Annotated in this window: 87 protein-coding genes and 5 tRNA genes; 53 read left to right on the top strand and 39 right to left on the bottom strand. The window is 46.5% G+C overall.

Annotated elements, in window-relative coordinates; all coding sequences use genetic code 11:
* Positions 1–208: 208 nt before the first annotated feature.
* Together BC792_RS06045 and BC792_RS06040 are read right to left on the bottom strand one after the other, a co-directional pair.
* A complete protein-coding gene (locus tag BC792_RS06045) occupies positions 209–457 on the bottom strand; it encodes a hypothetical protein (protein WP_148908085.1) in 249 nt (82 codons plus the stop codon).
* A 22-nt stretch (positions 458–479) separates the two neighbouring features.
* A tRNA-Ser gene (locus BC792_RS06040) sits at positions 480–564 on the bottom strand.
* A 406-nt stretch (positions 565–970) separates the two neighbouring features.
* Between BC792_RS06040 and BC792_RS06035 the strand changes: the two genes are divergently transcribed.
* The gene (locus BC792_RS06035; protein WP_148908084.1) at positions 971–1609 is read left to right on the top strand and encodes a hypothetical protein; all 639 of its coding nucleotides are present in this window, start codon (positions 971–973) and stop codon (positions 1607–1609) included.
* A gap of 244 nt (positions 1610–1853) precedes the next feature.
* Here BC792_RS06035 and BC792_RS06030 read toward each other — a convergent pair whose 3' ends face one another.
* Complete coding sequence (locus BC792_RS06030; protein ID WP_148908083.1) at positions 1854–2378, bottom strand: YceI family protein; 525 nt, start codon at positions 2376–2378, stop codon at positions 1854–1856.
* 179 nt (positions 2379–2557) lie between these two features.
* Between BC792_RS06030 and BC792_RS06025 the strand changes: the two genes are divergently transcribed.
* Together BC792_RS06025 and BC792_RS06020 are read left to right on the top strand one after the other, a co-directional pair.
* Positions 2558–2631 (top strand) — tRNA-Arg (locus tag BC792_RS06025).
* A 121-nt stretch (positions 2632–2752) separates the two neighbouring features.
* Positions 2753–3127 (top strand): SPFH domain-containing protein, encoded by a 375-nt coding sequence (locus BC792_RS06020; protein ID WP_148908082.1) that lies wholly within the window; start codon positions 2753–2755, stop codon positions 3125–3127.
* Positions 3128–3177: 50 nt separating this feature from the next.
* Here BC792_RS06020 and BC792_RS06015 read toward each other — a convergent pair whose 3' ends face one another.
* From BC792_RS06015 to BC792_RS06000, 4 genes are all read right to left on the bottom strand, one after another.
* Complete coding sequence (locus BC792_RS06015; RefSeq protein WP_148908081.1) at positions 3178–3525, bottom strand: hypothetical protein; 348 nt, start codon at positions 3523–3525, stop codon at positions 3178–3180.
* A gap of 275 nt (positions 3526–3800) precedes the next feature.
* Entirely contained in the window at positions 3801–4964 is a 1164-nt protein-coding gene (locus BC792_RS06010) for a glycosyltransferase family 4 protein (protein WP_148908080.1), read from the bottom strand.
* Complete coding sequence (locus BC792_RS06005) at positions 4945–6027, bottom strand: lysylphosphatidylglycerol synthase transmembrane domain-containing protein (RefSeq protein WP_148908079.1); 1083 nt, start codon at positions 6025–6027, stop codon at positions 4945–4947. Before BC792_RS06005 ends, BC792_RS06010 begins: the two co-directional genes overlap by 20 nt.
* Positions 6021–7196 (bottom strand): glycosyltransferase family 4 protein, encoded by a 1176-nt coding sequence (locus tag BC792_RS06000; protein ID WP_148908078.1) that lies wholly within the window; start codon positions 7194–7196, stop codon positions 6021–6023. Before BC792_RS06000 ends, BC792_RS06005 begins: the two co-directional genes overlap by 7 nt.
* Before the next feature lie 221 nt (positions 7197–7417).
* Between BC792_RS06000 and BC792_RS05995 the strand changes: the two genes are divergently transcribed.
* The 6 genes from BC792_RS05995 (at position 7418) to BC792_RS05970 (ending at position 13197) form a co-directional block, all read left to right on the top strand.
* Entirely contained in the window at positions 7418–8389 is a 972-nt protein-coding gene (locus BC792_RS05995; RefSeq protein WP_148908077.1) for an endonuclease/exonuclease/phosphatase family protein, read from the top strand.
* 272 nt (positions 8390–8661) lie between these two features.
* Complete coding sequence (locus BC792_RS05990) at positions 8662–9549, top strand: OmpA/MotB family protein (protein WP_425262448.1); 888 nt, start codon at positions 8662–8664, stop codon at positions 9547–9549.
* Between the two features lie 135 nt (positions 9550–9684).
* Positions 9685–10014, top strand: a complete 330-nt coding sequence (locus BC792_RS05985) for a hypothetical protein (protein ID WP_170249970.1) — start codon at positions 9685–9687, stop codon at positions 10012–10014.
* A gap of 35 nt (positions 10015–10049) precedes the next feature.
* Positions 10050–12383 (top strand): TonB-dependent receptor, encoded by a 2334-nt coding sequence (locus tag BC792_RS05980; protein ID WP_148908074.1) that lies wholly within the window; start codon positions 10050–10052, stop codon positions 12381–12383.
* Between the two features lie 9 nt (positions 12384–12392).
* Positions 12393–13019, top strand: coding sequence for a hypothetical protein (locus BC792_RS05975; RefSeq protein ID WP_148908073.1), 627 nt, complete (start codon positions 12393–12395; stop codon positions 13017–13019).
* A gap of 106 nt (positions 13020–13125) precedes the next feature.
* Positions 13126–13197: transfer RNA gene (locus tag BC792_RS05970), tRNA-Arg, on the top strand.
* Positions 13198–13218: 21 nt separating this feature from the next.
* Here BC792_RS05970 and xerD read toward each other — a convergent pair.
* Together xerD and BC792_RS05960 are read right to left on the bottom strand one after the other, a co-directional pair.
* Positions 13219–14139, bottom strand: coding sequence for a site-specific tyrosine recombinase XerD (xerD, locus tag BC792_RS05965; protein WP_148908072.1), 921 nt, complete (start codon positions 14137–14139; stop codon positions 13219–13221).
* Positions 14140–14314: 175 nt separating this feature from the next.
* A complete protein-coding gene (locus tag BC792_RS05960; RefSeq protein ID WP_148908071.1) occupies positions 14315–15175 on the bottom strand; it encodes a sigma-70 family RNA polymerase sigma factor in 861 nt (286 codons plus the stop codon).
* 344 nt (positions 15176–15519) lie between these two features.
* On the opposite strand from BC792_RS05960, the gene BC792_RS05955 reads away from it, so the two are divergent.
* A complete protein-coding gene (locus BC792_RS05955) occupies positions 15520–15732 on the top strand; it encodes a helix-turn-helix domain-containing protein (protein ID WP_148908070.1) in 213 nt (70 codons plus the stop codon).
* Between the two features lie 4 nt (positions 15733–15736).
* Here BC792_RS05955 and fmt read toward each other — a convergent pair whose 3' ends face one another.
* Positions 15737–16651, bottom strand: coding sequence for a methionyl-tRNA formyltransferase (gene fmt / locus BC792_RS05950; protein ID WP_148908069.1), 915 nt, complete (start codon positions 16649–16651; stop codon positions 15737–15739).
* Positions 16652–16738: 87 nt separating this feature from the next.
* Between fmt and BC792_RS05945 the strand changes: the two genes are divergently transcribed.
* From BC792_RS05945 to BC792_RS05930, 4 genes are all read left to right on the top strand, one after another.
* Entirely contained in the window at positions 16739–17953 is a 1215-nt protein-coding gene (locus BC792_RS05945) for an ABC transporter permease (RefSeq protein WP_148908068.1), read from the top strand.
* Between the two features lie 139 nt (positions 17954–18092).
* Positions 18093–20249 carry a cation:proton antiporter gene (locus tag BC792_RS05940; RefSeq protein WP_148908067.1) on the top strand — a complete coding sequence of 719 codons (2157 nt, stop codon included), beginning with the start codon at positions 18093–18095 and terminating at the stop codon, positions 20247–20249.
* A 30-nt stretch (positions 20250–20279) separates the two neighbouring features.
* Positions 20280–21542 carry an NADP-dependent isocitrate dehydrogenase gene (gene icd, locus BC792_RS05935; RefSeq protein ID WP_148908066.1) on the top strand — a complete coding sequence of 421 codons (1263 nt, stop codon included), beginning with the start codon at positions 20280–20282 and terminating at the stop codon, positions 21540–21542.
* Between the two features lie 69 nt (positions 21543–21611).
* A complete protein-coding gene (locus tag BC792_RS05930; protein ID WP_148908065.1) occupies positions 21612–21872 on the top strand; it encodes a hypothetical protein in 261 nt (86 codons plus the stop codon).
* Between the two features lie 15 nt (positions 21873–21887).
* Here the strand turns inward: BC792_RS05930 and BC792_RS05925 are convergent, their stop codons facing one another.
* Positions 21888–22910, bottom strand: coding sequence for a LacI family DNA-binding transcriptional regulator (locus BC792_RS05925; protein ID WP_148908064.1), 1023 nt, complete (start codon positions 22908–22910; stop codon positions 21888–21890).
* A gap of 346 nt (positions 22911–23256) precedes the next feature.
* On the opposite strand from BC792_RS05925, the gene BC792_RS05920 reads away from it, so the two are divergent.
* The 3 genes from BC792_RS05920 to BC792_RS05910 are packed head-to-tail and all read left to right on the top strand — an operon-like array spanning position 23257 to position 27804.
* The gene (locus tag BC792_RS05920; RefSeq protein WP_148908063.1) at positions 23257–24738 is read left to right on the top strand and encodes a xylulokinase; all 1482 of its coding nucleotides are present in this window, start codon (positions 23257–23259) and stop codon (positions 24736–24738) included.
* 7 nt (positions 24739–24745) lie between these two features.
* Positions 24746–26074 (top strand): xylose isomerase, encoded by a 1329-nt coding sequence (gene xylA / locus BC792_RS05915; RefSeq protein ID WP_148908062.1) that lies wholly within the window; start codon positions 24746–24748, stop codon positions 26072–26074.
* Between the two features lie 47 nt (positions 26075–26121).
* Positions 26122–27804 carry a sodium/sugar symporter gene (locus BC792_RS05910; RefSeq protein WP_148908061.1) on the top strand — a complete coding sequence of 561 codons (1683 nt, stop codon included), beginning with the start codon at positions 26122–26124 and terminating at the stop codon, positions 27802–27804.
* A 278-nt stretch (positions 27805–28082) separates the two neighbouring features.
* On the opposite strand, the gene BC792_RS05905 is transcribed toward BC792_RS05910, so the two are convergent.
* The 4 genes from BC792_RS05905 to BC792_RS05890 form a co-directional block, all read right to left on the bottom strand.
* Positions 28083–29567 (bottom strand): RagB/SusD family nutrient uptake outer membrane protein, encoded by a 1485-nt coding sequence (locus BC792_RS05905; RefSeq protein ID WP_148908060.1) that lies wholly within the window; start codon positions 29565–29567, stop codon positions 28083–28085.
* 18 nt (positions 29568–29585) lie between these two features.
* Positions 29586–32747, bottom strand: a complete 3162-nt coding sequence (locus tag BC792_RS05900; protein ID WP_148908059.1) for a SusC/RagA family TonB-linked outer membrane protein — start codon at positions 32745–32747, stop codon at positions 29586–29588.
* 154 nt (positions 32748–32901) lie between these two features.
* Positions 32902–33960, bottom strand: a complete 1059-nt coding sequence (locus tag BC792_RS05895) for a dipeptide epimerase (protein WP_148908058.1) — start codon at positions 33958–33960, stop codon at positions 32902–32904.
* A 12-nt stretch (positions 33961–33972) separates the two neighbouring features.
* A complete protein-coding gene (locus BC792_RS05890) occupies positions 33973–35193 on the bottom strand; it encodes a C40 family peptidase (protein ID WP_148908057.1) in 1221 nt (406 codons plus the stop codon).
* Positions 35194–35472: 279 nt separating this feature from the next.
* On the opposite strand from BC792_RS05890, the gene BC792_RS05885 reads away from it, so the two are divergent.
* Positions 35473–36486, top strand: coding sequence for a glycosylasparaginase (locus BC792_RS05885; RefSeq protein ID WP_148908056.1), 1014 nt, complete (start codon positions 35473–35475; stop codon positions 36484–36486).
* 98 nt (positions 36487–36584) lie between these two features.
* Entirely contained in the window at positions 36585–37100 is a 516-nt protein-coding gene (msrA, locus tag BC792_RS05880; RefSeq protein ID WP_148908055.1) for a peptide-methionine (S)-S-oxide reductase MsrA, read from the top strand.
* Between the two features lie 63 nt (positions 37101–37163).
* Here msrA and BC792_RS05875 read toward each other — a convergent pair whose 3' ends face one another.
* The gene (locus BC792_RS05875; protein ID WP_148908054.1) at positions 37164–39866 is read right to left on the bottom strand and encodes a DNA gyrase/topoisomerase IV subunit A; all 2703 of its coding nucleotides are present in this window, start codon (positions 39864–39866) and stop codon (positions 37164–37166) included.
* A gap of 142 nt (positions 39867–40008) precedes the next feature.
* On the opposite strand from BC792_RS05875, the gene BC792_RS05870 reads away from it, so the two are divergent.
* Positions 40009–40839, top strand: coding sequence for an aldo/keto reductase (locus BC792_RS05870; RefSeq protein WP_148908053.1), 831 nt, complete (start codon positions 40009–40011; stop codon positions 40837–40839).
* Positions 40840–40976: 137 nt separating this feature from the next.
* On the opposite strand, the gene bglX is transcribed toward BC792_RS05870, so the two are convergent.
* The 6 genes from bglX to BC792_RS05840 form a co-directional block, all read right to left on the bottom strand.
* Complete coding sequence (bglX, locus tag BC792_RS05865) at positions 40977–43256, bottom strand: beta-glucosidase BglX (RefSeq protein WP_148908052.1); 2280 nt, start codon at positions 43254–43256, stop codon at positions 40977–40979.
* 144 nt (positions 43257–43400) lie between these two features.
* Entirely contained in the window at positions 43401–45146 is a 1746-nt protein-coding gene (locus BC792_RS05860; RefSeq protein WP_148908051.1) for a family 43 glycosylhydrolase, read from the bottom strand.
* A 3-nt stretch (positions 45147–45149) separates the two neighbouring features.
* Positions 45150–46508 (bottom strand): glucoamylase family protein, encoded by a 1359-nt coding sequence (locus BC792_RS05855; RefSeq protein WP_148908050.1) that lies wholly within the window; start codon positions 46506–46508, stop codon positions 45150–45152.
* A gap of 283 nt (positions 46509–46791) precedes the next feature.
* Positions 46792–48291, bottom strand: a complete 1500-nt coding sequence (locus tag BC792_RS05850) for a RagB/SusD family nutrient uptake outer membrane protein (RefSeq protein ID WP_148908049.1) — start codon at positions 48289–48291, stop codon at positions 46792–46794.
* A gap of 16 nt (positions 48292–48307) precedes the next feature.
* Entirely contained in the window at positions 48308–51316 is a 3009-nt protein-coding gene (locus tag BC792_RS05845) for a SusC/RagA family TonB-linked outer membrane protein (RefSeq protein WP_148908048.1), read from the bottom strand.
* A gap of 278 nt (positions 51317–51594) precedes the next feature.
* Entirely contained in the window at positions 51595–54447 is a 2853-nt protein-coding gene (locus BC792_RS05840; protein WP_148908047.1) for a helix-turn-helix and ligand-binding sensor domain-containing protein, read from the bottom strand.
* A gap of 99 nt (positions 54448–54546) precedes the next feature.
* Between BC792_RS05840 and ispE the strand changes: the two genes are divergently transcribed.
* Positions 54547–55362, top strand: a complete 816-nt coding sequence (gene ispE, locus BC792_RS05835; RefSeq protein WP_148908046.1) for a 4-(cytidine 5'-diphospho)-2-C-methyl-D-erythritol kinase — start codon at positions 54547–54549, stop codon at positions 55360–55362.
* 105 nt (positions 55363–55467) lie between these two features.
* On the opposite strand, the gene BC792_RS05830 is transcribed toward ispE, so the two are convergent.
* On the bottom strand, positions 55468–56706 hold the full coding sequence (locus BC792_RS05830) for a tyrosine-type recombinase/integrase (RefSeq protein ID WP_148908045.1): 1239 nt from the start codon (positions 56704–56706) through the stop codon (positions 55468–55470).
* Between the two features lie 290 nt (positions 56707–56996).
* Between BC792_RS05830 and BC792_RS05825 the strand changes: the two genes are divergently transcribed.
* Together BC792_RS05825 and BC792_RS05820 are read left to right on the top strand one after the other, a co-directional pair.
* Complete coding sequence (locus BC792_RS05825) at positions 56997–57428, top strand: response regulator transcription factor (RefSeq protein WP_148908044.1); 432 nt, start codon at positions 56997–56999, stop codon at positions 57426–57428.
* Complete coding sequence (locus tag BC792_RS05820) at positions 57418–58272, top strand: helix-turn-helix domain-containing protein (RefSeq protein ID WP_170249969.1); 855 nt, start codon at positions 57418–57420, stop codon at positions 58270–58272. The genes BC792_RS05825 and BC792_RS05820 overlap by 11 nt, the downstream gene beginning before the upstream one ends.
* A 369-nt stretch (positions 58273–58641) precedes the next feature.
* Here the strand turns inward: BC792_RS05820 and BC792_RS05815 are convergent.
* The 4 genes from BC792_RS05815 to BC792_RS05800 form a co-directional block, all read right to left on the bottom strand.
* Positions 58642–58726, bottom strand: a tRNA-Leu gene (locus BC792_RS05815).
* Positions 58727–58731: 5 nt separating this feature from the next.
* A tRNA-Gly gene (locus BC792_RS05810) sits at positions 58732–58804 on the bottom strand.
* Positions 58805–58992: 188 nt separating this feature from the next.
* Positions 58993–59730, bottom strand: a complete 738-nt coding sequence (locus BC792_RS05805) for a DUF6733 family protein (RefSeq protein ID WP_148908042.1) — start codon at positions 59728–59730, stop codon at positions 58993–58995.
* Positions 59731–59865: 135 nt separating this feature from the next.
* Positions 59866–60345 carry a regulatory protein RecX gene (locus BC792_RS05800; RefSeq protein WP_148908041.1) on the bottom strand — a complete coding sequence of 160 codons (480 nt, stop codon included), beginning with the start codon at positions 60343–60345 and terminating at the stop codon, positions 59866–59868.
* 67 nt (positions 60346–60412) lie between these two features.
* Between BC792_RS05800 and BC792_RS05795 the strand changes: the two genes are divergently transcribed.
* From BC792_RS05795 to BC792_RS05780, 4 genes are all read left to right on the top strand, one after another.
* Positions 60413–62842: a bifunctional UDP-N-acetylmuramoyl-tripeptide:D-alanyl-D-alanine ligase/alanine racemase gene (locus BC792_RS05795; protein ID WP_148908040.1), complete on the top strand. Its 2430-nt coding sequence runs from the start codon at positions 60413–60415 to the stop codon at positions 62840–62842.
* Between the two features lie 14 nt (positions 62843–62856).
* Positions 62857–63453 (top strand): DUF502 domain-containing protein, encoded by a 597-nt coding sequence (locus BC792_RS05790; protein WP_148908039.1) that lies wholly within the window; start codon positions 62857–62859, stop codon positions 63451–63453.
* 7 nt (positions 63454–63460) lie between these two features.
* Entirely contained in the window at positions 63461–64060 is a 600-nt protein-coding gene (locus BC792_RS05785; protein ID WP_148908038.1) for a LytS family sensor histidine kinase, read from the top strand.
* A 185-nt stretch (positions 64061–64245) separates the two neighbouring features.
* Positions 64246–64719, top strand: a complete 474-nt coding sequence (locus BC792_RS05780; protein ID WP_148908037.1) for a DinB family protein — start codon at positions 64246–64248, stop codon at positions 64717–64719.
* Positions 64720–64884: 165 nt separating this feature from the next.
* Here the strand turns inward: BC792_RS05780 and BC792_RS05775 are convergent, their stop codons facing one another.
* The 5 genes from BC792_RS05775 to BC792_RS05755 all read right to left on the bottom strand — a co-directional run bounded on the left by BC792_RS05775 (position 64885) and on the right by BC792_RS05755 (position 70285).
* Positions 64885–65841 (bottom strand): glycoside hydrolase family 43 protein, encoded by a 957-nt coding sequence (locus tag BC792_RS05775; protein WP_170249968.1) that lies wholly within the window; start codon positions 65839–65841, stop codon positions 64885–64887.
* Positions 65842–65913: 72 nt separating this feature from the next.
* A complete protein-coding gene (locus BC792_RS05770) occupies positions 65914–66873 on the bottom strand; it encodes a helix-turn-helix transcriptional regulator (protein WP_246154871.1) in 960 nt (319 codons plus the stop codon).
* 108 nt (positions 66874–66981) lie between these two features.
* The gene (locus BC792_RS05765; RefSeq protein WP_148908036.1) at positions 66982–67368 is read right to left on the bottom strand and encodes a hypothetical protein; all 387 of its coding nucleotides are present in this window, start codon (positions 67366–67368) and stop codon (positions 66982–66984) included.
* A gap of 127 nt (positions 67369–67495) precedes the next feature.
* Positions 67496–69565 carry a polyphosphate kinase 1 gene (gene ppk1, locus BC792_RS05760; RefSeq protein WP_148908035.1) on the bottom strand — a complete coding sequence of 690 codons (2070 nt, stop codon included), beginning with the start codon at positions 69563–69565 and terminating at the stop codon, positions 67496–67498.
* A 186-nt stretch (positions 69566–69751) separates the two neighbouring features.
* Positions 69752–70285 carry a type 1 glutamine amidotransferase domain-containing protein gene (locus BC792_RS05755; RefSeq protein ID WP_148908034.1) on the bottom strand — a complete coding sequence of 178 codons (534 nt, stop codon included), beginning with the start codon at positions 70283–70285 and terminating at the stop codon, positions 69752–69754.
* 93 nt (positions 70286–70378) lie between these two features.
* Here BC792_RS05755 and mnmE point away from each other — a divergent pair, with 93 nt between their 5' ends.
* The 7 genes from mnmE to BC792_RS05720 all read left to right on the top strand — a co-directional run bounded on the left by mnmE (position 70379) and on the right by BC792_RS05720 (position 86486).
* Entirely contained in the window at positions 70379–71749 is a 1371-nt protein-coding gene (gene mnmE / locus BC792_RS05750; RefSeq protein WP_148908092.1) for a tRNA uridine-5-carboxymethylaminomethyl(34) synthesis GTPase MnmE, read from the top strand.
* 1996 nt (positions 71750–73745) lie between these two features.
* The gene (locus BC792_RS05745) at positions 73746–76916 is read left to right on the top strand and encodes a SusC/RagA family TonB-linked outer membrane protein (RefSeq protein WP_148908033.1); all 3171 of its coding nucleotides are present in this window, start codon (positions 73746–73748) and stop codon (positions 76914–76916) included.
* An 18-nt stretch (positions 76917–76934) separates the two neighbouring features.
* Positions 76935–78359, top strand: coding sequence for a RagB/SusD family nutrient uptake outer membrane protein (locus BC792_RS05740; RefSeq protein ID WP_148908032.1), 1425 nt, complete (start codon positions 76935–76937; stop codon positions 78357–78359).
* A gap of 60 nt (positions 78360–78419) precedes the next feature.
* A complete protein-coding gene (locus BC792_RS05735) occupies positions 78420–81584 on the top strand; it encodes a SusC/RagA family TonB-linked outer membrane protein (protein ID WP_148908031.1) in 3165 nt (1054 codons plus the stop codon).
* A 5-nt stretch (positions 81585–81589) separates the two neighbouring features.
* Positions 81590–83191 (top strand): RagB/SusD family nutrient uptake outer membrane protein, encoded by a 1602-nt coding sequence (locus BC792_RS05730; protein ID WP_148908030.1) that lies wholly within the window; start codon positions 81590–81592, stop codon positions 83189–83191.
* A 17-nt stretch (positions 83192–83208) separates the two neighbouring features.
* Positions 83209–84111 carry a DUF5017 domain-containing protein gene (locus BC792_RS05725; protein WP_148908029.1) on the top strand — a complete coding sequence of 301 codons (903 nt, stop codon included), beginning with the start codon at positions 83209–83211 and terminating at the stop codon, positions 84109–84111.
* Entirely contained in the window at positions 84108–86486 is a 2379-nt protein-coding gene (locus BC792_RS05720; protein WP_148908028.1) for a cellulase family glycosylhydrolase, read from the top strand. The genes BC792_RS05725 and BC792_RS05720 overlap by 4 nt, the downstream gene beginning before the upstream one ends.
* A gap of 1 nt (position 86487) precedes the next feature.
* Here BC792_RS05720 and BC792_RS05715 read toward each other — a convergent pair whose 3' ends face one another.
* Positions 86488–87228 carry a GntR family transcriptional regulator gene (locus tag BC792_RS05715; RefSeq protein WP_105718314.1) on the bottom strand — a complete coding sequence of 247 codons (741 nt, stop codon included), beginning with the start codon at positions 87226–87228 and terminating at the stop codon, positions 86488–86490.
* 100 nt (positions 87229–87328) lie between these two features.
* Between BC792_RS05715 and BC792_RS05710 the strand changes: the two genes are divergently transcribed.
* The 9 genes from BC792_RS05710 (at position 87329) to BC792_RS05670 (ending at position 101484) form a co-directional block, all read left to right on the top strand.
* Positions 87329–88531, top strand: a complete 1203-nt coding sequence (locus BC792_RS05710) for an MFS transporter (protein WP_148908027.1) — start codon at positions 87329–87331, stop codon at positions 88529–88531.
* A gap of 97 nt (positions 88532–88628) precedes the next feature.
* Positions 88629–90110: an L-fucose/L-arabinose isomerase family protein gene (locus BC792_RS05705; RefSeq protein ID WP_148908026.1), complete on the top strand. Its 1482-nt coding sequence runs from the start codon at positions 88629–88631 to the stop codon at positions 90108–90110.
* Between the two features lie 6 nt (positions 90111–90116).
* A complete protein-coding gene (locus BC792_RS05700) occupies positions 90117–92639 on the top strand; it encodes a hypothetical protein (RefSeq protein ID WP_148908025.1) in 2523 nt (840 codons plus the stop codon).
* 15 nt (positions 92640–92654) lie between these two features.
* On the top strand, positions 92655–93368 hold the full coding sequence (locus tag BC792_RS05695; RefSeq protein WP_148908024.1) for an SGNH/GDSL hydrolase family protein: 714 nt from the start codon (positions 92655–92657) through the stop codon (positions 93366–93368).
* 34 nt (positions 93369–93402) lie between these two features.
* Positions 93403–95736 carry a glycoside hydrolase family 3 C-terminal domain-containing protein gene (locus BC792_RS05690; protein ID WP_211357480.1) on the top strand — a complete coding sequence of 778 codons (2334 nt, stop codon included), beginning with the start codon at positions 93403–93405 and terminating at the stop codon, positions 95734–95736.
* A gap of 32 nt (positions 95737–95768) precedes the next feature.
* A complete protein-coding gene (locus tag BC792_RS05685; RefSeq protein WP_148908023.1) occupies positions 95769–97196 on the top strand; it encodes a glycoside hydrolase family 140 protein in 1428 nt (475 codons plus the stop codon).
* A 21-nt stretch (positions 97197–97217) separates the two neighbouring features.
* Positions 97218–97733 (top strand): gluconate 2-dehydrogenase subunit 3 family protein, encoded by a 516-nt coding sequence (locus BC792_RS05680; protein ID WP_148908022.1) that lies wholly within the window; start codon positions 97218–97220, stop codon positions 97731–97733.
* Positions 97734–97760: 27 nt separating this feature from the next.
* Complete coding sequence (locus tag BC792_RS05675) at positions 97761–99476, top strand: GMC oxidoreductase (RefSeq protein ID WP_148908021.1); 1716 nt, start codon at positions 97761–97763, stop codon at positions 99474–99476.
* A gap of 1435 nt (positions 99477–100911) precedes the next feature.
* Entirely contained in the window at positions 100912–101484 is a 573-nt protein-coding gene (locus tag BC792_RS05670; RefSeq protein WP_148908020.1) for a thermonuclease family protein, read from the top strand.
* A gap of 488 nt (positions 101485–101972) precedes the next feature.
* Here BC792_RS05670 and BC792_RS05665 read toward each other — a convergent pair whose 3' ends face one another.
* Together BC792_RS05665 and BC792_RS05660 are read right to left on the bottom strand one after the other, a co-directional pair.
* Complete coding sequence (locus tag BC792_RS05665; protein WP_148908019.1) at positions 101973–103292, bottom strand: OmpA family protein; 1320 nt, start codon at positions 103290–103292, stop codon at positions 101973–101975.
* 140 nt (positions 103293–103432) lie between these two features.
* Positions 103433–103951 (bottom strand): hypothetical protein, encoded by a 519-nt coding sequence (locus BC792_RS05660; RefSeq protein WP_148908018.1) that lies wholly within the window; start codon positions 103949–103951, stop codon positions 103433–103435.
* Positions 103952–104293: 342 nt separating this feature from the next.
* Here BC792_RS05660 and BC792_RS05655 point away from each other — a divergent pair, with 342 nt between their 5' ends.
* Both BC792_RS05655 and BC792_RS05650 read left to right on the top strand, forming a co-directional pair.
* Positions 104294–104989: a carboxypeptidase-like regulatory domain-containing protein gene (locus tag BC792_RS05655; RefSeq protein WP_148908017.1), complete on the top strand. Its 696-nt coding sequence runs from the start codon at positions 104294–104296 to the stop codon at positions 104987–104989.
* Positions 104986–105795 (top strand): hypothetical protein, encoded by an 810-nt coding sequence (locus BC792_RS05650; protein ID WP_148908016.1) that lies wholly within the window; start codon positions 104986–104988, stop codon positions 105793–105795. Before BC792_RS05655 ends, BC792_RS05650 begins: the two co-directional genes overlap by 4 nt.
* 12 nt (positions 105796–105807) lie before the next feature.
* Here the strand turns inward: BC792_RS05650 and BC792_RS05645 are convergent, their stop codons facing one another.
* Positions 105808–106527, bottom strand: coding sequence for a LytR/AlgR family response regulator transcription factor (locus BC792_RS05645; RefSeq protein ID WP_148908015.1), 720 nt, complete (start codon positions 106525–106527; stop codon positions 105808–105810).
* A 143-nt stretch (positions 106528–106670) separates the two neighbouring features.
* On the opposite strand from BC792_RS05645, the gene BC792_RS05640 reads away from it, so the two are divergent.
* Positions 106671–107267 carry a Crp/Fnr family transcriptional regulator gene (locus tag BC792_RS05640; protein ID WP_148908014.1) on the top strand — a complete coding sequence of 199 codons (597 nt, stop codon included), beginning with the start codon at positions 106671–106673 and terminating at the stop codon, positions 107265–107267.
* Here the strand turns inward: BC792_RS05640 and BC792_RS05635 are convergent.
* On the bottom strand, positions 107264–107917 hold the full coding sequence (locus tag BC792_RS05635; protein WP_148908013.1) for a response regulator: 654 nt from the start codon (positions 107915–107917) through the stop codon (positions 107264–107266). The two genes, BC792_RS05640 and BC792_RS05635, sit on opposite strands and share 4 nt — an antisense overlap.
* A 23-nt stretch (positions 107918–107940) precedes the next feature.
* Complete coding sequence (locus tag BC792_RS05630; protein ID WP_170249967.1) at positions 107941–109896, bottom strand: tetratricopeptide repeat protein; 1956 nt, start codon at positions 109894–109896, stop codon at positions 107941–107943.
* Positions 109897–110537: 641 nt separating this feature from the next.
* Here BC792_RS05630 and BC792_RS05625 point away from each other — a divergent pair.
* The 3 genes from BC792_RS05625 to BC792_RS05615 are packed head-to-tail and all read left to right on the top strand — an operon-like array spanning position 110538 to position 111832.
* A complete protein-coding gene (locus BC792_RS05625) occupies positions 110538–110819 on the top strand; it encodes a hypothetical protein (RefSeq protein WP_148908011.1) in 282 nt (93 codons plus the stop codon).
* Between the two features lie 7 nt (positions 110820–110826).
* A complete protein-coding gene (locus tag BC792_RS05620) occupies positions 110827–111063 on the top strand; it encodes a hypothetical protein (protein WP_148908010.1) in 237 nt (78 codons plus the stop codon).
* Positions 111064–111106: 43 nt separating this feature from the next.
* Positions 111107–111832, top strand: a complete 726-nt coding sequence (locus tag BC792_RS05615) for a LytR/AlgR family response regulator transcription factor (RefSeq protein ID WP_148908009.1) — start codon at positions 111107–111109, stop codon at positions 111830–111832.
* 13 nt (positions 111833–111845) lie between these two features.
* On the opposite strand, the gene BC792_RS18305 is transcribed toward BC792_RS05615, so the two are convergent.
* Positions 111846–112007: a hypothetical protein gene (locus tag BC792_RS18305; protein ID WP_170249966.1), complete on the bottom strand. Its 162-nt coding sequence runs from the start codon at positions 112005–112007 to the stop codon at positions 111846–111848.
* 151 nt (positions 112008–112158) lie between these two features.
* On the opposite strand from BC792_RS18305, the gene BC792_RS05610 reads away from it, so the two are divergent.
* From BC792_RS05610 to BC792_RS05595, 4 genes are all read left to right on the top strand, one after another.
* On the top strand, positions 112159–112515 hold the full coding sequence (locus BC792_RS05610; protein WP_148908008.1) for a winged helix-turn-helix transcriptional regulator: 357 nt from the start codon (positions 112159–112161) through the stop codon (positions 112513–112515).
* Between the two features lie 186 nt (positions 112516–112701).
* On the top strand, positions 112702–112974 hold the full coding sequence (locus BC792_RS05605) for a hypothetical protein (protein WP_148908007.1): 273 nt from the start codon (positions 112702–112704) through the stop codon (positions 112972–112974).
* 281 nt (positions 112975–113255) lie between these two features.
* On the top strand, positions 113256–113969 hold the full coding sequence (locus BC792_RS05600) for a hypothetical protein (protein WP_246154868.1): 714 nt from the start codon (positions 113256–113258) through the stop codon (positions 113967–113969).
* A 160-nt stretch (positions 113970–114129) separates the two neighbouring features.
* On the top strand, positions 114130–114927 hold the full coding sequence (locus BC792_RS05595; protein ID WP_148908006.1) for a ZIP family metal transporter: 798 nt from the start codon (positions 114130–114132) through the stop codon (positions 114925–114927).
* Positions 114928–115343 lie beyond the last annotated feature (416 nt).

Raw genomic sequence — 115343 nt, 5'->3', positions numbered from 1 at the left:
GGGGACTTTTTCAGTGCCCTTTCTTTCGATAAGGGATTTTTCTGCGGAGAGTGAGGGATTGGTTCAGCCGCTCGTTCCCCCGGCTTGTCCCTGAACCTCCTTCGGATCGAACCCCGCCGAGCCCTTCGGTTCGAATCCTGACCGCTGTAAACCAAAAAATCCCTCATCTTTCGATAAGGGATTTTTCTGCGGAGAGTGAGGGATTGGTTCAGCCGCTCGTTCCCCCGGCTTGTCCCTGAACCTCCTTCGGATCGAACCCCGCCGAGCCCTTCGGTTCGAATCCTGACCGCTGTAAACCAAAAAATCCCTCATCTTTCGATAAGGGATTTTTCTGCGGAGAGTGAGGGATTGGTTCAGCCGCTCGTTCCCCCGGCTTGTCCCTGAACCTCCTTCGGATCGAACCCCGCCGGGCCCTTCGGTTCGAATCCTGACCGCTGTAAACCAAAAAATCCCTCATCTTTCGATAAGGGATTTTTCTGCGGAGAGTGAGGGATTCGAACCCCCGAACCTGTGACAGTTAACGGTTTTCAAGACCGCCGCATTCGACCACTCTGCCAACTCTCCGCGACAAAAGTACGAATTTTATGATTTCCGCAAAATTTTATTTTATTTTTTTCAATAGATGTACCATATGATAAATTGTGCCCCCTTACTAATTCACTATGATTTATCTGAAATTCATTCGAGTACAAACTGTCTCATGGATAAGAATTAACTTTAAGATCCGAATTATACAAAATTCCATAGAAAAATACAGGATTGGTATTGCTCCTTGGCAGGTCTAAACACCCTTATATATTTCTTCGATATTTATAGGGGGTTAATAGGGGGTTAACAGGGGTATAATAGGGTATTAATAGAGATGATATCCCTACTAATACCCTCCAATCACCCTCTAAAGTTGCACTTAAGATATAATTTGTGTATATTGAGATACCAATTAAACGATAACGAATTAAAACGAAAGATTATGGCTATACAGAAAGACGGACCTAATGGAGCTTATATCGGAAAAGTAGGAAGTGTTTATGGCTATGTACTCAATGGTCAGAACATTATCCGGGGAAAGCGGAGACGATCTACAAAGAAACCTACACCTAATATGCTTCTGAACCGAGCGAAAATGAAGGCCGCCAGTCATTTTGCTACCATGTTAGTCCCGTGTTTTCGTTATGGATATCGGGAGTTAGCTCCCAAAGGCAGTCGGGTAGGAGCCGTACAGTTGGCCCAATCACATATTTTCAAAGAATGTTTGGAGATCGACGAGAAAGGTAAGCCGTACGTCAATCCGGAAAAAGTACGTGTGTTTCGCGGTAGCTTGAATCCTCCGAAAGACTGTTCGGTCTGGCAAGAAAATGACAGATTACATTTTAAGTGGGGCTATGAAGCGGTGCGGGGTAGCCAAACCTACAGAATTAATATTGTAGTTTACGATATTGATCATGCATTTGTATTCAAGATTGCGGAAGAAGATGTTCATAAAGGTGAGTATAGTATGGTGTGTGATTTGTTAACGTATAAAAAAGGAGCGCTACATGTATATATGGGCATTGTGGATGCGTATACGGAAGAGCTGTCGGACTCGGTTTATGTCGGAACCGTTGAATAGGAGGGATCAGGGCGCGGTGGTGTTTATAGTTCTAATCGTGAAAGTCTGAATTTAGTAACCTTACTTTTACTTATTGTTTCTTTTTGCTGCTTTTTGTCACATTACCAAAAAAATAAAAAACGATTGTCAAGAAAGGCCTTACAATCGTTTTACCTGTTTCTAATCGCTGAAAATTTATTTAACTTTTTTATTTGATGTATTTTAGCGGGCAATAACACCTTTTTTTTCGTTAGTAAATTGATAGCTAGTTAAGTATAAATTGAACGTCCCCCTGAATTTTCACTTCGTCTCCGACGAGCACGCCGCCGGTTTCCAAAGGTGTGTTCCATGTCAGTCCGAAATCCTCCCGGTTGATCCTGCCATTAAAAGCAAAACCGATCTTTTCATTTCCCCAGGGATCTTTGGCAACGCCGCCAACCTCTACGTGGAATGTTGTGGGTTTCGTAATGTTTCTAATCGTTAGATTTCCCGTTACATCGTATTTTCCGTCGTTAAGCTTTTTTATGGCCGTCGATTCGAAAGTGATCTCGGGGAATTGATTGCTGTCGAAGAAATCTTCGCCCCGCAGGTGCTGATCGCGCTGTTCGTTCTTTGTGTTGATCGACGAGGTTGGAATCGCTATGCGTATGGATGCAGTCGAGATGTCCTGCGGATCGCCGCTCATCGTTATATTAAAATCCTGAAAGAACCCTTTTACGCTAGAGATCATCATGTGCCGCACCCTAAATTCGATTTCGCTGTGTGCTTTGTCTAAGTTCCAAGTTACCATAGTTGTAGTTTCTTACTGGTTATAACCATAAAAAGTGCTTTTTGTTTACTAGAGCGTGCAGGGCAAGGGACAAAAAATATATATTTGGACTGCAATAAGTTATTGGACAGCCCGCAAAAAATAAACTTTTTATTTTGCAAAATTGGTCCAATTGTCTACTTTTGTTGCACCAAAAGGATGCGCCAATAGCTCAGCTGGATAGAGCAACGGTTTTCTAAACCGTCGGTCTCAGGTTCGAATCCTGATTGGCGTACAGAAGCTCTCTACGGTTCGTAGGGAGCTTTTTTTGACCGTTGAATTTCCCCGAAGGGACACCCGCCGCTGGAATATTTCTATTATTTTTTTATCTTGCGTCGTAAAACAAACCAACTATTATGAAAGCTCAATCTGTTTTATTATTAGCGCTACTTGGATTTGCGGTTATTTTAGGATTAATGTTTGGTCTTCCCATGTATTCCGTATGGCAACAGGAAATGGCGGGTAAGGCACGGCTTGCAGAAGCGACCCAGTCCAGACAGATCCTGATCGAACAGGCACGGGCAGAGAAGGAGGCTGCTTTACTCCAGGCTGAAGCCATCAAAATCATGGGGGAAGCAGCACAAAAGTATCCTGAATACCGTAAGCAGGAATTTATTGGTGCTTTTGGGGAAGCTTTAAAAGCAGGTAAGATCAGCCAGATCATTTACGTGCCGACCGAGGCGAACATTCCTATTCTCGAAGCCGGAAACCGTCCCGGAGCTCCAAACTAACTCTTCGGCGTTTAAGATGGGCCCGTGCACAGAGCTGACCGGGCCTCATCTTATCTTTTCGTCTTCATAATAAACCTTGCTAATGTTTCGTGGGCCAATGCTGTCAGGTCGCTTTCCTTTCTATCCGTCCGCTCGGTAATATACAGACCATAGTTCGTTGTTCCTGTGGCATCGATAGCGGAAGCCAGGAAGTTCACAGACATATACGTGCTGTCTGCGGCGTCTTCCTCTGCATAATATTTCATGACCCACAACAGGTCCAGATCGGGATCAAACCGGACTACAACACCCCCGTTTTCTCCGTAAATGTCCTTAACATGTTCTTTTAGGTACGTTAGAGCAGCTTGCTCATCGTTATACAGAAACGCTTCTTTCATGATCCCACGAAAGTACATCAAAGATTTTAAAAGTCATTTTAGTGTGATTTAAATCACTTTTTCCGAGGTTGGATTTTTCTGTACCGCCGGCGATGGGTAAAAGATTCCCGCTCCCTTAAAACCAATTCGTTTCTCTGCTGTTCTAGGATTGATTTTTTTGAAAACCTTATGGATGGGAAGAAGTGTTTGTAGGTTTCGTTAGGTATAGAATAGCCAATTACTCATGTTTGTAGCACGACAGTCCCCTGCAGTGATGCGGGGGATTTCTTTGTCAAGGCGTTGCGGTCGGCAGCGCATCAGCTTTGTAACAGCTTCGTAAATACTGCCGCGTAACCCTCGGCCATTTTTTGCCAGCTGAAGTGTTCCAAGGTAAATTGACGGAAACGTTGCCGCTGTTCCGTCGATGTTCCGTTGTTGGAAACGACTTCCTCAATAGCCCTTCGCCACGCGTGGGGATCCTGAGGCGCGATCTGAATACCGTTTTTTTGGTCTATGATGGCATCATTGATACCTTCCAGCTTGGCAGCGAGGACCAAAGAGCCGCAGATACAGGCCTCCAGACATACCAGACCGAAGCCTTCCATATCGCCTGCCACTTTTATATTTGGCATTAAAAAGGCATCGGCATGACTCAGCAATATTTTTAGGTCTTCTATAGGGAGTTTGCCCAGATGCTTTACTTTGTCCGCGTACTTCGCGTCCGTCAGAAGGTGCCTCAGCTCGGCCTCATCAGACGGGTACCCCATAAACAACATGTAGAGTTCCCGCCAGCGGGGCGGCAGTTTGGCGATCCATTGGTCCCTTTTTGTGGGGTGCGGATAAAACGGTCCGGCCATGACCAGGTATACATTTTCGGGAAGCGTGGGAAGAACCTCCCGTATAAACCAGGAGAATCCTTTGCGCTTTACGGGGCGGCCTAAAGTAACGAGGACAGTGCGGTTGTCCGGTACCGCATATTTCTCCCTAAACGAGCTCCAGGAATGCGCCGAGGTGGGGGAGGCTAGCTCGTGATCAATGCCATTGACGACAACAGACACCTTGCTTGCGTCAACGCCCCGCTCGATGATGGCATCGGCTGTCGCCCGGCTTACGGCAATGATATGATCGTATCTGTTGAACCGCGGGATAATAAACCGCTGATAGATTTTCCACGGGAATACGACGTCCAACCCGTGTACGGTTACCACACGTTTGAGGTGCTGGTAGCCGCTGTGCCAAAGGCTCAGCGACGCAATAAGTCCGTCGTTGAAGTGGATAACGCCGATACCGGGATGCGTGTGTACCATTTTTAAAATCCGGTCGTTGAGCTTACGGAAAAAGCGGTAATAACTCTCATCGCCGGTATAGACGATCTTATGCACAATAGCGTAGTTGCACATGCCCTTTATCAGCTCATAACTTTGTTTCTCCATGCCACCGGTAGATGGAGGGTATTTATGGCTAACGAACAGAACTTCCATAGCTAAACAATTTAAGCGTTTCCGTTTTCCGGAGGAATATAAAGCTTATCATCCCCACAATGATCCAGAAAAGTTGTCGGCAGCGCCGTAAGATAGAAACGGTCAGCCAGGTAGAAGCAGCCTGTATGCCAATAGCCATCAAGACCAGTTTATTTCCTATTTCTTCGATACCGATCTGACCGGGAATGAAGGCGCCTATACTTTTAAATAGGATGACACCCATATCCAATAAAATGCCGTGCATGAGCGATATATCAAAACCAAGAAACACGAGGATAAGGTAAAACTCTATGCTGCCGACAATCCAGTGCAGGGCGAAGAACAGGTAGGACATCCAAAACTCTCTTTTCCGGTAGATGAAAAACGTTTGCGTCTGCTTTATAAGGGTGCCGATCTGATCGCGTGTTTTTTTGATGAATGAGGTCGGAATCTCTGGTTCCCGCGCTCCGGCGTGCCCCGTTTTCTTGAGTTTTTGCAGAAACACGATATGAAAGCCGACGGCCAGGATAACCAAAACGCCGACGCCTAGACGTACCGCTAAGGGCGTATGATCCCACGTGTAATAACATAGCCACGCCGCTGCTACAGCCACCAGTGTCAGCTGAGAAAGGATGGCTGTGACGCGGGAGACAACAATTGAGGCGGAGGAGATATTCTTTTCTATGCCGTGAGGTTTTAACAGTTCGTTTTTTAGCAGATCTCCTCCGACGACACTTGTGGGGTTGTATAGACCTACCGTTTCCGCAACCTGACGGATCAGAAAAAGACGGAGCAATGATATCTTGGACCGCTCGGTTCCAAGGCATACCCACCACGCTATTGTTCCAAGGAGGTAGGCCGCTACTGTCGTAGCCAGAATATACGTAAACCGGAAGCCTACCCCCGAAAGCTCCCGTAACACCATCCTAAAATCGGTATTGTAGATGAATATGCCAATCGGCAGGAGAATGGCTACTAGTGCTGCCGATCGAAACCATTTTTTCTTAAAAAAGGGACGGGGGGGCTGTTTACCTTTCATGTTGTTGTTCACGGGCTTCCCTGCAAAATCTTTCTTTCTCAGCATGCCGCCCAAACAAGGTCATTGGCTGCTGTGCCGGCGAGCTGCGTAACATCATCAAAGTAGCGGTCTGTGAGCTTCTTCCAGTCGAGTTGCTGAACTTCCGCTAATGCTGCGTTGCTGATCACCTGATGCAACTCTGGATCGTTTAGGAGCAGCCGCAGGTATATTATATAGTCTTCGGGCGATTTCGGTTTGCACTTGTAGCCCGTATGGCGGTGCCGTATTAAATCTGCACTGCCCCCGCCGTCGGCGATGACGCAGGGAAGACCCGAAGCCATGGCTTCGACAACGACATTGCCATAGGTTTCAGATGTTGATGTAAATAAAAACACGTCGCAGGAAGCATAAAGCGTAGCGAGTTGTTCGTGTTCCAGTTTACCGAGAAAAAAAGCTTCAGGCATTTGCTTTTTCATTTCCTCCTGTGCCGCGCCATTCCCCGCGATGATGAGGTTGTGGGGTAGGTTTGCCCGTTTAAGGCGGTGGTAGATATCGATCAGGGTCTGTATATTTTTTTCCCACACGAGCCGGCTGGCGAACAGGATGTTGGGCTTGGCATTGCCCGTGATGGCCTGGATATAGGATTCGCTCCGCTTGTCAGGCCGGAAAAGGTTGAGGTTGATGCCCCGTTGCCAGAGCGTCAGTTTGCTTTCCTGAATACCGAAGTGCATCAGTTCGCGGACCATCGACCTGGAAGGAACATAAACCATGTCGCAGGCGTTATAGAATTTCCGGCTGGCAGAAATCATCCACTTCTCCACCGGCTTAATGAGTACAGGAAATTTTCTAAAGTAATAGGGAACGTATGAAATAAAGTTTGTATGGTAAATGCTGATTATCGGAATGCCCCGTTGGCGCGCGTATCTAAGGGCAAAGAAGCCGAGAAGGGATGGCGTCGCGATATGTACGACGTCGGGTTGAAAGGCATCCAGCTCCTGCTTTAGCTGCTCCTTCACCAATGCGGGGATGGTGAATGTATAATCTTTGTTAAGCTTGGTATTTAATGTCGGTATACGTAAGGAAGCGTGTTTATCTAGTTGTGCGGGGCCCTTTCCGTAGACGAATAGGTAGGAAAAACGGTCAGGGTCAATACGGTTGATAATCTGAAACATTGTTCTTGATGCACCGTCAAATTCTTCTATGAGTATTTCCGCAAAAAAAGCTACTTTCACCATATAATCAGGTCTCCTTATTTTTACTAAAATAAATGTGTTATGTTTCTTTAATTATAATTGAATATTAATCATTTATGAATTTTCGGACCGCTTTCCGTCTTTTGGACTATTTCGTAAACAAAAGATTAATCTGTTTTTTACAAAGGCGTAATATCTATCATTTAGTTTTGGTTAGGACAAAAAATGTTCACGATTCCTTTGGATCACCAATAAGAAAATAGATGGACCTGTATATCGTGTGGCAAACAAGGAGGAAGTGGGGGAGACTGGCGGGCGTATTGTTTCTTGTATGTAGCTGCTTTTATTTAACCAAATCCAGTAAATCCGCTGTTTTTAGTACAACAACAATACGGACCGATTGGGCTATATCGGATGCTGTGGAAGGAGAATTGTCGCTATTGACGTACAATGTGGCGGGGCTGCCGGATCTGTTATCTGCCGCGGAAACACCACGGGCGCAGAGCATGCGGGAGATCTCCGGGAAGTTGAATAAGTATGATATCGTCAATGTACAGGAGGATTTCCATTACCATAAAGAGCTTTATGATGGCGGAGACATACATCCTTACCGGACATTGCATAAAGAGGCGGTTCCCTATGGAGACGGCCTTAATACACTCTCCAAATATCCGATTGTGGAGACGAGACGTGTTGCCTGGAAGCATTGTCATGGTACCGACTGCCTGGCCGCAAAAGGGTTTTCTTACAACCGTATACAACTTGCAAAGGATCTAACCGTGGACGTATATAACCTGCACGCTACGGCCCAGGACACGGAGGGCGCGGCACAGGCAAGGCGCAAAAATCTGCTCCAGCTTGCCGATTACATTGCCGCCAACTCGGCTGGCGAGGCCGTACTCGTGATGGGCGATTTCAATGCCCATTATGCTGCGCACTGGGACAATATGTCGGCCTTCGCTCAAAAAACGGGGCTGATAGACGCCTGGGTGATGGCCATGAATGATGGTAAGCATCCGCCTGTAAAGCAGCCTTTTACCCCTAACGAAAAACTCGCTCTTACCGATAGCTGTGAGAGCATAGATAAAATCTTCTTCCGCAATAGTCTTCAGATTGAATTTACCCCGCGCTCGTATAAAGTTGAGAAGCAGCATTTTTCCACCCGCAGCGGCAAACCCTTGTCGGACCACTGCGCCATCTCGTTCGTGTTAAGCTGGAAGAAGAAAATGGAATAATGCCTGCTTCGAACCCGCCCGCAGTGCCGTTAGCTATTCGTTGTCAGCTAATTGCCGCGGGCGATATGGAATGAAGCCATATTAGCCGCTCTTTGGCTAATAATAGGTTGTTTTCTTACAGGACCTAAGCTTCCCCGGCTTAGGTTTTGTTTTTGTCGGCGTTCCTGCCCGACCCGGTATGGTGCCGGGCCACTTTAACACTTATTAGCAATTGGGGCCGCTCATTTAGGCATTACTTTTGCACTTCTTACCCAAAAAAATACGATTGTATGATGGATAGAAGATTGATTACTATGGGTATTGTGCTGTCTGGGCTGTTATTGACAGGCTGCGTCAGCAATAAACGATATACAACGTTGCAGACCCAGCACCGGGAGCTGTCGGAGCGCTACCAACAAGGGCAGATGGAGCTAGCGGAGAGCCGGGCGAAAGTAAAAAGTCTGGAGGAGCAGCTGGAGTACGAACGGAAAAACAACGCTTCGCTGAAAGAAGCCCTGAGTCGCCTTCAAGGGTCTCTGGACCTGAGTATTAGTCAGAACACACAGGGAAACGTCAATATCTCCAAGCTAGTTGATGAAATAAATGCGTCAAATCGCTACATACAACATCTGGTGAATACGAAAAACAAAAGCGACTCGCTTAATTTGGTATTGACAAATAATCTGACGCGCTCATTAAGCCGGGACGAACTGCGGGATGTGGACGTTAAAGTGCTGAAGGGAGTGGTGTATATCTCCTTGTCGGATAACATGCTGTACAAGTCGGGAAGTTACGAGATTTCGGAGCGCGCCGGCGAAACGCTTAGCAAAATTGCGAAGATCATACAGGATTATAAGGAGTATGATGTGCAGATTGAAGGTAATACAGATACGGATCCGATTTCCAAACCTAATATCCGCAACAACTGGGATCTGAGTACGTTGCGCGCTTCGTCTGTGGTGCAGGCTTTGCAGCAGCAGTATGGCGTTGACCCTAAACGGTTGACAGCGGGTGGCCGAGGCGAATATAATCCGATAGCGGATAATAGCACGCCGGAAGGAAAGGCAAGAAACCGCCGTACACAGATAATTATCACGCCGAAGCTGGATCAGTTCATGGAGCTGATTGACAAAGCTCCGGAGTCAGCCAAGGATACGACCGGCATAGACACCTCTTTTTAGCGGGAGGAGATCATGCCGAGAGGTAAAGCGCCTAAAGAGATCGCTGCAGAGCAGCATGTCCTTAGGCGCTTTCGGTTATCCCCCCGGCCTTTTGTTTTTTTTTTGTTTTGCAATAGTGTTGCATTAAATGTATCTTTGCACACAGTGAAAAGGGGAATACGATATATTTTTTTGGTTTTGGGGCTTGTAAGCCTGGTGCTTGCAGCGGCTCTCCAATATACGCATGACCCTGCTCATGAAGCCTGTTCTTCCTCTGCCGACGACGGGGAACATCAACATCCGGACGATTGCTCACTATGTTGGTTTGTGGCCCATCAGTTGGGTGAAAGTGTCGTACTGACGCCATTGCTGCCCGAGGTCGGTTCGATCGAACAGCCCGTCATTCGCTTAGGTAACCTCATCTCTAACTATAAAGACAGCTTTCTTTTTCAGGAGAGCAATAAAGATCCTCCTCTGCTGGTATAATAACTCGAATTTATACCAAATAAAACAAAAAATAGATGCAGAATAGAGGCTTCTTGTCTGTACTACTTCTGGTTTTGTGCACATGTGCCATACAGGAGGGGCGGGCTCAACATAATTGCGAATTATACATTAAGGGCGTGGTATTGACAGATGGCGGAGAGCCGCTGGCGGACGCCGTCATACATACAGCACAGGGAAGATCGGCTTCCAGTGATAGGAGAGGACATTTTATGCTGGAGCGTGTCTGCCAGGGGGAGGTGCGTCTGACGTGTACCCATTTGGGCTATCGTTCTAGGGAATATAGCCTTCAGGTAGTGCGCGATACGGTACTTCGTGTCGTGCTGGAAGCAGATGCCATCCACTTACGGGACGTCGAGATAATCGGTAAGCAGGCCGAGACATTATCAGCCAGTATCCACCGCCTGTCACGGTCAGAAGCACAACAAGTGCGTGGTAAAACGCTTGGAGAGTCCTTATTGGATATCTCTGGAATGTCGACCATCGGCATGGGCAACAGCATTGTAAAGCCCGTAATCAACGGACTGCACAGCAACCGCATTCTTATCATGAATAACGGTATCCGCCAGGAAGGTCAGCAGTGGGGCGCCGAACATGCGCCTGAGATCGATCCGTTCGTCGCGGACCGGCTGGAAGTGATCAAAGGGGCACAAGGTGTGCGATACGGTGCTGACGCGTTGGGAGGGGTGATTGTCGCTTCTCCGCATGCGATCAATACCGAAGGCGGCTTAGGCGGACGTATCGATGTAGTGGGGCAGTCGAACGGCCGTGGCGGAACGTTGCACGGCATGCTTGAGGGAAATACCAAACGTTTTCCAAAACTCGGCTGGCGCGTTCAGGCCACCGGAAAGAAATTGGGCAATTATAAGTCGGCCGACTATTACGTCGGAAATACGGGGGTAGAAGAGCTCAATTATTCTGCAGCACTCCAATATCATGATAGATCGAACAAATTTGATATCTTCTATAGTCGATTTGGAACACAGCTCGGAATTTTTGTCGGAGCCCACATCGGCACCGTGGAAGATATCGAGGCGAGGATACAGCATGGAAGACCGTTTGAGGAATACGACTTCAGCTACTCCATCAGCGCGCCCCGACAAAAGGTAACGCACGACCTGCTTAAAGCCAGCTGGAAGTATCAGATAGACCCCAAAACCAATTTGGAAGTATTGTACGGTTTTCAGCGTAACCACCGGAAGGAATACGATGTACGCCGCGTGGAGTCGGACGACCTTCCGATGGCCGATATGGTGTTGACCACACAGTCGTTGGACGCCATTCTAAAACGTGGAAATACATCGTTTGGACTCCAGTCGCTCGTGCAGGTCAATAACAACACGCCGGGGACTGGCACGACGCCGATCATTCCTAATTTTGACAACTACACGCTGGGAGCATTCGGTATTCATCAGTTTCACATCAACAGGCTGCATGCCGAACTCGGCGCCCGATATGATTTCAAATATCTGGATGTCGCGGGCTACCGTTATCGACGGGATGAGGTGAATGAAGACGGCAGTATTGAACAGTATCTTCTGACGGACACGCGCCGATTTCATAACGCATCCGGTACGTTTGGGGTTCTTTACCACTTCAGTCCTCAATTGAGCTGGAAAAGTAATATAGGCCTCGCCTGGAGAGCTCCTTCAGCGAACGAGCTTTACAGTGACGGTGTGCACCATGGAAGCGCGACTTACGAGGTGGGCGATCGGCAATTGCGCAGCGAGAAAGGCTTAAAATGGGTAAATACCCTTCTTTTCGAAACGGAGCGGGCGAATATCACGTTGGACGTCCATGCCCAGATGATATACGACTATATCTATGCACAGCCTAATCCCGACACCATACGGCAGACCATACGCGGGACTTTCCCGATCTTTTCCTACAGGCAGCACGATGCCTTCTTTTATGGGGCGGACCTTAAGTGGACTTACCGCATGGGGGCAGGTTTCGACTATGGCGGCACAGCTTCTGTCCTGCGTGCAAGGAACATTTCGTTAGGCGCTTATTTACCCTATATACCTGCAGATCGACTCCAGCACGGCGTATCGTGGCACTTCGGAGAAGACGGAGAGGAGCAGGACTATATCAGGTTTGCCCACCGTTTCGTCGCGAGGCAAACACGCTATGAAGCTAACTCCGATTATGCGGCCCCGCCACCCGCATATCACCTGCTGGATTTTTACGTGAGCAGGCAGTTTAACTGGAACGCAGAAAAAAGGCTGGTGGCCCTTCTTTCTGTGGAGAACCTTCTAAATAAAGCATACAAAGACTATATGGACCGATTCCGCTATTTCACGCATCAGATCGGCCGGAATATTAATTTGAAAGTATCTTATAAATTTTAATTAGACATCATGAAAAGACTAAGCTTAGCTATTATCGGATTCAGTTTGTTGTTTCTGGCACCATCTTGTTCGAAAGATGACCCTACGCCCGAGGTAGACCAGGAAGAAGTGGGCGGGGCGACGCTAACGTTCACGGAGGTGAAACGTACTGCGCATGGGGACCATTATGACTACGAGGATATTGAAAACCCTGATCGGGAAACAGTAGAGTTTTCCAGCGATATGCTGCCTCCGGTGGGTGCGCACCTACATCTAGAGGTAGGAAAGACCTATCGGCTGGAACTGAAAGCCACGGATTTTGCGGGAAGAGAAACGCAACACACGTTTGTCGAGCGGGATGATATTCATCAGGCCTTTATTTTGGGCGCTCCCGAGGGAACACTTTCTTATGAGTATGCCGACAGAAAACCGGACGGAACCGTCGTCAATGTAGGGGTTACCGGATATCTGACCGTGGAGAAGGCAGCGAACAGCTTTGTTTTCCGCTACGTCCTTCGCCATCTCAACGCCGGCGTGAAAGCGGGTATTACCGCTGCCGATTGGAACAACAGCAACTTTACGCGATTTACCGGAGAGAACGACCTCGACCTGAAGGTAGAAGTGCATTTAGTAGAGGAGGGCGGTCACGACCACTAGTACTCAGGTGGTTATAATCGCGGCCGGATTTTTTCCTGTCGGTGTGCAAAATAATCTTTAAATAGATGTATGAAGTAAGATAAAAAGTATTATTTTTGCACGCAAAGTCTCCGTAGTTCAATGGATAGAATTTCAGATTCCGGTTCTGACGATGTGGGTTCGACCCCCGCCGGGGACACAAAGAGAGCTGATCGCAAGATCAGCTCTCTTTTTTATGCCTTGTACGATCAGAACGTGGGTGAAACTGCGTGATGACGGACTGTAGGTAGTCTCTGTCAACATGCGTGTAGATCTCTGTTGTGGTGATGCTTTCGTGTCCTAACATATCCTGAACAGCGCGCAGGTCGGCCCCCCCTTCGACGAGGTGTGAAGCAAAGGAATGCCGGAATGTGTGCGGGCTGATGGGTTTCGTCAACCCGATTTTTTTTGCGAGATCTTTGATGATCAGAAAGACCATTACCCGGCTAAGCTGCTTTCCACGACGGTTTAAAAACACGATATCTGCGTATTCTTCGCGGATGGGCATCCTGCCACGGATTTCATCGAGGTAGATCCGCAGGTACTTAATTGCCTGCTGGCCAATCGGGACGAGACGTTCCTTGTTACCCTTTCCCTCCACTTTGATAAATTCCACGTCGAGGAATAGGTTGGATATTTTTAAGGCGACCAGCTCAGATACGCGGAGGCCGCATCCGTACAGCATTTCAAGGATGGCCCGGTTTCGGGTGCCTTCCGGTGTAGAAACGTCAATAGCAGCAATCAGTGCGTCGATCTCCTGAATGTTGAGCACGCTTGGGATCTTCCTGTTTAGTCGGGGCGATTCCAGAAGATGGGCAGGGTTGTCCTTACGTTCATACTCTATCTGAAGGAAACTGAAAAATGTTTTGAGACCCGAAAGTAATCGGGCCTGCGTGAACGGAGAGATGTTATAATCATTAATAAAAACGAGGAACTGCTGTATCGTCTTGGTATCTACACTATCCAGCGATATTTGCTTGAAGCCACAATAAGCTTCAAGCTTCTGCACGTCATTGAGGTAGGCGTCAATAGAGTTTGGAGAAAGATTTCTTTCGAGTTGTAAGTATCGTTTGAAGTCGCCTTTAATAGCCTGCCAATTCATACGCTAAAGATAGGCATTCTACATCAAAATAGAATTTCATGACCAAGAGATAGTCCTGAGAGGGCCGCAGTCTTTAGATGGCAGAACGGGCGCGTTTTCCGCTATCACGGGAACGAAAAGGGCAAAAAAAATGCGCAGCCGGTAAGCTGCGCATCTCCAAATGTTGATTAGGGTTTTAACCTAAGTAAGATTTTAAAATTTTGCTACGGGAAGTGTGGCGGAGACGTTGAAGAGCTTTGTCTTTAATCTGACGTACGCGTTCTCTGGTTAAATTAAATTTCTCACCGATCTCTTCTAGTGACAACTGGTGATTGGTTCCTAAACCGAAAAATAACACGATAATTTCTCTTTCTCTTTCCGTCAACGTCGCCAGGGAGCGTTTAATCTCCTCAGAGAGGGACTCGTCAATCAACAGGCTGTCTGTATCAGGATCGCTATTTTCCAAAACGTCTAACAGCGTATTTTCTTCTCCCTGTACAAAAGGCGCGTCCATCGACACGTGTCTGCCGGAGTTACTCAAGGTATCTGACACTTTGTCTACGGTCGTTTCCAAAATGTCAGCTAATTCCTCCGGAGAAGGTTCGCGCTCGTATTCCTGTTCCAACTTCGAGAAAGCTTTGCTGATTTTACTTAACGAACCTACCTGATTCAGCGGTAAACGTACGATACGTGACTGTTCAGCGATAGCTTGCAAAATAGACTGACGAATCCACCATACAGCATAAGAAATAAACTTAAACCCTTTTGTTTCATCAAACCGTTTTGCTGCCTTAATTAAGCCTAAGTTGCCCTCGTTAATCAAGTCTCCCAACGTGAGACCTTGATTCTGGTATTGTTTTGCGACAGAAACGACGAAACGTAAGTTTGTTTTAGTTAATTTCTCCAAAGCCACCTGGTCGCCCTCGCGTATGCGTTGCGCCAGAATAACCTCCTCTTCCGCAGTAATTAAGTCTACTTTACCAATTTCATGCAAATACTTGTCAAGTGACTGCGATTCGCGGTTGGTAATGGATTGTGTAATTTTGAGCTGTCTCATCTAATGTATAAATACCTTTCTCTTTTGAAATGTCTGCAAAAATAGTAAATTCTACCGAAAATACCTTCATATGATTGTAAATTAATTACTCAGTATGAGGTAGTTAAGAAAAGAAGTTTATTGCTGTTATAACAGCAAAAATTATTCCAAATCCCTTTTCTCTAAGGATAAACGATGTAACAATTATTTTGTTTTCCTGACCGCCAAAAAAGCCCGGATTGTAACGCGTTTATTATGAAAGGCTTTAAACAAACCGGATCTTTGCATTTCGATATTCAATAAAACAAAAATAAGTCAGGATTGTTAGTAAGAAAATGGTTTAAATGTTTTAATAGATACAGACTATGCCTATCAGAATCCATTTAGATAACATCATGTCTAAAAAAAAGGTCTCGTTAAATGAGTTGAGCCAGAAGGTCGGAATCACCTTATCGAATCTTTCCATCATAAAAAACGAGAAGTCTAAGGCTATCCGGTTGAGTACCCTGGAGGCACTTTGCAGAGCATTGAACTGCCAACCAGGGGATATCATGGAATTTGTCGAAGAAGATAAGTAGGCGGCTACTCGAAGCGGTAGCCCCGCAGGAACTCGTCGATCTCCATTCTCTTCTTGCCTTCAAGCTGGAGTGACATGATTTGTAGTGCCCCATCTTCGGTGGCAAACGAAAGATAGGTTTTGCCATCCGTTTCGAAATCACCGGGGGCCTTGTCTATCCTAGTAGTCTTTGTTGTTTCAAAAATCTTTAATACTTTTCCCTGCAAATACGTAAATGCCGTCGGATAAGGGCTTAGTCCTCTGATCTGGTTGAAGACAACCTCCGTAGGACGGTTCCAGTCAATAAGGCAGTCGTTCTTAAATATTTTTGGTGCAGTTTTTAAGTTTGTCTCCGCGACACTGTCCTGCGAAATAGGGGTCACGCTGTTGTTTTTGATAGCGGCTACGGTCTCCAGAAGCACTTCGGCTCCTGCTTTCATCAGGTTGTCGTGCAGCACGCCGGCGTTGTCATTGGGCCCGATAGCTACTTTCTTGGAAAACAGGATGTGGCCTGTGTCGATTTCATGCTGTAAGAGGAACGTTGTCACACCGGAAAATGCTTCGCCATTGATGATGGCATGGTTTATCGGTGCGGCGCCACGATACTGCGGTAGCAGCGAGGCATGTACGTTAATCGTGCCGAGGGGAGGCATATTCCAGACTGCTTCAGGCAGCATCCTGAAAGCGACGACTACCTGCAGATCGGCCCTATAACGCTGGAGTTCCGATAGAAACTCGGGTGCTTTAAGCTTTTCGGGCTGAAGGACCGGAAGTCCCTTCTGCACCGCAAATTTTTTTACGGCAGATTCCTGCATTTTCTGTCCACGGCCGGCCGGTTTGTCGGGCGTCGTAATCACAGCCACCACGTTTTCGCCCGCATCGAGTAACGCTTCGAGAGAGGCAACGGCAAAATCTGGCGTTCCCATAAAAATGATCCGCATATTCTTGGCTTTTTTAGTATTGCAACCTACATGTCAACAAGTGACAAAAATTATTAACTTTGCGAAGTTACAAAATAAATACGCACGTTGAATTTTCCTTATTTTTTAGCTAAGCGGAGCCTGTTTACAGGGCGTCGGACATTTTCAAAGCTGATCGTTCGCGTGACCATCGGAGCGCTGGCTTTGGCTATATCGGCCATTATTCTCTCCGTGGCAATATTAAAAGGCTTTAAAACGGAGATTATAGAAAAACAACGTGGCTTTTTCGGCGATATTATCATCACAAAAAACGATCTGAATGCGTCGTACGAAAACCTGCCGATATCGCTCTCTTCCGACGACTTTAACCGCCTTAGCGAAGTTCCGAGCATCATGGATATCGCCCCGTTTGCGACCAAGGCAGGAATTATGAATGTGAAAGGTGAGGTAGAGGGCGTGCTGATGAAGGGAATTGACCGGCAGTATAACCAACAATATTTACAAAGGAATATTATAAAAGGGGATACCCTGAACTTTTCGGAAAGCGCAGCTACCCAGATTCTTATCTCTCAATATTTGGCTAATCGCCTGCAACTGGATGTGGGGGACAAATTTGTCATGTATTTTGTGCAGGAACCGATACGAAAGCGGCCGTTCACGGTTAAGGGTATTTACACCACTCACTCGGAAGAGCTGGACAAAACGTATGTTATCGGCAGCCTGGATCTTATCCGGAGGCTTAACAATCTCGCTGATAGCGAGGTCGGAGCCTACCAATTGCGTTTATCGTCCTTCGATTCTTTAGCTATCGCTACCTCCCAAATCAACAATCTGCTGCCGGCGGCGCTAAATGCCACGAATATTGTCGAGCAGATGCCCGATATTTTCAATTGGCTGAATATGTTGGACATGAATGACAACATTATTTTTGTCCTTATGGTCGTGGTGGCGGTCATCAACATGATCTCCGCTCTATTAATTACGATTTTGGAGCGTTCGTCGATGATTGGTATCCTGAAGGCGCTGGGCTACACCAATGGCGGCATACGGCGGGTATTTTTATATGGTTCGGCATATTTGATCGGTATAGGTCTGCTTATCGGCAATCTGCTGGCTTTATGTTTATATGTTTTTCAGACGAATACCCACTTTTTCAGGCTGGACCCCGCAACGTATTATATCGAGTATGTCCCGATGGCTATTTCCTGGCCGGAAGTGTTCTTCTTGAATGCCGCGGTAGCTGTCATCGGTCTCCTCACCCTGTTCATTCCGGCGATGCTCGTCAGCCGTATTTCTCCGATTAAAACCATACAGTTTAAATAACCGCAGGCGTTATCTCCACGCGACGCGAGCAGCTCCGTTTTTAGCTATTGTCTGCAACAATAAAGCGGTAGCTTTGTTAATGTAGTTAGGAAATCGGGGAAACTTTTCTTAATTTCCCAGCAAATAGCAAACAAGGTATATGGATAATTTTTTACATGAGATATCAGAAGCTTTTTCGAAACCCATTACAAATCCGGTACTCGTTTTTACCATCATACTAACCATCATTCTTATTTCTCCGATAATATTACGTCCGATCAAAGTGCCGGGAATTATTGGTCTGATTTTGTTTGGCGTTTTGTTTGGCCCTCATGGACTAAACTGGCTATCTAAAATTGACAAGGTGACATTGCAGGGCAATGGGGTGGATGCCATAGATCTGTTTTCGACAATAGGACTGCTGTATATTATGTTTATAGCGGGACTGGAGCTGGATATGAATGAGTTTAAGAAAACCAAAAATAAAAGTCTGCTGTTTGGTTTTCTGACCTTTGTCATTCCAATCAGTATCGGATTCCCCGTCTGTTTCTATTTTTTGGGGTACGACCTCTTGCCAAGCATACTGATAGCGAGCATGTTTGCTACCCACACGCTGGTGTCTTATCCTATTGTCAATAGCTACGGCGTGTCAAAGAATGAGGCCGTCGCCATCACGATCGGTGGAACAATCTTAACGGACACGGCCGTACTTATTATTTTAGCTATCCTGACGGGAGCGTCGCAGGGACAGCTGGATCAGCAGTTCTGGGTAACGCTGGGCGTGTCCTTTGCTGTGTTCCTGCTCATCATGTTTGGCATCATCCCGAAAATAGCCAAGTGGTTTTTCCAGAAAATCGAAAGCGAAAAGACGGCCCATTATATTTTCGTACTGGCCGTTGTGTTCTTTGCCGCGTTTCTGGCAGAGATAGCCGGTCTGGAGCCGATCATCGGTGCGTTTGTGGCCGGACTTGCTTTAAATAAGCTGATTCCCCACTCGTCGGCATTAATGAATCGGATAGAATTTATTGGGAATGCGATCTTTATTCCGTTCTTTCTGATTTCGGTGGGTATGATTGTCGATGTCAGCGTACTGACGAAAGGACCGATGGCACTCATCATCGCCGGAACGTTGACACTTGTGGCCGTGACCGGCAAATTCCTGGCGGCGACAGCGACAACGATTCTTTTCAAATATTCCAAAAACCAACGTAATCTGATTTTCGGTTTAAGCAATGCACATGCGGCGGCGACACTGGCCGTCATCATGGTAGGGTATGACAGAGGTATTATCGATGAAAACGTGCTAAACGGTACCATTTTGCTTATTCTCGTGACCTGTATTATCGCGTCACTTGTCACAGAGAACGCGTCGCGGAAGATCGTCGTGGAGGGGCATCAGGACGACGAACACGTCGAACATGTGCCGGAGCACGAAGAGCAGATCCTGATTCCCATAGCGAATCTGGATAAGATGGAGCCTATATTGGATTTTGCGACTTTGATTAAATCGAAAAAGTCGCATCACCCGTTGAACATTTTGAGTGTCGTAGCCGACAATGAGCAGGCGGAGCGAAACATGGCAAACGCCCGAAGAAACCTAGACAACATGGCCCGGTACGCGTCCGGTTCGGAGACCGAGGTGGAGCTGCTGACGACGATCGACTATAACATTGCCAGTGGAATAGGACGGACATCCAAGGAGCTGTTTGCCGACTGCCTAATTCTGGGCTGGCCCAGTGCAACGTCATTTGTAGAAAAAATTGTGGGTGAAAAGACAGAAAGTATCTTAAACCGCACGGATGCAAATCTATTTATGTGCAGGTTGGATAATCCGTTTCTCTCTCATAAGTCGATCACGATTTTTGTCCCTCCGTTAGCAGAATCGGAGGTCGGATTTGAGTATTGGATGGAGAAAATGGTTAAGCTGGCGCAGGAGCTGTCCATTCCTTTGATGTTTGTGTGCGACACCCGGACACAAAGCGCTGCTGAAGGCGTTTTGGAGATGGTACAGACGAGTGTGCCTTTCACGTTCAATAATTATGAAGACTGGGATAACATCTTTGGACTGGCGACATTCAGCAACACGGATGCCTTGCTGGTATTCGTTTCCGCCCGCTACGGGGAGGTGTCTTATCGGGATTCCCTTGATGGGCTCGCCAAGCGTGTAGGACGTTACTTTAGAAATCAAAATCTCATTTTAATATTTCCGAGCCGGCGCGAAAACCAACATATAGACGACTACGAAGATGTACAGACGGCACCTATCTTCCGCAAAATCAGCCGGGAGATCGGAAATATGTTTAACAAGGACAGGTAACAACGACAGACAACTAAAACAACATATACGATGGAGAACAAAATCACAATGGGGGCCGACGGACGTTTACACGTTCCGGAACGGCCGGTTATCCCTTTCATCATCGGCGATGGTATAGGGCCGGATATCTGGCGGGCTGCTGTACGTGTGTTTGACCGCGCCATTGAAAAATGCTACAACGGGAGCAAGAAGATCATCTGGAAGGAGGTACTCGCGGGGGAGAAAGCATATAACGAACGGGGGAGCTGGCTCCCCGACGAAACGCTGCAGAGCTTCCGCGAGTATCTTGTAGGCATAAAAGGCCCGTTAACGACACCAATCGGCGGGGGCATCCGTTCGTTGAATGTTGCCCTGCGCAAAGAATTGGACCTGTATGTATGTCTACGGCCAACCAAATGGTACGATGGTGTGCCATCTCCTGTCAGGCGCCCCGAACTGGTGGATATGGTTGTGTTCCGCGAAAATACGGAAGACATCTACGCCGGTATCGAATTTGCTGCCGGAACGCCCGAATCCCGCACGATCCAAAACTTCTTAGGCGAAAAACTGGGCGTAGATTATACGTTCTCGGACGATACGGGTGTAGGTATTAAAATGGTGTCGGAGAAAGGATCGAAACGGCTGATCCGTGCAGCTATTGAGTATGCTATAGCCCATAGGAAACCTTCGGTAACCATCGTCCATAAAGGTAATATCATGAAGTTTACCGAAGGAGCCTTCAAACAATGGGGGTTTGAGGTCGCAGAAGAAGAGTTTGGCGACCGCACCTATACATGGGGACAGTGGGAGCGAACGAAAGAAGAAAAAGGACAGGAAGCAGCAAATCAGGAACAGAAGGAGGCAGAGCAGTCAGGAAAGATCATCGTAAAGGATATGATCGCGGACAACTTTCTTCAACAAATTTTGCTTGCTCCCCGTGACTTCTCCGTCGTAGCCACCTTAAATCTCAATGGCGACTATATCTCGGATGCGCTAGCGGCGATGGTCGGCGGCATAGGTATCGCGCCGGGGGCCAATATCAACTACAGCACAGGGCACGCGATTTTTGAAGCGACCCATGGAACAGCGCCCCGTTTTGCGAATACGGACACCATGAACCCGTCCTCCGTAATTCTGAGCGGCGTTATGATGTTGGAGTACCTCGGATGGCAGGAAGCCGCCGACACCATAGTTGGCGCCCTCGCGGAGACCATTAGAGACCGAACCGTGACGGTAGATTTCTTTAATCTGATGGACGGCGCAACGCTGCTTAAAACAAGCGAGTTCGCAGATAGAATTATTGAAAAAATTTAAAAGAAAAGGGGGCTGTTTCCATCGCCTGTTTCAAAATAGGGGAAGGAGACAGCGCCCCCGTTTCCGGAAATGTATAGAACGCCCTTACCAAAATACGTTCGTGAGTCTACCGTGCTGACGGAAGGAGAGAAGATGCAGCTGGCTGCATGCGAACGTCTTCCTGACGATGCCGAAATAGACGACATGCGCATGCACCCTGATATCCGCGACATCCTCCAGGCCTTCATTGGAGACGAAGGAACAAGAAGCACGCACTTGCAGTTGGCAGCAAAGCGGTATCTTGCTCGGGGAGACGTCCATACCGCCTGGAAGGTCTTACTTCTCTTATGATGGCCGCCGGCACTGCTATTGTTTACGGCGGGTGGAAGCTCTGGCCAGGAGCAAAGGCTCTAGCACCACCGGGGTTATGTTGTTTTCTGCCAAAGGACTTTGTTCGATGATTTTTAGGAACATCTTGGCACATTCTTTTCCCATTTTGATGGCCTGCTGATCAATGGTTGATAGGCTGGGAATGATATGCTCAGAGAAATTTTGGTTGGCAAATCCTATGACACCGATCTCCGGCGGCGTGATGCCCTTTTCATGTAACGCCTTGATGATACCCAGGGCAACATAGTCGTCGCCTCCGATAATAGCATCGGGTTGATTCTTCAGGCCCATGAGCTGTTGCGTTCCTGCATATCCGCCTTCGACGGTTAGCTCGCCGAACACCGCGTGTTCCGGTGTAGGTGGGATGCCGGCTTCCCGAAGAGCCCGTTGATATCCCTCAAACCGCTCCCTGAAAATTTTGATGCTGTGCCGTGTGGTCAGGTAGGCAATGTTGCGGTAACCCTGATCCAAAAGGTGCTGTGTCGCCAGATAGCCCGCATACTCGTCGTCTATTTTTACATTTGGCGATTGCAGGTCGTCGTGCGTACGGTCGAAAATGATAAGCGGTTTGCCCTCTTCCTTGACTTTTTCGAAATGGGAGACATCCTGGGTCTCCAGCGACATCGAGGCGATGATACCGTCGACCTGCGCCTCCAGCAAGGTAGCGATCCCGTTTTTTTCGGATTCCAGAGATTCGTTCGTTTGATAAAGCAGGATGCTGTAGCCGAACGACTTTAAGTACTTTTCCAGTGCGTGGATGACCGAGGCAAAAAACTGAATCTGGGCACTGGGTACTAATATGCCGATAATATAGGTCTTACCGGACGTCAAGGAAGAGGCTATTTTATTCGGCCGGTAATTCAGCTTTTTGGCGGTCGCGAGTACGGACGCACGCGTGGATTCGCTAATGGTCGATATGTTGTTAAGTGCACGCGATACCGTGGAAACCGTTATATTCAGCTCCTTCGCGATGTCATAGATAGTTGTTTTCTTTGCCAAGGTTGATCAATAAAAATTTATTCGTAAACTCGTTGTGTACTCCCTGTTCGACCGTCATCCTAGCCCCCGTCCGCGGGCCATCTCCGGCATCGGTAGGCGTTTTATCCGTGGGATTATCAGCTAGAGGAGACCCGACGGGGCTCATCCTGCTGTTCGCTACCGCGCCATGAATCTACCTCGTATGCAGGGGTAGGCCTTGTCCATAGACCTTTGTCGATGCTCCCTTTTAGACTTGCGCAATCTGACAATACTAACAATTTTTATCCATAATGCGCAATAAGTGTTGTAAATATAAAATTTTATAAATATTTTTATGCAAGCGGTTGCATAAAATAACCAAAACTATATGTTATTATTAGGAATAGATTTAGGAACCTCGTCGATCAAGGTATCCGTGGTAGATGCCATAAGCAGAAGAAGGATTGCGTCGGCGCAATATCCGGAGTCGGAGGCAGAAATTTTATCGGCCCGGCCAGGGTGGGCGGAGCAGCGTCCTGAAACATGGTGGATGCATACCAAGGCGGCCATCCTGAAGGCCCATAGTACTGGACTTTACAATCCGGAAGAGATCGGAGCAATAGGCATCGCTTATCAGATGCACGGCCTGGTGATCGTGGATCGCAGTCACCGTCCCCTGAGAGACGCCATCATCTGGTGCGACAGCCGGGCTGTGGATATTGGTAACCGTGCTATGTCTGAGCTCTCGTCGGGTGGTTTCCTGAACAGCCACTTGAACTCGCCGGGAAATTTTACGGCGTCCAAGCTTGCCTGGGTGAAGGAGAACGAACCGCAGGTATACGAAAAGACCTTCAAATTTATGCTACCCGGCGACTACCTTAGCCTGCGGCTGACGGGAGAGGTGAACTCCAACGTCAGCTCTATCTCGGAAGGTATCTTATGGAATTTTAGCGAGGGGAAGCTGTCGGATACGTTGCTGAAGTATTATGGTATCCATACGGATCTCGTACCGGCTATTTTGCCTGTGTTTTCACGCTACGGACGGGTATTGCCGGAGGTTGCCCGGGAACTCGGACTGTCGTCAGATGTCTTCGTCACGTTCAAGGCGGGAGATCAGCCGAACAACGCGCTGTCGTTAAATGTGCTGGAGCCGGGAGAGGTGGCTGCGACGGCAGGTACTTCGGGTGTTATATATGCCGTCACCGACGAACTTGTATGCGATGCTGCATCGCGGGTTAATACATTTGCGCATGTGAACCATACGGAGGAAGCGACACGGCTGGGTGTGTTGCTCTGCATAAACGGTACAGGGATACAAAATAGCTGGATAAAGCAGATGACTGCCAGCGACTTGGATTATAGTGCCTTAAATAATTCTTCAGCCTCCATAGCAGTCGGATCGGAAGGCATTCGCGTGCTGCCTTTCGGCAACGGTGCGGAGCGTATGTTTAACAATAGGATCGTCGGGGGGCACCTGGAGAACCTCGACTTTGTGCGTCACGGAAGGGCTCATCTTTGGCGCGCTGCGCAGGAGGGTATTGCCTTTTCCTTCCGTTATGGACTGGATATACTGCGGGAGAATGGACTGAATCCCAGCGTAATTAAGGCCGGCCATGCAAACCTCTTCCTCAGTCCGGTTTTCCAACAGTCTTTCGCCGGCGTTACCAATGTGCCTGTAGAGCTGTACGACAACGACGGGAGTGTAGGGGCGGCATTGGGAGCGGGGCTAGGGGCCGGTGTTTTTGCTAACCGCGAAGAGGCTTTCTCCGGACTAGAGCGGCAATTGACTGTCGAACCTGCACAGGTTGCCCTGTACGATGAACTATATGCCGATTGGAAAAATTGTCTAGAACGTAAATTATCAAATTGATTATATAATGGGAGTTTTATTAGGAAACGAAGAGTATTTCAAAAATGTAGGCCAGATCAGTTATGAAGGCCCTGAATCAGACAACCCGCTGGCCTTTCGCTGGTATGACGCAAACCGTGTCGTTGGCGGAAAGACCATGGCGGAGCATTTTAAATTTGCATGTGCATATTGGCATTCTTTTAATGGCGACGGATCCGATCCATTCGGTGGCGCAACGCACTTTTTTCCATGGAACCGCAGGCAGACGGCTCTGGAAAGGGCACAGGACAAGATGGATGCCGCATTTGAATTTATGACCAAAATGCAGCTGCCCTATTATTGTTTTCACGACGTGGATCTGGTAGATTATACGGACGACGTGGTTTCAAACGAGCGCAATCTCGCTGCCATCGTTGAATACGCGAAGGAAAAGCAGGCGCAAAGTGGTGTGAAATTGCTGTGGGGCACTGCAAATCTGTTCAGTCACCACCGCTATATGAACGGGGCGGCCACTAATCCCGACTTCCATGTGTTATCCCATGCTGGAGCTCAAGTTAAAGCTGCGCTGGACGCGACCATTGCTTTAGGCGGAGAGAACTATGTTTTTTGGGGCGGACGCGAAGGATATATGTCCCTTTTGAATACAAATATGAAGCGTGAGCAGGAACACCTTGCCCGTTTCCTCCATATGGCCAAAGACTATGCCCGCAAGCAGGGCTTTAAGGGTACATTCTTTATTGAGCCCAAACCGTGTGAGCCAACGAAACACCAATACGACTACGATGCCGCGACGGTCATCGGCTTTTTGCAGAAGTATGATCTTCTGTCGGATTTTAAACTCAATCTGGAAGTGAACCACGCCACGCTGGCGGGGCATACGTTCCAGCATGAGCTGCAGGTGGCGGCCGACGCCGGAATGCTCGGATCGATCGACGCGAACCGCGGAGACTATCAAAACGGGTGGGATACCGACCAATTTCCGAACGATTTACATGAACTTACCGAGTCGTTACTGATCATTCTCGAAGCAGGAGGTTTACAGGGCGGTGGCGTGAACTTCGACGCAAAGATCCGCAGAAACTCCACCGATCCGGAGGACCTGTTTTACGCCCACATCGGAGGAATGGACAATTTTGCCCGCGCACTGGTGATAGCCGACAACGTCCTACAGCAATCCGACTATAAGAAAATACGTGCAGCGCGGTATGCGAGCTTCGATAGCGGAGCCGGCGCTGACTTCGAACAAGGGAAGCTGACGTTGGAGAACCTTCGCGACTACGCTGCTCAACACGGTGAGCCGGCGATGGTTAGCGGCCGACAGGAATATTTAGAAAATTTAATTAACCGGTTTATTTAGTTTCTAATTTCTTTTATTACCTTCGTAATCGTGATCAAATAAACCGTATGAATAATATACTATCAACCAAAGATTACTTGGTATTCCTTGTCTATTTCGTGATTGTCGCTACCTATGGTATATGGGTGTATAACAAGAAACGATCGAGAGTGGTAGGGGGAGATTCTAAGGACTACTTTTTGGCCGAAGGTTCGCTCACATGGTGGGCTATCGGCGCGTCGCTAATTGCTTCCAACATCTCGGCAGAACAGTTTATCGGCATGAGCGGTTCGGGGTTCAAGATGGGATTGGCTATTGCCACCTACGAATGGATGGCTGCCATTACGTTAATTATTGTGGCCGTGTTCTTTATACCGGTATACTTAAAGAATAAGATCTTTACGATGCCGCAGTTTTTGAACAAGCGCTACAATGGTACCGTTGCCATGATTATGGCGGTCTTTTGGCTGATGCTCTATGTAGTAGTTAACCTGACGTCGATCTTATATCTTGGGGCATTGGCCGTGAGTAGCATTTCCGGCTTCAATCTGGAAGTCTGTATGTATGCAATCGCGGTCTTCGCGGTGATCATCACCCTCGGCGGAATGAAAGTAATCGGGTACACAGATGTTATTCAGGTTTTCTTCTTGATTCTGGGAGGGCTTGCAACAACATATCTCGCGCTGAATCTTGTCTCGGATCATTATGGGGGAGAAGGCGTTTTAAACGGTTACGGTATTATGGTGGACAAGGCTTCTGAGCACTTCCACATGATTTTCACACCGGACAACGAGAACTATCTCGATCTTCCGGGGCTGTCTGTGCTGATCGGGGGGATGTGGATCGTAAACCTCAACTACTGGGGGTGCAACCAGTATATCACGCAGCGCGCCCTGGGTGCAGACCTGAAGACCGCACGGAACGGGATCTTATTTGCAGCGTTTCTGAAACTGCTGATGCCCATCATCGTCGTGTTGCCGGGTATTGCCGCGTACGTGCTATGGAAGGATGGCTTGTTCCAGGCAGAAATGCTTCAGGGAGGTGAAGTCAATCCGGATCGGGCATATCCTGTGTTGTTGAACTTGTTGCCATCGGGGCTGAAAGGACTTTCTTTTGCTGCCCTTACCGCTGCCGTAGTAGCTTCGCTGGCGGGTAAGGCCAATAGTATTGCGACGATATTTTCGCTGGATATCTATCAGAAGGTGTTCAACCGGTCCGCCAGCGAACGGCAGCTGGTAAATACAGGAAAGATAACGATTATTGTCTCGATGATCCTGGCTGTCTTGATCGCACCCCATCTGGGTATTGATAAAAAGGGAGGCTTTCAGTATATCCAGGAATACACGGGCTTTGTCTCTCCGGGGATCTTTGCCATGTTTATTCTGGGATTCTTTTGGAAAAAGACCACATCGAATGCTGCTTTGTTTGCAACGGTAGGTGGCTTCCTGCTGTCAGTGTTCTTCAAGTTTTTGCCGACATTTGCAGATTTATCGTTCTTAAGTCCTACCGGATTTTCCGTATTGAGTCCGATCAGCGGCCTTTACGAGATTCCTTTCATCGACCGTATGGGATTTGTCTTTGTGATCTGTATCATCGGAATGTATATTATCAGTAAGATAGAGAACGCCCGCGGTGTTGTGCCGAAAGGACTGGAAGTGGATACGAAGATGTTCAGGGCCCATCCCGGATTTGTTGCCGGAGCGCTCCTGGTCGCGTTGATTACGGCAGCTTTGTACGCTATATATTGGTAATAAGGCTTTCTATAAAGCAAAAAGAGCTTGCGCATCGCGTAAGCTCTTTTTGCTTTATATGACTTTCCGCTCTTGTTAAAACTTTTGGGGGTACCTACATCAGCCAGAAACGCTACACGTATGTTTTCTAATCGTCATGAGACGACGGTCTCCCGGTTATTGCGCGCAATCTACTTAGGGAAAACGACGAAGCAACCAGCTTTGGAATCGCTGATTGCTTCGTTTGAGGCTGATAGACCGGCAACGGACGCTTTCACCGGTCAAACTCGGTTATGCCATTAATATCCGGGGTTTTGCTGTGCTTTGATGCCTGGATTTGCATTTATCTCGTCAAGAGGAATCGGTAAAATTGTCTTGTAGAACGTTCTATCGATAGTCTTTTCTCTGTGGATGGTGGAAATCGCACCAAGATCGTCATCGAATGTGATGGATCTATTCCATCGCATCATGTCGAAGAAACGATGTCCTTCCGTAAAGAGCTCCTTGCTTCGTTCATCAGCGATCATATCCATATTGATCGTAGCCGGGGTTGCTAGGGCTAGGTTAGGAGACCGCTTCCGTATGGCATTTAAATAGTGTGCCGCCTTTTCTTTATCGGAGGATGAAAGCTTTAACGCGGCTTCGGCAGCAATTAAATAGATCTCTGATAAGCGGATCACTTTAATGTTTACCGCCGTGCTGTTCCCCGTTTTTTTATCTCCCGCTAACACTGTACTCCCGCTATATTTATAGCTTGATCCGAGGCGTTCACCCGGATGAGTTGAAGTTTCACTGAGTTCATCAGGAGCCATGACCGACCACCTGACGTCTTCTTCGTCTTCGGCCAGCTTATCTAGGAAATTCGTGCTCGCAGTAAAATATCCTAAAATGGCGGAACTTCCGTGCGCTGCTCTCCGGTACATGGCTCCCAGCGATGAGTTTCCTAAATCTCCTTCATTGGGATAAACCCCGAGTTCCAGTATGGATTCTGTTCCGAATTCTGTGGTCCAGGATTCTGCCCATTTATCGTTCTCATATAAGGTGTATACATTGGAGTTGATAACTTCCTCAGCTGCGGCTAAAGATTGTGTAAAATCCTCCATATACAGATAGACCCGGGCCTGCAGGGCTTTGTTGGCGTAGTAATTAATAAAGCCGTTCGCCTTTGTTTTGCTCAGTAAGTCTTCTGCCGCCTTTAGATCCGTCGTAATCTGCTGGTAGTTCTCTTCTACCGTATGGCGGAGTTCCTGCGCGTCGCTGTTAAGTAGCGTCGTTACGTTGGGTACACCGAAGGCGTTCTTATTCTCCGCGTAAGGTTCGCCATAGAGCCGGACAAGATCAAAATAGATCATCGCTCTAGCGGTTAACGCTTGCCCTAAGTGGTTGTCAAAGTTTTCGGAGCTTCCTGCGGCCTTTAGCTTTTCGATCGACTCAATAAGATTGTTGATTTGCGCTAAACAGTGGTATCCCTGTGACCAGATGGAAGAATAACTATTTGCGGATTCACTATGGTTGAATACGTACAGGTAGTCGTATCCACGTCCCTGGGAAGTAATCGTTACATCTCCACCTTTAGCATCTGCGTACAACGGAAAGTTCCGCCCATAGTATGAAGCGCTCGCAAGCTTGCTCATCAGTCCGTTTACTATAACTTTCGCATCCGCGGCTGTGGTTATTGCTGCTCCCGCATCTGCAGCTGTAGTGGGTTCGACATTTAGGAAATCGCTGCATGAGGAGGCTGCAGCCATGTAAATCAAACAGGGGATTAAAAATATCTTTTTCATTGGATTCGTTTTCAAAAGTTAGAAGGAAAAATCGATACCGAATGTATAGGTCTTGGCGATGGGAATCTCCCATCCACGGCTGCTATACTGGTTAACCTCCGGATCGGCATTTTTAAATTTTGAGAAGGTAAGCAGGTTGGCTCCGTTAAAGTAGACTCTGGCTGCTCCCATCCTGATACGATCCGTAACGTGGGACGGAATTTTGTACGCTAATTGCACGTTTTTCAACCGGAGAAAAGACGCATCGTAAAGATGCCGGCTGCTCACCTGATTCACGTCCTCGAGATCCCGACCGGAGACCATGGGCAGGCTTCCTGACGGATTTGAAGGGCTCCACGTGTTTTCTACGAAGTACTGTGACCGGATACGCTCCCAATAGTAACCGTCGTCGGCGACATCACGCGAGGCCGCATCGTATAGTTTCCCTCCAATCTTGTATATGAAATTTAGACCAAGGCTGAAGTCCTTATAGGTTATATCGGAGTTAACACCCCCATAAAATTTGGGTATACCATCGCCAATGATAACACGGTTTGCTTTGGTGTAATCGTAAGTCGCCGCCCTACCGTTAAAGTCGAAGTCTCCTCCTTGGCCGTCTTCCGCGTTAACATACCATACATTCCTTCCGTTTGTTTGATCGGTACCTGCCCACTCGAGCCCGAAAAAGGCCAACGTGGACTCACCTTCACGGTAAATGAATCGTGTCCGTGCATCGCCGCCGGTAGGATCTGTCCATATAATGTCTGCTCCTTGACTAAGTTGTACTACTTTAGAACGTATATGGCTGCCGTTTAAAGACAACGTCCACTTGAAATCTTCCTTTTTTATGATATCAGAGCCAATCTCAATCTCAATCCCTCTGTTATTAATTTCGCCGATATTCCTCATCGTTGAGCTGAATCCGGTGATCATCGACTGAGGAACGAGCTGCAACAGGTCTTTGGAGGTCCTATTGAAGTATTCGACGGATCCAAAAATTTTATTTTGCAAAAGGCCGAACTCCATAGCGACGTTTGTCGTATAGTTCCTTTCCCATGATAAATTAGGATTGGCCGAATTGCTAAGGCCTCCGCCTGCTAACGTCATGTATTTCGATCCGTAGGAAACCAAAGCGCGCCAATCGAAGTCGCTGGTAGGCAAAGTCCCGTTGACACCATATGAGGCCCTCAATCGTATATGATCGATTTCTGTTATATTTTTCAGGAACTCTTCTTTCGAAATGGTCCATGCTCCCGCGACGGACCAGAAATTACCCCACCGCGGTATCGGACCGAGTCTTGACGACCCGTCTCTCCGAAAGGATGCCGATGCGAAATATTTTTCAGCAAAGTTGTATTCTGCCCGCGAAAGCACGGACATCATCGTATTTCCCCAGCTATATGCAGTCGAGTTCAATGATCCAGCTGTATACACGGTGTGTAGGCTGGAATTCGGAAGATCGCGTCCCGTTGCCCGTATATAATCCGTGTTGTTTTTCTCTGCCTCAAAACCGGCTAATAGTCCGATATTGTGCGATCCAAACGTCTTATTGTAGTTGGCAGTAGTTGACGATACCAGCTTTTGAATATTCGTGGACATTTCGTGTACAACGCCGTTGTCGGTGGCTCCGCTATAATGTTTAGCGCTATAATAGATATGGTCTTTAGTCTCGGTCTCGTCGTACGAGAATATAGTTTTTACGTTTAATTCCGGGAGGAGTTTCAGTGTTAACGATTCTATGGCTGATATTTTTGATATGTTAGACCAGTTTTCCCATTCATTGTTATAGTATAGCTGATTTTGTGCTAAACTACCATATCGGGCCGTCCACGGATCTCCGGTTTTATAGTCTGTCGGCCAATAAAACGGCCACAACAGGTTTCTTGTCTGGAAGAGGTAGCTGGTGCTCGTATTACGGGTGTCATTCATTCCGACGAGCTTCGTTTTCGCTAGATTAATGTTGGAACCAAATTCAAGCATTTTTCCAATCTTTTGTGTAAGATTAACGCGGCCTGACACGCGGTTGTAATCGTTTAGAATGGCTCTGCTTTTATCCGTCGTATAATTAAGCGAGGAATAATAGCTTGTATTTTCATTGGCGCCGCTAACAGCGATGTCATTTGCATTAAAAATGCCCGTGCGGAACAATGCATCGTCCCAATTAAAGAATTTTCCCTCGCGATTCTCTACGCCGTCTGTTCGACCAGCAATATTCACGTTTTCCCACATGGACGTGCCGTTCGTGGAAAATTCGTAGCCATGCCTGCCAAAGTTATTATTGAAGCGGTTCAGTACCCATGTATTGGCTGCCTCATCGCTCAGCCCCGCCGCCTTGCGGGAGTCGAATAGCACACTGTACAGGACATTAATCTGATCTTGGACCGGCGCGCTTTCGTAGTTGTCTGTAGCCCATGTCGGACTTAGCGCTACCGACGATTTGAAATCAATTTTCGGAGCGCCTGTTTTACCCCGTTTTGTTGTTATAATGACAACACCGTTTGCTGCCCGCGATCCATAAAGCGAGGATGCGGCCGCGTCTTTCAATACAGTGATGGACTCAATGTCATTCGGATTGAGTGTACTCATCACGTTGTTGCTGTTCGCGATATAGTCGCCAAGCTGTGAAGTCTGCCCTGAGATCACAGGAACGCCGTCGATAACATACAGCGGCTCATTCGAGGCGCTCATAGATCCGATACCTCTTATCCGGATGGACGGTGCGGCGCCCGCTTGCCCCGAAGTGGTTGTGACCTGCAGGCCGGGAACGCGTCCCGTTAAAGCCTTCTCAAACGACGTGTTCGGCTGGTCGTTAATTTCGCTAGCTTTAATTTCCTTTGCCGATCCCGTATAGGTACTCTTTTTCGCGGTGCCATAGGCTACGACCATCACCTCGTCGAGAGAGGTTTCGTCACTTTGGAGCGTCACCTGTATTGTATTCCGGCCCGCGACCCGTATTTCCTGCTCGGCATAACCTACTGCCGAAATAACTAACGTCGCATTTGGATTTGCGTTGATGGTAAACAGCCCGCTCTCATTAGAAGAGGTGGCTAGACTTGTTCCTTTAATGGTGACTGTCACGCCGGATACCGGTGCTCCTCCGGCATCCGTAATTTTGCCCGCAATGGACATTTGCTGTGCATTTACAACATGCAGGGCGCTGCATGCCGTGAGGCACATCGTGGTTAGTAGATGTTTATTCATAACTGATAGAGAATGTATACGCTAAATATACCGTATAATTTTTGTTTGTTAAAATAATGTTAATTAAAAATGTGCTTTCGTGGAATTTTATTCAGAAATATAGGTTGTGTGCTGAATGATTCATAAAAAAAAGCAGCCGGAAGGCCGCCTTTTTTTATGAAATATGTTTAACGACGCCTATCCCTGGGCGGTCCGGAAGATGGCATATGCCGTCCGATACACGCATGCCATCAAAGATATCGTTGCCGATTAGGAGCGCACCATCTAAGTCGGCCCAATCTACCAGTGGGGCCAGCTGCGCCGCGGCGGAGATCGCGCAGGAGGTTTCGGTCATACAGCCCAACATCACTTTCATATCAAGCGCACGGGCGACTTCAGCCATTTTTTTAGCTTCGCGCATACCGGTGCATTTCATAAGCTTGATGTTTATGCCGGTGTAGACGTCTTTCAATCCTACAATATCGCGTAAGCGCTGACAGCCTTCGTCGGCTATGGTTGGGATGGGCGAACGCTCCGTAAGCCAAGCCATGTCATCTATCTGCTCCTTAGGCATGGGCTGCTCCAAAAAAACGACGTCACGTTCTGCAAGCCAATGAGCCATTTCCAGCGCTTCCTCCTTGTCCTTCCAACCTTGGTTAACGTCGGCACATAACGGTACATCCGTAACAGACCGGATGGTGTCGATGATCATTTTGTCTGTATCCAGTCCCAGTTTCACCTTAAGGATCCTGTATTCCTGGGCTTCCGCTACCTTCTGCCGGATCATCTCCTTGGTATCAATTCCGATGGTGTAAGAGGTGGGAGGAATCAACGAAGGATTTAGGCCCCAGATCTTATAAAAAGGCTGCCCCATCAGCTTGCCAAGCAGGTCATGTAAAGCAATATCAATCGCTGCCTTTGCTGCGGTGTTCTTCTCTGCTATGGCATCAACATAGGTCAGGATCTCTTCTGTCTGAAACGGCGAGGAAAAGGGGGAAAGATCTATTCTATCCAGAAAGGAGATGACACTTTCCTGCGTTTCTCCGAGATAGGGCGGCATGCTTGCCTCGCCATAGCCTATAACGCCGTCGTACTCCAGCTCCGTCAGCACAACGGGGGTTGTCGTCCTGCTGAACGACGCTACCGTAAAGACATGGCGCATTTGCAGCGTATATGGGCGAAAACGTAAGGTGAACTTTCCCATGCTTTTTGAAGATCCGTCGATTGTTCGCATGTGTTCCTTTTGTTAGTTATTTTTGTAATAGGGGTTTTCTTCTACCTTCTGAATCGCCGGGTCGTTGCTGCCAATATAGCGGCGTGCGGCGACGACAGTCCTGGTCTGAAAGTCGTCATAATTTTCTGCGCCCTTCAACATGCTGTTGATGCGGACGGTTCCTGCTGCGTGGATAAAGGTGCCATTCCCCATATAAAGTGCTACGTGCGTAACCCTTGGATTCGCCTGTTTTTGTTTTCCTCCAGCGAAAAACAATAGATCGGCGGGTTTCAGGTTTTTCAATGCTTTATCAGGATCGAAGTTCCCTGCAGCGTCGAGGATATCGACAGGCTCACCGTGTAGAACCTGCTGGGAAGCATCGCGCGGAATGACGTAACCATTCATGAAATAGGATGTCTTTGTGAATCCGCTGCAGTCGACTCCTTTGACTGACGTACCACCCCATAAGTAAGGAAGCCCGAGCATAGATTTCGCACTGGCGAGCACGTTTTCAGGAGTAAGCTGCCTTGATTGCAGCCAGTCGTCGAACATGGTGGCCTCCTTTTTAGGGATATAGGCTGTCCGTTGATCGGGGTATGATACTTTATAAAAGTCGCGGTCCTCGCCAACCAGGGAAAGCACATTACCGTAAACGAGGTCGGACACGCGCACACTTTTTAGATCGGGCTGTGAATACGACTTCCCAAACTCGTCGGTATAGATGATGCGTTTCTGTTTCCATTTTGAAAGCGATGCTTCTGACATTGGAACGATGGATGATGTCGGCACCCAGGCGATATACCCTTCGGGTGTCCTAACCAGGAAGTCTCCGCCGTCCTTCTGAAGGATGTCCACAACGGCGCCCATAAGAAGCTGTGTTGCCATTTCGGCGGAGTGGGCGGGTTTTGTCCGTAGGTTCGCAACGGAGAGGTTGACCACCCCCCATTGTTTCGCGCCCACGGAAGTGTCGGGCAGGGTGTGTATGATATAGCTGCCTTTGAAGCCTGCTAGTGCTGACCGTAGTATCTCCTTGATACCGGCCTCGCTTGTTATGATGGTGTATTCGTTTGCGGTGACATTCGCATCGGCCAATTCGAGAATTGCCGTCCGTTTATCGGGCGCATGGTCAGCGCGCGTTTCAGCCAGTACTTTTTGCACCTGAAAGTACGTCGTGGAGTCTACCTGTGCGTGCACCACATAGCTTTGTGTTGCTAAGAGGGCAATAAATGCGGTTTTATGGAGTAGATTTATCATGTCTTATGGCTTTGCTGCGAATATAAGTCAAAAAAGATCATTTAGGAACGTAAATATGCGTTTTTTTTCTTGTTTTTGTTTGTCTTTCGTACTAATCAGCAGAAATGTTACACCATGGACGGGGCATGGGTGTTCAGTGGCTCGCAATAAAGCCGGTATAATCGCAGCGAGCCAGATCCGCGGACACCAATAAGCCTGCGAGCGGTGTTTTGATGTTGTACTTATCAAAATGCGCGTATATTTTGTATTATTGTACCCAGACAACATATTTTATCATACATGAGTTCAAGACGACAATTTATAAAGCAGTCTTTAGTTGGGGCGGTTGCTGCGGGTGTCGCTGGCGACGTATTTGCCGGAAACGCTCAGGCGGCCGGGAAGCCAGTGGTAATTTCTACATGGGATTTTGGAGTCGCCGCCAATCAGGCTGCCTGGGAAGTGCTGAAAAATAAAGGACGTGCCTTAGATGCGGTTGAAAGAGGTGTTAAGGTTGCCGAGGCGGATCTGTCTAATCCTACAGTAGGAAAGGGGGGATATCCCGACAGGGACGGACATGTTACCCTAGATGCCTGTATCATGGACGAGCTTGGCAATTGTGGGGCTGTCGCCGCTTTAGAACATGTGACACATGCCATTTCTGTAGCCCGTTTAGTAATGGAAAAGACTCCGCATGTCATGCTCGTCGGAGAAGGGGCACTACAGTTCGCTTTGGATAACGGTTTCGTGCGGGAAAATCTGCTTATTCCGTCCTCGGAGAAAGCTTGGAAAGAGTGGCTGAAGGAAAAGCAATACAAACCGATCATTAATATCGAGAACAAATCTTTTAATACGGAGCGTCTGCCGGGAAACCAATATAATCACGACACGATCGGGATGTTGGCGCTGGACGCCCATGGCAACCTGTCGGGAGCGTGCACCACAAGTGGGATGGCTTTTAAGATGCGGGGACGGGTAGGAGATAGCCCGATCATCGGTGCAGGATTATACGTGGACAATGAAGTTGGCGGAGCGACTTCCACCGGCGTTGGCGAGGAAGTTATCCGCACGGTAGGAAGTTTTCTGGTCGTGGAACTCATGCGTCAAGGTTATCCTCCGGAGGCAGCCTGCAAGGAAGCTGTTGAGCGGATTGTGAAAAAGAAGCCCGCAACGGCTAAAGAAATACAGGTGGGATTTCTGGCATTAAATAAAAAAGGCGAGTATGGTTCTTACGCCTTGCAGTCGGGTTTTACTTATGCTGTATGCAACAAGGACAAACAAGACCTGATTGTTAAAGGAAAACATATTTTCGGCTAAGGAGAAGAGCGGTGTCGGCTAAACGTCATAAGCGCTCGGAAGAGCCATTTCTTCTCGATTATTTTCTAACTTTGATGTATAACATTTGAACTTGTAAAATGAAAGCAACATTTGGAGGTGGCTGCTTTTGGTGCACGGAAGTGATATTCCAAAATACCAAAGGCGTGAATACGGTCTTGCCGGGATATATGGGCGGTAAGACGGATAACCCGACGTATAAGGAAGTTTGTAATGGTGATACGGACCATGTCGAGGTGGTTCAGCTTGACTTTGATGAGCATGAGGTCAGTTTTGAGGAGCTGTTGAAGGTCTTCTTTAAGACGCACGATCCAACCACGTTAAACCGACAGGGGAATGATATTGGAACACAATACCGTTCGGTGGTATTTTATCACAACGAGGCGCAGCGTGAGGCGACCGAGAAATTTATCCAGCATCTTGAGGACGAACAGGTGTTTGCTGATCCTATTGTGACCACGGTGGAGCCTGCCGTCACCTTCTGGGAGGCTGAGGATTATCATCACGACTACTTTAACCAGAATCCGGGGAATCCATTCTGTGCGGCTGTGATTGCGCCTAAATTGCAGAAGTTTCTAAAGGAATATCAGGGATAGCGCCTCAGTCGGGCAGTGAAATATAAAGCGCGGATCTTTTGGAGGTCCGCGCTTTTTGTGTGTTTAGAAAAGGGTCGTCTGTCCCGAGTCGTCCAGGTTGATGTCGTCGGGATTGGTTATCTCCAGCCGGACCTCGTCGGTCTGTCCGTTGTCGGCATCTTGGGAAGGGGTGTGGACGGTGTCCGCAGCTTCTTTTTCTTCCGGCGCACTTTCTGCGGGCCGGACTTTTTCGGCTAAGTCCACTTCCGCCGTCAGTAAACTGACCTGTTTTACGGTGTGGAAAGACAGTCTGTTTCCCTGTGCTTTCAGTCCTTTGACATCGATGATTTCGTTCAACGGCTGGTCAATGGTTTCGGGCGTTTGCGTTTTTCCTTTTAACAGATCGATACGGACCACCGGTTCCTGTCCATTCGTTAATAGTATGAGTTTCGAGCCGGGGCTATCGTTAATAAAGGATACCCGCTTGCCTATTGGTTGATCTTCGAAGACGAACCGCTTGACGTAGTACGTCCCCGACTTGCCATCTTGGTGTATTGCCGTATAGACGTGTTTAGGGTCGTATTTCTCCATGCGGAGGATGTTTGCGTCGAAATGGTTGCTCAGGTCGAAGCTAGAAAACTCATAGGAGCCGTCGGGGAAGACAAGCAGGATCTTGTCATCACCATCAAATTCGCCCAGATAGCGGCCTCGTTCATCTGCATTTAGTCGTCTGAGCACATCGTCAAACCATATCTTCCGTCCTGCCAGCGTCGATACACCTGCGTTTTTAAATGTTATCTTTTTAATCGGATATTTGGAGACAATATTTCCTTGCGATGCTCGTCCTTTGATCGCGATTTCCGCGAAGTCCTGATCAAAAGTTAGCTTACGCAGCTTGGAATGGGGTTTTAGCTGTATATTGACAACTTCGGCTTCTCCGTTGGGATTAGCCGTGAAGTAAAGCACTTTCGAACCTTTTGTACCTTTGGTGATGTCGTATTCCTTGTCCCGTGTCACCGCGGTGACGGCAAAACGCTTGATGTAGCTTGTTCCCGTGGTACCGTCGCTGTAAATGGCGTTATAGATGGTACGTTCATCGCCCTTTTTAAAGACGGCAACATGGATGATATCTTTTCCGACAAACACCTTTTCCTGTACCTTGACAACAGCATATTTGCCGTCCGCGCGAAACACAATGATATCATCAATGTCCGAGCATTCGGACACGAATTCGTCCTTACGCATTCCTGTGCCTATAAATCCTTCCGCCCGATTCACGTATAGCTTAGCGTTGGCAAGTGCGACCTGCGTAGCTTCTACCTTGTCGAACACGCGGATTTCTGTTTTCCGCTCCCTCCCTTTGCTATATTTGCTGCGGAGGTGCTCAAACCAGTCGATGGCATACTCTGTTAGGTTTTTCAGGTGTTTGCGGACCTGTTTGATATCTTCTTCCAGGGATTTCATCTGTTCATCCGCTTTCGCGACGTCAAAACGTGTAATGCTGCTCATCGGTTTGTCGATAAGCCGTTTGTAGTCTTCGGGGAGAATCTCCCGGTAGAACTGCGGAAAGAAAGGTTCAAATAGTCGATTGAGCACCACGACAACCGTTTCGAAATCGCCGGCGTTTTCGTAGTCAGGATGCTTATACATGCCTTCCTGTATGAAAATTTTCAGGAGCGAACTAAAGAAAATCTTTTCCTGTAGCTCGTGAAGTTTGATTTCCAGTTCTTTTTTGAGAAGCGCTTTGGTCTGCTTGGTGTTTTCAATCAACACATCATTCACACTCATAAAGTGTGGTTTGTTATCGATGATGACACAGGTGTTTGGCGAGATGGACGTCTCACAGGCAGTGAATGCGTATAGGGCATCGATCGTGACGTCAGGCGATATTCCCGGAGCCAGGTGTACGATAATCTCTACCTTCTCTGCTGTGTTGTCCTCGATTTTTTTAATCTTGATCTTACCTTTATCGTTGGCTGCAACCACGCTTTCTATTAAACCTCCGGTAGTGGTTCCGTAGGGTATCTCTGTAATTGCCAGTGTTTTTTTGTCTCTTTCTTCAATTTTTGCTCTAACCCGGATCTTGCCCCCCCGGCGTCCTTCGTTGTAGTTGGAGACATCAGCTAACCCACCTGTCGGGAAGTCGGGCACGATATTAGGCCGTTCGCCTTTTAGCACCTGTATGGATCCGTCGATCAGCTCGATAAAGTTATGCGGCATGATCTTGGTGGCCAATCCTACAGCAATACCTTCGGCACCTTGTGCCAGTAATAAGGGGAATTTGACCGGTAAGGTCACGGGCTCCTTATTACGGCCATCGTAGCTCAGTTGCCATTCGGTCGTATCAGGGTTGAATACGACTTCGTTTGCGAATTTGGATAGCCGGCCTTCGATGTAACGGGGGGCAGCAGCGGAGTCGCCGGTGATAGGGTCGCCCCAGTTTCCCTGGCAGTCGATGAGTAAGTCCTTTTGGCCAAGCTGCACCATGGCGTCGCCAATGGAGGCATCACCATGTGGGTGGTACTTCATGGTGTTTCCAATGACGTTGGCGGCTTTGTTATATCGTCCGTCGTCCATCTCCTTCAGTGAGTGGAGTATACGGCGTTGCACGGGTTTGAAGCCGTCGTTGATATGGGGCACGGCCCGGTCAAGAATAACATAGGAAGCATAATCAAGAAACCAATTTTCGTAAAGTCCCGAAAGAGGGATTGTACTATTCAGCTCATGATCCTGCTCCACTTTGTCGGCATCTTGGTTCTCAGCGGGGAAATTTGTTTCTTCGCTCATTTACGATATAATAGCTTTTGTAATGATACAGTAATAGTTGCTTTGAAAGCAGGTAAAAATAAGAAAAATCGCGAATTTTTTAGCGTGCCATTGGTCTTTTGGCCGGAATTCTGCTAATTTTAAGCACAGAAACAACAACAATATGGAAATGATAAAATTGTATAACGGTGTTGAAATTCCGGCCATTGGATTTGGTACATGGCAGCTCACGGAACGCATTGAGGAGGTGACAGGAACAGCTTTAAAGGTTGGTTATAAGCACATTGATACGGCTGCTGTATATGGAAATGAAAGGGAAATAGGCAACGCAATCAAAGCTAGCGGGATAGATCGTTCGTCTCTCTTTATTACGTCTAAGGTATGGAACAGCGACAGAGGATATGACAATACGCTGAAGGCTTTCGAAGCGTCGCTGGAACGCTTACAGACGGAATACTTGGACCTTTATCTCATACATTGGCCCGCCAACGCGAAGCGGGAGAATGCCCCACAGGAGAATGCAGACACATGGAGGGCGTTGGAGGAGTTGTATGCGGCGGGCAAGGTTAGAGCGATCGGCTTAAGCAACTTCCTGAAACATCACGTTGCCGCTATCCTGGAGGTTGCTTCGGTGAAGCCAATGGTCAATCAGCTGGAAATACACCCAGGTTATCTCCAGACCGAGACAGTGGAGTACTGCAGGGAGAATGAGATGGTGGTGGAAGCATGGAGCCCCATCGGGTCGGGACGTCTTCTTCAGGATGAGACACTGGTTGCCTTAGCGGTCAAATATGGGGTCTCGGTAGCCACATTATGTATACAGTTTCTGCTGCAGCAGGGACTTGTCGTGTTGCCTAAGTCCACAAATCCAAAAAATATAGAAAGTAACCTTCACTTTGACCGATTCGTCATTGCTGATGAAGATGTAAACGCTATAAAAAATATGGCTATCAGCGGATTTTCAGGATTAAACCCCGACGAGATCGGCTTTTAGCGGAAGAGCTTAGCGACGTAGATATATGCAGATTTAGGCCTCTACAGCTTTATGATAGCAGATCCCGACAGCTTTATAGCTTACAAAGAAGCCGCCTCCAATAGCGGAGAGCGGCTTCAACTAACCAACCCAAATGCCTAGCGTAGTGTAAATTTTGCTTCTTTTAAATCTCGGGAGTTTGTTCCGATAAAGACGACGAAGTCGCCCGGCTCGGCTTCCCACTGTAACTCGTTGTTATAGAATTTCAAGTCGTCGATGCCGATCTCGAAACTAACATCCCGGCTCTCTCCTTTTTTTAGGAAGATCTTTTGAAACGCCTTCAGCTCTTTTACGGGACGGGTAACGGACGCATAGCTGTCGCGCAAATACAACTGAACGACTTCCTCGCCATCGTAATTGCCCGTATTTTTAACTGTCACTGTTGCTAAGATTTTTTCGTCTGCTGTGATGCTGTTTTTGTCTAATCGGATATCACTGTATTCGAATGTGCTATAGCTCAGTCCATAACCGAATGGGTACAAGGGTTGGTTGTTTACGTCGAGGTAGTTGGACCGGAACTTTTGAAACCACGCACCTTCTGCGAGCGGACGTCCCGTGTTTTTTGCGCTATAATAGAGCGGGATCTGTCCGACGTTTTGCGGAAAGGTTGCGGGAAGTTTTCCTGACGGATTCACATCGCCAAACAGCACATCGGCAACAGCTTTTCCTGTCTCTGTTCCTCCAAACCAGACGTTGAGTATAGCCGGTACATGTTCGTGTTCCCAGGTGAGTGTCAACGGGCGGCCGGTAAATAACACTAAAACTACGGGCTTGCCGGTTTGTAACAGTGCTTCGAGAAGACGCCGTTGTGTATCAGGTATGCCAAGGTCGGTGCGGCTGGAACTTTCGCCGCTCATCTCAGACGATTCTCCCAACGCGGCGACAATGACGTCTGCTGATTTTGCCACTTCTAGTGCTTCTGCAATAATTTGCTCTTCGGGGCGTTCATCGCGGGGGATCGTGCGGCCAAACATGGTAGCCCGCTCTTGATAGTGAGGGTCGGACATCAGGTTGGCCCCCAGGTGGTGTACGATGTCTACCTGGCCGCCGAGCACGGCGCGCATGCCTTCCAGTAAGCTGGGGGTGTTTTCCAGGTCGGCGCTGACGCTCCAGGTGCCGGGCATATTGGGACCTGTATTAGCGAGCGGACCGATCAAGGCCACCGTGCCGTTCTTCTTCAGCGGAAGTGTCTGCTTGTCGTTTTTCAATAGGACAAACGATTTGGCAGCCGTTTCGCGGGCCTTTGCCAGGTGGGCAGGTGTGAGAATGTTGCCTTTCGCCCGTTCCTCGTCGCAGTAGCGGTATGGATCGTCGAACAAGCCTAATTTATATTTAGCTTTCAAGACAAGGCGGCACGCTTCGTCTATCTCTTCTATAGACACCTTACCTTCATCGAGCGATTTTTTCAAGGTTGTTAAGAATCCTTCGCCGACCATATCCATATGTATGCCTGCCTTCAAGGCGAGGGCAGAAACGGTTTGCAGGTCGCCTAATCCATGATCGACAAGTTCATTGATGCCGGTGTAGTCCGTTACCACCATTCCATTGAAGCCCCATTGCTTGCGCAGTACGTCGGTCAATAGCCATTTGTTGGCAGTGGCGGGTACGCCGTTGATATCGTTGAATGAAGCCATGACGGTCCATGCTCCCGCGTCGATGGCGGCCTTGTAAGGAGGCAGGTACTCATTGTACATGCGGTGTAAGCTCATGTCGGTCGTGTTATAGTCGCGTCCTGATTCGGCGGCTCCGTATAGCGCAAAGTGTTTAACACAGGCCATAAGCGTGTTGTTGGCTGCAAGGTTACTGCCTTGGTAGCCTTTGACCATTTCGGCGGCGATGCGCGCACTGAGGTAGGTGTCTTCGCCGCTTCCTTCAGAGATGCGTCCCCAACGTGGGTCCCTCGAGATGTCCACCATCGGCGAAAAAGTCCAGTTTAAACCGTCTGCTGTAGCCTCTACAGCGGCGATGCGTGCGGTCTCGCGGATAAGGTCCATGTCCCACGTGGCCGCGAGGCCTAGCGGGATAGGAAACATGGTCTTATAGCCGTGTATCACATCCATCCCAAAGATGATAGGGATCCCGAGCCGCGAATGTTTCACTGCCAGCTCTTGTGCTGCGCGGATTTTAGAAGGAGAGGACATGCTGAAGATACCTCCGATCTGCCCCGCTTTTATTTTCGTCTCGACGCCTGTCGACACCACCGATCCGGTGACCGCTTCTCCGCCCGTGACCAGATTTAACTGGCCGATTTTCTCTTCCACCGTCATCTTGCTCATCAATCCTGAAATGAATGTTTCCATTTTTGGATCGGTCTGGGCTTTGACGCTCCAGCTGCACGTCGCTGCAAAGCTGAGCATCCATATCGCTATTTTTTTCATCCGAATATTTATCTATAAGTATTTAAATTCATTTGTACAGACGAGCTCTTTATGCTCGGTTTGTTCTTTAATGGCGGTGGAACTTGCGTATATTATCGTTTATGGCAAGCTGGCTGTATCTTAAAAAGAATCAAGCTGTTGTTTTTAATCCACTTTAACTACGGGAAAACGTTCGGACACACCATTTTCGTTGATAGCCTCTATAGTAAAGTAATAGGGCTTTTGGCTGTCCATGGCTTTATAGTAGTATTCGTTTGCATCGTGTACCATGATACAGTTGTAGAGCTTGTCGGGCGCCAGTCCGGTATAGATATTGTAGGCATAAGCCTCGCTTACTGGGGTCCACTTGATCCAGGCACTGCGTTTGTCTTTCTCGGTGCGCATGACTATGAATTGATTTACGGCCGGGGGAGGTGTCTTCGCTCCCTTGCCGAAAATGCGTAGCCCGCTGATAGCGAATTTGCCGGAAGGCACGTGTACATTCTCCAGTTTAATATAGCGTGCCTTTACGGGCTCGCCAAGCTCGATGTAGTCGTGTGGTACGTCAGTTTTATTTCCGCTTTTATCGACGATGGTCTGCCATTTTTTTCCATCTAAAGAAGCCAGTATCTTATATTGATGGTAGATGTCTTTCATCTTTCCCAGAAAGCTGCTGTCTACATCCTGATCAGCGTAGTTGATTTGTAGGGCGTATACGGTCGAAATGTCGCCGAGATCGGTACTGATCCACTCGCCCTTTTTGCCCGAAGAGGCGCTCCAGTAGGTCTTCATACTTTCGTCGACGGCGTGGTTGGCCGTATAAGCGCCGAAGGTAGAGGATGCTGAAACGGGCTTCTTGTAGTTAAGGAGCATCCATCCTGTAAACTGGCCGGCTTTGCTATGATCAGGCAGATAATGTGGATAGTCGCCGAACGCGGTATTACTGTACATAATATCATCTTGATCAAAGTATGTCGGCCATATACCGAGCCGCCGCTCGAAGTTGTTTTTTACGCCCAGTACGATGGTCGAGACGTGCCAGTAGTGTCCATGTTTGTCCAGAAAGGTCGACCCGTGGCCTGCGCCGCGCGCAAAGCCGCCCGGCTTATAGCTTAGGGGATCCGATTGTTTGACAAAAGGTCCCAAAGGAGACTCTCCAACGGCGACGCCGTCCGCATAGCCGCTGAACTCTGTTCCCGGTGCAGCGAACTGGAAATAGTATTTGCCGTTGTGCTTGGTCATGTGTGCACCCTCCAGAAAAGGATCCAGGAAGGTGTTGTCCATGTATTCGCCAAAACGTTGCCATCCGTAGCGCCAGTCCTCCAAATAAAGCAGTTCCTTACGCGTTCCTTTGGGCTTCATGGTTTTTCTGTCTAATTCGATGCCGTATAGAGGATAGCGATTGCTACTACCATTGTACATGTAAAAGCGCCCATCGCTATCCGTAAAGAAATCGGGGTCCCATCCGCCGATTTCGAAGCTGTCGACGAGCGGTTTCCATTCGTTATCCTTCGGGTTGGTGCTCATCCAGATGGTAAAGTTATCCGTATACGTGCTTCCGAACACAAGCATTGTGTCGCCGACGACGCCCACGGCCGGAGCACATAGTTCATCGTATACATCGCCATTCCAGGGGCGTAGGAATTTGCGGGGTTTAAATGTCCAGTTGCTCATGTCCGGGCTCCACCAATATCCCCACTGGTTTGTGCTGAACAGATAGTAATCGTTGTTGTAGTTCACGATGACAGGATCTGCTGTTGCACGGTGGCGCCCCCACTCGGAGAAATTGGGTATAGGGGTGTAGCCGTAATCCAGGTTGATCGGGTTGCAGTATGTTTGAGGCGTATGGTTGGCCTGCCCCCAGGCGGCCGCGGCTAAAATGGTTCCTATCAATATGAAGATCGAACGCATGGTTTAATTTTTTAAATATGTGCTCTGAAAACCTAACTTTCGTAAGCCCGCCTGTACGTCGGGGGCCTGCATAAACAGATTCCAGATAAAGGCGTCTTTATAGTTTTGTATCATAACGACAATAGGTCCTTGATCGATGGCGAGGTAACGTTGGGGAAACCAGTTTTCGGATTCGCTATAGGCGTCGTAAAAACCATACCGGCCCCAAACTTTTTCTCCAATGCTGTCTGTTAAATAACGCATGAAGGCAAGGCTCTCCTTTGGAGTGTAAGGCATCGAAGACAGGGCGGCGGTAGGAGAGATAACACCGGTCGGGTCATTATCTGGATGGTGGGCATTGTAGCCGTTGGTGGAGTAGCTAGCCGTCCATCCCCAGCCTTTGTCGGCGCCATAGCCTTTGAACTGCTTTGGGTTCTGTTCAGCATAAGCGATATTGATTTTCGTGTGGTTTGTTACCACGTCTTCGTAGTTGGCATATTGATCGGATAGTCCCTTGGGGTTTAAGCCAAGAAATGAATAATGTGCCCAGAAGAGCGGTCCAACTTCGCCTTCCTTTGCGTTATGTTTAACGATCGTTGGAATACCGTATTTCTCTGCTGTAGAGCGGATCGCACCGCCGCGTGCCCATCCTTCGTGGTAGGTTGATGCCGGAATGGGGTGCGTAGGAGAGGAGGCCGCCAGTATGTAAGCGATCATACACTCGTCGAACCCCTGTATGGCGTGGTTCATGCCCCAGCCGTGGTTCGGGCTCCAATGCCAGTAGAGTACATCTTTGCCATTGCGGTAGAAATCCCAGTTGATTCCTTTCCATAGTTTGTCCGCCATTTCGGCCACCTTCTTGTCGGCCTCGCTGCCGTCTTTATAAAACTCCCGGATACAGATTAGCGCCTGCGCCATAAACGCTGTTTCTACAATATCGCCGCCATCGTCGTTCTTGCTGAATGCCTTCGGCTTTCCGGTATCGCCAAAGTACCAGTGCGACCAGGCTCCTTGGAAGCGTTGTATACTGTCGAGAAAGGTTAGCGACCGTTCTATGTGATTGCGGCCGGCCTCCGTGCTGATATACTCGTTGTGTATACCAACCAGTATGGCCATGAGCCCAAAACCGCTTCCTCCGATAGTCACGACATTTTTGTCGTTCTCCGGATAGTCGCCGTCAAGGTGAATACGCTCCCGTGCAAGTCCTGAGTTTGGTTCTGCTCCCTCCCAGAAATATTGAAACGTTTGTTTCTGCACCAGGGACAGCAGAGAGTCGTCGGACTGTTCGGTCCGCTGATTTATGGCCTGCGTCGAATCCCCCGACGGGGATGTGCAACTAAAGGCATATAGGCCAAGGGCCATGTATGTTAAAAAAAGTCTCATGTTCTTCCTTTTTCCTTTAAGGTGGTGGTTACTCATCATTAATGGTTGTAAGCTTATTGTTAATTATGTTGATTGTCGGCATAGAACTTCCCATAAAGGTGTGGGCGCCCCGGGATGCTGCCCGGACAAGGGTGCGCTCCACTGTAGGATAAAATTAGATTACAGTTCTGCGTGAAAGGATGGAGCCCGTGACGAGGGGCTCCATCAGCATGAACGTCCGTACAACGACTGTTATACTGTCTTACGTGCATATTATACCGTCGGCAGTACATATTGTTATGACTTAGTAGTCAGGATTCTGGATAAGTACACCTCCAGATTTATCAATTTCAGTTTGAGGAATCGGAAGATATCGGTTCCGGATCTGGTATCCTGTCTTGCCCGCGGCGTGTAGGGTTTGGACGTCTATTTCCCAGCGAACCAGGTCAAAGAAGCGCTCATTCTCCATGCCCAGCTCTACCTGACGTTCGTGGCGTATAGCGTTTCTGATCGCAGCCTGCGCTGTCGTTGTTACCCTCGGAAGAACGTCGGCAGTGCCCCTCGCGCGGCTCCGTACAAGTTCCAGATAGTTCAGTGCCTTTTCTGTCTGGCCTAGCTCATTGGCCGCTTCAGCAGCTAACAGCACGACATCCGCATACCGGATCACCCTAAAGTTAAACCATTCCCCTTGCCGGCTACCTGTTGAGCGGCGGATTGCCGGGTCGGTATACACTTTTTTGTTCCAGTATGGGCGAGGTAAGCCGCTGGGGAGCGTTTCGTTATACGGGGCATTAATCCTTCCCGTATACAACAGGGTTGCGTCCTTACGGGGGTCGCCCTCCTCAAATGCGCCGGCGAGGATTTCATTGGGCACGTTCCATCCCCAACCAAGATCCCATTCGCCTGATCCTCTGACGCCCTGCCTGCTTGCATAGGTGAGCCCGAGGTTTGTTGTTCCCTGCTCGTAAAATGCCTGAATCTCAAAAACAGACTCTTTGCTGTTTTCCCGGTTTTCGCGGAATATCTCATTGAAGGGCACACTGAGATCATACTGTCCGGAGTTGATCACCGATTCCGCTGCGGCCAGCATGCTGGACCAGCGTTTTCTCGCGGCGAACGTCTTGGCCTGCAACGCGTTTGCCGCTCCTTTTGTTATTCGGCCGGGGTAGGTGCCGCCCCAGTCTTTTTCTGCCGGAAGTATGGCTGCAGCCTCTTCCAGGTCCTTATCTATTAGTGCGTAGATTTCGTCTATGGTAGACTTGGGTTTCACGGCGTCGGTGGTCTCGACGATTTTATTGGTGATTAAGGGTACTTCGCCGAAGGCCCGTACCAGATTGAAGTAGGCGAAAGCACGGAAAAACTTTGCTTCTGCAATGTTGACCATGGTAGCGTCGTCGGGCGCTTCGATCGCTTCGCCATCGTCAATGACTATGTTGGCCAGATTGATGAATGTATAATGTCCCGACCAGTACGAGTTGATAAGCCAGAAATCCGTTGAGTATTGAAAGTTGTCGAATATTGCTTCCGCATCGGCACCATCGGATGGAAGGCTTCCCTTGTCGGCGTCGTCTGCCCTGATGTTATGAACAGCTATATAAGGTAAGCCGCTGATGGCTTCATTACGCAGGCCGGAGTACAATCCAAACACCTTCGATTCAAGTGCTCCTGCCGTAAGGTCGTCTTCTGTCATCCGGCCCTGAGGAAGCCTGTCTAAAAAGTCTTTTTTACAACTTCCCAACGTTCCGATGGCCAGTGCGCCAATCAAGAGGAACCGGTTTATTTTGGATATATTTCTATTTTTCATTGTGTGTCGAGTATGTTTAGAAATCAAGATTAATACCGAATGTATAGACTGCGGGGAGCGGGTAGGTACCCTTATCTACTCCGAACGATGTTGCCGTGCCGCCTATTTCCGGTGTAAATCCTGTCGCTTTTGTCGCCGTAAATAGGTTTTGGGCGTTCAGGTACACGCGCAAAGATTTCAGTTTAATATTCTGTAGCATCTCCGGATTAAATCGATAGCCAACCTGGAGGTTTCTGAGGCGGAAGAAGCTGCCGTCTTCAATCCAATAGCTGGAAACCAGCCGGTTGTTCGCTCTTCCGCTGTGTAGTATAGGTTCCCAGTTGGATGTTCCGGCTCCGTTCCAGCGGTCCATCCTTTCCGTTTGATAGTTGAATTGAGCAAACGCTCCCCGATTCCAATCGCGGAAGATCTCGTTACCGTGTACGCCCATAAAGTCGGCGCCAAAATCAAAACCTTTATAATTCAGCCCGACGCTAAACCCATATGTGAAGTCGGGTGTAGGATTTCCTATCAATGTTCTGTCATTTTGGTCAATGCGGCCGTCGCCGTTGATGTCCCTGTATTTGATGTCACCGGGGAGTACGGTATGAAGTGTGTTTGTTGGTGAGGCACTTATTTCTTCTTCTGTCTGATAAATTCCGTCGGAAACATAACCATAGAAGTAACCAATCGGGTGTCCCAGGGTTGTTCTGGAAATCCCGTCGGTGATTTCGTACCCTTCGTTCACCAATGATAACACTTTGTTCCTTATCGTCGTGATATTCCCCGAGATTGAGTAGGATAGGTTGTCGCTGATGGGCTGTCTCCAGGTTGCCGAAAGTTCGATTCCCGAGTTTTTGATCTCGCCGGCGTTTGTAAGTCCAGGTTTGCTGCCTAGCAGGCCGGGCTCGCGCACAATAATATCGTGGGTGTGCTTACTGTAGTAAACGCCCTCCAGGCTAAGTCTATTGTTAAGCGTCGCCATCTCCAATCCGGCTTCCCATGCGTTAACTTTTTCCCAGCTAAGGTTCGGGTCGACGATATATTCAGGAGTGTAGGCAGGGAAGATAATGTTCCCAAAAACGGCGGAGTTATCGGGCTCCAGCAATGGGTATAGCGGATAATAGTCAGACCCTGTGTTCTGTACGCCTAACTGTCCCCATGATCCTTTAAGCTTCAGATTGTTAAAGACAGTCTGTTCTTTCATGAAGTCTTCGTTTGTCAGTACCCAGGCTGCTCCGATTGTAGCAAAATTATTCCATCCTTTGCCAAATCTGTAGAAGGCTGATGTTCCATCCCGTCTAAATGAGGCATTGATCAGATATTTTTCCTTATAGTTATACAAAACACGTGAGAGGAAGGATAGCGTTGCAAATTCTTCGGCAGCGCCAGTACTCCTTCGGGTAGGCTGCGACGTCATATTGACGTACCAAAACCTAGGGTCGTCTGGTATAGGATCGCCGCTACCCTGGGTTCCACTACCGGTTGTAAATTCATATCCCCGGAAATAGGATGTCCAACCCGCCGTTGCTGTGACGTTGTGATCGCCAAAAGAGTTTTTATAGGTCAATAACCAGTCGGATTGTATCTTCGAGTAGGTGTTTTGATACTGATCCACCGAGGTGATCATTGTGAGTCTGTCCGTTTTATCGGCGCCAGCTATCTCGGGGTTATATACGTTGATCAGTGGCGAATATGTCCTTCCTTTATTGAAACCATAATCGTACAAGATACTTGCGCGGAATGTGAAGTTCTTCAGAAAGTCGATCTCCCCGTACAGGCTCCCGGTTGTCCTGTATTCCTGCTGGAGCGACTTGTCGCTTAGATTCATCACGCTAACCAATGGATTTCGGATCTGTGCGCGCTGGAAGTCAGGTAGCGTGTGATACAGGCCATATTCTTCGTTAAAAACGGGAGCGATCGGAGCGGCGCGTACGGCACTGGCGATAATCGGATTATAGAAATCGTCGTTGCGGGGTATATTCGACCGATAGCCGGTAAGGTTCACGCCGATGCGGAAGTTGTCTGTGATACTTAGCTGGTCGTTCAGTGTCAACGTGATTTTGTCTAACTTTTCGTTCTTTACGACCCCTTCGTCGAGCATATAGCCCAAACCGAGGTAAAGCTTGTTTTTCTCGTTGGCGGCGCTGACACTTAGATTATTGAAGTTTATTATTCCCGTTTGGAAAATTTCACGCTGCCAATCGGTGTTCGCGTTCCAGTTGGTAAAATCATAGGGGTCTATGCCTTCATTGACGCGTTGCTCGCTGTAAAGCGTTCTGAACTGTTCGGCATTAGTCATGCTCATTCTGTCCTGCACGGATTTGAATCCGACCGATGTATTGAAGTTGAAGTTGACCTGTCCCGCTTTGGCCGATTTTGTTGTCACGACGATTACGCCATTTGCACCGCGTACACCGAATATGGCCAATGAGGATGGATCCTTCAGAATTTCCATAGATTCGATGTCGGCAGGGTTGACGAAGTTCATGTTATCGTTTAGAATCCCGTCGATGACATATAGCGGCTTGGCCCCGTTGATGGAATTTGTTCCCCTGATCCGAATGTCGGGCTCGGCGCCAGGTCTTCCGGAGTTTACTATCTGCAGACCGGCGACCTTACCTTGCAGCGAGGCCAAAGGGTTTGAGTTGGGTTTATCGGCCACCTCGTCTCCTTTAATGCTTGTTATGGATCCTGTAAGATCTCTCTTTCGCGCTGTACCATAGCCGATAACCACGACTTCCTCCAGCGCCTGATCTTCGTTGACTAGGAATATGTCGAGGTTTGTCTGGTCGCCGACGATCGATGTCTGTGGTGCGTACCCGATAAATCTAAACGTCAGACTGTCGGTTGGGGCAGCCTCAATAGAAAAACGGCCGGCGGCGTCCGTTTGCACATTCTGCCCGCTCGATGCTGACACGGTCACGCCGGGTAAGACAAACAGCGACTGGCTGTCCTTTACCGTACCGGTGACGGTTTTAACCTGGGCCAATCCATAGGAGAGGATAGAGGCTAAAAACAATAAGAGCGTAAATAACTTCCTCATAGAGTTGCTTTTTGTTTAGTTATAGTTCTGAAAATAATAACTGGTTAACCTAACACAGTGTTTATAATTAGAACAAAGATGTGATGTATTCGTTTCGGGAGGAAATAATTTGATTTCACATTGCTACTTCATGGCTTTTTGGCTGCTACAACGAGGGACATTGGTCTTTTTAAAGATGTTGATAATCAGTGTTATATTGGTATTTTGGGTTTGCTCAAAATAGTTGTCATAGTGTTTTTTATACACTATGATGATGTAGTGGTGATGATGTAGTGTTTTTATCGCTCCAAAAGAAACTCGGTGAGGTTTTTTTCGGTGGGTAGGCCGAATTTTTTCCGGAGCCGGTAGCGGCGGATCTCGACGCCTCTCGTGGTAATATTGAGTAGGGATGCAATATCTTTGCTCGACATATTTAAACGAAGGTATGCGCAAAGCTTGAGATCGTTTGGCGAGAGCGTAGGATAATCGGCTTTTAATTTTTTGAAAAAGTTTTCGTGCGATTCATTGAAACTCTTTTCGAATAGATCCCAGTCCCGTTCGTCGCTTCGGGCATTATCCATAAGCTTGTTTACCTTCTGCAGCTGGTCGGTGGACAGCTTATTTCCGTTTTTATCTTTTAGGTTGAGGAGCTCCTCGTGCAGGTTGTTTAAGAGCTCGTTTTTATACACAATATTGGCGGCCGCGTTGGCAAGTTCACGGTTTTTCAGTTCCAGCTCCTGTGTCAGCTGTGCATTTCTGACTTCGATAAGCTTTTTCTCATTTTGCTCCGCTTCTTTTCTTAAAAGTTCCTCCTGGCGGCGATGTAACTTTTGCCGCAAAGCGAGTTTGTCGCGTTTGATTTTTTCAATAACCAGCTTCCGGGCCTGCACCACGCCTACACCTAACAACATGATATAAAAAATGATGGCGGGCCATTGCAGATACCAGGGCGGGTTGATGGTAAACCGCTGTTCTGTAATCTCCGAAACAGCACCCGTAGCGCTGATAGCTCTAACTTTGAACGTGTAGGTCCCTGGGCTCAGATTGGTATAATCGATATAAGGTGTCTCAGAAGATTTCGACCATTCGTCTAGATAGCCTTCCAGCATGTATTGGTACTTTATGGCGGACGTCAGGTACCAAGGCGAGGAAAAGAGTATGCGGATATTGTTCTGCTTGTTGGATAATGCCTGTTTGAAGTCGATATAACGGGAAGAGTCCGACGGTGCCGAAATGTCCTGGAAGCCAAGGATTAACGGCGCCGCTATCCGAGTGTTGCCCTTAGCGTTGCGATCGAAAATGGCGATGCCGTTGTCGAGTCCGAAAAGAAGGTGCCGGCCTGCTGGTTCCACTACCTCGTAATTCTTCATTACCATGTCTTCCAGGTTGTTAAAGATGGCAGAATCGACGTTCACCTGATTTTGGTCAAAATTTACCAACGCGAAATGTCCTTGATTTGAAAAAAGATAGGCTGCATTACCTAAATGCTTGATGCGCTTCGAACGGGCGTACGAGCCCAATGCTTTGTTGAAATCTTCGTAGGGTTTGAATTTAGATAGTACGTTATCGTAGATAAAGATGCCTTTGTCTGTCGCGAACAGTGTATTGCCTTGTACAGCCACCGGGGTAACGTACTGTACATTGGGTAGGTCTTTATTAAAGGAGAACGATTTGCTAACACGTAATGATAGGAAGTCGGGCGAAAATTCAATAATCTCCATGCGGTTGTTGAGCACTGTCCAGAACGAGCGGGTGTCTTTAGGAAACAAAGCAATAACGGCAGCCTTAGGGGTGGGGAATTTGTGTTTTAATCCCCACCGGCCGTTGTCCGAGAAGAGCGCCAGGCCGGTGTAGTTCCCCTGGAGGAACAGCGATGGCATTCCGGGGACCTGTATGTTCGCCCAGCCGCCTGTCCAGGGCGATATACGGCTTAATGTAGCGCCTTCCACGAGGAATGTGCCATCGTTGTGCCCACATATGAGTTGCCCGTTGAACACATCGAGCGCCCAGACCTGTCCCTGGGAATTCGGGACGAATGTGAAGTTGAAGCTAGAAGATGTGTCGTCACTACCCGTCCAATCGCTGTAAAATAGGCCTTGATTCGTACCTAGATAGATTTTATTTTGGAATACTTTGATGGCGTAAACCGTACCTATTTCGCCAAAGATATCTTTATAATAGTAAAAGGGAGAGTTGATCTCGATACGGTCGATCCCGTTGTCCAGACCCGCCCAGATGTTGCCCTGACGATCGAGAGCCATACTCAGAACGGTATTGTTCTGAAGTCCGTTCCGTTTATGAATATGGTGTAAAATATTTCCCTTGTCGTTTATGATGAAAATGCCTTTTTTTATTGTGCCGAAAGCAAATGTGCTGTCGTTCAACTTTACGCCATTGTTTAATTGAGATTCCTTAAGCAGTTTGTTTATAAGTTTGTCTGGATTCCACGGAGCGGCTTCCCCATTTTGTTTTAGCATAAAGAGACCGTCCTTAGCCGTACCAATCAGATAGGTATCCTGACGAAGGGGCAGCATAGCAAGAACATTTGTAAGCTTAGATAATAAGGGGGTGAACTTGTTTGCAGACCAGTGATGAAGTCCGGATGGTATTTTTTCAATCCAGAACTTATCGGCTACCTGATGTGCAAAAAGAAAAGGTTCGCCGTTTCCATAGTGTACTTCTATTTTTCCGCTTTTATATAGGTAATACTTGGAAAAAGATTGAAACATGATGCCGTCGCTGACGAAAAGAATTTTCCAGATCTCATCGTTTTCGAGTATATCAGGATCTACAAGGTGGGAGAGTTTGCGGTATCGAAGGCCGGTGCCTGTTTGTTCGTAATAGCCAAACTCTTCTTTGCCGCCAACGTATATTTTACCGTCAGGGGCGACAGCGACACTTCTGGCAAAGTTCTTATTGTCCAAGTGGTATAATGCCCAGTAGGCGCCGTCGTAGGCGACAAGTCCGTTGTTATTCGCTGCATAAATAATCCCGTCCCGTCCCTGTGCAATGCTCCAGTTTTGGTTGCCCGCCTTATATTGCGACTTTGTAAAGTTTTGCACAAAGGGATTTCCGATCGAAGGGACGGATTGGGCACCGGATTGTAAGCCAAACAGAACGAGGAGAAGCAACAGAGAGACGAATTGGACCATAGACACAAAATATAGCAAAGCGCAAGTTACAAACTCACGCCGTTTTAAACAAAATGTTATTTGCGACCCAACTTTGTCAGAAGTTAATTAATATTGTATATGATTTCTTACGCGAACGCGAAAATTAATATTGGTCTGAACGTCACCGCCCGGCGGGAGGATGGATACCATCTTCTTGAAACCGTCTTTGTGCCGTTCCCCTATTATGATATCCTCGAAATAACGGACAGGAAGGACGGGGGGGGGGCGACGTTGGAGATCACCGGAATCGATCTGCTTCCTGATGATAACAATTTGTGCCTTAGGGCGTACCGGTTGCTGTCGGAAAGGTTTAGTTTACCCAGTGTGCATATTCATTTGCACAAGCAGATACCGTTTGGAGCGGGGTTGGGAGGGGGCTCATCGGATGCTGCAGCGGTTCTGAAAATGCTGAACGAAAAGTTTGGAATTGGGCTGTCTTTTACGGAGCTCGAGCTGGAAGCGTCGAAGCTGGGAGCAGACTGTCCCTTTTTCGTGCATAACAAGCCCATGTTCGCGACGGGCATAGGCACTAATCTTTCGCCTATTACTTTGGACCTGACTGGAAAGTACATCGTTCTCATAAAGCCCGGAGTGCACGTTTCTACGGCCGAGGCTTACCGCGGGATCACACCGAAGGTACCTTCTGAGCCCCTAACAGACCTTATCCAGTTACCTGTTCAGAATTGGAAATACTATATCAAAAACGACTTCGAGGAGCACATTTTTGAGATGTATCCGGTTGTCCGGGAAGCTAAGCTGGCTCTGTACGCGAAGGGAGCGCTGTATGCTGCCATGTCAGGCTCGGGATCGGCCGTCTACGGTATCTTTTCCGAAGAAATCAACCTGGATGACCTTAAACACCTGGGAACCGTCATCTACCCGACCTCTCTTTAGCCCTCCGAGGTAGTCCCGGTTCGGGAATGAGGAGCGAGCGTTAGTCCATCTATTGTTTCCTTACCGGTGGACAGGGCTATTTTTTGCTTATGATGTCACCTTCTGTCATGCGGCATGGAACTTTTCTTTATATGCTTCTTCCAGATATGTTCCCAGTGTCTTGCCGCGATCCGTGTTTATATCGGCGATGTATCTCTTAAACATCTGTTCGGTAGAGTGACCTGTTGCTTCCATGAGTAAGGCTGTCGGAATTTTGCCGTAGAAATTGGATGCAAAACTTCGTCTTCCGATGTGACTGGATACTGCTTCCCATTTGGGTACGTAAGATTCTACAGCCCGGAAACCGCGCCTCTTCCTTATTTTGACCAGTTTGTTGATCCCGGCCAACTGGGCGATTTCCTTAATATGCGTGTTATAATTGTTCGTAGCCAGTTTGGCTGGAAAGCCGAGTCTGTTCTTGGCCATAATCAGCTGAATAGCAGGATGTATGGGAAGAAAGATATTTTTTTGCGTCTTTTGCTGTATGAAGGACAGGTACTTTTTCCCATCGAGAATTTCCACTTTGCCAAGGTCGAAATTCATAAAGTCGGAGATGCGTTGTCCGGTGTAGCAACTGATCATCAGCCAGTCTTTCGCAGCCTGGAGCCTTTTTGGTACTTCCGTCTTTTTTATATGTATGAGTTCGTCTTCAGAAAGGGTGACAATATTGCTTCTTGTTCTGAGTTTAGGAAGCTCAAGTTCGTACGCGTAAGTGCGTACGCCCCTTTTTTCTAAGTAGTTTAGGACTGTCTTTACGAAATGTACGGTCCTGTAGAGGGTGCTTTGGCAATATGCTTCGGTTTCTCCGAATTCCAGAAACTCCCGTACAAAACTGGCGTTGGTTTCCTCAAGCAACAGGTGTTTCGTCCGGTATCCTTCGAAGCGTTCTAACAGCCGGAAGAAAACCATGTACCGCTTAAAGGTTGATGGTGAGATCAGATGTGCCCTGGATTGAATGTACTGGTCCATAAAACTCAATAAGCCACGTTCAGGTATGGGCTGCTCCACCGTTCCAGTCGCTGTCTTGATCAGACGTCTTACCCGTATGATTGAGAGTTTTTCCTTTCTTCGGGAGATTTCATTCAGGTATCCGGCTACGGCTATTTTTATTCTGTCGAGCTTTCTGTTGACTGTCTTGTATCTTTTTAGATAGATGTTCCGGGGGCGCATTTTTTCAGCATCCCACTCCGCGTGTGGAATTTTCAGAAAGGTGTTAAGAATGTGTATTTCACGGTTTTTATCAGCCAATTGAAGGAATATTGTTCTTATTCCTCCCGTGTGGTCAAGGTAGAAACTCAGATTCATAGGTGTACTTTTAGAAGATTGAGGCTAAAGTAAGTATATAAAATGAATAGTCTAACGCAGACTACTTTTGTAGTATACCAAAGTTAGTTATATATCTCTAATTATCCAACCTTTGTTGATATATCCATTTTTTTGGTAGGAAAGGTGTGGCGCCTCGAAAACATCTGTATGTCGGATGGGCTCCTCAGGAGATTTTAGACGGGTTGATAATCAGCTAATAAAAAAAAATATTAGTCTGCGTTAGACTACTTTTTAAAGACCAATAGTAAAATTTTCAATGTCACGTATCTATGCAGATAAAGAGTACGAATCCGCAAAGGGAGGTTTTCCGAAGTTCCGGCGCGTTCACGGGGCCGGTTTGTGTAGCCATTGCAGATGACAGCGCCTTTCAGCGGCAGTTGCTCCGCTCACTTATCGCTTTCCGCCCGGACGCGCGGTTGTCTATTGCTGCCGAAAGTGGAGAAGAACTGCTCCGGGAATTGTCTAATCACAATGAAATGGTTCATGTCTGTATCCTGGACATGGAGATGGGTGGTGTAACCGGATTAACCGCTGCCGCTATTATCCACTTTAAATTTCCCGAGATGAAAATATATCTCTATACAGCCAGTGAACTCGACATATGGTCTGACGTATTACGGGAGGCTGGTGTTTTGGAAGTGTTTTCTAAAGGGGAAACTTCTTTAATGTTGTCAACAATTTTAGATGGTCATGTTAGCTAAAGTACTGTATCCTGATGCGGACGTTAAAGATTCCGACTTTAAATTTGACAGATTAGAAAGCCGGAGGCTGTATGAACTCCACGGGCAGTTATCAAAAACAGACTTTTTCACCATCGTGAGGCCGGCAGCGCCTTTTTCTCTGTTCATAGATGGCGATCGGCATGATGTCAAAGCTGATCAGCTGCTGTTTATCGGGCCGGGTCGCAATATCAAGCTGCGATATCCGGGCGACGGCGGTTTTCTTATTACCTTTACGCGCCGTTTTTACGAGCGGTCGCTGAAGGACTGCCTTCTTTTGAATTCGGAGATTTTCTTTGATGGCGAAAGAATGTTTCGTGCGGTCGATGTAGCCGAAGAAGACCGGCTTATCTTAAATCGTTGGGAAGCAAAGGTGATGGGGTATTGTAGACTGGAAGCTGATGTTCATGAAGCTGCACTTCACAACTTTGTTGAATGGATGCTGATTTTTGCGATAGACTCGTTTCAGGCTCCGCAACGTTTAATACCGTTGGAGAAAGTTACTGATCAGGGGATTGTAAATAGGTTCACGACATTTATCTATAAAAGTTACCGGACGGAACAAAACGTTGGATATTACGCCGGAAAATTGAATATATGTCCTAGGAGACTGTCGCTGATATGTAAAAGAAGCGTAGGGAAGACAGCAAAAGAAATAATTCGTGGTATCGTTTTAAAGGAGGCGCTGCGGTATATCCGAAACACCGACATGTCGATTGCCGAAATAGCTTATACGATGGGCTTTACAGAAGAATCCAATTTCCGTCATTTTGTAAAAAAGCACACCGGTAAAACGCCCACGATGTTCCGGCTTTACGCTATGTAGCATTTACAGTGGAAGACTTCCTGCCACTGGTGTTTTTTACATGTTAAATTCCCGACCGAACATATTTTTGTGTCTCGCGGTCAATTATTTTTGCTTCTGTCATGGCCATCATGACAAAATTTCATAGGTTAGTACAGAATGGAGCCATCCATTCTGTACTTATTTTTTCGACACTGTCGTCGTTACCTGAAAGGCTGTACGATAAACTCATTATCATATATTCTAATACATTATCTAAAGTTATCGCAGCAAATTGCCTATTCTGTTTTCTGATTTCCAGGTAGCGGAGGGACGCTTCGTTTTTGCCGAACGCCATTTATTAAAACAAAGACCGCTTATATGTCTTTATACATATAAGCGGTCTTTGTGTACCTAGGGCGGGAATCGAACCCGCACTCCTTTAACAGGAACAGGATTTTAAGTCCTGCGTGTCTACCAGTTCCGCCACCTAGGCAACTGAGCGAAAGACGAGATTCGAACTCGCGACCCCAACCTTGGCAAGGTTGTGCTCTACCAACTGAGCTACTTTCGCTTGACGTGGTGCAAATATAGAAGAATTGATGGCGAGTGCAAAATAAAAGGAAAAATATAGGTTATACGTTATATTCACCGGGCTGGAGGAATCGATGGAGCTGCGTGGTGGATGTTGCTCTGATAACGCTAAAAGAAGCAGGAAAGTAGCAAGAGGCTACTTTCCTGCGTGTTATGGTATGTGTTTGGCTAGAAGCTAAAGCCTGTGGATAATTTATAAAATGAATCTTTCGATTGAAGTCCGTTTTTAAGCTCGGGACCGGCTGAAAGCCTGATGAAGCTGGATACGCGGGGAACACTGAGCTGGATATAGGGGCCAAGCCACTGGTAGTAATCCAATTTGCCGTTCACGTCATCTTTGGTACGTCTCAGATGTTCGAAATGTGCCCCAAATGAAAAAATTGGGTTTACTTTATATCCGGCATTTGCCCAATAATGCAGGTAAGCCAGTGTCGAGGCGCCCTCCGGAGCTTCGTTGCGCAGGGGATGATAGTACCCCACGTAGACCTCACTTTCGAATTGTGTTTTGTCTACGTTAAAGAATAGATTAGGTACTATCCCATCGCCCGCAATACCACCGAGCTGTCCCGAGGTAGCACCTTTAGAAAGCAGGTCTCCGAACGTAAAACCGAGGTTTGGGTTTAAGGTGATTCCCTCTGCTAAATAGAAATTTGCACCGACGCCGAATTCTGTCCAGTTTCCCCAGGCGCCTGCCGTGCCCGCACCCCAGAATATTCCGTAGGCCGACACACCCACCTTATTCGAAAGCTTATATTCCACTCCGGCGCTCGGTGCCACGCCAAAAAACTGGTCCGAAGTCAAGCTTAACGAGAATGTTGCGTCAGATTCCTGCGCCGAAGCGGATAAAAGACAAGTAGATAACGCTGCGATACCCGCGATTTTTTTTAATAAACTGTTCTTTCTCATAAAAAAATTGGTAGTTAGTTTGTATTTAGTAAATTAATTGATGCTAAAATAGATCATTTTTTCATAAAACCAACTTTTTTATTGAAAAAAATGTAAAATAATTGATGTTGTCTTTGTTTTGTGTCTGAAATAAGGCTATTCCTTTGATATAATATTAAATATTATTTCGTTTTCATATCCTTTTGATTGTAAATATCGTATCAATTTGGCTTTTTCTGTTAAAGAAAGGTTCGTTGTGCGCTTATTTGTCTTCTTTTTTATGATTTCTTTGAGTTTTTCTTCGTATTCATCCAGATCAATCTCTTCCAACGCGATTTTAATTAAAGGGGGGGAGACGCGTTTTGCTTTTAAATGCTGCTTAATTTTTATTTTTCCCCATCCTTTCATTCGGAACTTTCCGAGTGCAAACGCCTTGGCGAAGCGCTCTTCGTTTAAATAATTGTCTACGATTAGCTGCGTCATGATATTTTCCACTTCGTCATGATGAAGCCCCCACTCATACAGTTTGTCCCGAACCTCTTGCTGTGCCCTTTCTTGGTATGCGCAGTAGCTCTCCGCTTTAAGCTTCGCCTGTTGAGGTGTTAGCGTTTTCTTGCGTCCGTTTGATTCCTCCATGTTGCAAATCTTCAAAAAATGATACAGTTATTGAAAATATTGATGAAATTTGTCTAGAGCAATTTATATGTATACAGTAGCAGCCATCCTCTCTATTATACAACACGACGACCGCAGGATTTATGACGAAGAACAGGAAATTTCCGAGCTGGCATACGACAGCCGAAAAATCCGAAAAGGGGCTAATAGCCTTTTCTTTGCGTTAAAAAATGTGCGGGACGGGCATCTTTTTATAGCTGACGCCTATAGGAAAGGCGTTCGTTCTTTTGTGGTGTCAAGGAAAGATATTGATTTCGCGTCTTACGGTGATGCTAATTTCATTGTCGTTCGTGATACCCTTTCTGCGTTGCAGGAGTTGGCTGGATTTCATCGTCTCCAATTTACGAAGCCCATTATCGGGATCACGGGCAGCAACGGAAAAACAATTGTTAAAGAGTGGCTTACCCAACTTTTGCAACCGGACAAGAAGGTATATCAGAGTCCTAAGAGCTACAACTCCCAGCTGGGCGTCGCGCTGTCGCTATGGAATCTATCTGCGGAATACGACTATGCAATCATCGAGGCCGGTATCAGCCGGCCCGGAGAAATGTCTGTTTTAGAGAACATGATCAAGCCTGATATCGGGATTTTTACCAATATTGGGCTCGCGCATGCAAACGGCTTTGCCTCGAAGGACGTAAAGCTCAAGGAGAAGTTGTGCCTATTTAGCAATTGTGATACAGTGGTTTTTGCATCGCAGTACGGAATACGCTCACTTCTGCCGGCCCCGACGCGCAAATTTAGTTATGGGCAAGAAGAATCCGATTCGGTACATATTTTGCAAACCTATGAAAAGGGACATGGTAAGACGGCTATACAGATCGCGTTCGGGGAAGAGGTAGCTACGCTGACAGTCCCGTTTCAGGATAAGGCATCGCTTGAGAACGCCCTTATCTGCGTCACAACCCTTTTGCTATTGGGATACCCGCTGAAGACGGTGGGCCACAGACTTTCCGCGCTCAGGCCATTAGACATGCGGCTACAGCTAAAAAAGGGAAAGAATAATAGTTCCATCATCGACGATACATACTCTAACGACTTGGCGTCGTTGCAAATAGCCCTGGAATTTTTATATCAGCAAAGGCAATACAAACAGAAAACGTTGATACTTTCGGATATGGAGGGCCTGAACGAACATCTTAGGTCTAAACTGGCCAGCCTGATGGAGCTTCAACAGCTCGACCGGACCATTCTAGTCGGAAAAGGGATTTTCTTTCTGGAAGCGCATATCAAAGGCGAGGTCCTCCTTTTTGAAACGACGGAGCAACTGCTTGGCGCACTCAAAGATATGTCGTTTGGGAATGAGACCATTCTGATTAAAGGAAGCCGCGCGTATCATCTGGAAGATGTAAGTAATCTGCTTTCGGCGAAGTCGCACGAGACTGTGCTCGAAATCAATCTGAAGGCTTTGGAGCATAACCTGCAAACCTACCGGTCGATGCTACCGCCGGATGTGAGGATGATGGCCATGGTGAAAGCTTTCTCTTATGGAAGTGGCAGTTACGAAGTAGCCAACCTGCTTCAGTTTAACAAGGTCGACTACCTCACCGTAGCATTTGCTGACGAAGGAGCAGAGCTTCGTCAACATGGTATAGAGCTACCGATCATGGTTCTGAGTCCCGACGAACGCGCTTTTGAGACGCTGGTGTCCTATCAACTGGAGCCGGAGGTGTACAGCTTTCGTGTTTTATACGCTTTGCTGCATTTCCTTACCGCCAGGGGGATCGAAGATTTTCCGATACATATTAAGATTGATACGGGAATGCACCGGTTGGGGTTTCTGCCGGAAGAGCTGACGAAGCTGTCGGAGGTTCTTCAGCATTCGCGGCAGGCGCGTGTAAGGAGCGTGCTGTCTCACTTAGCGGCCGCTGGCAGCGCGACACATAAGGCGTTTACGGAAGAGCAGATCCGGCTGTTTGTCGACAGTACCGCTTTCCTTAGAGAGCGTTTGGGGTATGATTTTATCCGTCATATAGCCAATACTTCGGGCATTGCCGGCTGGCCGTCGGCTTATATGGATATGGTTCGCTTAGGAATAGGACTATACGGTATAGATATGTCCGGCCAGTTATCATTGGAGGCCGTTGGCCAGTTAAAAACGACGATTACCCAAATTAAAGAGCTGCCGGCCGGAGCTACAGTCGGCTATGACCGGAAAGGCGTACTGCAGCGCGACAGCCGGATAGCGACGATAAAAATAGGATACGCCGACGGGTACGACCGGCGTTTTGGCAACGGGGTCGGGGAAATGTCTATCAACGGACAGACTGTCAAGACTGTCGGTTCTATCTGTATGGATATGTGTATGCTTGATGTCACCGATATCTTCGCGCACGAGGAGGATGAAGTTATTGTTTTTCCAGACCTGCTCAAGGCTGCGGAGACGATTGGAACTATTCCCTATGAATTGTTGGTAAATATTTCATCGCGCGTAAAAAGAGTGTATTTTTACGATTAAATTTAAAGAAGAGCATGTTGAAGAAAGTTTCGCAGAGACTGTTGTACTATTTAATTAAGGGTGCGCTCGTTGTTGTTCCTGTTGCAGGAGCGGTTTTTTTGATTTTATGGGCTGTAGCCTCGATGGATAGTGCGTTGAACCTCACCACACATTTTCTCGAGGACGAGCACGGTCATCCATTGTATATTCCCGGCATAGGTATTCTGACGGTGCTGATTATGCTCATTCTGGTGGGCATGACCTTTACGAATTTGGTCACCGAGCCGATACGTGCCTGGCTTAAACGTACTATCAACAAGATTCCGCTGTTTAACACGCTCTATTCTTCGATAAAAGATTTTACGGAGGCTTTTGTCGGAGATGCAAAAAAATTCAACGAGCCGGTGCTTGTTGTCGTAAATGAGACCGGTTTAAAGAAAATAGGATTCCTCACGCAGCGCGACCTCGGAAAAATAGGCTTACCAGATGAGGTTATTGTCTATTTCCCGTATTCGTATTCTGTTGCCGGACAGGTAGTCGTTGTAAAAGCGGCTAATGTGGTGCGGCTAAATATGAGTGCTACGGATGCAATGAAGCTGGTCGTGTCGGGCGGCGTTACAGGTCTGGAATAATCTCGCTATGACTGCCTTTTTAGATAAGATTTTCGGTAGCAAAATAGAAGTCGATATGGCGAAGGCCGGCCTGGAAGCCGAACTTTCTTTTCTGGAAGCCCGAATGGACACGCATCTAGCAAAACGTGTTTTAGAAGGAGGTGATTCTCCGGATATCCTGACGAAATACACCGCTTTTCTAAAGGAAATGCTTGCGCTTGATATGCATACAGTCATTTCCATCGGAAAGGAACTTGATCTGCTTGCTGCCTATCTCGACCTATATCAGGGCAGTGAAAAGCAGGATTTATTTATCAGATTTGATCCTGCGGTTGACTGCACCAAAATGGTGCCTCCTTTGGTGATCTTTCCTTTGGTCGGCAATGCACTTCAATATGGATACAACTCCATGGAGAGATATCCGCTGAAAATTAAAGTGCGGGCGTTCGAAAAGATGCTTACGGTGGAGGTAAGCAACCGGATTAATCATTATGTGGCTTCCCAGGGCGAAACTTTGATTATTCATCGCTATAGAAACCGGCTGTTATCGCTATTTCCCGATCGACATACGTTGTTTTCCAACAGCAACAGCAATACATTCAAAGCGACTCTGCAGATCCGTTGGTAATGCGGGCCGGTGGGCGGACCCGGCTCGGTGGAAGTAATGCGGCGGTGAAGACGTGGCGGTTTACATTTTCTGAAAAAAAAAGGAACAGCGTTTTATTACTGACAGACTGTTGTCAGAGTTAAGTGTAATTTTGGTCTTGTCATTCAGCATGGATGACCATTGTGAAACACTTATATATTAGTCATATGAAAGATTCAGTAATTTTAACCAAAGAAGAGCTGCTGCAACATTGGTTGGGCCACCGTACCTTAACAAAAAGAACCTTGGAAAAATTTCCGGAAAAAGAGCTTTTCGAATTTTCCATAGGAGGGATGCGTCCGTTTTCGGAGCTGGTGATGGAATTGTTGTCCATAGCCGAACCGGGATTACGTGGCATTGTGCAAAAGGATGAAAAGCCGTACGACCATGATCTGGGTCTGAATAGCAAGGCGGCTCTTCTTGCGCGATGGGACGAAGATACACCGAAAATTATCTCATTGTATAACCAGATTCCAGAGGAGGATTTCCATAAAGAGCATAATCTTTTCGGTGAATATAAATTTCCGATCTATAGCAACCTGCTCTATTTTATAGACAACGAAATTCACCACCGCGCGCAGGGGTATGTCTACCTCCGGGCATTAGGCATCGAGCCCCCTTTCTTTTGGGACAGATACTAGGCAGTCTTTCGGGGACCCTCAGCGGACCTATTATAAAACTCCTTGATAGGTCATTCTTTAGCCCGATGCCGTCCGGCGGTAGAGTAGAAGGCTAAATTGTTTTGCCGCGCCACATTTCGACATGCTGGCGCGGCAAACCTGATTTTAAATCGCGTGCCTGTACACTTACCGTAATTTATGTTTTACGCCTTCAAACGTCATTTTCACGGGGTTAATAAACCCGTTTTCATCGAAGGTCATGCGGTCGATACAAGTCTCCCTTTCGTTTGCCCCCTTTTTTCCCAGCGGTCTTCGATGGTATACGATGTAGTATACATCTTCGTTGGGCACCTTGATAACGGAGTGATGCCCTGCACCGGTGGCAATTTCGGGATCCTGCTCCAGGATGGTGCCTATACGTTTAAACGGACCGAAAGGGCTGTCTGCAATGGCGTAGGCCACTTTATAATCGGGCCCGCCCCAACCACCTTCAGACCACATGAAGTAATATTTGTTGTTGCGGATAAACATGAATGGCCCTTCGACATAATTTTCTGGCGTGATCTCCTTATAGATGTTGCCATCCTCGAACGGGATCAGGCTTTTGAAGTCGTCGCTAAGCTTTACCACATTACAGTGACGCCACCCGCCGTAGAACATGTAGTATTGCCCGTCCTTATCTTTAAACACAAACTGGTCGATGGGCTGTGCCCCGTTTACAATCTCATTAATAAGAGGCTTGCCAAGCAGATCCTTATAGGGACCTTCCGGTTTGTCGGCAACCGACACACCGATGCCGCCTACTTCTCCCTCGTGAACGTCGTTCGCTCCGAAAAACAGGTAATATTTACCGTCTTTCTCGATAACGCTGGGAGCCCACATCGCCTTTTTAGCCCATTTTACTTCAGCTGTATCGATAATACGTGTATGCTTTGTCCATTTGGCTAGATCTTTTGAAGAAAAGGCGTCGAAGAATACCTGTTGTTCGTAAGGAGCTGAATAAGTCGGAAATACCCAGTACGTGTTGTTATAGACTATTCCTTCGGGATCGGCATACCACCCGGGAAAAACGGGGTTCTGCTGTGCGAACGCAGTTGCGCCCAGCATCATGCCCAGCATTACTAATGATTTTGTCTTGTTCATATCTAAGAGTTAGTGACAGCTATAAATATATAAAATCCTTTTAGCAAATAAAAAAAATGTAGCGCCATGGACTTAGAGTTGGATAGCCGTAAGGATGCTCCGAACGTGGTCTTTTAATTCTTCCGGCTCAAGTATGGTGGCCTGGTCGGCGAACATCAGGTACCACCGCGCGAACTCATTCTCCACATTTTTCGATTGGAAGGTCATTTCTACATGGTCAGTTGTTATTTCTTCACTGACAAATCCGTAATAGATCCGGTCCCACTGCAGGTATCGTGCAAAATCCTTATTGACGCGCACGCGGACCTTGGTCGTGGGGGCGGGTGCTTTCTTGTCAAGGTAGTAGTGCAGTGGCTTGTGCTTACGCGTGAAAGGGTCGTCGGTCCGCTTAATTTTTTGTATCCGGTCTATGCGGAACTGCCGATAATCCTCACGTAAGTGACAGTAGGCGATAAAATACCAGAAATGCCCTTCGTGGAATATGCCGACAGCTTCGATCCGCCGTTCGTTGGGTTCGTTCCGGTGTATTGCTTGATAGGTCAGTTCGGCGATTTTCTGTAAGGAAATGCTCTCGAAGAGGACGGACAGCGCATCGGGAACCGCTTCGTTAAACATAGCGGAGGAACGCTGCATAACCAGGTTGTCTTCCAGGTGCATAATGTTGTTTTTATCGCTGTAACGAAGATAAGACCGCACCTTGTCGATTGCGGTGCTGAAATGTCGGAACAGATCAGGATCGACGAATTTTTGCATCAGCTTTTCGGACGCCGCAATGCTTAAGATTTCATCTTTCGTGAAGCTTGTGGGTGGAAGTTTGTATCCTTCTGTTAATGAATATCCAGTTCCGGCTTCACCATAGATGGGAATCCCGGCCTGCTCAAGGGCCCGTATGTCGCGGTATATCGTCCGCACGCTTACGTCAAAACGTTGGGCGAGGTCCTGTGCTTTAACAATAGAACGACCTTGAAGCTGAAAATAGATAGCAATAATACGATGAAAGCGCTTGGTGATATCCATGGCTAAAGATATCATAAAAATGGAAAACTGACGAGATTGTTAACCGTAATTGTGCGCAATGGCTGAATAAAAAAGGCGTCTGGTTTACAGACGCCTTCAGCTAGCTAAACTTACAGCAATTAACTAGTCGCGGTCGCAGTCAGCAAACCATGTTTTTCCGTCCCTAATGTACGTAATAAACAACTCGTCTGCGTTGATCTTGATGTAACTGGTTGCTGAGCCGCCGATATTCCAATAGTAGTTGTCGCCACGTTGTTCAAACTCAACTCCATTAATGTTCGGAATGCCGTTTGAAAAGGCAAAGTTGTATAGGTTTCCAACCTTAGTCACGGTTACCGTTCCTTCCGCAGCGGTCACGTCCTCATCATCGTCGGTTGTTGAATAGCTGATTGTACCCTTGTACCGATCGGCAAAAAGAATGTTATCTGCCGGATCATCGTCTTCACTGCACGCACTAAACGTCAAAAATGCGATCACCAATAAACCTAAAATTTTAATACATCTTTTCATAAACGTCTTGTTTTTTTATTTCTGTTGTCACATTCATATGACAATTGAAATGCCAACAGACGATTATAAAATTTTCTTTAACATTCTCTTAACACTTCTAGGTAGTTTTCCTTTGACGCGCCACGGCTTATTCCTGTTTAACCTTTTTTTGTAGGTATTTGTACAGTTCGACCTGCGAACGGTGTGGCGATTTATTATTGTTTACGTAGGTATTATCCAGTTCATTGTTTAAGACGCGGGCTTTCACATTGTCCCTTAGCTGAATATTCAGCATGTCGATCAGTTCGGTTTTTATCTTTTTGTTTATAATACGCACAGCCGCTTCGACGCGGTGATCAAGGTTTCTCGTCATCCAGTCAGCGGACGAAATATATACGGTTTCCTTTCCTGCGGCATAAAAATACATGACGCGTGCGTGTTCCAAATATTCATCAACAATGCTTATGGCCCTGATCGGCACTTTGAACTTCTTATGGTTGACGGCGCAGTAGATTCCGCGGACGATCATTTCGATCTTAACACCTGCTTCGGCCGCGTCGTAAAGCTTACGTATCAGGATTTTATCACTCAGCGAGTTTACCTTTATAATGACATGTGCCTTTCTCCCGCTGCGTGCCTCTACAATTTCTTTATCAAGATGTTCAAGAAGTGCCAAGCGCATATTGGTAGGGCATACCAACAAGCTTTTACACGGCTTCAGGCTTTCAAAGAGATCGAGTTTTGGCTTTTTTAATGCTGCAAAAATCTTGTTGATGTCTGCCATAACTGTCCGGTTGCTTGTCATTAGGCAGTAGTCGCCGTAGATTTTCGCGGTTTTCTCGTTGATATTTCCGGTGCTGACAAAGCCATATTGTACGGTCCGGTTATTAACCCTTTTTTTGATGATGCAGAGCTTGGCATGGACTTTTTTGTTGGGTAGGCCGATAAGGACTTTAACCCCCTCCATCTCAAATCGTTCCTTCCACTCGAGATTGTGTTCCTCGTCGAATCGTGCCCGCAGCTCCAGCATGACAACAACTTCTTTTCCGTTCCGGGCCGCATTGACGAGGGCGTTTGCTATTTTCGAGTTTACCGCCATCCGGTAGATTGTAATATGTATTGAGCGTACGTCAGGATCCATGGCCGATTCGCGAAGCAGATCAATCATGGGATGAAAATTGTGGTAAGGGAAGGACAGGAGTATATCTTTTTTTAGGAGGACATCGCTGATGCGCTGACGACCGGCAAATTCAGGGTGATCGAATGACGATCGCTCCTGCGGGCGGCTTTCCGACCGGAAAACCTTCGGAAAATCCATGAAATGTTTGAAATTGTGTATTTTCTGTCCGGGGATGATACTGTCCTTCTTGGTGAGATTCAGCTTTTTGATGAGGAATTCTACAAGAGAGGAGTCCATATCTTTGTCGAATACAAAACGCGTGGGCTTTCCCTTTCGCCTGTTTTTTATTCCTTTTTCGATTTTTTCGACGAGCGACGTGTTGATATCGTTGTCGAGATCGAACTCCGCGTCTTTTGTAATTTTAAATGCATGTGCCTTAAACGTGTCAAAGCCGAAATACGAAAATATGTAAGGCAGGTTGAACTTGATGACATCCTCTAACAGGATAACATGTTTCTCTCCCTTCGGTGAGGGCAGTAAGAGAAATCGGCCGTTCCGTCTCGTCGGGTTTTCGATTATCGCGAAGCGGGTCTCGTACTCCCAGTCTGTCTTTCGCATCGCTATACCGAGGTAAAGGCTTTTGTCCCGGAGATAAGGCATAGGACGGGCATCGTCCAACATTAAAGGAATCACATTTGATTCCACTTCTTCTTCGTAGTACTGTTTTACGAAGGCCTGCTGTTCTTTATTTAGTTCGGCATCTGTTTTAATATAAACTTTTTGCCGTGCCATTTCTTCCTGCACCTTTAGCCACGTATTGTCAAACTGCTTCTGCTGTTTGATAACCAGCTCATTCAGTTCGTCCAATATGGACTGCGGTTTCTCAAAAAAGATCTCTCTTGCCTCTTTTTCGTTGAATGCGAGCGCCCGCTTTAGTCCTGCGACCCGTACGCGGAAAAACTCATCCATATTATTGGAAAATATACCTAGGAATTTGATGCGCTCAGACAGCGGAACACTTTCATCAGCAGCTTCCTGCAATACACGTCCATTAAAGCTCAACCAGCTGATATCCCTAGGGATAAATTTTTTATTCATCTTTTTCTTTGCCACTTGCTTGTTCGTTTAAATATAGACCCAGTGTATGTCTTAAATATAAACAAAATATTAACATCGTATTAACTTAACAACGTGCGTTTCCGACAGCACGCTGTGTATTGGTATACGCAGCTAAAATGGAAAGACTCCCGTGGCCATGTGTGGGCCACGGGAAAGCGGACATTATTATTGGTTAACGTTGAGAAATGAAAGGATGGCGCGATTGAACGCCGGAAGGTCGTCAGGCGTACGGCTCGTGATAAGCTGGCCATCGAGAACGACCTCGCTGTCTTCCCATTGGGCGCCCGCATGGATGAGGTCGGTGCGGATGTTCTTTACGGACGTCATTCTTTTATCTTTTACATAACCGTTTTCAGTCAGGATGAGCGGTCCATGACATATTGCTGCTATTAGCTTCTGCTGATCAGCGAAAGCATTTAAAAAGGATATGCTTTCCTCGCTGATCCGCAACTTGTCGGGGTTGATGACCCCACCCGGTAAGATCACGGCTGCATACTGATTGGCGTCCGCTTCTGACACGTGTTTGTCTACATCAAATTCCGTCCCCCAATCGGTATGATTCCACGATTTTATCCGCCCGGCTTTATTTGGGGAGACGATATCGACTTCGAAGCCGTGTTCTTCCAATGCCTGTTTCGGCGACGTTAATTCAATTTCCTCGAATCCTTCTTCTGTCAAAATAGCTATTCGTTTTTCCATCTCTTTTACATTTTGGTGTATAAGACGAACGGCTATACGATGTATAAAGTTTTAACCGAAATCAATTCTAAAACGTACCTTTGCGTTATGTCAATGGAACTTACTTCGCAGGACACAATTGTGGCTCTGGCAACCTCTTCAGGGACGAATGGCGCTATTGCCGTGATCCGCTTATCGGGTCCGGACGCGCTGCGCATTACAAACGAAGTTTTCAAAGGAAAAGACCTTGCCGCCCAGGCGTCGCATACCATACATTTTGGTACAGTCCGCGATGGAGCGGAGATAATTGATGAGGTCTTGGTATCTTTATTTAAGGCGCCAAACTCGTATACGAAGGAAGATGTTGTAGAAATATCGACACATAATTCCAAATATATCATCGGGCGGCTGATTAACCTGCTGATAAAAAGAGGAGCGAGGGCAGCACGCGCCGGCGAGTTTACGCTGCGGGCTTTCCTGAATGGAGGTCTCGATCTATCCCAGGCTGAAGCTGTTGCTGACCTCATCGCCTCTAATTCGGCGGCCTCCCATCAGGTTGCTATGCAACAGATGCGTGGTGGATTTTCCAATCAGCTCAGGAAGCTTCGCGAGGATCTCGTGCACTTCGCTTCGTTGATTGAGCTGGAGCTCGACTTTGCCGAAGAGGACGTGGAATTCGCCAATCGGGAACAGCTGCGTAGCCTGGTGACGAACATACATCAGGTGATAAGCCGGTTGATAGACTCGTTTGAGCAGGGGAACGTTTTGAAAAATGGGGTTCCCGTCGTCATTGCCGGTAAGCCTAACGTTGGTAAATCCACACTGTTGAACGCACTCTTAAACGAAGAACGGGCCATTGTATCCGATATTGCGGGAACCACACGCGACACCATCGAAGATGAGATTAATATTCAAGGTATAACCTTCCGCTTTATTGATACTGCCGGCATTCGGGAGACCGCCGATGTGATTGAAGCTAAAGGGGTCGAGCGCACGCGCGAGAAAATGAAACAGGCCCGCCTGATCATCTACCTGCTAGATCCTACCCAAGATACCATCGAAGCTGTTGAACAGCAGCTGGCCGAGCTACGCGGACTTGGCATCCCGTTCGTTACGCTTGTTAACAAATCGGACCTGCTGACTGAGGCGGAACGCATGGGCTATGCGAATCTGCAGCCCGTTTTTATTTCGGCCAAAAGCCAGATCGGTATCGACGACCTGAAAGAGGAGCTGCTACGGCAGGTCAACCTTGCCAACGTTCATACCGACGACGTTATGGTAACCAACATCCGTCATGTGGAAGCACTTCAAAAGACGTTAGACGCTTTAGACCGTGTCCGCTATGGTATTGATAACCCCGTGACGTCCGACTTCCTAGCCATGGATATCCGTCAGGCATTGCATCATCTGGGCGAGATAACAGGAGCAGTGACGACAGACGACTTATTGGAAAATATTTTTTCGAAGTTCTGTATCGGGAAGTAATTCTTTTCTTCCTACTGTTGTTAGTTTATTGATCTTCATGTAGGGTGTGTTTCCGTGTTAAGATATAAGGTGTCTTACACTTTTCACAATTCGACCGACTTCTCATCAACATGTACAAAAGTCGGTTGTCATAATGAGCATGTATTTGTCTAATATGAAGGCCGATTAGTAGTCTAAGCATATTGGCCACCAACTCTATCCAAAGCCGTAGATCTGTTCAAAAAGCTGAGACTGTCTCCGAGGTACTTGTTACGGCAGCTGAACCTCAGGCAAATTACACGTCTCCTCATACGGAAGTCGAAGGAATATTTTTGGTGGTAACGGAACGACCGTATTAATTATATACCCTGTACACGAAATATTGGATTGTTTTCGTGTGAGACTAGAGTCTTGGGACCGTTCGAATAGAGTCAAATCCGGAAAGAAAAAACTGAGGCAGACGAGTGGTATCGGGAGCTGCCAAGCAAGTGAGATAGTCGTTCTCAAGGATGTTAAGGAGGGGAAATACGGCGCGGCGTACTAGCGAGATAGTCGTTTATGGGTATGCTTGACAATTGTGTCGAAAGTGTAAAACACTTAATTTAATACAAAAATGAAAGAGAATAAAATTTCATTTTTGAAGCATTTGTTCATCGGGTGGGCGAGCAACTACGACAGGACTGGCCCTTCACGGGCAAGGACGACGTGCTTATGCCGCTGTTGTTAAAGTGGAATTTAGAAGCTTTCCTGGAAGTGGATTAGACACCCTTTTAGAAGGACGTCGTCAGATGGAAAGCAACCGTCGGAACTGCGATACGCGCAAAAATTTCAAAAGCTCTTCGGGGCTTTTGAAATTTCCAGCGCGCGTGACCGCAATGCCGCTTTCGAGACACAGACTATTGCCAAGCGGCACAGTATCGTAAGCGAAAATGTTGATAAAAGATACTGGTGCTTTATGGTTTAGCTATGAGCCATGGCGATATTCAGGTGCGTTTAAAAGACCTTTACGGTGTAGAACTATCTGATGTTACATTGACAGCAATCACCGATCGTACTATTCCCAGATCAAAGGGTGGCATAACCGGTGGCCGAAAGAAGTGCTCGGCATTTACTTGACGAAACAGGACGATAGCACGGTTTGGCGAAAGATGTTGAAAATGTCGGTGATGTAGGCATCTGCATTGCCTGCATTGATAACCTTAACCCTTTAGTGGACGGCTTCAGGAAGGTTCATAAAGCCAATGACGCCGATTTTGTATTGAACTATCTTAACTCGGCCGAGGAAAAAGCGGTACGGATTCTGTGTTCTTAAAAGCTAGAGCACTAACTGGGCGCGATGTCAACATTTTTTCAGCATCGACCTGCTTTATGAAAGACTATTTATAACAGCAGTCCGATTGAAAACAATCATCGGATGGTTCGCAAAGTCACTAAGACAAAAGACGATTCGACTTTGAACACGCCATCCTTAAACAGATTTATCGGCCACGTTAAATTGCAATACCAAATTGGTAAGGGACAATGTTCAATTGGTGTGGGGTAAGAAACAATCTCGTTGCTTACTGTGGCGATTGACTATTACGACGTGTATGGCTAGGTACTATCTCGTCTTATCATCAAACGGGGATCCACTGTATCTTCCGCTCCTCCAGAAATACCAAACCAGTACTACTTTTGGATACCGATTTCTCATCGTAAAAGATATTTACGGCAAAGAAAATAGAAAACCCGCTGTTCGTGCGAGATGCTTGTATTATTCTACTCGAAGGTGCCGCCGAAGCTATACAAAATCTTTAAAGGCGTCGCCGGTCGACATCTTAACATACTCAGACATATATTATTTTCTTTAATTTTTGTTTTAAAAAAAAAATATATATATGTTTGCTTAGTGCTAACATAGTGCGTTAACATATCTCTTTTTTATTGTGGACGCGCGAATATATATATAAACTATAATAATTGGAGTTTTAATAGATGCTTTGCATAGTGCGTATACCTATTTATATTATAAATCATTATGAATGAAAAATGTTTAACCAAAACGATACGTGGATCTCTTTTGCTTATATGCTGCCTTTCTGTTTTTACTGCAGCAGCGCAACTCCGTATCATTACAGGAAGGGTGTTGGACGCCAATATACGAACTCCTTTGCAGGGTGTAACCATTAAAGTTGCGGGCGGTGGCCAGGCAGCGAGTACGAATAATTTGGGAGAATATTCGATAGAAGCAAAGACGGGCGATTTGTTACGGTTTAATTTCTTGGGTTACGACCCTGTTGAAATTGTTGTTGGAAAAGAAAGTGCTTACGATGTAAAGTTAATTAGATCTACCGAGAGTCTGGATTCTGTAGTTGTTGTGGGCTATGGTACACAGCGAAAAAGAGACATAACAGGCTCGGTAACTAGTTTATCTCCACAAGACCTACAACCGGGACCTGCGGCTAGTTTCGATCAAATGATGCAGGGAAAAGTAGCCGGAGCGCAAATTACCCAGACGACAGGGGCTCCGGGAGGGAATGTAAATATCGTTATTCGGGGGATTAATTCGATTACGGGTGGTAACCAGCCTTTATATGTAATTGACGGTTATGCCATTGGTGCCGGTGGAAGTGGGTCGGATGTGTCTAGTTTTAATGGAAATTCCTATTCATCAGAAGGAATGGCCAATAACACCGCCTCTAAAATTAATCCGTTGAGTAGTATCAATCCTTCTGATATTGCGTCCATTGAAATTTTAAAGGATGCGTCTGCGACTGCTATTTACGGATCGAGAGGAGCCAACGGTGTGATTATCGTTACCACGAAAAAGGGAAAAAGAGGAAGCCCTACCGTTCATTTAGAAGCGGCGGGAGGTTTTCAAAACGTGGCCAATAAGTTGAAAATGATGAATGCGCAGGAGTTTGCAGAATTTCATGCGGAGGGACGAGACAACGCGTGGGTTTATGCGGGAGGGAATGCGTCAGATCCGAATGATGTAAGAACGGGGGGGACGCGGGTACGCCCGGAGTTTCGTAATCCCGAATCATTAACGACGAATATAGATTGGCAGGATCAGATTTTTAGAACGGCCCCACTGCAGAATTATCAACTTTCGACGACGGGCGGAGGTGAGTCGGTAGATTATATGGTTTCTTTAGGCTATTATAATCAACAAGGGATAATCAAAAAGTCCGATTTCAATAAATATAATATGCGTTCCAATATAGATATTAGGTTATCTAATCGGTTGTCTCTTGGTGTATCCTTGGCGGGTTCCTATACGCATGGGAATTTTGCACGTGCCGAAGGGCATTTGGGGACAAGAGGGTTAATTGCTGCTGCTCTGGCAAATTCGCCTGCGATGCCTATTTACCAAGCCGATGGTTCCTATAGTTCAGAATTATTGGATCCATTAGGTGTACTGGTCGAGAATCCCTATTTAATCCTTGATGAATTCAGTGATAAGCGGAATTCCGCGAATATTTTTACCAATAATTATCTTCAGTATAATCTTTTAGACGGATTGTCGATAAAAACGTCCATAGGGGTGAATTATGTGACTGGGTCGACCCGCCTCTGGAAATCATCGCAGATTGGTGAGTGGGGTGCTAAAACGAGCCCGGCAACTGCAGGTGCCCACAACAGTGCTTTATTAAATTGGTTAAATGAAAATACGGTGAACTATACGACGAACTTTGGAGAGGATCATAAAATAGATGCCGTTGTAGGGTTTACAGCGCAGAAAGAAAGCTTAAATATGCTGCAGGCTGGGGCGATGGATTTTCCGACGGATTTGATTCCTTATTTAGCGGGTGGAAATGTGAATGCTGGAACGAATTATATCACTGAATGGGCGATGTTGTCGTGGCTAGCCCGGGTTAACTACAGTTTTATGGGGAAATGGTTATTAACGGGTACTGTACGCCGGGATGGAAGTTCGAGATTCGGGATTAACAATCGTTGGGGTACCTTCCCTTCCGCGTCTTTAGGGTACAGGTTATCAGATGAAGAGTTTATGAAATCGTTGTCGTTTATAGATGATCTGAAGCTGCGGGCGAGTTACGGCGCGTCGGGTAATAATTTAATAGGAAATTATGCCCATATCGGGCTGTTAGGTATTGTTCCTTATGTCGGTAATGGGCAACCATTGCTTGGTGTGACACCGCAAACCCTCGCCAATGAAAACCTAACGTGGGAGCGATCTTTACAGACCAACTTTGGGCTCGACCTGGCGCTATTTAATCATCGTATAGTCTTAACAGTGGATGCGTACCGCAATATGAAAAAGGATTTGTTGTTAAATACGTTACTGCCCGCAGCTACTGGGTTTGGTTCCGTGACGCAAAATATCGGTGAGCTTGAAAATAAAGGTTTGGAGATTGCATTAAATACACGGAACATAGCGAGCGGATCTTTTCAGTGGAATACCGATTTTAATGTAAGTTTCAATAGAAATAAGGTTCTGGCCTTAAATACTTCATCTGCTAGGATATTAAGTTCGGCCTACCAAGCTACACAGGTAGGTCAGCCCATTTCAAGTTTCTTTTTGTTGGAAGCGACAGGCGTATTCAAAAACTGGGATGAAGTGCATGCTAGCCCTTTGCAGCATCCGAACACGCAACCGGGCGATCTTAAATTTAATGATGCTAACGGTGATGGACGGATTACAGACGATGATAAAACCTTCGTTGGCACGCCGTGGCCAAAATATACTTTTGGATTCAATAATCAGTTTACCTATAAAAGCCTTTCTTTGGGTGTGAGCTTAACGGGATCGTATGGTCAGAAAATGTATTTTCAAGGCGCAGAGATTATTATGAATTCAGCAGGTGTTCAAAATCAACTGGCGTTGGTCAATGATCGCTGGAGGTCGGAAGAAAATCCTGGTAATGGATTTGTGCCGAGAGCGATACGGAATGATTATGCTAGAGGGATTGGTATTAATTCCAGATATCTGTTCGAAGCCTCATTTGTCCGTATCCGGAATGTCAATTTAGCATATAAGTTGCCGTCCAATATATTCCGTTCCAAATTGCCCGCGATCGATATGTTTGCTGATGTCTCAAATGTGTATACATTTACGGATTACCCCGGTTATGATCCTGAAGGTAGTTCGACGGGAGATAATATTGCTGCGAGTGGTATAGATTATTTTTCATATCCATTACCTCGAACCTTTACATTAGGCATTAGAATGAATATCCGTTAACCCAATAATCTTACTGAAATGAAAAAATATATTGTTTGTGTTGCATTGTCTCTGCTTTTTTTGAGCTCCTGCAACAATTTTCTAGCGCTTTCACCCGAACATCAAATCAATGAAAATAATTTCTATAAAACGGAAGCTGATTTCGAAAATGCGCTGGTCGGCGTATATGCATCTTTTAGGGAGATATATACGCATGAGATTTTCTATCTTGCCGAATTGACTTCGGATAATGCTGAGGTATCTATATCTTCCTCTTCCGTTGCCGAAATGGAGTTTGACGAGATGAATATAACACCGTCCAATACGATTGTTCAAGGGTTTTGGACAAAGGTTTTATTTACGATCGCGCGAGCAAACATCCTACTTGTACGGCTAGAGCAGTCTGACTTAAGTATGGAAAGCAAAGCAAGAATTGCGAGCGAAACAAAATTTATCCGTGCATACAGCTATTTTTTGATGGTTCAAATTTTTGGACGATCTCCTATCACACACGGAGAATTTCGGAGTCCAGAAGATATAGCCAATGCCGACTTGTCCTTGAAGTCTCTGGAAGAAGTATATACTGAGATCATCAAAGATTTGAAAGAGGCCGAAGAATTAGCAGTTGATGATTCCCAAGAAGATAAAGGAAGGGTTTCTTTGGGCGCCATACAAGGATTGTTAGGCAAAGTCTATTTAACACGTCACCAGTATACGGAGGCAATACATACGTTGGGGAGTTTAATTGAAAGAAACGTATATAGTTTAGAACCGGATTACAAAACTCTTTTTAGTCCTGGAAATGGTAATACCAAGGAGTCCCTCTTCGAATTAAAATTTATCTCTGGTTTTAACCAAGGGAACGAGTACTCGGTATTATTCACCCCAGCTTCAACGGGACTATTGGCGAATAATCAGCAAGGTTCTGGACGAATTACACCGTCGCTTGATCTGATGGACGCTTACGAGGAAGGCGATGCTAGGAAAAAAGCTTCCGTAGGCGATACGATTAGACCCAATGGGGTGAAAGAGTACAGCCGACACGGGTTGAAGTTTGTGGATCTAAATGCAGAAAACCCGAGAGATGGTTCCGTTAATTTTACCGTTTTACGCTATGCCGATGTCCTCCTCATGTATGCTGAAGCATTGAATGAAGATGATGATGTAAATGGAGCACAGGCTTATCTCAATATGGTCCGTTCCCGCGCAGATCTGGAAGGGGTGGAAATCAGTAATAAAGAGGATATGCGTGAATCCATAGCGAAAGAAAGAAGACTGGAACTGGCGTATGAGGGGCATCGTTGGTTCGATTTGTTGCGGACAGGAAAAACCCAGGAAACCATGAATGCATTTTTTGTGGGCAAGGGCTTAAATTTTACCGTGCAAAACCATGAATTGATATTTCCTATTCCACGTAGAGAGATTGATATCAATCCAGAATTAGGACAAAATGAAGGCTACTAACTTGTATAAGACATTAACCTATGAGATTATAAATAGATTTATTACACCAAATATAGCTAAATGATGAAGAAAATAATATCATTAATAAGTTGCAAACTGATGCTTTGTGGTCTGTTGTGCAACAGTTTGGCGTATGCCCAGCAAACGTCAGGTTCAATTCCGATTTCCGGAAAAGTCGTCAATCAACAAAATGAAGTATTGGCAGGAGTAAGTGTTTCTGTGAAAGATCAGACTACCGCTACGAAAACTGATGCAGCAGGCTTATTTTCCCTGTCCGTAGATAGCGAGGAGGCTGTTTTAGTATTTTCTTCATTGGGGTATGATAGACTCGAAATAAAGATAGGGAAGCAACGTTTTTTTAATATTATCCTAGCGACCAAATCTACCGCACTGGATGATGTGGTGGTCATCGGTTACGGAGAAACGACCCGACGAGATGTGACGGGATCAGTCGGCTCTGTTAATATGAAAGACCTCGCTCAGGCACCTGTTAAATCCTTTGATGAAGCCTTGGCCGGTCGGGTGGCAGGTGTAACCGTAACGGCTAGTGACGGACAACCTGGATCAAATACCAACATCGTCATACGTGGCTCAGGTTCTATCACGCAAAACACCGCACCGCTTTACGTGGTTGATGGATTCCCTTTAGAAGATGCCAATAGTAACAGTATCAACCCAGGAGATATTGAATCTATTGAAATACTCAAAGATGCGTCAGCAACCGCAATATATGGAGCGCGAGGTGCAAACGGTGTGATTATGATCACGACGAAAAAAGGGGTAGCTGGAAAACCGGTGGTAAATTATAATGCATACGGTGGTTTCGCCGAAAACCCGAAACCTCTTAAATTGATGGGGGCTTATGAATTCGTAAAGTATCAGTATGAACTCGAGCCTCAGTTTACGACTGATTATTATTTGGCAGGGCGTACATTGGAAAGTTATCGGGACGAACCTAGTATAGATTTGCAGGATCAGATCTATAAACAAGCATTTGTGCACAACCATGAATTGTCTGTGCGGGGCGGTAGTGGAGGTACGACCTATTCACTTTCGGGAAATTTGTTAAAAAACAATGGATTGGTCACCAATTCGGGATTTGATAGAAAACAGCTTCGATTTCAGTTTGACCAACAATTGGGTAAAAAACTTAAGATCGGAACGATCGCAAATTATAGCGCAAATAAAACGTACGGTATCATCGTCGGAGAACCTTCGATGCGCATTACATATAGTGGTTTAAGCTTGCTTGCTTCGGTGTGGGGATTTCGGCCGGTAAAAGGTCTGAATGAATCGCTTCTGGAAGATCTGTTTGATCCGACGGCTCCCGAAAATGACTTCCGTGTAAACCCCATCTTGTCTACTCAAAATGAACTTCGGGAAACTTTTGTGAACACCTTGACTTTAAATGGATACGGTGAATATTCGTTTCATCCAAATCTCGTTTTCAGATCTTCGGCTGCTTACACCAATGTGATGGTTCGGCAAGATATGTTTTTCAATTCCCTAACGGCAAACGGAAACATAAGACGTAACGAAGGCGTAAACGGCTCGATTGCGTTTCGCCCGAGAACGACTTGGGTGAATGAAAATATTCTTACCTACAAAAAGTCCTTCAAACAAGGACATACGCTCAATGTTGTCGGTGGTTTTTCTTTGCAGCAATACGATAGTGGAGATTACGGTTTCCAGGGTTTGAACGTGTTAAATGAATCACTCGGGATAGACGGTTTGGATGAAGCGGGAACGAATGTTGGATTTTCATCATCTTCCAGATGGGCTTTGATGTCGTTTTTAGGAAGATTCAACTATGGATATAAAAATAAATATAGATTAACCTCTTCCTTTAGGTACGACGGCTCCTCGAAATTTGCGCCGGGTAAGCGTTGGGCCTTTTTCCCGTCAGCAGCATTTGCCTGGACCGTGTCAGAAGAAGATTTTTTAAAAGACGTTTCTTTCTTGCATAATGCCAAAATAAGAACGAGTTATGGAGCTACTGGGAATAACCGGGTATCAGATTTTCCGTATATTACCCAGTTGAGTGTTCCGAGATTTGGAGGGTATTCCTTTAATAACGCCGCTCCTACACGTGGAGCATTGCTTTTGCAATATGGTAATCCCGATTTAACATGGGAAACTACCGTCCAAAGCAATATCGGTTTAGATCTCTCCTTTTGGGAAGGAAGGATTGAATTTGTAGCAGATGTCTATAGAAGAAATACAAAAGATTTATTGTTAGACGCGACACTTCCATACGCTACCGGGTTGACGAGTAGCGCCACCAACTTGGCTACTGCATACAAAAACATTGGAGAGCTGCGCAATCAAGGTTTGGAACTGACGTTAAATACAACCAATATCGATAATGGCAGATTTAAATGGAGTACAAATTTCAATATCAGTTTTAACCAAAATAAAATTATCGCTCTCAACGAAAACCAAACAGCGTTACTGAGCCCGGTAGCATTTGATACCGATTTTAGAAATGTGTTCCCTTACATTTCCGTCGTAGGAGGCCCTTTAGCGCAGATGTACGGATTGGTATGGGATGGCGTCTACCAATATAATGACTTTGATCAAGTGCTGGGAAACTATGTATTAAAGGATCATATTACTACAAATGGTCAACCACGGGAGAATATTCAACCGGGCGATATCAAATATAAAGATATAAATGGTGATTTGGCCGTCAACGAGATGGATTTTACGGTAATCGGAAGAGGATTGCCTATTCATGTGGGTGGTTTTACGAATCGTTTTGATTACAAAGGCTTTGACTTGAATATATTCTTTCAATGGTCTTACGGAAATGATATTCTGAATGCAAATAGATTGATTTTCGAGGGAAATGCAAAACGTCACCGTTCCTTAAATCAATATGCGAGTTACGAAAATCGCTGGACGCCTGAGAACCCTAGTAACGAACTTTTTAGAACGGGTGGACAACGGGATACCTACTACTCAAGCCGGACGGTAGAGGATGGTTCATTCTTGCGTCTCAAAACGGTCTCCTTGGGATACACTTTCCAAGATCATGTGTTAAGCCGTTTGAAGGTAAACTCGCTTAGATTATATGCTTCGACACAAAATCTGCATACTTGGACAACCTATTCAGGTTCAAATCCAGAGGTATCTGTACGGCATTCTGCGTTGACACCCGGATTTGATTTTTCCGCATATCCTTTGGCCCGGACAATAACTTTTGGTTTGACCACAACTTTTTAACGTAAATGATGATGAGATTCACTTATATTTTAATTGCACTGTTGATAGGAACATCTTCGTGCAAAGATTTTCTCGACACAAAACCTACTGACTTTGTAACACCCTCCTATGAGACGGTCAACGATTTTGAACTGGCACTTGCCGGAGTGTACGACATCCTTGGAAATCGGACATTTTACGGCGATGTGTGGCCATATTGGCTCAATGTAAGTACGGATATCGAATACACCAATACCGGGTCTGCCAATGCTACTGTATATATATACGGCCCGGCGGAAGCAAACGTAACTGATTTTTGGAAAGCCTTGTATACAGGTGTATATCGCGCCAATCTTATCTTGGATGTGGTAGACGGTACGGATTTGGACGATGGCTCTAAAAACAGGATAAAGGGGCAGGCCTTGTTTCTACGGGCATATTACTATTTCATGTTAGTAAGCAATTACGGTGATATTCCTTTGTATCTAAGCGCCAAACCCTCCATCAATGAAATGGATGTGCCGAGAACGCCTATGAAAGAAGTTTACGATTTGGTTGTGGCGGATATGCTGGAGGCCGAGCAATTGGTAGACGAAGTGGAAGGGGGTAATACCGAGAAGACCGTGAATTTTGGAGGAAGGGTCTCGCGGTCTGCTGTACAAGGCGTGTTGGCGAGGGTCTATCTCAAGATGGCGGGGTATCCTTTGATGGACCAGTCCAAGTATGCTGATGCTCTAAAATGGGCGCTAGCTGTAAAAAATTCAGGATTACATAGCCTGAATCCCGATTATACTGATGTATTTATTAAATATGCAAAGGATGAATACGATATCCGGGAGAGTATTTGGGAAGTCGAATTTTATGGAAATACGCAGGGTGCTATGCAAGAGTATACTTACTATATAGGGGCGAGAGGGGGAATACGGACGCAGGATGCTGAACTTGGACGTAGCGGAGGGTTAATCAACGGTAGCGGTAAATTGTTCGATCTTTATGAACTTGATCCTAATAGCACAACCGTACCGCTGAAAGATTCATATGATTTAAGACGTGACTGGAACTTGGCTCCTTACACCTATGTGGGTACGCCGGGCGTAAAAACACCCAATAATGATCGATGGAGAAGGAACATGGGCAAATGGCGACGTGAATACGAGGTCGTGTCACCTAAAGATATTTCTACCTCACCTCAGAATTTTCCGATTTTACGTTACGCAGACATCTTGCTCATGGCTGCTGAAGCAGAAAATGAATTGAACGGACCGGTTAATGCGTATCCCTATATCAACGAGGTGAGAAGACGCGCATACGGGCTTCTACTGCCTCAGCCGCCTAACCCAAATGTAAATGCCGACTTATCTGGGCTATCAAAAGATGAGTTTAGACAGGCTATAAGAGATGAGCGAGCCAGGGAGTTTTGTTTCGAGGCATCGCGCCGCGCAGATTTGATCAGGTGGGGAAATTTTGTAGGAGATATGAAAGCATACATCACATGGGCATTGGCCAATGGGGGGGTAGAGGGACATGTGCTCGGTTCGCGAAATGTCTCCGACAGAAACGTGTTGCTGCCTATTCCTACGTATGATATGTCTTTGAATAAAGCGTTGACACAAAACCCAGGGTATTAATTTTTTAAGACTTAATTATGAAGTATATACATCACATCCTGTCCATGGTTCTTTTTATTGGCTTGGTATCCTGTGAAAAGAATCTGCAAGTAGACCAGCCCGATTTTGAGGTGAGGTTGAGCAAGACCACCTATAAGGTAGGAGACACTATTCGGTTTGAATTTTTCGGAGCTCCCGATAACATCACTTTCTATTCCGGCTTGCCCGGTGCCGACTATAGGTTCAGAGAACGTACGCAGGTGGAAGGCGGCATTCCTAAAGCCAAGGTCATCACGCAGTATGGAGGGGGAGGGAATCAATTAGAATCGCTTCGATTAATGGTGAGTAATGATTTGGAAGAACTTACGGCGGAAGGAATTGCGCAGGCAACCTGGACAGACGTCACTTCGCAGGTTGATATCGCAACAAATCCGACAATTGTCGAATCAGATTACTTGGATTTGTCGCCATGGGTCGATACCGAAAAGCCTTTTTTTATAGCGTTCAAATTTGTAGGCGAAAAAGATCCCATTACCGTACCTGGAAATTGGATTGTCCGCGAATTGCAGGCTGTTACGGAGCTTCCTGATGGTTCAGAAATTCCAGTGGCCGACCGCGTAAATGCCGGTTGGAGCATCATTGATGTGCTGAACCCTGCTTCTGTATGGACCATCCGGGCAACCGATGTGGTGATTATCGGTGGTGGTCGTAATGCGGATCCCAGTGAAGATTGGCTGATTACAAAGCCGCTCTATTTTACAAAGGTGCCGCCGGATACAGGGACTCCAATTCAAAATATAGGTTCCAATCTTCTTTCGGATTATTCCTATACATATACGACTCCGGGAACCTATCACGTTGCTTTTTTGGCTTCGAATGCGAGTGCCGACGATTACAAATCCGTGGTGCGGGAATTTGAAATTACGATAGTACCTGAATGATGAAGCATGTGTATGTAAAATACGGTTTTAAGATGATGTTCTTATGGGTGTTGATAACCCTTATCGGCAGTGTCTATGCACAAAAGAAAGAGGACAGTCTATTCAAATCGGGAGATAAGATTGCGTTTATCGGAAACAGCATTACCCACAATGGCGATTTTCATCATTATATTCTGCTGTATTATGCAACCCGTTTTCCAGACAAGAAAGTCACTTTTTACAATCTGGGGATTAAAGGTGACAACGCCAATAGTTTCCTGCGTAGGATGGATGCCGATATCGTGCCACATAAAGCAGACTGGTCTATCGTCATGGCGGGGATGAACGATGTCAATCGGGGTTTGTACGCGCCGGAAAAACAAAATGAGCCGGATATTCAGCAACGGAAGGAGAGAGCGTTGAAAGATTTTGAATCGTATTACGATTCGTTTTTGACGCGTTTAAAACGGACAAAAACGAATATAATCTTACAGAAACCGAGCATCTATGATCAAACCGGAGATTTGACTGCTGTCAACTTGGTGGGCGTAAATGATGCATTGGAAAGATGCGGTAAAATCATCGATAAGTTGGCAAAGAAACACAAGGTCATGGTAATTGATTACTGGACGATGATGAATGCAATCAACGCCAAGCTACAGCAAGAAGATATTAAATCTACCCTTGTCGGCCAAGATAGGGTCCATCCAGGATCCGTAGGGCATTTTGTGATGGCCTACACCTTTCTTAAGACTATAAATGCATCTAGTTACGTGTCATCACTTACGATTGATGAGGACGGTGTAGTTGATGTTAAATATGGTTCGGTCAGTAATTTAAACTGGCAGGGAGAAGAGCTGACATTTGATTATCTGGAAGAAAGGCTGCCTTTTCCCGTACCTCCCGAAGTAGAAAATGCATTGACCCTGGTCCCTTTTACAGGCGATTTTAATACACAATTACTACAGGTAAAAGATTTAAAGGAGGGTGTGTATGCGCTTACGATCGATGATATCCTTATCGGCAATTTTACACAGGAGGAATTGGTGAAAGGTATAAATTTGGCAGAGAGAAAAAATACACCTCCGTATCAACAAGCATTAAAAGTCTTTAAGGAAGCGGTAGCTTATCGTAATGTACAGCGGCAGTTGAGAGAAATTAAATTTGTAGAATTTAGTTATCTTCCCAAAGAGCTATGGGGTGGAGATCTTGAGCCGATTAAAACATTTATTTCGGAATACCTTTCTTTTTTACAGGTGTCAAAAGATGCCCGCTACGAAACATTCCATAGCCTGTTTGAGACATATTTGAGAAACAAACCCCACCAGACGGATTTGGAAAAGCAGGCGAAAGCATTACCGGAGACAATATATCAGTTTAATCAGCCGCAATCGCACCGCTTTCGGTTGGTAAAGGCTGACTTAAATATGCCGGATCGTAATGAAGCTCCTTTTGGGGTAAACTTAGCGGGAGCTGAATTTGCGCACCAGAAAACACCGGGCGTTTACAATCGTGATTATACCTATCCCACCATTGCCGAACTGGATTACTTCAAATCAAAAGGATTAACCCTTTTCCGCCTGCCATTTTTATGGGAGCGGCTACAGCATGAGTTGGACGGCCCTTTGGATGAAGCGGAACTAGCCAGAATGACTGCTTTTGTCGATGCCGCGCGGGAAAGAAACCTCTGGGTTATCTTGGATATGCATAATTATGGACGTCGATTTGTAAATGGTACTCGGGAAATTATCGGTTCAGCCAATCTGCCCATCAAACACTTCGCAGATGTCTGGGGAAAACTTGCCGAACAATTTCGCACGAAAGAAAATATCTGGGCATACGGATTGATGAACGAACCCCATGGCATGTTAGATTCGGTACCTTGGTTTAATATAGCGCAACAGGCTATTTTTAAGATCCGGGAAATGGATACGAATACGCCGATTATGGTAGGAGGCGATAGTTGGAGTTCGACATACCGTTGGCAACAAGCCAGTGGCAAACTGAAAGATTTGGTAGATCCATCCACTAACCTGATTTTTGAAGGGCATCTCTATTTTGATAAAGACGCTTCCGGAACATATAAAGGCACCTATGACGAGGAAGGAACAACGCCAGAAACAGGTATTGTTCGGGCACGCCCGTTTGTAGAATGGTTAAAAGAAAATAATTTAAAAGGTTTTGTCGGGGAATACGGGGTTCCCGATGATGATCCTCGTTGGTTGGTGACGCTTGATAATATGCTGAACTACCTCAAAGATAATGGCGTGAATGGAACATACTGGGCTGCGGGACCTTGGTGGAACACGTACAAATTAGCGATAGAGCCAAGAGATGGGATAGATCGTCCGCAGCTAAAAGTACTCTTAAAATACTTGAAAGTCAATGAGAAGTGATTTAGTAATTAGGGTGCGCGATAACGCCAAACTGGTATTTATCTCCGCTATAAAAAGAATGTTCTATTTCAATGATGTTTCCGTCCTCTGCTATGACAGCTCCATCCAGGATAAAAATAGGGAGAGGTTTGTCGTTCTCAAAGTAATTATCCGGCGTGTTGGTGTCAAATATCGTTGTCTTAAGCGTTTGCTCTATCGTTTTTATTTTGATATGATAGGTTTGCTCGTATGTTTTGAAAAAAGAAATTTCGGGCGAGACACGCTCGATTTTGGGACATTGTTTAAGGGATATATAGCGTGTTTCGTCTTTCAGGATATCGTCATCAGCATAACGAAGAATGCGGATCTTCAAAACCGGACCTTCGAGCGTCAGTTGTTTATGTTGAATCATGGTAGAAATACCCTCTTGTAATATCGTTTTTTCAATGACAATATTTTTAGGCGCGAACCCTTCTTGTGATAAACTTTCATTGAACCCCCTCCGCGTTGATTCGACCGAACCCAATGTGCGAACAATTTTGTGGTCACCGGTGCGATTAAGTACAAATGTGCCTTTGCCTTTAATTCGGCGTACCCAACCAAGTGTCTCTAAGTTTAGGAGGCTCTTCCGTGCCGTTGTGTTGCTGACTTTGAAGGTTTTGATTAGCTCATTTTCCGAAGGAACCTTATCGCCGGGCGCTAAATCGCCTTCTTTGATGCGTTTGATGATTTCTTCGCTGATGAGAATAAATTTGGGATCCATATATAATATAAAACGATTCTGCTACAAATATAAAATAATTAGTTTGTGTAACAAATGTGTTCACTATGTTTGATGATCTGCAACTTAATGCGTTAACAAGATGAAGAATAAAATAGCATGGTTAGTGTTGGTCCTGGTCTTTATTGCGACAGGATTAAATTTTTTGGATAGGCAAGTCTTGTCCATGACAATAATTAAAATCCAGGAGGAATTCCACATTACAGATGTACAATATGGTTGGATAAATACGAGTTTTCTGGTCAGTTATGCGTTAATGTTTACCATAGGGGGACGTATTATCGATACTGTCGGTGGAAAAATTGGTCTGGGACTGGCGGTATTGATCTGGTCTATCGCTTGTTTTCTGCACGGAGTTATGCAGAACTTCTACCAGTTAATTGCTTTCCGGTTTCTCTTAGGCTTCGGAGAAGGTGGGTGTTTCCCCGGAGCGGCGAAGGTCGTTTATGAATGGTTCGACGAAAAGAAAAGAGGAATGGCCAACGGTATTGCCATTGGTGGGTCAGCAATCGGTGCCGTTTTGGCGCCACCTTTAACCATCTATGTAGCCTCTAGCTTTGGTTGGAGAGCAAGCTTTATTATTCCGGCTATCGTTGGGATGATTTGGGTGGTTGGCTGGTTTCTGATTCCCTGGAAAAGATATATCGGTACGCAAAGAGAAAAGATCGTATCTCCAAGTGTTTCTTTTGCAAGCATTTTGAAAAACAAATATTTATGGGTTTTTGTCAGTATACGATTCTTGCTTGATCCGGTTTTGTATTTCTTAATGTTTTGGGTGCCTAAGTACCTAAGCGAATATCGAGGGATGTCGTTTGAACGTATCGGCGATTTGTTCTGGATTCCCTTTTTGGCACTCGGAATTTCGAACATCTTTGGCGGTTGGATATCTGACAAATTAATACAGCGAGGTGTTTCCATCAATAAAGCAAGGAAATGGGTTATGGGAATAGCGGCGGGATTGACACTCTGTGCACCTTTTATCGCGTTCGTCGGGTCTTATCAGTTTGCCATAGCCTTACTAACGTTGTTGCTATTTGCACATGGATTTTGGATTACGAACTATATTACCGCTATTTCCGATATTTTCGGAAGTAAAGCGACATCGACCGTCGTAGGGCTGTCCGGCACTGCGGGTGCGTTGTCTAGTTTGTTGATAAACCCGTTTATCGGAGAAATCGTGACACGCTATTCGTATACACCGTTATGGGTCACGGCAGGGTTAATGTATCCCCTAGGTTTTCTCCTTTTTTTGGTGTTTCTCCCCCGGATTAAAGCATTGTTTTAAAGACGAAATAAAATAGTTGGATTTTTTTTGTGAAATAATCATTTAATGATTATGTTTGAAGTGAAATAACTTAGTGCGTTAAGTGTAAACTATAATTATGGAAATAAAATTGGATTCAAATACGGCCTTCTATAAACCACTATCAAAGAAAGTAGGCAAGGCGCGTATCGGAGTTTTTGGTGTAGGATATGTTAAATATTGGGCACAATTTGATGGACTGCTTGCTGATATGCAGGAGAAACAAGCCGTGTTTATGAGCATGGTGGAGCAATTTGATGTCGAAGTCGTCGACTTCGGTATGGTAGATGATGCGCAATCGGCGTATGATCTTGTCCCCAGGCTCTTGGGTGCCGATCTGGATCTTATTTTTTGCGATATGCTTACTTATGCTACTTCGAGTACCTTCGGAGCAATAGTAAAGAACATCCAAGTACCATTAATCTTGGTAGCACTACAACCTGATAAGGCACTTAATTACGAACAGGCGTCTACCTATAAGCAGCTTTTTAACGATGATATTTGTTCCTTGCCTGAATTTACGGGAGTTGCCGTGCGGTTGGGGCGTCCGGTACCCGATGTTATTATCGGGACGTTATATGATGATGCAGAAGCCGTGGATGAGATTGGTAAATACTGTCGCATTGCTAATGTATTGCACAGCTTGAAGAATGCCAGGATCGGACATATTGGACACCCCATAGAAGCGATGTTGGACATGCACACCGACTCTACTATGCTGACCGCCCATTTCGGCTTGCACGTGGTGCAATGTGAATCGCATGAGATTATTCAGCAATATCAGGAGGTCGATGTGATCGATCTGGAAAGAGAAAAGGAATTTATACTGGATTTCTTTGATACCCCCGATCCGGTTTCCGACCCGATATCGGATAAGCTTAAACCTGCCGATCTGGAAGTAGCAGCAAGAGTGTCGTTAGCGTTGAAAGCTTTTGTAGCGAGGAAGAAACTAGATGGCCTGGCTTATTATTATGAAGGTGCTGCACAAAGTATGGAGCAACTCGTCATGTCAAACTTGATTGTTGGAAATTCTCTTCTTACTGCGGCGGGGTTTCCAATGTGTGGAGAATCTGATCTTAAAACCTGCGTAGCGATGATGGTAATGGATCGACTGGGTATCGGCGGTAGTTTTGCAGAATTTCATCCAGTAGATTTCAACGAAAATTTTGTGTTGGTTGGTCATGATGGACCACACAATGTTACTATTGCAGAGGGTAAGCCGATATTAAGAAGCCTAAAAAAATATCATGGTAAACCGGGGTTTGGGGCAGGCGTAGAATTTAAAATTAAAGAAGGGCCGATCACCATGTTAAGCATCAGCTCTACATTTGATGGGCGGTTCAAATTCATCGTAGCGGAAGGTGAATCTGTTGCAGGACCTATACCGCCGACCGGCAATACCAATACACGTGGATTCTTTGGAGAAGATATACGTCAATTTTTGAAAAATTGGGTTGCTGAAGGGCCTACACATCATTTTGCATTGGGTATAGGGCATCATGCAGAAACCATCCTAAAGATCGGAAGATACCTTAATATAGAAACTGTTTTTGTAAAATAAGATAATATGAAGGGCTCAAAAATTTATCTGGCATTTATACTATTTCCGCTCTACATGCTATTTGTTTCCTGGCTGGAGAAGTATCCCAAAAAGCCTGTAAAGTTTCAAAATATCACGTTGGAGACATCGTTGAAACCATTTAAGCAGAAAGGTCGAGCATATATCGAGCAGGTAGCAGAACACATGTTTAGGCAATGGGCGAACTTATTGGTTCATACAGATACCGTTTCTGTTATGCTGTGGATATCCGATGGCTCAGAAATATTGGAATATACCGGAAAACTCGATCAATCGCTAGAGTGGGCGAAGTACATCGGAAATCCCAACACGAATCATGAAATAGGCGCTGGCCCGAAAGAACTTTCCCTACACGAGCGGGCGTATCTTTATATGGACAACCCGCCCGATTTTTCCTATGCAGATCTGAAGTTGATTATCGAAATCTTGCGCGAAAAGGGCAGAAAATTAACGGGCAAGGAGATAAAAATAGGTGCGACCTTTGATCCGGGACCTGAATTTGCTAAATCTGAATTTAAATATGTACGGCATCCTGAAATATTGGAAGGCAACGCCATGGGGCACAAATCATTTGTCAGTTGTTATGCGGTATTACGTGCGGATGACGTCTCGTACGCGGCGTATCCCAACGGAATACCAGATCAAACACCATTTGGAACCTTTTTTGGTAAACAAAGCCAGCATTTCCTACAAGATTTGAACTTTGATTTTCTTTGGTTAAGCAATGGGTTCGGATTTGGTGTAGAGCCTTGGTCTTCTACCGGAGCGGTTTTTACAGGAGAAGGCTTTTTAAAAGAAAAATTGGAAGATACGCGCCAAAAGATTATTAATTTTTGGACGCTATTCAGAAAGGAGTGCCCTGATTTCGAAATCCAGACCAGAGGCTCCAATCTTTCTACTGGCATCGATCTGGCACGGGATGGGGTGGATTTGAGGGCCATATACAAGTCGGGATTCGATATCCTGCCGCCGCCAAATTCTCCTTGGGCAGCCATTGATGGTGATTTTGGACTGGAGATGGTGGGGTATATGTCCCATATTGCCGATTTGCCGGACGATCGTTATGTCTATCGGTTTTATACCCACGATCCGTGGTGGCTGAATAGCCCTTGGTTGGATAGGTATGGGCGTTTTCCGCACGATATCTACATGCCGATGTCCGTAGCTCGGATTGACGAAAAAGGCCAAGTTGGCCTTCCTACTACCTTGAACTTTTTGACGATCGATGATTCGTTCGGAAATATTCCGGATGTCGTTCCAAATGAAGTAATTCCCCATATTTTAAGAGGTCGGGAAGACTCACCCACCGCTGCCGGACCCTTGGTCTGGGTATATCCGTTTGACGAATATCACGATTGGGCAAAAAAGCAGCAGGAGCTGTTACCGGAAATATACTATGGCGATTGGTTTATCAGGCAAGCGATCAACCACGGATTGCCTTTAAACACGATCACATCGACGACCAATTTTGCGAAGTTGTTGAAATCGGATCCTGACTATTACCGAGAATCCATTATACTGACCATCGTTCCTGATGCAGGTTCCGAGCAGGAGCATGTGTTGACAACGTTTATTAAAAACGGCGGACAAGTTATGGTATATGGACCTGCGGATCGAGCCAGCGACGCTTTTAAAGACCTGTTGAACCTTAAAAATATGAGCGGATTAGAAGGCAATTTTCGCTTAACCAGCCATATCGAACTCGATAAGGTGCAGGGCGATACCCCTACGAATATTAAACACAATCCGCTATTCTCAGGCGGTAGTATGCGCACCGCTATTGCCAATACGAAAGATCTCTATACGAAGCGTTTGGTACATGTTACGCAAGGAAATGAGACGCGAGATCAAGTATGGTCGAGATCACTACCGGATTGGAAAGGCGGTAAAGTGGTGTATATCCGAGGAACAAATTCGAGTAGTTTCCAAGGAGGGATGCTTTTGCGGCCGGACAATCCAGAAGAATGGGCGATTAGTCCAAAACTGGCACGCCACGCCTTGAAAGAGTTTGATTATTTGTTTTCCTTTGAAAAAGATGATATTTCCATTAAGAGCCCCATGCTCAGTATTGCGCGCAGTCACAATGGCTTTTTCTTTTCGGGTTATGCTCCAAATACAACGGTAGTGCAAAAATTTAAATTTCCACAAGGAGCTCCCCTATTACATGGATATGATAGCAAAATAGAAAATGGTATGACCACATATCAACTCCCGACCGCTTGGCACAATGAGGTTCGTGTTTTTGTAGAGCAAGAAGGCGGAATCGTATCATCCAAAGAGATGCATTCGGGCGAATTGGGAATCAGCAGGAGAATTCGGATAGCTGGATTGAAGAACGCGACACTTCGAATCTATCCGGAAGAGAATATCACTGCCGAAAATTTTAGAGCGTACCTCAACGCAGGCTATCCGTGGAAGAGGGGACAGCAAACGTTTGAATTGGGGGACCCGAAATACGGGCACCATTTTGTAATCAAAGATGTGACGGGGCATGTCACCGTCGCGTGGTGATTAAATGAATACACAATGTTGAAGAAAGTATTTTTTTATACATTTTGTTTCTTTATGTGCTTGGCTATCAATGCCAATGCACAAAAAGGCGCTATAGATAATCTCGCAGCACTGAAACAGGAGCTGACGAAGGTCTTTCCGCATAACCGAACGATAAATCTTGTTTTCCATGGACATTCCGTTCCATCTGGTTATTGGTCGAATCAGGAAGTGCATACGTTAGATTCTTATCCTTATATCCTACTTAGTCTGCTAAAGAAAGAATACCCAAAAGCGGTGATTAACATCATTACCACATCGATTGGTGGAGAACATGCTGAAAAAGGTGCTGCCAGGTTCACATCCGATGTATTGCCTCATCGGCCGGATGTGATATTTATTGACTACGCGCTGAATGATTTAGGATTGGGTTTGGAACGGGCGCATGTGGCCTGGGAACAAATGATTAGGGAGGCAAAAGCACAAGACAAATCGGTTGTGCTACTCACACCGTCGCCCGATCAGCGGCAAGATATGGGAAATACGGGAAATCTGCTGAGCAAGCATGCCCAGCAAGTTAGAAAGTTAGCGGTAAAATATGGATTGCCCGTTGCTGATTCTTACACGGCGTTTGAATCCGTATTTAAAGACAAGGGAACGATAGCACCGCTCATGTCGCACGTTAACCATCCTAATCGCTTAGGGCATGAGTTGATCGCAAATGAAATTTTTAAGCTTTTAAAAAGATAAGATACCGACGAAGTACTTAGAAGAAAACTAAATTATGCAAAAGAATAATCAAAATATAGGATTTTATTTCATCGCCATCATGTTTGGGCTAATCGGTACTATGCAAGAGGCTTTGCCCCAACAAAAGTACCCGCAATTTGGTATAGACCCTTTAAAGGATGTTATCGCGGCGATGACGATAGACGAGAAGGCTTTGATGGTGACGGGAGCAAAACGTCGGGAAGTCTATCCAACCGCCTTGCCGGGCAAAAAACAGAAAAATATTGTAGCAGTAGGTGGATATACCTATCCTTTTCTGCGTTTAGGGATACCACCCATTTATCTGTCTGATGGGCCGGCGGGTGTACGTATTGCGCCAAGACGTTCAGGTGACAGCCAAACGTATTACGCTACGGCTTTTCCAGTTGCCACATTGGTGGCTTCAGGATGGGATACCTCGCTGTCTAGGGAAATAGGGGAAGCCATGGGACACGAAGCGCTTGAATATGGCGTGGATATCTTACTGGCCCCTGCCATGAATATTCATCGGGATCCGTTAGGCGGGAGGAGTTTTGAATATTATTCCGAAGATCCCTTATTGACAGGTAAAATGGCGTCAGCATATGTGCAAGGAATACAATCCCAAGGCGTAGGAGCCTCTATAAAACATTTTGCAGCCAATAATCAGGAAACGAGCAGACGGTATATCAACACCATCGTATCCGAGCGCGCATTGCGGGAGATATATTTAGAAGGGTTTCGTATCGTGGTACAAGAAGCAAAACCTTGGACAGTCATGTCCTCTTACAATAAAATAAATGGTGTATATACGCCGCAAAGTAGAGAATTGCTCGTCGATATCCTGAGAAAAGAATGGGGATTCAATGGTTTTGTGCTAACGGACTGGTATGGGGGAGACGATCCGGTTGAACAGATGAAAGCGCATAATGATTTGCTGATGCCGGGATTACAAGTATGGACGGATACGATTGCAGATGCATTGCGCAACGGAAATCTTAGTATGGATGTAATCGACCAAAATATAGAAAATATACTCAACGTAGCATTAAAAACAGGTACGGTAAAAGATTATCCCTATACGGAGAAGCCCGATTTTGAAAAGAGTAAGGAAGTCGCACGACGGGTAGCGCGGGAGAGTATGGTTTTGTTAAAAAACGAACAGCATACGTTGCCTATCCAAGCCGGATCTACATCAATAGGCTTGTTTGGCAATTATAGCTACAAAAATCTGCCCGGTGGAACAGGGAGCGGAGCGGTCAATTATGAGCATGCCGTGTCTGTCGCGGAAGGATTGAAGGAGGCCGGATTTAAACTAGATCCGGTTCTAGAAAAAAAATATACGACCCATCTGGATAAAGGAAAGCCCTTGCGGGATAAGGCAGATAGCCTCATAACGGCCATGCCCCCAAGGGATAGCATTTTAAGTGAATTAGCGTGGGATAATCATGAAATTGAAAGAAGCGCCAAGGAAACCGATATGGCCATTATCACGATTATGCGCATCTTTGGTGAGGGCGGTGACCGTCATGTCGATCATTTTAATTTAACAACCGAGGAGCTGTCCCTAATCGATCGTGTATCGGATGCATACCATGCACAACGTAAAAAAGTAGTTGTTCTACTGAACGTCGGTGGTGTTGTGGAAACGGCATCTTGGAAGGATAAAGTAGATGGTATATTGTTGACCTGGCAATCTGGCCAGGAGGGTGGGCATGCTGTTGCGGATTTAGTCAGCGGTAAATTTACCCCCTCGGGAAAACTCCCCACTACATTTCCCGTGCGCTATGCCGATGCTCCATCTGCCAAAAACTTTCCTGGTACACCTATCGGGAATCCAACAGAAGTTGTTTATGAAGAGGATATCTATGTAGGTTACCGATATTACGATACATTTCGTGTTCCAACATCGTTTTCCTTTGGTTTTGGACTTTCATATACGTCCTTTACCTATACTAATTTCAAAATTGAAAAAGGAAAAGGGGGAAGTGCGACACTGCTGGTTACGGTGGAGAATACAGGTCGATATCCGGGAAAAGAGGTCGTCCAGGTATATGCAACGGCACCTTCAGGTAAATTGGAACATCCCGAAAAGGAACTGAAAGCTTTTGCGAAAACGAGATTGTTGCAACCCGGTGAGCGCGAAACGCTTCGTTTTGAGATTACCCCTCGTATGCTTTCTTCGTTTGATACGGGCGCTTCTGCTTGGGTGGCAGAAAAGGGTGTTTATGATTTGATGATAGCGGTGTCCTCCGATACTATAGTAGCAAATGGCAAATTCCGCTTAGCGAAATCGCAGATAACGGAAAAAGTAAGTAAATCGTTGATTCCGCAGGTACCGATAAATATATTGCGGCCCGTTAAACCGTAATCATAAGTATAATAAAGAGGATCAAAAAGAGAATGGCAATAATTAAATCGGTTTGGATCACTATATGTATGCTGATCGTTGTCCACGTGCAGGTGGGTAGTGCCCAACAGCTCGTTGTCGCACCATCGAAAAACTATGTACAAACGCCAGAAGGAAAACCATTTATATGGATTGGCGACACAGCATGGGAATTATTTCATAAATTAAATAGAGAAGAGGTAGATCATTATTTAACGGTGCGGATGAAACAAGGATTCACCGTTATCTATACGGTAATATTAGCGGAACATGAAGGATTGACGCTACCTAATGCCTATGGTGAAGTTCCATTGTACAGACAGGATCCGGCTAAGCCTAACCTTCGATACTTTGAACATGTGGATTATGTCATCAACAAGGCACAAAGTTTGGGACTTCGTTTAGCGATATTACCTACCTGGGGGAATAATGTTCAAAATGCAAGAGATGGTAAGCGTTCTTATATCTTCACGCCTAAAAATGCCTATCAATACGGTCACTTTCTTGGTGACCGCTATAAAGATAAACCCATTATCTGGGTACTCGGAGGAGACCGTAATGTGGATAATGATCAAGCAAGGCTTATTTGGGATAAGCTAGCGGAAGGAGTCCGGGCAGGCAATGATGCCAAGCAACTGATAAGTTATCATCCTGCTGGAGAAAGCAGTTCTGCTTATTGGTTTCATAAATCTACTTGGCTGGATTTTAATATGTACCAAACGGGCCATGCCCGCCGATCGATACCCGGCTATCAATATGCAGAGGCACACCGTCTGTTAGATCCGCAAAAGGCGTTTCTAGACGCGGAACCGGCCTACGAAGATATTCCTATAAAGTTCTGGGAATACTTATCAAAAAGATCACCAGAGGAACTTATCGGGTCGGTATTCGATACGTCGGGAATAATCATAAACAGGGATTATTTCGAGGCAGGATTTTTTACTGATAAAGACGTGCGCCAACAGGCATATTGGGGGCTTTTGTCGGGGGCAATGGGATTTAGCTACGGGAATAACGCCGTATGGCAATTTGTAGGCACAGGGAAGAAATGGGTGATTCCTAGTTTGTATACCTGGCAGGAAGCACTCACAAGGCCGGGCGCCGAACAAATAAAGCATCTTCGGTTTTTTATGGAACGTTGGGGTTTTTCAACCCGGATTCCGGATCAATCATTAATTTATGGTATTAACCGGCACGGGACATCACACATCAGGGCAGCGACGAATGCGGATAAGTCCTGTGTATGTGTCTACACGCCAGTTAATCAAGTGATTGTGTTGAATTTGTCCTTATCTGCCGACACCGTTTATAAAGTCAGTTGGTTTGACCCTCGTCATGGTGAGATACAACATGGAGAAAAAGTAGTATCAAACGGGCCTGTGGAATTCAATCCGCCAGCTGCGATGGATGATTGTCTTCTAATTTTGGAATTAAAGAAGTAGCGTTTTTCAAAGAATCAACATATGCAACGTAGAACAGCTCTAAAGCAATTATTTTTCATAGCAGGCGGAATAGTACTGTTTCCATCATGTTGGGGAAGGGCGAATAAAGCTTCTATCGCCCTACGTAAACTGCATATTAATGCGGAGCAAGAAAATCTCCTGGCCGAAATAGTGGAATCCATTATACCCGAAACCGATAGTCCGGGAGGAAGAACACTTCATCTACACCTTTTTGTACTAAAAATGATTGACGATTGCCATAGCGAAGAAGACCAGCAGGTTTTTGTTCAAGGACTGAAGGATTGGGATCAGGAGATGAACGATATTGTCGGAAAGTCTTTTTTGCTTGCTAGCTCGGATCAACGACAATCTTACCTGATGGATATCGAAAAAGATAAGGCACATCCATTGTCTGGCTTTTTTATGATGACAAAAAGAAGAGCTATACAGGGATATTTGAATTCGGCGTATGTAATGAAAAATAAGCTGATATACGAACTAGTTCCCGGACGCTATAACGGATATGCAAAAGTTTGAACAAATATAAAGGACGTAATTTAAGGAATGGCAAATATCAATATAGATAGCATAAAGGAACGGACTTTTGATGCTATTGTCATCGGCTCAGGAATTAGCGGCGGATGGGCGGCCAAGGAGCTCTGTGAAAAGGGATTACGAACACTGGTTTTAGAACGAGGACGGGATGTAAAGCATGTAAAGGACTACCCTACAACCAATATGTATCCTTATGAGTTTGAGCATCGGTTAGAAATGCCCTATGAAGATAAGCAAAAGAATCCGATTGCCAATCGCTGTTATGCTTATCGAGAAGATTCCGCACACTTTTTTGTGAAGGATGATGAGCACCCCTATATTCAAGAGAAGGAATTCGACTGGATACGGGGATATCAGGTAGGAGGAAAGTCACTGTTATGGGCTAGGCAAGTGCAACGGTGGAGCGATTTTGATTTTGAAGGCCCGGCCAGAGATGGGTTTGCTGTGGATTGGCCGATACGCTATCGTGATCTCGCCCCATGGTATGATCATGTAGAACGCTTCATTGGTGTCGCAGGCAATCGGGATGGTGTGGCTGCGCTTCCTGACGGGGACTTTTTGCCCGCTTATCCGTTAAACGCGGTAGAGAATCATTTTAAACGTGTCGTAGCATCGAAATACGATAACCGTCATGTAATAAGCGCGAGATGTGCCCATCTATCTCAGCCGGCACCCATCCATTTAGAACAGGGACGTGTCCAGTGTCAAAATCGTGTTCTTTGTCAGCGAGGTTGCCCCTTTGGCGGATATTTTAGTAGCAACGCGTCTACGTTGCCCTGGGCAGAGAAAACGGGTAATATGACGCTTCGGCCGTTTTCTGTCGTGGAATCCATTATATATGATGAGCAAAAGGGCAAGGCGGTAGGGGTGCGGGTAATTGACACCAACACCAAGGAAGCAATCGATTTTTATAGCCGGGTGATTTTCGTCAATGCCTCCGCCTTGAACAGCAACCTGATTCTTCTTAACTCGATTTCAAACCGTTTTCCTAATGGATTGGGGAACGATAATGGATTGCTTGGTAAGTATATCGCATTCCACAGTTATACGGCGGTCATAACCGGCGAATACGATGGTGAGTTGGCATACCGTACCGATGGGAGAAATCCAGCCGGAGGGGGATACATACCCCGATTCCGCAATGTTTACAGACAGGAAACCGATTTCTTACGGGGCTGGGCAGCGACATTTAATGCCAGCAGGAACCCGTCTACGGATACTTCCGGTGTCGGCGTGTCGCTGAAAAATCGATTACTGCATCCAAAACTGGGAAATTGGCGGGTAGGTTCGCATATGATGGCTGAAACTATTCCTAAAGAAAGCAACAAAGTTTGGCTCGATACGGCAAAAAAGGATCAGTGGGGCGTCCCATTGCTGCATATCGATGTAGCATATGACGACAATGACTGGAAAATACGAGCAGACTATTTTGAGCAGATGACAGCGATGTTTGAGGCTGCCGGATTCCAGAACGTTAAAACGAGAAACGACGATCGCCGCCCCGGAAATGATATCCACGAGATGGGGGGAGCGCGTATGGGGCACGACCCCAAAACCTCATTGCTCAATAAATGGAACCAACTGCACAGCTGTGAAAATGTCTTTGTAACTGATGGCGCTTGTATGACATCCACTGCTACACAGAATCCCTCGTTGACTTACATGGCACTGACAGCTAGAGCTGTTGATTACGCACTTACGTTGATGAAAAAAGGTGTTCTATAACGATTTTTGTTATTCTTGAAAAACCTAAACTTCCAGATACGGTCGGTTATCTGGAAGTTTTTAACGGGCTGATATTCGAATCGGGTGGTGAAGAGGTGGTGAGGTCGTTGATCTTATTTAAAAAATGAATATGATAGGGGAGTGTCAGGTTACTCTTTAAGACGTTGCCATTGTCCCTTCGTAAGCGGGCACCGTGATCTTTAACTTTGTTCTGTTATAAATTGAGCTTGAGGATTATCAAGTGTACTACCCAAGTGTTTGATGACGTAACCGGGGCACTGCTTTGATCGTCTCCCAACGCCGTGTTGTTACCGGCATACCTGTCAATGATGTATCGGCTTCTAGCGAGCGGCTGGCCTGCTCCGGATGCATGTGGGTGCCGGTGAAGAATTCAACCTAATTATTGATTTTTGAATACCATACTTGTTAACATCATTTCTGGTATGGGTGTCCGGACGCGGAATCTTTTTAAATGCCGTAGCTTTTCGCTGTTTGACGCTACAACTGTTGATAGAGTTGTCCAGTCTTTGCACGACACCTCGATATATGGATCTCCAACCCGGTACATGCATTGCTTGGCATATCATAGATATAGCAGAGACAATATGGCCACTATTAACAGTCCCCCACGAATCCATAATAGGGGATTGCGGACGACTTTGTATAAATGCCGGTCGTGGTAGATTGTTTTATCGGCGCCGTCAGATCTGCTTTTCTAACTTCTTTCTTCTTTGTATTATACCTTTTTTCTTCCTCACGGAAACACTCTAAATGTACAACTAGCCAAAGCCATACAAAGCGCAGACGACCAGGCTTAGGCGCTAAGTAAGTTCATTGAGCTCAGACCGGAAGGAGAAGTCAACCAATATTTACATAGGTACCGGTCGCTCACTAACAGGCGCGTCAAGCCCAGGCAGCTGCAAAGAATCAATTTGCCTTATTGGGATTGAATCAATGAAAATATAAAAACGAACGTGAAAGATCTGTTGCAGAGGTTGTTGGTCAACATGCGTAAACACAGCAAGACCGGCCCTGTGGTGAGCCATTATGGCACAGTCGACGGGTGCTTCAAAGTTTTTACAAAAAAGGCATCGGTATGAAAACGTACATGGAAACGGATTGAAAATACGGTTTCCCGTATCAAAAGTCTAGGTGGCGACATTATTTTTGTCAGCGAAGCGGGAAAGGGACTGAAAATCAAAATTTCCATTCTCACAGCTTAAAGAGAAAGGTGTATGTTCAACAAAATATTAATTGCTGAGGAACACGAAATAGCCAACATTTCCGTGCAGAAAACGTTGCACGGGTTGGGAATTAACGATACTAAATATGTTTAGTACTGTGACGGCGCATTCACTATCTTGGGATTTTCAAAAAATGAGAAGCCGGTTTCGATGCTGGAATCATTTAGCTGTGAGTGGCTATCTTTAGGGCGATGAAAAAACTGTATACGTTCACCATTCTATCGCTGCTGTTAGGCTACCTTTGTATAGCCTGCCAGAGCCAGTCGGATTATATTTATGGCGTCAAAGACGAAATCTATCAAAACGCCGATGAGAACGGGCCTTCCCGAGCGGAAAAAGAAAGACGCTGGAAGGAAGGTTTTGGTTATGTAACAAAAGTTATTGACGGCGACACTTTTTGGATAGATAATGGTTCGGCGTCTTTTAAAGTTCGTTTCATAGGAGTTGATGCGCCGGAAACCCGAAATTCGCGCTGGAAAGAAAAGGGATATTATGCGCAGGAAGCAAAAGAATACGTACGGACCAAGACCGAACATCGATGGGTACGTCTGGAGTTCGATGTACAATCCGCGGACAGGTATAAGCGCAGGCTAGCCTACATTTATCTCGAGGACGGTACATTTTTAAACGCCGCTTTAGTCGCGCAGGGGTATGCGGTGGTCGACACTTATCCGCCCAACGTAAAATATGTCGAATTGTTTACCGAATTGCAAAATCAGGCCCGCGAAAGTAAACGGGGGCTGTGGGCAAAACCGACCGAATAATATATCCTAATTGTTCATGCTTATAGGAGACTGCCGAGCCGGCAGTCTTTTTGTTTTTTCTGGTGACGGTGGGTTACGGTTTTCCAATGATTTCTCGACTTTTCAACGTTGCTAACCATAGTGGAAACACCTCGTAGTTTTGTTTGCTAACCCCTTTACCTGACCAATACCACCCTTCCTTCGCCCTTTCACCTGTCGTTTTTCGGGGCGTCCTTTGAGTTTTCCTTTGAGTTTTCCTTGGGGTGGCTCCTACCTGGGGCCGAAGCCGACCCAAAGCTGCCTCGGCGAAGGAGCGGTTAAAGGGCGGTGTCTGTTGGGTGTTATTCTATGGCCAGCGGCCGCGGCAGGGCGGTGGATTTCCGCCGCCCCAACGAGAAGAGGCGCTCCGTTGGGTGGAGACGCCTTCCTCACTAATTTTAAGACGTGTATGAACCGTCTATCTCTACTTGAATCAAATACGCAGTTCCTATGCGTATACCTTTTCGGGTTTATTGTTTAATAAATTCCACCCGTCTGTTTTGTGCTTTGCCGGCGGCAGTGCTGTTGGAAGCCACGGGAGCAGAAGCTCCCTTACCGGCCGTTGTCAGCCGGTCTTCCGTAATCCCGAACGTGTTTATAAGCACCTCTTTGACCGCGGCCGCGCGTTGCTCACTTAATGTATAATTTCGTTGTTCGTTGCCCACGTTGTCAGTATGTCCCACAATCTCGAAACGCAGTGTGTTGTCTTGGGCTAAAAGATCGGCTACGGCTTTTAGTACGCCGTAAGATTCGGGTTTGACACGGGCAGCCCCCGTATCAAATAAAATACCCGTAGTTGTAAACGAACCGCTTTGCAGAAGTTGCTGTTGTGGTGGAACGAGACCTTTTGCTATCTTGACGTTTCCTACGTAAATACCTATTTGTTCGTCCGAATACGGGCTGCTAGCCAATTTAAAGAACAACTGATTGAACTCTCCTTTTTTTGCTACTCCTTTAGGTGCATCGTATAGCTTTTCTCCATCTATCCAGATGCGCAGTCGTTCTTTCTGTATCTGCATGGCCACATGTACGGGGCGGCGGTACCAGTTTTTCATCCGGTTGTCGGATCGGGGCGGACTGTTGAAATACCGCGTGTAGTTTTCACTCGACTCCAACGCATAGTTTCCTCCGTCCGATTGTGGCGAAAGTTCGACGTAAAACGACTTATCGCCTTTCTGCTCATTTAGCAATGCGTTGGCAGTGGGCGATTTGTCGCCCGATGCAATTAATCCGAACTGGAACGACGGTGGCATCCATCCTTTGAAATCGATATCAACCACCAGGTCGAACTCGACGGTGAAGTCCTGTCCGAAGTTGGCCTCGTTGGCGGTAAGGACGACGCTGCGTTGTGCCATACGAAGCCATTTTCCCCCTATACTGTTGAGATCTACGACCACGGAGCTACCGTTGCCATTCCATCCTGAGGGCAATTCGCCAACCGCGTCGGACGAAAAATCGTGCACATAAAGTACCGAATCTCCCGGAACAAAATCGTATCTGCTAAACGACTGTATCTTTTTTTGTTCTTGTTCCGATGAATCCGCCTGATCTTTTGGATCCGGATGCGCTTTTGTTGCCTCTTCTCCATTATCGGCTACCGATCCGATGGCCTTGTCTATCCCTTTTGTGACGGCCTTCTCTGTTTCGTTTAGCACCTTGTTTGTAGCGGCGCGCTCAGCGCGGTTTTTTACAGCTTTAAGGATACTTTGAGAGTAGGCAGGTCCGCATGTACACACTGATAATATGCCGTAAGCTAAGAGTGCGCTTGTCCACGTTGTAGTATTTTTCATTGGTGTGTGATTTTTATTCTAATTTACGGTATAATAGATCGTTTATTTGCCTTTTTCGATTAAGCGCATGTAGCGTCGCCGAGCGTACGATAACGGCGATAGAACAACCCTGAACAAGGAGGAGAAGTAAGCCGGCCGGATTAATTTAACTTGAACGTTATTCCGGCGTTGAGAACGCCGAGACCGTACCCAACCTCTGCGAAGGCGCCGATTTTATCCGAAAACCAGTACTTTGAGCCTACATAGGCTCCCCACAGGAAGCCGCCAGCTGAAGCTGAAATCGGAGCCTCGTCGGCGCCGTCCCATTTTACTGTGGCGATGTTGTAGCCAAGTAGGATGCCCGCGTACGGGTCGAATTTGGTCGACTTAACCGGGATGTGGTAAGCTCCACGCGCTGCCGCAAGAATATGCGTGTATCTCCAGTTGCCATACCCGCCGAACGATTCTCTCTCAGTAGAGAATGCCGCGTATGCACCGATACCGATGCGGTCGGAGACCGCGTGTTCATAACCCAGACCTACCGGGATACCAAAACCACCTCCAATGCCGACGCCCACCTGGAGTGTCCGATCTCCCTTTTGAAAAGACTGTGCAAACGAGCCTGTGGCATATAAGATGCCAGCTAAAGTAAAACATGCAATTTTTTTGATGTTGATCATGATGTGTATATAAATTTTATCGAGGCAAATTTAGATCACGGTGATGTCCGAAATATGCGTGGTACTACGGAAACCTGAAAAATCAGTATACCGAAAGCACCTTCGGACCAGACAGGTGGAAGATCGATCATAAAATGGCTCCGTATTACTACGGAAGTCGGTTATACAGGGCAACTACGCTAGTTATGGGCTGGCGACAGCCTTAATTTTGTTGCTATGAAATTGGCATAAATCGCCGTATACAATCCATGGATACCAGACGTAGCGGGGCTTATGCATACTATTGGGAATAAACACGGATGAATATTCTATACAAGCTTCATCATCCCTAAAAATATACAGATGAAAAAATATATGTTAGCGATGGTTCTTTTGCAGGTGGCCTGTGCCTCCAAAGATACGACCGATGGAATGGGGACGGTAAAAGGTCGCGTCCGGCAGGCGGATGGTAGGCCACTGGCGGGTGTATCCATTTTAGTGGATAACAGTATCTTCTTCAACAGTCACCTGTCGACTAAAACTGATGGGCAGGGATATTACACCCTGACTGTACCTACCGGGGCGTGGTACGCATTTGCCCAGCTACAGAAAACTTACCACGGGCGCCGGTACACGTTCTATCTGCATCCTGAAAATTCAGCAAGTTTCGGTGGGGAGGGAGGTATTCGCGATTTTACATGGAGGCTGACGGGAGAAAGGCCCGCGCCCCTAACAGGGTACTATGGCGGATTAGTGACCATAGATAACTCTCCGGGGGTGTATTTGGAAAGCGGGGATATTGTTTTTCGCTTTACACCGCAAGGAGCACGGGTGGACGGGTCTGCCGGCGAACCGTTGACGCTAAGGGCGGAAGACGGTCATCAGATCACAGATATACCGATCGGCAGGTATACCGTCACCGCGTATTATGGCCCTGAGCGCCTAACACTGCGGCGCTGGAACAGCGACGATACGTTTCAGGATGCGCTGACATTTGATTTCGAACCTCAGATCGCCGGACAATGCGATAATTGTTTTATGTTAGAATATAACCGATGAATAGATACCTTACCCTAAAATTACTTTTCTGTTGCGTACTGATAATACAATACGCCTGCTCGGGATCGGCTGAGGAGCCCAAGCCCCAGATACCCGATCCACAGGGCAACAACCGGATTGTGGTGGCGAGTTCGAAAGGCCAGCCGGGGATAGGCCCAAGCGATGCTCTTCCCCACGGAACACCGCTAAGCCTACCCGAAGGTATACGGATTGTCGAAAGAAGACATCACCCGTTCGATCCCGACCTGCAAAAGCTGTACGCACACGTCAACTTCTTTTATGTGGATGTCAACCTGGTCAACGACCGCATGCCCGGAACGCCGCCCGTGACAGTCGAGTTCCCTCCGGGGCTGGTAGTTGTCAGCATGGATCATGACAAGCAGAATGGAATCAGCGTCAGTAAGTATCTCGTGCAGGTTCCACCTACCGAACGATTTGGTGGTGGTCGTGATACAACAACCATCTATATCGGTATGGCCTGCATCAATGCAGATCGTTCCATGCCCTGGTACGACAATCAGGGCGAAGAGATGCGCTATCCGATTGCGAGAAATAACTTTCGGGACTTTTTGGTCACCTCAGACAAGAACCTGATGCAGTTTATCGATATTCTCAAGGATTATCCGAAGCTGCGGATTACGCAACATTGGGATCCAGTGGCAGCTCATGAACCGGATTATGTGACGCCGCCCTGGATGAGGATCTATAATACCATTCAGGATCTGATTTGGCAGATTACCGATGGCGAAGGGATCGAGCAGCGGGATATTGACGACCTTAAAAAGTTGTTGGAAGCGTATAGATAAGCGAAGAGGGCATCAAAAGATATACGCTTTAATGTATGGCATGTAGTTTCTGCTAACGCTCAGTTCGATGCGGTTGGGGAGTGTTAGAAACACCTTGTTGATATCACGGTAGAGCTCCTGAATATGATCGATATTAACGATGTACGATCGGTGTACCCGTAAGAACTGGTGTGGATCGAGCTTTTCAGTAAATTCACCGATACCATAACTACTTAAGAAAGATTCTTGCTGCAGGGTATGTATCCATGTGTAATCTCTGTCGGCCTTGAGGTGCGTAATGGCAGACACAGGGATGCTGGTGAGTCTCTTTCCTTTTTCTACGAGGATACGCTTCGGGTATGTCTGTTCTGCGGAGGGGAGGCCCATTAACATCTTCGTTGGGTTCGCCGCCCGTTGCAAAGCAGCCTGAAGGCGCTTATGGGTGAGTGGTTTGACGAGATAGTCGACCGCGTCGTACTCAAAGGCCTTCGCTGCATAATTGGCGGAATCCGACATCAGCACTATTGCTGGTGAATGCTCCATTTTATCGAGTACCTCAAACGCGCCAAGGCTGGGCAATTCAACATCGAGAAAGACGATATCAGGTTGGAGCGCGTTAATACTCCGGAGACCTTCTGTTCCATTAGCGGCCTCCCAAAATACCGCCGGATACGAAATCCGTTTGAGTTCGTCGATCAGTTGCGTACGAAACAAACGGTCGTTGTCTACAATGAGAACAATCTGTTTTTTCATGGTTTATCCTGTATTTAGACGTGCTTAGACGTGGATCAAAAATAGGTATCAGCCTCGCTATTTCGAACTGACATATGTCAGAAAGTGATGCTGTTGCAAATTTTTGCTATCTTCGTATAGGAGCTTACTGACCAACCATTGCTATGCTTTTACGTCACCATTTTGAGAAGGTCTGCCAATTTGCAACAGGGTATAACATACATTTTACGCCTGAGGAGTTTGATTTGATCCGAGCCTACACGAGGCATGCGATTCTTCCGGCACACACAGTGCTGATGGAGCAAGGTAAACAGGTGAATATGCTGTACTTTTTAAATCGGGGTATTGCGCGCCTGTATCGGGAGCATAATGGTGTAGACCATACATTGGGAATCGTCTCTACCAACTATTTCTTATCAACCCCGTTGTATATCCAAAGCGGGCAGATTTCGACCTGCGCGCTGGAATCCTTAAGTGAGATCGACGTCTTAATGTGGGACAAGGAAGCGGTGTTGTTCTTGAAAAAGCATATCGCGAAGATGCATGATATGGATCTGGCTATAATGGACAGACTGCTGAACTGGCTGCAGGACAACCAGATCAATTCGATCTGCATGACGGCCGAAGAACGCTACATACATCTGATGGAGACACAACCGCTTGTTATCCAGCAGGTACCGCTTAAATACATAGCTTCGCTGCTGGCCATCCATCAGGACAGCTTAAGCCGGATACGTAAGAACCTGGCCCACCGCGGCTAAATGAGCCCCCGAAGATAAGCCTCCCGCACCAGGCCTGCTGTTGTTTTGATGTGCAGCTTCTGGTTTAAACTGTGGCGATGCGATTCTACTGTTCGTACGCTCAAAAAAAGCCGGTCGGCAATTTCCTGATTGGAATACTCATTGGCTATAAGGGCCAGAATCTCCACCTCACGGTTGGTCAACCTGACAGCGGCGGACGCTTTCTTTCCATGAAGGGACTGCTGCAGAATATGGTGTTCAATTTGCCTGTCAATGTATTGTTCGCCTGACACAACGCTGTCAATGGCGTCGACTAACTGCTGTTTTTCCGTACCCTTGAGGAGATAGCCATGTGCTCCATTCCGGATCATCTTCCGTACGTACACGATATCATCGTGATTGGTCAGCGCGATGATTGCCAGATGCGGGTAAAGATTGCGAAGCGTCAGGCACAGGTCGATCCCGCTGGCGTCGGGCAGTTCGATGTCGAGCAGAAGCACATCCGGAGTGTATGAATTTAGCTGCTGTAAGAGCTCCGATCCGTTTTGTACGGTGAACAGGATATCGTAAATTTCCTCCCGTAACATCTGCTGAAGGCCATGTATAATCAATGGGTGGTCGTCGGCTATGCCGATGGTCGTGGATGGTGTGAATGGCTGTTGGTTTTCCATTGGTACAGTACGTGATGTAATGACTAACTTAACGATGTTGTCGCCAGCTCTTGTTCAATGGCTATTCCCTGCTGACGGTCTTTATGGACGGAGCAGTCGATCTCCATGAATACGGACGTGCCACGGCCAGGGAAAGACCGGATGTCGAGCGTCCCGTTTAAGAACCGCATACGGGATTGTAGATTGGCGAAGCCGATGCCTTTAACCCATATGCCTTCTGCGTCGAAGCCCTTGCCGTTGTCTTCGACAGTAATCGACAGGCGATCCTTTTCGCATGCAAGCTGCACGATGCCGCAGGTTGCGTCGGCGTGTTTAAGCATATTGGTGACGCATTCCTGGATAGCACGGTAAATGGCAAGCTGTGCACTCTGTTGCAGGTTGGGCAGTTCCCCCAGTATGTAGCAGTCCAGCTGAAAGCCCGGTTTATTTATGCGTCTGCAGAATGAATGGATAGCATCGGCGAAACCCTCCTGAAGAATCATCTCCGGCGCCAGGTTGTGGGAGATGTTACGTACTTCCCGCACGGCGATGTCTAGGAGCTGTCCGACGTCCTGGAAGGCGGCGCGCGGATTGTCGTAGGACAGCGGTGTGTCGATTTGCATCCTTGCTGCCGACAAGATGCTGGCAACCCCGTCATGCAGCTCCTTAGCTGTCCGTGCCCGTTCTTTTTCTTCGCCGGCGAGCTGGGCTTCGACGAGTTTTTTCTCCAGCTCGGCAGCCTGGACACGACGTTTCTGCCTATTGAGCAGGCGGATGCCGACAAGTCCGGATATGAGAATCAACAACGAAAAAATATAAATCACAAGCCATTTGTCCTTTCGGCTTAATTCGGCTGCCTGCTCAACGATCTTAAGGTCCCGTTCGGCAATACTCTTCCGGTGTTGAGCTGTCTCGTAACGCACTTCAAGTTCTTGTATGGTTTTCTCTGTCTCCTGATCGCGGAGGGAGTCCTTCAGTGCGGCATGTTTCTTATGCAGATCGAGTGCCTGCCTGTAATCACCGAGTGCTTCTTCTATGTCGGCCCCGGTTTCGTACATGTCAACGAGCTGTGGCTTGGCCAGCTCGGTCTGTGCCAATTGGAATGCACGCACGAAGTGCTCCTTTGCTTTACGGGGATTTCCCATTTCCATATAGACACGTGATATTCCCGATAGGGTATAAACCTCATTTCCGGGCATGGATGCGGGGGTGATGGAAAGCGCCTGCTGGAACGTTGTCAGTGCGCGGGCATACAGCTTTTGCATCCGATAGACGTCGGCAAGATTGTTTAGGGCCTTTATTTCCATCTGTAAATCACCATAAGCGCGGCCAATGGCTAAATATTGTTTACCATGTCGTATCGCACTGGCGAGCTTTCCCGACATCGCTTCAGCTACCATGACGTTAATCAGGCTATTTCCCATAGATACCGTGTCGCGCAGCTGTTGGGCAATTTCGAACGACTGCCACGCGTATTGGAGTCCTTTTTCCAGATCGTGAAGATCGAGGAACAGCGAGCTCAGGTTGTTGAGGTACTTCCTTCTGTCGGAAAGGTTCTGGCTGGTCGGATTTTGGATTCCTGAGGAAATCTCGAGCGCTTTCATCAGATGATGTGCCGCATTTTTCAGGCGTCCCCGCGCCTGGTGCTGCAAGGCTATATTGTTGTACGCCGCTGCCATTTTCGTGCGGTTTTGGAGGCGCTGACTGATTTCGAGAGCTTGCTGCGCGTATTCCATGGCCTCGTCGAAGCGGACCTGCTCGTAAAGAAAGACGCTATAGTTTCCTGCAAAAGAGAGCTTTCCTTTATCATAGTCCAATATAGTGGCCAGTTCGCCGGCGCGTTTGAAGTAATACTCGGCCGAGTCGGGCATTCCTTTTTTTTGTTTGTCTTTAGCTAGTTCTACCCATTCAAAAACCTTCGAAGTATCCGAGCGGCCGATTGCCGGCGAGGCGGTCGAGGGTAAGGCGAGAGCCAAAAGACATACGCAATGTACGTGCATGTGTAACGATGTTAGCCGGCATATGCCCATATTTCGTCGAAGATGTATTCTGTTTACGTGTTTGATTGATGCATACATGAGATCTCCCAGTTTAGATCGTCCGTAGGTTGTATATGATCAACTTCAAGGTGAATATAGAACTAGTTTTACATTTATATGTCGCCGTTTCGACAAATTGCAGGAGCAATCGACCAAGCCTAGATTTGTATCGATGAGCGGGCTACCGGCTATCAGCTGTTCAGATATGCCTGTGTTCCGTAGCAATACGGAAAATGACCGATTACGGGGTACTACAGTTTTTTTTCGAGCCCTATCCTCTTAGTTTCGCAGTGCTCTAAGCGGAACACCGACGCGGTGCCAACGTAAAGTCTCTTACATAAAAACTAAACCGGATGAAAAATACTATAAATAAAGCTCTAACCCTATTGTTACGACTTTTGCGATTGCGTAGAGGACAAAAGGAGGCTGTGGAGGCAGAGAAGGAGGATCGTCGTGCGAAAATATTTTATTTGGATTACAATTGTTCTATTCGGCATGAAGGACACGGAGAAGCGTCGCGTGAAAATGGCTGTTGCTGATATGTCGCATCCTGGTTTTGATGCGGCCACGTCAGCACGTATTTAGATCTGCAAATGAATATCATGAAAAGAATACTGATTTATTACTGTTCTACAGCATTGCTTATCCTGCCATGCGATACAGCGCACGCAGCATCGCCCCGGATCGCCCGCAAGATCGGAGACCAGGATGAAGTGAAGCGTTACCATTATGCCGTATATAAACGTACGTCGTCCAAAGGAGGATCTGCCGGAATGAAAACCAGCCTCCGTCCCAAAGATAGCTCCCGTATGAGGCCATTTATGGATGGGCTGCTTTCCGGTATGACATTGGGTTTATACGACGTGCATTGTAAAACTACATAAACACAGTATGAAAAAAAGAAGTGTATTCCGCGTATTCGTCCGATACGGCTTTTTACGTCTCATGCAGGCAGCCTTCCTGGCCTTGGTGTTCATAACCACGGCAGAAGTATATAATACACTATATTTTACGGAAGGCGATCTAAGCGCATTCGGGGCGGGCTTTCTTCTGGGCAATATTCTGTTGTGTGCCGTAGCATCAGCAGTCTCCTATAGGTTGATTAAGTCAATGCGTGAAAAGCGGTGAAAGAAGCGTAGATAACAACATCAACATCCTCCGTGCGAAAACTATGAACTACTTAACAAAGACCGTCGTAATAGCACATCCCGAATCGGCGACGATAGACGATGTACGGACGCTCCTTAATCTTAAGAAGGGGTTCCGTGTTGTCGGCGAATCGACAGACAGCGCGCACACTGTTCGACTGGTTAACTCCTTTGTACCTGACGTCCTGTTGATCGATGCGTCGCTGTATTGGGCAGACGAAGGAGAGATAGCGGACCAGTTTTGCAACAGTCCATTGACGGTCGTGCTGCTCGGGTGTGGGATGAATCCTATTCACGTTCCTAAAAAACCTGTTTTTAGCTACATACGTGTTCCGCTTAGCAAGACGAGGGGAGACCGTCTGTTTCAACAGCTCGCGTTAGCTTTGTTTCAGCAGACGCCACGGTGGCTCGAGCGAAGTGCGAAGTTTCCCACAGCGGTGTTTGCTGAAGACGGCGTTCGGTTCAAGAAAATCCTGGTAGAAGAGATACGCTATATCAAAGCCGCGAGAGACTATAGCATTATCTACACGGAAAGCGGCGAATATGTAAGCGCTTACGGAATCGGCGTTATTGAACAGCGTCTTGACCCGTCCATTTTCCTGCGGGTACACCGATCGTTTTTGGTCAGCCTTTCCTATGTCGTAGCCATACGCAAAGAAAGAGGCCGGCTGTTTTTGGTGCTGGAAAATAACGTGGAGATTTCGGTTAGTCGCAGCTATATATATGTCATTCAGATGCTCTTGATCTAGGCCTGGCCGTATGTTAAAACTTCCGTAGTCCACTTTTAGGGTTAGAAATGCGATACCGGGCTCCTTGGTATTGTTCTATCCGTTTTGTTAGTCTCACATTAGCCTTTTTGTCGGGATATTCCTCGTGGAGCTGACACATGGGCGACTTCTCGGGATAACTGAGTTCTTCACCCATCCGTTTATTGATAAGCTAGTGGCGTACGCCGGCATGTTAACGCCGGTGAGTTTTTGTGGTCAAGAAAAAATATTACAATACAAAAATAAATAGGCCGGCTAGAATAAGTAGATTAGCGTTCGGTTATATGGTGCTGTAAGAAATGTAAGCTATGTCGAAGATAAAAGAAACCTCTACAAATTTTGCGAATAAACAGGCGTTGGCTGAAGAATGTTCGGAAGTTTACGCGGCGAATATCATCGGCGGACAGTGGGCTTTAGTTATCTGTTCCTGGCTGTTGGGGGGTAAGCTGCGGTTTGGCGAGCTGCGGAATAAACTGCCCAATATTACGGAGCGTATGCTCGTGCTACAGCTGCGTAAATTGGAGGAGCGAAAGATCGTGACCCGAACGGTTTATGCGGAGGTACCTCCTCGAGTAGAGTACGAACTTACTCCAATTGGCTACGAATTGAAGCCCATTATTGAGCAATTGGAACAATGGGGGAAGAAACACAGGACGCTAGTCTAAGCGTGCCGCGTTAACTAGTTTCATAACAGCGTAAAACAACCGCCGGAGCGTTAGGGATTTGCTACACGTCTCCCAGATATTTGAGGTAATAGGCAAACCATTGCGAAACTTGTTTGTTACAAGAAAAAAACAACATTTTTTAACTACCTAATCACTTATATTAGCGTTTATTAATCTAGTTATGTAATGGAAAGAGAAGACCTTGTGAAGGTTGGAGACCCTTTATTTGAAGGAACTACGGCGGATGGAACCCTGACGAAACGTTTTTACTATGTAGCTTTCGATGGTAAGGTGGTGGGGGTAGGACTATTTCATAACGATAATGCCGACTGTACGTTTGCCTTCATTACAGACAGCTCGGGCACGAAGACCATATTAGGCCACCTTTCCAGTGGCTATACTATTGACCGGTTTGACATGGTCCAATTAGGACGACTTTACGCCATGCTATTTAAATAGCGCCTTCCAACCTTTCACTTCCAACGACATCCTCTACCTATCAAAGCACAATAGGATCTGACCATACATCTTCTTTCTTTCCGCCGGTTTCCGGTTCATACGGGCATATGTCCGCCTTAATTTTATCCCACCCATATCGACTCTTTTAAATAAACGCATCTTTGTTGCTTTTAAAGTGTATTTTTTATATGTTTGCAACTCTGTTGCTTTAATAGCCACTTTAACAGGTGAATCGATATAGAGTTTAATTGGAAATAACAAATAGGATAAATTATATAAATATGAAAACAACAAAACAAATTAGGTTATTTGTGGCCTTTGTGGCCATCAGTCTAGGCGCTGTAAGTTTTACTTCGTGCAGCAGCGACAACGATGATGTGGAGCCCGTCAAGGAAGGTATCGTCCGGTCTGAGTTAGTATTCACAGAAGTAACAGGGGAATCGGTTGAAGCGCATGGAGACCATTTCCATGGTCTGGATGCCGGCGTGGAAGGGGAATCCATCACGGTATCTTTTGATGAAAACGGGAACGCTACAAAAAATGGGCATCTTCATCTTGAGGCTGACGCTGCCTACAAAATCGAGCTAAAAGCGTGGAACCACGAAGGTAGGGAAGTGCAGGGCGATTTTATCGCTGATAAGCCGACAGCTGATCAGTATAAAGCTTTTCTGATAGGTGGCAATTTTATTTTAAATCCGAATTCGTCAACGGAAAGCGGTGCAATCTTTCAGCCACGCGAGAAAGTTTACGGAAACGGCGAAGCCGTGAATGGCAAATACGAGGTAACGGGTATTTTGTCTTATTTTACTGTAGGGCATGATAACGAAGGAGCCACGAAAAATGTTACGTACATACTTCGTAAAGTAACGCCTGAAACAAAAGCCAAAATTGAACGTACCGATTGGAACCGGAGCGACTACACGACCGCTTTTCCGGGAGAAAATATTTTAGAGCTGAAGTTCGAGATCCATGCGGAACACGGGCATAGCCATTGATGTTTAGGATGCGATATAGATTTTGCGGCCGGACACAGGTCCGGTCGCAATGTATGGATAATGGACGGTAATAGGTACGCTTCCACTTAATCTCCACACTAATTGCAGCTGCAATGCTGAAGGCTTTAAGCTTTTCTAACGTTAAAATAAAAATAAAAAAATGAATCCTATTGTCGTTGTCGCGGTGCTGTTTTTCTCCGCTTTTATTAGCGGGCTGGCTGTTCTTTTTGTAAAAAAAGATAGTTCTACCTTCTTAAAGCTGGTCTTGTCCTTTAGCGGCGCTTATCTTTTTGGACTGACTATACTTCATCTCATTCCGCACGTTTACAGTGGAACCGGTGAGGGTATACATACGATTGGACTATATGTGCTCGGCGGCTTTTTGTTTCAGCTTTTTCTGGAGTATTTTTCCCAAGGTGTTGAGCATGGACATGTGCATATTGAAAAAGGTCGGACGGCTGCATTTCCGCTCGCTGTGCTCCTGAGTTTATGTCTGCATGGCTTTCTCGAAGGGATGCCAATTGTTGCCGAACAACAGATGCAGCTCGTGTTCGGAATCGCCGTACATCATATACCGGCCGCTTTCGCCCTGGGGAGCTTGCTCCTTATGGCTAATGTGCCGCGCTCTACGCTTATTGTATGTATAGCTCTATTTGCAGTAATGACACCTGCCGGCTTTTTGGTAAGTAAAGGAATAAGCGACCACGCCGTTGGTAACCTTTCCCTGTATTTCGACAAGATGATGGCTGTTGTGATCGGCATTTTTCTACACGTTTCTACAACCATACTCTTTGAATCGGGATCGCCGGATCATCATACCTTTAATAAGAAAAAGATACTGGCAATTGTTATCGGCATTCTACTATCGTTGGGGGGCATGCTATTTGGCGGGCATCACCACGATCATGACCACCATGATCATGACCACCGCCGGCACAGCCACGATCACACTCCTTAATTATATACCGAGTGAGTCGGTCAACCTTCCTTATGCCATTAAAAGCTACTATTTCGATGTGCTGAACAAGAAGCCGTAAGTGCCGCTGCCCATGGCAGCAGCTCATCACAACCCATCTGATGCGGTTTAGTGTGCAAAAACAGAAGATATCCCCGTCTAAGAGCGGGGTATCTTGCTATTTCCGAATGTTGAACGCCTACGGCCAGTGCTTATTGTATAGCAGACCCGGATCCATCGCGGCCATGGTTACGGCGAGATACCCGTCTTCCGCCGGAAGATGAAACCTTTTCACCCTTTTTTTGTGCTTTAACAAGCCGACTGTCTCCCAGGACGGGAGCAGGTGAGTCGGAACGCCATGCGGGACAGATCCGTTTTTTGTGTTTTAACGGCTATGGCGGACAAACGAAATGGAAAAA

It is taken from the genome of Sphingobacterium allocomposti (assembly GCF_008124885.1).
Taxonomy (GTDB): domain Bacteria; phylum Bacteroidota; class Bacteroidia; order Sphingobacteriales; family Sphingobacteriaceae; genus Sphingobacterium; species Sphingobacterium allocomposti.
Note: the sequence above shows the minus strand (reverse complement) of the source record. Positions and strands in the feature narration are given on the sequence as shown.

Bases quoted from the DNA above. Each gene is read 5' to 3' on its own strand.
- BC792_RS06045 (WP_148908085.1), bottom strand. From the start codon at position 457: ATGAGGGATTTTTTGGTTTACAGCGGTCAGGATTCGAACCGAAGGGCC.
- BC792_RS06035 (WP_148908084.1), top strand. From the start codon at position 971: ATGGCTATACAGAAAGACGGACCTAATGGAGCTTATATCGGAAAAGTA.
- BC792_RS06030 (WP_148908083.1), bottom strand. From the start codon at position 2,378: ATGGTAACTTGGAACTTAGACAAAGCACACAGCGAAATCGAATTTAGG.
- BC792_RS06020 (WP_148908082.1), top strand. From the start codon at position 2,753: ATGAAAGCTCAATCTGTTTTATTATTAGCGCTACTTGGATTTGCGGTT.
- BC792_RS06010 (WP_148908080.1), bottom strand. From the start codon at position 4,964: ATGGAAGTTCTGTTCGTTAGCCATAAATACCCTCCATCTACCGGTGGC.
- BC792_RS06005 (WP_148908079.1), bottom strand. From the start codon at position 6,027: ATGCTGAGAAAGAAAGATTTTGCAGGGAAGCCCGTGAACAACAACATG.
- BC792_RS06000 (WP_148908078.1), bottom strand. From the start codon at position 7,196: ATGGTGAAAGTAGCTTTTTTTGCGGAAATACTCATAGAAGAATTTGAC.
- BC792_RS05995 (WP_148908077.1), top strand. From the start codon at position 7,418: ATGGACCTGTATATCGTGTGGCAAACAAGGAGGAAGTGGGGGAGACTG.
- BC792_RS05990 (WP_425262448.1), top strand. From the start codon at position 8,662: ATGGATAGAAGATTGATTACTATGGGTATTGTGCTGTCTGGGCTGTTA.
- BC792_RS05980 (WP_148908074.1), top strand. From the start codon at position 10,050: ATGCAGAATAGAGGCTTCTTGTCTGTACTACTTCTGGTTTTGTGCACA.
- BC792_RS05975 (WP_148908073.1), top strand. From the start codon at position 12,393: ATGAAAAGACTAAGCTTAGCTATTATCGGATTCAGTTTGTTGTTTCTG.
- xerD (WP_148908072.1), bottom strand. From the start codon at position 14,139: ATGAATTGGCAGGCTATTAAAGGCGACTTCAAACGATACTTACAACTC.
- BC792_RS05960 (WP_148908071.1), bottom strand. From the start codon at position 15,175: ATGAGACAGCTCAAAATTACACAATCCATTACCAACCGCGAATCGCAG.
- BC792_RS05955 (WP_148908070.1), top strand. From the start codon at position 15,520: ATGCCTATCAGAATCCATTTAGATAACATCATGTCTAAAAAAAAGGTC.
- fmt (WP_148908069.1), bottom strand. From the start codon at position 16,651: ATGCGGATCATTTTTATGGGAACGCCAGATTTTGCCGTTGCCTCTCTC.
- BC792_RS05940 (WP_148908067.1), top strand. From the start codon at position 18,093: ATGGATAATTTTTTACATGAGATATCAGAAGCTTTTTCGAAACCCATT.
- icd (WP_148908066.1), top strand. From the start codon at position 20,280: ATGGAGAACAAAATCACAATGGGGGCCGACGGACGTTTACACGTTCCG.
- BC792_RS05930 (WP_148908065.1), top strand. From the start codon at position 21,612: ATGTATAGAACGCCCTTACCAAAATACGTTCGTGAGTCTACCGTGCTG.
- BC792_RS05920 (WP_148908063.1), top strand. From the start codon at position 23,257: ATGTTATTATTAGGAATAGATTTAGGAACCTCGTCGATCAAGGTATCC.
- xylA (WP_148908062.1), top strand. From the start codon at position 24,746: ATGGGAGTTTTATTAGGAAACGAAGAGTATTTCAAAAATGTAGGCCAG.
- BC792_RS05910 (WP_148908061.1), top strand. From the start codon at position 26,122: ATGAATAATATACTATCAACCAAAGATTACTTGGTATTCCTTGTCTAT.
- BC792_RS05905 (WP_148908060.1), bottom strand. From the start codon at position 29,567: ATGAAAAAGATATTTTTAATCCCCTGTTTGATTTACATGGCTGCAGCC.
- BC792_RS05900 (WP_148908059.1), bottom strand. From the start codon at position 32,747: ATGAATAAACATCTACTAACCACGATGTGCCTCACGGCATGCAGCGCC.
- BC792_RS05895 (WP_148908058.1), bottom strand. From the start codon at position 33,960: ATGCGAACAATCGACGGATCTTCAAAAAGCATGGGAAAGTTCACCTTA.
- BC792_RS05890 (WP_148908057.1), bottom strand. From the start codon at position 35,193: ATGATAAATCTACTCCATAAAACCGCATTTATTGCCCTCTTAGCAACA.
- BC792_RS05885 (WP_148908056.1), top strand. From the start codon at position 35,473: ATGAGTTCAAGACGACAATTTATAAAGCAGTCTTTAGTTGGGGCGGTT.
- msrA (WP_148908055.1), top strand. From the start codon at position 36,585: ATGAAAGCAACATTTGGAGGTGGCTGCTTTTGGTGCACGGAAGTGATA.
- BC792_RS05875 (WP_148908054.1), bottom strand. From the start codon at position 39,866: ATGAGCGAAGAAACAAATTTCCCCGCTGAGAACCAAGATGCCGACAAA.
- BC792_RS05870 (WP_148908053.1), top strand. From the start codon at position 40,009: ATGGAAATGATAAAATTGTATAACGGTGTTGAAATTCCGGCCATTGGA.
- bglX (WP_148908052.1), bottom strand. From the start codon at position 43,256: ATGAAAAAAATAGCGATATGGATGCTCAGCTTTGCAGCGACGTGCAGC.
- BC792_RS05860 (WP_148908051.1), bottom strand. From the start codon at position 45,146: ATGCGTTCGATCTTCATATTGATAGGAACCATTTTAGCCGCGGCCGCC.
- BC792_RS05855 (WP_148908050.1), bottom strand. From the start codon at position 46,508: ATGAGACTTTTTTTAACATACATGGCCCTTGGCCTATATGCCTTTAGT.
- BC792_RS05850 (WP_148908049.1), bottom strand. From the start codon at position 48,291: ATGAAAAATAGAAATATATCCAAAATAAACCGGTTCCTCTTGATTGGC.
- BC792_RS05845 (WP_148908048.1), bottom strand. From the start codon at position 51,316: ATGAGGAAGTTATTTACGCTCTTATTGTTTTTAGCCTCTATCCTCTCC.
- BC792_RS05840 (WP_148908047.1), bottom strand. From the start codon at position 54,447: ATGGTCCAATTCGTCTCTCTGTTGCTTCTCCTCGTTCTGTTTGGCTTA.
- ispE (WP_148908046.1), top strand. From the start codon at position 54,547: ATGATTTCTTACGCGAACGCGAAAATTAATATTGGTCTGAACGTCACC.
- BC792_RS05830 (WP_148908045.1), bottom strand. From the start codon at position 56,706: ATGAATCTGAGTTTCTACCTTGACCACACGGGAGGAATAAGAACAATA.
- BC792_RS05825 (WP_148908044.1), top strand. From the start codon at position 56,997: ATGCAGATAAAGAGTACGAATCCGCAAAGGGAGGTTTTCCGAAGTTCC.
- BC792_RS05820 (WP_170249969.1), top strand. From the start codon at position 57,418: ATGTTAGCTAAAGTACTGTATCCTGATGCGGACGTTAAAGATTCCGAC.
- BC792_RS05805 (WP_148908042.1), bottom strand. From the start codon at position 59,730: ATGAGAAAGAACAGTTTATTAAAAAAAATCGCGGGTATCGCAGCGTTA.
- BC792_RS05800 (WP_148908041.1), bottom strand. From the start codon at position 60,345: ATGGAGGAATCAAACGGACGCAAGAAAACGCTAACACCTCAACAGGCG.
- BC792_RS05795 (WP_148908040.1), top strand. From the start codon at position 60,413: ATGTATACAGTAGCAGCCATCCTCTCTATTATACAACACGACGACCGC.
- BC792_RS05790 (WP_148908039.1), top strand. From the start codon at position 62,857: ATGTTGAAGAAAGTTTCGCAGAGACTGTTGTACTATTTAATTAAGGGT.
- BC792_RS05785 (WP_148908038.1), top strand. From the start codon at position 63,461: ATGACTGCCTTTTTAGATAAGATTTTCGGTAGCAAAATAGAAGTCGAT.
- BC792_RS05780 (WP_148908037.1), top strand. From the start codon at position 64,246: ATGAAAGATTCAGTAATTTTAACCAAAGAAGAGCTGCTGCAACATTGG.
- BC792_RS05775 (WP_170249968.1), bottom strand. From the start codon at position 65,841: ATGAACAAGACAAAATCATTAGTAATGCTGGGCATGATGCTGGGCGCA.
- BC792_RS05770 (WP_246154871.1), bottom strand. From the start codon at position 66,873: ATGATATCTTTAGCCATGGATATCACCAAGCGCTTTCATCGTATTATT.
- BC792_RS05765 (WP_148908036.1), bottom strand. From the start codon at position 67,368: ATGAAAAGATGTATTAAAATTTTAGGTTTATTGGTGATCGCATTTTTG.
- ppk1 (WP_148908035.1), bottom strand. From the start codon at position 69,565: ATGAATAAAAAATTTATCCCTAGGGATATCAGCTGGTTGAGCTTTAAT.
- BC792_RS05755 (WP_148908034.1), bottom strand. From the start codon at position 70,285: ATGGAAAAACGAATAGCTATTTTGACAGAAGAAGGATTCGAGGAAATT.
- mnmE (WP_148908092.1), top strand. From the start codon at position 70,379: ATGGAACTTACTTCGCAGGACACAATTGTGGCTCTGGCAACCTCTTCA.
- BC792_RS05745 (WP_148908033.1), top strand. From the start codon at position 73,746: ATGAATGAAAAATGTTTAACCAAAACGATACGTGGATCTCTTTTGCTT.
- BC792_RS05740 (WP_148908032.1), top strand. From the start codon at position 76,935: ATGAAAAAATATATTGTTTGTGTTGCATTGTCTCTGCTTTTTTTGAGC.
- BC792_RS05735 (WP_148908031.1), top strand. From the start codon at position 78,420: ATGATGAAGAAAATAATATCATTAATAAGTTGCAAACTGATGCTTTGT.
- BC792_RS05730 (WP_148908030.1), top strand. From the start codon at position 81,590: ATGATGATGAGATTCACTTATATTTTAATTGCACTGTTGATAGGAACA.
- BC792_RS05725 (WP_148908029.1), top strand. From the start codon at position 83,209: ATGAAGTATATACATCACATCCTGTCCATGGTTCTTTTTATTGGCTTG.
- BC792_RS05720 (WP_148908028.1), top strand. From the start codon at position 84,108: ATGATGAAGCATGTGTATGTAAAATACGGTTTTAAGATGATGTTCTTA.
- BC792_RS05715 (WP_105718314.1), bottom strand. From the start codon at position 87,228: ATGGATCCCAAATTTATTCTCATCAGCGAAGAAATCATCAAACGCATC.
- BC792_RS05710 (WP_148908027.1), top strand. From the start codon at position 87,329: ATGAAGAATAAAATAGCATGGTTAGTGTTGGTCCTGGTCTTTATTGCG.
- BC792_RS05705 (WP_148908026.1), top strand. From the start codon at position 88,629: ATGGAAATAAAATTGGATTCAAATACGGCCTTCTATAAACCACTATCA.
- BC792_RS05700 (WP_148908025.1), top strand. From the start codon at position 90,117: ATGAAGGGCTCAAAAATTTATCTGGCATTTATACTATTTCCGCTCTAC.
- BC792_RS05695 (WP_148908024.1), top strand. From the start codon at position 92,655: ATGTTGAAGAAAGTATTTTTTTATACATTTTGTTTCTTTATGTGCTTG.
- BC792_RS05690 (WP_211357480.1), top strand. From the start codon at position 93,403: ATGCAAAAGAATAATCAAAATATAGGATTTTATTTCATCGCCATCATG.
- BC792_RS05685 (WP_148908023.1), top strand. From the start codon at position 95,769: ATGGCAATAATTAAATCGGTTTGGATCACTATATGTATGCTGATCGTT.
- BC792_RS05680 (WP_148908022.1), top strand. From the start codon at position 97,218: ATGCAACGTAGAACAGCTCTAAAGCAATTATTTTTCATAGCAGGCGGA.
- BC792_RS05675 (WP_148908021.1), top strand. From the start codon at position 97,761: ATGGCAAATATCAATATAGATAGCATAAAGGAACGGACTTTTGATGCT.
- BC792_RS05670 (WP_148908020.1), top strand. From the start codon at position 100,912: ATGAAAAAACTGTATACGTTCACCATTCTATCGCTGCTGTTAGGCTAC.
- BC792_RS05665 (WP_148908019.1), bottom strand. From the start codon at position 103,292: ATGAAAAATACTACAACGTGGACAAGCGCACTCTTAGCTTACGGCATA.
- BC792_RS05660 (WP_148908018.1), bottom strand. From the start codon at position 103,951: ATGATCAACATCAAAAAAATTGCATGTTTTACTTTAGCTGGCATCTTA.
- BC792_RS05655 (WP_148908017.1), top strand. From the start codon at position 104,294: ATGAAAAAATATATGTTAGCGATGGTTCTTTTGCAGGTGGCCTGTGCC.
- BC792_RS05650 (WP_148908016.1), top strand. From the start codon at position 104,986: ATGAATAGATACCTTACCCTAAAATTACTTTTCTGTTGCGTACTGATA.
- BC792_RS05645 (WP_148908015.1), bottom strand. From the start codon at position 106,527: ATGAAAAAACAGATTGTTCTCATTGTAGACAACGACCGTTTGTTTCGT.
- BC792_RS05640 (WP_148908014.1), top strand. From the start codon at position 106,671: ATGCTTTTACGTCACCATTTTGAGAAGGTCTGCCAATTTGCAACAGGG.
- BC792_RS05635 (WP_148908013.1), bottom strand. From the start codon at position 107,917: ATGGAAAACCAACAGCCATTCACACCATCCACGACCATCGGCATAGCC.
- BC792_RS05630 (WP_170249967.1), bottom strand. From the start codon at position 109,896: ATGCACGTACATTGCGTATGTCTTTTGGCTCTCGCCTTACCCTCGACC.
- BC792_RS05625 (WP_148908011.1), top strand. From the start codon at position 110,538: ATGAAAAGAATACTGATTTATTACTGTTCTACAGCATTGCTTATCCTG.
- BC792_RS05620 (WP_148908010.1), top strand. From the start codon at position 110,827: ATGAAAAAAAGAAGTGTATTCCGCGTATTCGTCCGATACGGCTTTTTA.
- BC792_RS05615 (WP_148908009.1), top strand. From the start codon at position 111,107: ATGAACTACTTAACAAAGACCGTCGTAATAGCACATCCCGAATCGGCG.
- BC792_RS18305 (WP_170249966.1), bottom strand. From the start codon at position 112,007: ATGGGTGAAGAACTCAGTTATCCCGAGAAGTCGCCCATGTGTCAGCTC.
- BC792_RS05610 (WP_148908008.1), top strand. From the start codon at position 112,159: ATGTCGAAGATAAAAGAAACCTCTACAAATTTTGCGAATAAACAGGCG.
- BC792_RS05605 (WP_148908007.1), top strand. From the start codon at position 112,702: ATGGAAAGAGAAGACCTTGTGAAGGTTGGAGACCCTTTATTTGAAGGA.
- BC792_RS05600 (WP_246154868.1), top strand. From the start codon at position 113,256: ATGAAAACAACAAAACAAATTAGGTTATTTGTGGCCTTTGTGGCCATC.
- BC792_RS05595 (WP_148908006.1), top strand. From the start codon at position 114,130: ATGAATCCTATTGTCGTTGTCGCGGTGCTGTTTTTCTCCGCTTTTATT.